General features: G+C 63.1%; 94 protein-coding genes and 15 pseudogenes (2 of these 109 only partly in view). 46 read left to right on the forward strand and 63 right to left on the reverse strand.

The annotated features are described in order from the left end of the window. From ACE10X_RS04035 to ACE10X_RS04055, 5 genes and pseudogenes are all read right to left on the reverse strand, one after another. A pseudogene (locus tag ACE10X_RS04035) lies at positions 1-56 on the reverse strand (integrase core domain-containing protein); its annotated part reaches 190 nt to the left of the window's first position; the annotation flags it as partial. A 104-nt stretch (positions 57-160) separates the two neighbouring features. Then, positions 161-922 carry an IS21-like element ISFK1 family helper ATPase IstB gene (istB, locus tag ACE10X_RS04040; protein ID WP_011090937.1) on the reverse strand — a complete coding sequence of 254 codons (762 nt, stop codon included), beginning with the start codon at positions 920-922 and terminating at the stop codon, positions 161-163. Positions 923-940: 18 nt separating this feature from the next. Next, a complete protein-coding gene (istA, locus tag ACE10X_RS04045) occupies positions 941-2,482 on the reverse strand; it encodes an IS21-like element ISFK1 family transposase (protein ID WP_011090936.1) in 1,542 nt (513 codons plus the stop codon). Between the two features lie 162 nt (positions 2,483-2,644). After that, positions 2,645-3,539 (reverse strand): annotated as a pseudogene (locus ACE10X_RS04050) (IS3 family transposase); the annotation flags it as partial. Positions 3,540-3,623: 84 nt separating this feature from the next. Beyond that, positions 3,624-4,369: pseudogene (locus tag ACE10X_RS04055) on the reverse strand (helix-turn-helix domain-containing protein); the annotation flags it as partial. Between the two features lie 108 nt (positions 4,370-4,477). Here ACE10X_RS04055 and ACE10X_RS04060 point away from each other — a divergent pair. The 5 genes and pseudogenes from ACE10X_RS04060 to ltrA (ACE10X_RS04080) all read left to right on the forward strand — a co-directional run bounded on the left by ACE10X_RS04060 (position 4,478) and on the right by ltrA (ACE10X_RS04080) (position 9,022). Next, positions 4,478-4,690, forward strand: coding sequence for an aldehyde dehydrogenase family protein (locus ACE10X_RS04060; protein WP_014498644.1), 213 nt, complete (start codon positions 4,478-4,480; stop codon positions 4,688-4,690). Between the two features lie 246 nt (positions 4,691-4,936). After that, positions 4,937-6,070 carry an FAD-dependent oxidoreductase gene (locus ACE10X_RS04065; RefSeq protein WP_011090930.1) on the forward strand — a complete coding sequence of 378 codons (1,134 nt, stop codon included), beginning with the start codon at positions 4,937-4,939 and terminating at the stop codon, positions 6,068-6,070. A gap of 227 nt (positions 6,071-6,297) precedes the next feature. Then, positions 6,298-7,036 (forward strand): annotated as a pseudogene (locus ACE10X_RS04070) (IS6 family transposase). A gap of 15 nt (positions 7,037-7,051) precedes the next feature. After that, positions 7,052-7,207 carry an NAD(P)-binding domain-containing protein gene (locus tag ACE10X_RS04075; protein WP_018269530.1) on the forward strand — a complete coding sequence of 52 codons (156 nt, stop codon included), beginning with the start codon at positions 7,052-7,054 and terminating at the stop codon, positions 7,205-7,207. Between the two features lie 336 nt (positions 7,208-7,543). After that, positions 7,544-9,022, forward strand: a pseudogene (gene ltrA / locus ACE10X_RS04080) (group II intron reverse transcriptase/maturase). Positions 9,023-9,120: 98 nt separating this feature from the next. Here ltrA (ACE10X_RS04080) and ACE10X_RS04085 read toward each other — a convergent pair. Next, positions 9,121-9,369: pseudogene (locus ACE10X_RS04085) on the reverse strand (IS701 family transposase); the annotation flags it as partial. Beyond that, positions 9,367-9,576: pseudogene (locus ACE10X_RS04090) on the reverse strand (transposase); the annotation flags it as partial. The pseudogenes ACE10X_RS04085 and ACE10X_RS04090, both read right to left, overlap by 3 nt. 172 nt (positions 9,577-9,748) lie before the next feature. Here ACE10X_RS04090 and ACE10X_RS04095 point away from each other — a divergent pair. The 6 genes and pseudogenes from ACE10X_RS04095 to istB (ACE10X_RS04120) form a co-directional block, all read left to right on the forward strand. After that, on the forward strand, positions 9,749-10,153 hold the full coding sequence (locus ACE10X_RS04095) for a hypothetical protein (protein WP_011090921.1): 405 nt from the start codon (positions 9,749-9,751) through the stop codon (positions 10,151-10,153). A gap of 235 nt (positions 10,154-10,388) precedes the next feature. Further along, the gene (locus ACE10X_RS04100) at positions 10,389-10,655 is read left to right on the forward strand and encodes a hypothetical protein (RefSeq protein WP_014498652.1); all 267 of its coding nucleotides are present in this window, start codon (positions 10,389-10,391) and stop codon (positions 10,653-10,655) included. 132 nt (positions 10,656-10,787) lie between these two features. Further along, positions 10,788-11,027: a hypothetical protein gene (locus ACE10X_RS04105; RefSeq protein ID WP_018269532.1), complete on the forward strand. Its 240-nt coding sequence runs from the start codon at positions 10,788-10,790 to the stop codon at positions 11,025-11,027. A 600-nt stretch (positions 11,028-11,627) separates the two neighbouring features. Then, entirely contained in the window at positions 11,628-12,167 is a 540-nt protein-coding gene (locus tag ACE10X_RS04110) for a GNAT family N-acetyltransferase (protein WP_014498653.1), read from the forward strand. A 299-nt stretch (positions 12,168-12,466) separates the two neighbouring features. Next, positions 12,467-14,069: pseudogene (gene istA, locus ACE10X_RS04115) on the forward strand (IS21 family transposase). Then, a pseudogene (gene istB / locus ACE10X_RS04120) lies at positions 13,966-14,687 on the forward strand (IS21-like element helper ATPase IstB); the annotation flags it as partial. The pseudogenes istA (ACE10X_RS04115) and istB (ACE10X_RS04120), both read left to right, overlap by 104 nt. A gap of 145 nt (positions 14,688-14,832) precedes the next feature. Here istB (ACE10X_RS04120) and ACE10X_RS04125 read toward each other — a convergent pair. Both ACE10X_RS04125 and ACE10X_RS04130 read right to left on the reverse strand, forming a co-directional pair. Then, entirely contained in the window at positions 14,833-15,870 is a 1,038-nt protein-coding gene (locus tag ACE10X_RS04125) for a hypothetical protein (RefSeq protein ID WP_011090917.1), read from the reverse strand. Continuing rightward, entirely contained in the window at positions 15,833-16,501 is a 669-nt protein-coding gene (locus ACE10X_RS04130) for an AAA family ATPase (RefSeq protein WP_011090916.1), read from the reverse strand. Before ACE10X_RS04130 ends, ACE10X_RS04125 begins: the two co-directional genes overlap by 38 nt. 443 nt (positions 16,502-16,944) lie before the next feature. On the opposite strand from ACE10X_RS04130, the gene ACE10X_RS04135 reads away from it, so the two are divergent. Beyond that, complete coding sequence (locus ACE10X_RS04135; RefSeq protein WP_011090915.1) at positions 16,945-17,781, forward strand: outer membrane protein; 837 nt, start codon at positions 16,945-16,947, stop codon at positions 17,779-17,781. Further along, entirely contained in the window at positions 17,717-19,045 is a 1,329-nt protein-coding gene (gene ltrA / locus ACE10X_RS04140; protein ID WP_014498615.1) for a group II intron reverse transcriptase/maturase, read from the forward strand. The genes ACE10X_RS04135 and ltrA (ACE10X_RS04140) overlap by 65 nt, the downstream gene beginning before the upstream one ends. Before the next feature lie 166 nt (positions 19,046-19,211). Here the strand turns inward: ltrA (ACE10X_RS04140) and ACE10X_RS04145 are convergent. The 6 genes and pseudogenes from ACE10X_RS04145 to ACE10X_RS04170 all read right to left on the reverse strand — a co-directional run. Next, positions 19,212-19,983, reverse strand: a pseudogene (locus ACE10X_RS04145) (IS66 family transposase); the annotation flags it as partial. Positions 19,984-20,086: 103 nt separating this feature from the next. Beyond that, positions 20,087-20,566: pseudogene (locus ACE10X_RS04150) on the reverse strand (tyrosine-type recombinase/integrase); the annotation flags it as partial. Continuing rightward, a complete protein-coding gene (locus tag ACE10X_RS04155) occupies positions 20,514-21,566 on the reverse strand; it encodes a tyrosine-type recombinase/integrase (RefSeq protein WP_309248222.1) in 1,053 nt (350 codons plus the stop codon). The pseudogene ACE10X_RS04150 and the gene ACE10X_RS04155, both read right to left, overlap by 53 nt. After that, positions 21,520-22,620, reverse strand: coding sequence for a hypothetical protein (locus ACE10X_RS04160; RefSeq protein ID WP_018647441.1), 1,101 nt, complete (start codon positions 22,618-22,620; stop codon positions 21,520-21,522). Before ACE10X_RS04160 ends, ACE10X_RS04155 begins: the two co-directional genes overlap by 47 nt. 43 nt (positions 22,621-22,663) lie before the next feature. Next, positions 22,664-23,711: pseudogene (locus ACE10X_RS04165) on the reverse strand (nucleotidyl transferase AbiEii/AbiGii toxin family protein). Then, positions 23,708-24,373 (reverse strand): DUF6088 family protein, encoded by a 666-nt coding sequence (locus ACE10X_RS04170; RefSeq protein WP_014498608.1) that lies wholly within the window; start codon positions 24,371-24,373, stop codon positions 23,708-23,710. The pseudogene ACE10X_RS04165 and the gene ACE10X_RS04170 overlap by 4 nt, the downstream one beginning before the upstream one ends. Positions 24,374-24,839: 466 nt before the next feature. On the opposite strand from ACE10X_RS04170, the gene ACE10X_RS04175 reads away from it, so the two are divergent. After that, positions 24,840-25,724 (forward strand): hypothetical protein, encoded by an 885-nt coding sequence (locus ACE10X_RS04175; protein WP_014498607.1) that lies wholly within the window; start codon positions 24,840-24,842, stop codon positions 25,722-25,724. Positions 25,725-25,743: 19 nt separating this feature from the next. Here ACE10X_RS04175 and ACE10X_RS04180 read toward each other — a convergent pair whose 3' ends face one another. Continuing rightward, the gene (locus ACE10X_RS04180) at positions 25,744-26,049 is read right to left on the reverse strand and encodes a transposase (RefSeq protein WP_202557294.1); all 306 of its coding nucleotides are present in this window, start codon (positions 26,047-26,049) and stop codon (positions 25,744-25,746) included. On the opposite strand from ACE10X_RS04180, the pseudogene ACE10X_RS04185 reads away from it, so the two are divergent. The 4 genes and pseudogenes from ACE10X_RS04185 to ACE10X_RS04200 form a co-directional block, all read left to right on the forward strand. Beyond that, a pseudogene (locus ACE10X_RS04185) lies at positions 25,972-26,136 on the forward strand (hypothetical protein); the annotation flags it as partial. The gene ACE10X_RS04180 and the pseudogene ACE10X_RS04185 overlap by 78 nt on opposite strands. A 261-nt stretch (positions 26,137-26,397) precedes the next feature. Then, positions 26,398-26,682, forward strand: a complete 285-nt coding sequence (locus ACE10X_RS04190; RefSeq protein WP_014498605.1) for a helix-turn-helix domain-containing protein — start codon at positions 26,398-26,400, stop codon at positions 26,680-26,682. A gap of 665 nt (positions 26,683-27,347) precedes the next feature. After that, positions 27,348-28,242, forward strand: a pseudogene (locus tag ACE10X_RS04195) (IS5 family transposase); the annotation flags it as partial. A gap of 73 nt (positions 28,243-28,315) precedes the next feature. Further along, complete coding sequence (locus ACE10X_RS04200) at positions 28,316-28,669, forward strand: hypothetical protein (RefSeq protein ID WP_014498603.1); 354 nt, start codon at positions 28,316-28,318, stop codon at positions 28,667-28,669. Positions 28,670-29,132: 463 nt separating this feature from the next. Here ACE10X_RS04200 and ACE10X_RS04205 read toward each other — a convergent pair whose 3' ends face one another. From ACE10X_RS04205 to ACE10X_RS04230, 6 genes are all read right to left on the reverse strand, one after another. Beyond that, a complete protein-coding gene (locus ACE10X_RS04205) occupies positions 29,133-29,558 on the reverse strand; it encodes a hypothetical protein (protein WP_223153792.1) in 426 nt (141 codons plus the stop codon). Between the two features lie 146 nt (positions 29,559-29,704). After that, positions 29,705-30,235 carry a VOC family protein gene (locus ACE10X_RS04210; protein WP_026192141.1) on the reverse strand — a complete coding sequence of 177 codons (531 nt, stop codon included), beginning with the start codon at positions 30,233-30,235 and terminating at the stop codon, positions 29,705-29,707. A gap of 105 nt (positions 30,236-30,340) precedes the next feature. Next, positions 30,341-31,189 carry an alpha/beta fold hydrolase gene (locus ACE10X_RS04215; RefSeq protein ID WP_011090907.1) on the reverse strand — a complete coding sequence of 283 codons (849 nt, stop codon included), beginning with the start codon at positions 31,187-31,189 and terminating at the stop codon, positions 30,341-30,343. Beyond that, positions 31,186-32,064, reverse strand: a complete 879-nt coding sequence (locus ACE10X_RS04220; RefSeq protein ID WP_011090906.1) for an oxidoreductase — start codon at positions 32,062-32,064, stop codon at positions 31,186-31,188. Before ACE10X_RS04220 ends, ACE10X_RS04215 begins: the two co-directional genes overlap by 4 nt. Before the next feature lie 104 nt (positions 32,065-32,168). Continuing rightward, positions 32,169-32,816: a L,D-transpeptidase gene (locus ACE10X_RS04225; RefSeq protein ID WP_014498601.1), complete on the reverse strand. Its 648-nt coding sequence runs from the start codon at positions 32,814-32,816 to the stop codon at positions 32,169-32,171. A 159-nt stretch (positions 32,817-32,975) separates the two neighbouring features. Beyond that, positions 32,976-33,584, reverse strand: a complete 609-nt coding sequence (locus ACE10X_RS04230; protein WP_011090904.1) for a TetR/AcrR family transcriptional regulator — start codon at positions 33,582-33,584, stop codon at positions 32,976-32,978. A gap of 264 nt (positions 33,585-33,848) precedes the next feature. On the opposite strand from ACE10X_RS04230, the gene ACE10X_RS04235 reads away from it, so the two are divergent. The 3 genes from ACE10X_RS04235 to ACE10X_RS04245 all read left to right on the forward strand — a co-directional run bounded on the left by ACE10X_RS04235 (position 33,849) and on the right by ACE10X_RS04245 (position 37,078). Then, complete coding sequence (locus ACE10X_RS04235) at positions 33,849-34,433, forward strand: DUF308 domain-containing protein (RefSeq protein ID WP_009734588.1); 585 nt, start codon at positions 33,849-33,851, stop codon at positions 34,431-34,433. 257 nt (positions 34,434-34,690) lie between these two features. Beyond that, the gene (locus ACE10X_RS04240; protein ID WP_011088795.1) at positions 34,691-35,755 is read left to right on the forward strand and encodes an IS110 family transposase; all 1,065 of its coding nucleotides are present in this window, start codon (positions 34,691-34,693) and stop codon (positions 35,753-35,755) included. Between the two features lie 558 nt (positions 35,756-36,313). Continuing rightward, positions 36,314-37,078: an IS5 family transposase gene (locus tag ACE10X_RS04245; protein ID WP_014498598.1), complete on the forward strand. Its 765-nt coding sequence runs from the start codon at positions 36,314-36,316 to the stop codon at positions 37,076-37,078. Positions 37,079-37,088: 10 nt separating this feature from the next. On the opposite strand, the gene ACE10X_RS04250 is transcribed toward ACE10X_RS04245, so the two are convergent. The 3 genes from ACE10X_RS04250 to ACE10X_RS04260 form a co-directional block, all read right to left on the reverse strand. Continuing rightward, positions 37,089-38,198, reverse strand: coding sequence for an IS630-like element ISBj5 family transposase (locus tag ACE10X_RS04250; protein WP_011085265.1), 1,110 nt, complete (start codon positions 38,196-38,198; stop codon positions 37,089-37,091). Between the two features lie 40 nt (positions 38,199-38,238). After that, entirely contained in the window at positions 38,239-40,026 is a 1,788-nt protein-coding gene (locus tag ACE10X_RS04255; RefSeq protein WP_375764047.1) for an ATP-binding protein, read from the reverse strand. Between the two features lie 118 nt (positions 40,027-40,144). Further along, entirely contained in the window at positions 40,145-40,699 is a 555-nt protein-coding gene (locus tag ACE10X_RS04260) for a hypothetical protein (RefSeq protein ID WP_014498596.1), read from the reverse strand. A 186-nt stretch (positions 40,700-40,885) separates the two neighbouring features. Between ACE10X_RS04260 and ACE10X_RS04265 the strand changes: the two genes are divergently transcribed. From ACE10X_RS04265 to ACE10X_RS04275, 3 genes are all read left to right on the forward strand, one after another. After that, positions 40,886-41,662 (forward strand): helix-turn-helix transcriptional regulator, encoded by a 777-nt coding sequence (locus ACE10X_RS04265; protein WP_014498595.1) that lies wholly within the window; start codon positions 40,886-40,888, stop codon positions 41,660-41,662. A gap of 89 nt (positions 41,663-41,751) precedes the next feature. Beyond that, positions 41,752-41,976, forward strand: coding sequence for a hypothetical protein (locus ACE10X_RS04270; protein WP_014498594.1), 225 nt, complete (start codon positions 41,752-41,754; stop codon positions 41,974-41,976). Further along, complete coding sequence (locus ACE10X_RS04275) at positions 41,973-44,462, forward strand: AAA family ATPase (RefSeq protein WP_011090898.1); 2,490 nt, start codon at positions 41,973-41,975, stop codon at positions 44,460-44,462. Before ACE10X_RS04270 ends, ACE10X_RS04275 begins: the two co-directional genes overlap by 4 nt. 90 nt (positions 44,463-44,552) lie before the next feature. Here the strand turns inward: ACE10X_RS04275 and ACE10X_RS04280 are convergent, their stop codons facing one another. From ACE10X_RS04280 to ACE10X_RS04295, 4 genes are all read right to left on the reverse strand, one after another. Further along, the gene (locus ACE10X_RS04280) at positions 44,553-45,749 is read right to left on the reverse strand and encodes a hypothetical protein (RefSeq protein ID WP_225163673.1); all 1,197 of its coding nucleotides are present in this window, start codon (positions 45,747-45,749) and stop codon (positions 44,553-44,555) included. A 58-nt stretch (positions 45,750-45,807) separates the two neighbouring features. Then, the gene (locus ACE10X_RS04285) at positions 45,808-47,151 is read right to left on the reverse strand and encodes a YhcG family protein (protein WP_014498593.1); all 1,344 of its coding nucleotides are present in this window, start codon (positions 47,149-47,151) and stop codon (positions 45,808-45,810) included. Next, positions 47,148-48,389, reverse strand: a complete 1,242-nt coding sequence (locus ACE10X_RS04290) for a site-specific integrase (RefSeq protein WP_011090895.1) — start codon at positions 48,387-48,389, stop codon at positions 47,148-47,150. Before ACE10X_RS04290 ends, ACE10X_RS04285 begins: the two co-directional genes overlap by 4 nt. A gap of 157 nt (positions 48,390-48,546) precedes the next feature. Further along, the gene (locus ACE10X_RS04295; protein WP_038385039.1) at positions 48,547-49,158 is read right to left on the reverse strand and encodes a RadC family protein; all 612 of its coding nucleotides are present in this window, start codon (positions 49,156-49,158) and stop codon (positions 48,547-48,549) included. 137 nt (positions 49,159-49,295) lie between these two features. On the opposite strand from ACE10X_RS04295, the gene ACE10X_RS04300 reads away from it, so the two are divergent. Further along, the gene (locus ACE10X_RS04300) at positions 49,296-50,015 is read left to right on the forward strand and encodes a DNA-3-methyladenine glycosylase I (protein WP_038385038.1); all 720 of its coding nucleotides are present in this window, start codon (positions 49,296-49,298) and stop codon (positions 50,013-50,015) included. Between the two features lie 47 nt (positions 50,016-50,062). Here the strand turns inward: ACE10X_RS04300 and map are convergent, their stop codons facing one another. After that, positions 50,063-50,887: a type I methionyl aminopeptidase gene (gene map / locus ACE10X_RS04305; protein WP_016844429.1), complete on the reverse strand. Its 825-nt coding sequence runs from the start codon at positions 50,885-50,887 to the stop codon at positions 50,063-50,065. Positions 50,888-51,054: 167 nt separating this feature from the next. Next, the gene (locus ACE10X_RS04310) at positions 51,055-52,371 is read right to left on the reverse strand and encodes a mechanosensitive ion channel family protein (RefSeq protein ID WP_028340442.1); all 1,317 of its coding nucleotides are present in this window, start codon (positions 52,369-52,371) and stop codon (positions 51,055-51,057) included. A gap of 217 nt (positions 52,372-52,588) precedes the next feature. Here ACE10X_RS04310 and ACE10X_RS04315 point away from each other — a divergent pair, with 217 nt between their 5' ends. Further along, positions 52,589-54,382, forward strand: coding sequence for a potassium/proton antiporter (locus tag ACE10X_RS04315; protein WP_038385036.1), 1,794 nt, complete (start codon positions 52,589-52,591; stop codon positions 54,380-54,382). A 9-nt stretch (positions 54,383-54,391) separates the two neighbouring features. On the opposite strand, the gene ACE10X_RS04320 is transcribed toward ACE10X_RS04315, so the two are convergent. The 6 genes from ACE10X_RS04320 to mepA all read right to left on the reverse strand — a co-directional run bounded on the left by ACE10X_RS04320 (position 54,392) and on the right by mepA (position 59,942). Then, on the reverse strand, positions 54,392-55,636 hold the full coding sequence (locus ACE10X_RS04320; RefSeq protein WP_304557455.1) for a hypothetical protein: 1,245 nt from the start codon (positions 55,634-55,636) through the stop codon (positions 54,392-54,394). 93 nt (positions 55,637-55,729) lie between these two features. Next, positions 55,730-56,401: a molybdenum ABC transporter ATP-binding protein gene (gene modC, locus ACE10X_RS04325; protein ID WP_304557456.1), complete on the reverse strand. Its 672-nt coding sequence runs from the start codon at positions 56,399-56,401 to the stop codon at positions 55,730-55,732. 103 nt (positions 56,402-56,504) lie between these two features. Further along, complete coding sequence (gene modB, locus ACE10X_RS04330) at positions 56,505-57,200, reverse strand: molybdate ABC transporter permease subunit (RefSeq protein ID WP_038385027.1); 696 nt, start codon at positions 57,198-57,200, stop codon at positions 56,505-56,507. Between the two features lie 163 nt (positions 57,201-57,363). Next, positions 57,364-58,149 carry a molybdate ABC transporter substrate-binding protein gene (gene modA / locus ACE10X_RS04335; protein WP_038385032.1) on the reverse strand — a complete coding sequence of 262 codons (786 nt, stop codon included), beginning with the start codon at positions 58,147-58,149 and terminating at the stop codon, positions 57,364-57,366. Positions 58,150-58,339: 190 nt separating this feature from the next. After that, a complete protein-coding gene (locus tag ACE10X_RS04340) occupies positions 58,340-58,849 on the reverse strand; it encodes a hypothetical protein (protein ID WP_375764048.1) in 510 nt (169 codons plus the stop codon). 130 nt (positions 58,850-58,979) lie between these two features. Beyond that, the gene (mepA, locus tag ACE10X_RS04345) at positions 58,980-59,942 is read right to left on the reverse strand and encodes a penicillin-insensitive murein endopeptidase (RefSeq protein WP_038385025.1); all 963 of its coding nucleotides are present in this window, start codon (positions 59,940-59,942) and stop codon (positions 58,980-58,982) included. Positions 59,943-60,194: 252 nt separating this feature from the next. Between mepA and ACE10X_RS04350 the strand changes: the two genes are divergently transcribed. Beyond that, positions 60,195-60,575, forward strand: coding sequence for a L,D-transpeptidase (locus ACE10X_RS04350; protein WP_016843321.1), 381 nt, complete (start codon positions 60,195-60,197; stop codon positions 60,573-60,575). 354 nt (positions 60,576-60,929) lie between these two features. After that, positions 60,930-63,131: a putative bifunctional diguanylate cyclase/phosphodiesterase gene (locus ACE10X_RS04355; protein WP_375764565.1), complete on the forward strand. Its 2,202-nt coding sequence runs from the start codon at positions 60,930-60,932 to the stop codon at positions 63,129-63,131. Positions 63,132-63,246: 115 nt separating this feature from the next. On the opposite strand, the gene ACE10X_RS04360 is transcribed toward ACE10X_RS04355, so the two are convergent. The 3 genes from ACE10X_RS04360 to ACE10X_RS04370 are packed head-to-tail and all read right to left on the reverse strand — an operon-like array spanning position 63,247 to position 65,129. Continuing rightward, positions 63,247-63,696 carry a DUF1801 domain-containing protein gene (locus ACE10X_RS04360; RefSeq protein WP_375764049.1) on the reverse strand — a complete coding sequence of 150 codons (450 nt, stop codon included), beginning with the start codon at positions 63,694-63,696 and terminating at the stop codon, positions 63,247-63,249. Positions 63,697-63,729: 33 nt separating this feature from the next. Beyond that, on the reverse strand, positions 63,730-64,512 hold the full coding sequence (locus ACE10X_RS04365; RefSeq protein WP_038385023.1) for a sulfite exporter TauE/SafE family protein: 783 nt from the start codon (positions 64,510-64,512) through the stop codon (positions 63,730-63,732). 11 nt (positions 64,513-64,523) lie between these two features. Then, complete coding sequence (locus ACE10X_RS04370; RefSeq protein WP_038385030.1) at positions 64,524-65,129, reverse strand: TetR/AcrR family transcriptional regulator; 606 nt, start codon at positions 65,127-65,129, stop codon at positions 64,524-64,526. Between the two features lie 105 nt (positions 65,130-65,234). On the opposite strand from ACE10X_RS04370, the gene ACE10X_RS04375 reads away from it, so the two are divergent. Together ACE10X_RS04375 and ACE10X_RS04380 are read left to right on the forward strand one after the other, a co-directional pair. Then, the gene (locus ACE10X_RS04375; RefSeq protein WP_276325857.1) at positions 65,235-65,864 is read left to right on the forward strand and encodes a sterol desaturase family protein; all 630 of its coding nucleotides are present in this window, start codon (positions 65,235-65,237) and stop codon (positions 65,862-65,864) included. Positions 65,865-65,881: 17 nt separating this feature from the next. Further along, a complete protein-coding gene (locus ACE10X_RS04380; protein WP_276325858.1) occupies positions 65,882-66,052 on the forward strand; it encodes a sterol desaturase family protein in 171 nt (56 codons plus the stop codon). Between the two features lie 311 nt (positions 66,053-66,363). Here the strand turns inward: ACE10X_RS04380 and ACE10X_RS04385 are convergent, their stop codons facing one another. The 6 genes from ACE10X_RS04385 to lepA all read right to left on the reverse strand — a co-directional run bounded on the left by ACE10X_RS04385 (position 66,364) and on the right by lepA (position 74,863). Then, complete coding sequence (locus tag ACE10X_RS04385; RefSeq protein WP_038385022.1) at positions 66,364-68,331, reverse strand: methyl-accepting chemotaxis protein; 1,968 nt, start codon at positions 68,329-68,331, stop codon at positions 66,364-66,366. Between the two features lie 179 nt (positions 68,332-68,510). After that, the gene (locus ACE10X_RS04390; protein ID WP_038385029.1) at positions 68,511-69,428 is read right to left on the reverse strand and encodes an NADP-dependent oxidoreductase; all 918 of its coding nucleotides are present in this window, start codon (positions 69,426-69,428) and stop codon (positions 68,511-68,513) included. Between the two features lie 396 nt (positions 69,429-69,824). Beyond that, on the reverse strand, positions 69,825-70,997 hold the full coding sequence (locus ACE10X_RS04395) for an acyl-CoA dehydrogenase family protein (protein WP_375764050.1): 1,173 nt from the start codon (positions 70,995-70,997) through the stop codon (positions 69,825-69,827). Between the two features lie 142 nt (positions 70,998-71,139). Further along, entirely contained in the window at positions 71,140-72,366 is a 1,227-nt protein-coding gene (locus ACE10X_RS04400; RefSeq protein WP_038385020.1) for an MFS transporter, read from the reverse strand. 252 nt (positions 72,367-72,618) lie between these two features. Next, positions 72,619-72,951, reverse strand: coding sequence for a hypothetical protein (locus ACE10X_RS04405; RefSeq protein ID WP_304557457.1), 333 nt, complete (start codon positions 72,949-72,951; stop codon positions 72,619-72,621). A gap of 100 nt (positions 72,952-73,051) precedes the next feature. After that, positions 73,052-74,863 carry a translation elongation factor 4 gene (lepA, locus tag ACE10X_RS04410; RefSeq protein WP_038385016.1) on the reverse strand — a complete coding sequence of 604 codons (1,812 nt, stop codon included), beginning with the start codon at positions 74,861-74,863 and terminating at the stop codon, positions 73,052-73,054. A gap of 228 nt (positions 74,864-75,091) precedes the next feature. On the opposite strand from lepA, the gene ACE10X_RS04415 reads away from it, so the two are divergent. Both ACE10X_RS04415 and ACE10X_RS04420 read left to right on the forward strand, forming a co-directional pair. Beyond that, positions 75,092-75,313 carry a M15 family metallopeptidase gene (locus ACE10X_RS04415; protein ID WP_244435808.1) on the forward strand — a complete coding sequence of 74 codons (222 nt, stop codon included), beginning with the start codon at positions 75,092-75,094 and terminating at the stop codon, positions 75,311-75,313. A 109-nt stretch (positions 75,314-75,422) separates the two neighbouring features. Further along, a complete protein-coding gene (locus ACE10X_RS04420) occupies positions 75,423-77,036 on the forward strand; it encodes a glycosyltransferase family 39 protein (protein WP_038385015.1) in 1,614 nt (537 codons plus the stop codon). A 185-nt stretch (positions 77,037-77,221) separates the two neighbouring features. Here ACE10X_RS04420 and ACE10X_RS04425 read toward each other — a convergent pair whose 3' ends face one another. From ACE10X_RS04425 to ACE10X_RS04445, 5 genes are all read right to left on the reverse strand, one after another. Beyond that, complete coding sequence (locus tag ACE10X_RS04425) at positions 77,222-77,548, reverse strand: HPr family phosphocarrier protein (protein WP_038385014.1); 327 nt, start codon at positions 77,546-77,548, stop codon at positions 77,222-77,224. Next, positions 77,545-77,946: a PTS sugar transporter subunit IIA gene (locus ACE10X_RS04430; RefSeq protein ID WP_021076632.1), complete on the reverse strand. Its 402-nt coding sequence runs from the start codon at positions 77,944-77,946 to the stop codon at positions 77,545-77,547. Before ACE10X_RS04430 ends, ACE10X_RS04425 begins: the two co-directional genes overlap by 4 nt. Before the next feature lie 214 nt (positions 77,947-78,160). Beyond that, entirely contained in the window at positions 78,161-78,601 is a 441-nt protein-coding gene (locus ACE10X_RS04435) for an HPr kinase/phosphorylase (RefSeq protein WP_028340461.1), read from the reverse strand. Next, entirely contained in the window at positions 78,598-80,406 is a 1,809-nt protein-coding gene (locus ACE10X_RS04440; RefSeq protein ID WP_038385013.1) for a sensor histidine kinase, read from the reverse strand. The genes ACE10X_RS04435 and ACE10X_RS04440 overlap by 4 nt, the downstream gene beginning before the upstream one ends. 110 nt (positions 80,407-80,516) lie before the next feature. Further along, positions 80,517-81,218, reverse strand: coding sequence for a response regulator transcription factor (locus ACE10X_RS04445; RefSeq protein ID WP_016843287.1), 702 nt, complete (start codon positions 81,216-81,218; stop codon positions 80,517-80,519). Between the two features lie 241 nt (positions 81,219-81,459). On the opposite strand from ACE10X_RS04445, the gene ACE10X_RS04450 reads away from it, so the two are divergent. Further along, the gene (locus tag ACE10X_RS04450; RefSeq protein WP_038385012.1) at positions 81,460-82,194 is read left to right on the forward strand and encodes a HugZ family protein; all 735 of its coding nucleotides are present in this window, start codon (positions 81,460-81,462) and stop codon (positions 82,192-82,194) included. A gap of 928 nt (positions 82,195-83,122) precedes the next feature. Continuing rightward, positions 83,123-84,739, forward strand: coding sequence for a phosphoenolpyruvate carboxykinase (locus ACE10X_RS04455; protein WP_038385011.1), 1,617 nt, complete (start codon positions 83,123-83,125; stop codon positions 84,737-84,739). A 227-nt stretch (positions 84,740-84,966) separates the two neighbouring features. On the opposite strand, the gene rocF is transcribed toward ACE10X_RS04455, so the two are convergent. The 3 genes from rocF to ACE10X_RS04470 all read right to left on the reverse strand — a co-directional run bounded on the left by rocF (position 84,967) and on the right by ACE10X_RS04470 (position 89,589). Then, positions 84,967-85,944, reverse strand: a complete 978-nt coding sequence (rocF, locus tag ACE10X_RS04460) for an arginase (RefSeq protein ID WP_038385010.1) — start codon at positions 85,942-85,944, stop codon at positions 84,967-84,969. 144 nt (positions 85,945-86,088) lie between these two features. After that, the gene (locus ACE10X_RS04465; protein WP_038385009.1) at positions 86,089-86,910 is read right to left on the reverse strand and encodes an acyl-CoA thioesterase II; all 822 of its coding nucleotides are present in this window, start codon (positions 86,908-86,910) and stop codon (positions 86,089-86,091) included. A 135-nt stretch (positions 86,911-87,045) separates the two neighbouring features. After that, positions 87,046-89,589 (reverse strand): glycogen/starch/alpha-glucan phosphorylase, encoded by a 2,544-nt coding sequence (locus tag ACE10X_RS04470; protein ID WP_375764566.1) that lies wholly within the window; start codon positions 89,587-89,589, stop codon positions 87,046-87,048. Between the two features lie 270 nt (positions 89,590-89,859). Between ACE10X_RS04470 and ACE10X_RS04475 the strand changes: the two genes are divergently transcribed. Further along, positions 89,860-90,093 (forward strand): hypothetical protein, encoded by a 234-nt coding sequence (locus ACE10X_RS04475; protein WP_016843279.1) that lies wholly within the window; start codon positions 89,860-89,862, stop codon positions 90,091-90,093. A 275-nt stretch (positions 90,094-90,368) separates the two neighbouring features. Here the strand turns inward: ACE10X_RS04475 and ACE10X_RS04480 are convergent. Further along, positions 90,369-90,661 (reverse strand): annotated as a pseudogene (locus tag ACE10X_RS04480) (GIY-YIG nuclease family protein). A gap of 192 nt (positions 90,662-90,853) precedes the next feature. On the opposite strand from ACE10X_RS04480, the gene ACE10X_RS04485 reads away from it, so the two are divergent. Continuing rightward, entirely contained in the window at positions 90,854-91,285 is a 432-nt protein-coding gene (locus ACE10X_RS04485) for a hypothetical protein (RefSeq protein ID WP_016843277.1), read from the forward strand. A gap of 21 nt (positions 91,286-91,306) precedes the next feature. Here the strand turns inward: ACE10X_RS04485 and ACE10X_RS04490 are convergent, their stop codons facing one another. Both ACE10X_RS04490 and pyrE read right to left on the reverse strand, forming a co-directional pair. Continuing rightward, a complete protein-coding gene (locus ACE10X_RS04490) occupies positions 91,307-92,104 on the reverse strand; it encodes a DUF2865 domain-containing protein (protein ID WP_304557458.1) in 798 nt (265 codons plus the stop codon). Between the two features lie 189 nt (positions 92,105-92,293). Then, on the reverse strand, positions 92,294-92,857 hold the full coding sequence (pyrE, locus tag ACE10X_RS04495) for an orotate phosphoribosyltransferase (protein ID WP_018269561.1): 564 nt from the start codon (positions 92,855-92,857) through the stop codon (positions 92,294-92,296). 202 nt (positions 92,858-93,059) lie between these two features. On the opposite strand from pyrE, the gene ACE10X_RS04500 reads away from it, so the two are divergent. Then, positions 93,060-93,686, forward strand: coding sequence for a glutathione S-transferase family protein (locus ACE10X_RS04500; RefSeq protein WP_038384999.1), 627 nt, complete (start codon positions 93,060-93,062; stop codon positions 93,684-93,686). A gap of 250 nt (positions 93,687-93,936) precedes the next feature. On the opposite strand, the gene ACE10X_RS04505 is transcribed toward ACE10X_RS04500, so the two are convergent. The 6 genes from ACE10X_RS04505 to ACE10X_RS04530 form a co-directional block, all read right to left on the reverse strand. Continuing rightward, the gene (locus tag ACE10X_RS04505) at positions 93,937-94,572 is read right to left on the reverse strand and encodes a LysE family translocator (RefSeq protein WP_038384917.1); all 636 of its coding nucleotides are present in this window, start codon (positions 94,570-94,572) and stop codon (positions 93,937-93,939) included. Between the two features lie 412 nt (positions 94,573-94,984). Beyond that, positions 94,985-98,023: a DNA polymerase I gene (polA, locus tag ACE10X_RS04510; RefSeq protein WP_038384916.1), complete on the reverse strand. Its 3,039-nt coding sequence runs from the start codon at positions 98,021-98,023 to the stop codon at positions 94,985-94,987. A 223-nt stretch (positions 98,024-98,246) separates the two neighbouring features. Further along, positions 98,247-98,984: a response regulator gene (locus tag ACE10X_RS04515; protein WP_038384915.1), complete on the reverse strand. Its 738-nt coding sequence runs from the start codon at positions 98,982-98,984 to the stop codon at positions 98,247-98,249. Next, complete coding sequence (locus ACE10X_RS04520) at positions 98,981-100,729, reverse strand: DUF3369 domain-containing protein (protein WP_028340476.1); 1,749 nt, start codon at positions 100,727-100,729, stop codon at positions 98,981-98,983. The genes ACE10X_RS04515 and ACE10X_RS04520 overlap by 4 nt, the downstream gene beginning before the upstream one ends. After that, on the reverse strand, positions 100,699-102,765 hold the full coding sequence (locus tag ACE10X_RS04525; protein ID WP_038384914.1) for a HAMP domain-containing sensor histidine kinase: 2,067 nt from the start codon (positions 102,763-102,765) through the stop codon (positions 100,699-100,701). The genes ACE10X_RS04520 and ACE10X_RS04525 overlap by 31 nt, the downstream gene beginning before the upstream one ends. Positions 102,766-102,799: 34 nt before the next feature. Next, the gene (locus tag ACE10X_RS04530) at positions 102,800-103,756 is read right to left on the reverse strand and encodes a TRAP transporter substrate-binding protein (RefSeq protein WP_051003006.1); all 957 of its coding nucleotides are present in this window, start codon (positions 103,754-103,756) and stop codon (positions 102,800-102,802) included. A 309-nt stretch (positions 103,757-104,065) separates the two neighbouring features. Here ACE10X_RS04530 and ugpB point away from each other — a divergent pair, with 309 nt between their 5' ends. From ugpB to hpxZ, 9 genes are all read left to right on the forward strand, one after another. Next, positions 104,066-105,304: a sn-glycerol-3-phosphate ABC transporter substrate-binding protein UgpB gene (ugpB, locus tag ACE10X_RS04535; protein WP_244435803.1), complete on the forward strand. Its 1,239-nt coding sequence runs from the start codon at positions 104,066-104,068 to the stop codon at positions 105,302-105,304. A gap of 163 nt (positions 105,305-105,467) precedes the next feature. Next, entirely contained in the window at positions 105,468-106,418 is a 951-nt protein-coding gene (locus tag ACE10X_RS04540; protein ID WP_038384912.1) for a phosphotransferase, read from the forward strand. A gap of 246 nt (positions 106,419-106,664) precedes the next feature. Next, a complete protein-coding gene (locus ACE10X_RS04545; protein WP_038384943.1) occupies positions 106,665-108,287 on the forward strand; it encodes an ABC transporter substrate-binding protein in 1,623 nt (540 codons plus the stop codon). A gap of 309 nt (positions 108,288-108,596) precedes the next feature. Continuing rightward, on the forward strand, positions 108,597-109,610 hold the full coding sequence (locus ACE10X_RS04550) for an ABC transporter permease (protein WP_038384911.1): 1,014 nt from the start codon (positions 108,597-108,599) through the stop codon (positions 109,608-109,610). 3 nt (positions 109,611-109,613) lie between these two features. Next, a complete protein-coding gene (locus ACE10X_RS04555; protein WP_375764051.1) occupies positions 109,614-110,513 on the forward strand; it encodes an ABC transporter permease in 900 nt (299 codons plus the stop codon). A gap of 97 nt (positions 110,514-110,610) precedes the next feature. Then, positions 110,611-112,461 carry an ABC transporter ATP-binding protein gene (locus ACE10X_RS04560; protein ID WP_038384909.1) on the forward strand — a complete coding sequence of 617 codons (1,851 nt, stop codon included), beginning with the start codon at positions 110,611-110,613 and terminating at the stop codon, positions 112,459-112,461. A gap of 69 nt (positions 112,462-112,530) precedes the next feature. Further along, on the forward strand, positions 112,531-112,710 hold the full coding sequence (locus ACE10X_RS04565) for a DUF4089 domain-containing protein (protein WP_038384908.1): 180 nt from the start codon (positions 112,531-112,533) through the stop codon (positions 112,708-112,710). 28 nt (positions 112,711-112,738) lie between these two features. Beyond that, complete coding sequence (locus tag ACE10X_RS04570; protein ID WP_085970621.1) at positions 112,739-114,115, forward strand: AtzE family amidohydrolase; 1,377 nt, start codon at positions 112,739-112,741, stop codon at positions 114,113-114,115. Between the two features lies 1 nt (position 114,116). After that, positions 114,117-114,482, forward strand: partial view of an oxalurate catabolism protein HpxZ gene (gene hpxZ, locus ACE10X_RS04575; RefSeq protein WP_016845830.1) — the 5' portion only. It continues 27 nt past the right edge of the window; only the first 366 of its 393 coding nucleotides appear in the window; the start codon lies at positions 114,117-114,119; the stop codon falls past the right edge of the window.

Here is a 114,482-nt window from a genome sequence, read left to right on the forward strand (position 1 = left end):
ACAAACACGTTGTCGCGCCAGGCGCCCTTGCCGTCCATGCTGATGGCGATCTTCGCGTCCAGCTGCGGATTTCACGGATCGTGAGCATCGATTTCGCGCGATCGTGAGCACTGAATTCAGACGATCGTGAGCAGCCCGCTACGGCCGATGGGAGATAGAGTCAGTGTTCTGGTTGGCCGTCAAGGGTGATGGTTTTGGCGCTGCGTTTTCGCATGCTTTCTCCGGTGAGCTGGAGGCGGTGGGCGTTGTGGACGAGGCGATCGAGAATGGCGTCGGCGACCGTGGGGTCCCCAATGGCTCCATGCCAGGTGTCCACGGGGAGCTGACTTGTGACGATGGTGGATGCGCGGCCATGTCGGTCCTCGAGGATTTCGAGCAGATCGCGGCGTTCCGCGGCGGTGAGCACCGATAGTCCCCAATCATCCAAAATCAGAAGCTGAGCGCGGCCGAGGCTTTTGAGGAGCCGGGCGTAACGTCCGTCTCCGCGCGCGAGCGCGAGCGCCTCGAACAGCCTTGGAACGCGATGATAGAGGACTGATCGGTTGTCGCGGCAGGCCTTGTGGCCGAGCGCGCAGGCTAACCAACTTTTGCCCAGGCCGGTTGCCCCGGTGACGAGCAAATTCTCGTGGCGATCGATCCAGCGACCTTCGACGAGTTTGGCGAAAACGGCGCGGTCGATGCCCCGCGGGGTGCGCAGATCGACGTCCTCGACGCAAGCAGTCTGGCGCAGTGCGGCGATCTTGAGGCGCGTGGTGAGCCGCCTGGTGTCGCGTTCGGCGGCTTCGCGGTCGACCAACAGGCCGATGCGATCTTCGAACGGCAGGGCTTCGAGATCGGGCGATCGGCGCTGCTCCTCGAAGGCCTTGGCCATTCCGGTCAGGCCAAGCTCGATCAGCCGTTCGTGGGTTGGGTGGTTAAGCATGCCGGGTCTCTCCTTGCTTCAGTGGAAGTAGTCGCGTCCGCGGATGTTGCCGTGGCGCAGGGGCTGGTGCTCGAAAGATTCGTCGAAGAACGTGCGATCGAGGCCGTTCTGGAGGATCGATCTAATCGAGGCGACGGAGCGCGCCTTGATGAGGATGCCCCTCCGGCAGGCTGCGTCGAGGCGTTCGGCGCCGTAGCTTTTGACGAGCGCCAGAATGCCAAGGCAGGTTCGAAAGCCTTGTTCTGGATGGGGCCGGGCGTCGATCACGGCCTGGAAAAACGCTGCTGTCGAAGGACCGATCCGCTCGCCGGCGGCGATCACCGCGGCGGGGGTCCATTCGCCGTAGCGGCGATGGGCGCTGGGCATGTGGTCGGCGATGGTGGTGTGTCCGCGTCGGTTGGGCGCGCGGGCATGGCTGGCGATCCGCTGGCCCTTGTGGAAGATCTCGACCGTCCGATCGTCGATACGGGCATCGACCAGCTCGCCAATCAGACGATACGGCGCGGAGTACCAATGGCCGTCGACCTCGACATGATAATCGGGAGCGAGGCGGCAGCGCTTCCAGCGTGCGAAGGCATAAGGCTGATCTGGCAGCGGGGTTAGCTTGGGTTTGTCGAGTTCGGCAAACAGTTCGGCGCGGCTTGAGCCGAAGCCACGCATTTGACGAGCATTGAGTTCGTCGACGAGTGTCTTGATGGCGGCGTTGAGCTCGGCCCGGGAAAAGAAGCGCTGATTGCGCAGCCGGGCCAGAATCCAGCGCTGGGCGATTTGCACCGCGACCTCGACCTTCGCCTTGTCTTTTGGGCGCCGCGGCCGTGCGGCGAGAATGGCCGTGCCGTAATGGCTCGCCATCTCGGCATAAGTGCGATTGAGGCCGGGATCGTAGCGGTCGGGGTTGCTGACGGCGGCTTTGAGGTTGTCGCAGACCACGAACGTCGGCGCACCGCTCAAAAACGTGAACAAGTTGACGTGGGCCCGGATCCAGTCGGCCAAGCTCTCGCTGGGGCAGGCCTCGGCGTAGGTGTAGTTCGAAGCGCCCATCGCCGCGACGAACAGCTTCATCGGCTGCACTTCCCCGGTCAGGGGATCGACGATGTCGATGGTGTCGCCGGCGAAATCCACGAACACCTTCTCGCCGCCCAGATGAATCTGCCGCATCGAAGGTCGGACCCGCCCCTTCCAGGCCTCGTAGGTAGTGCAGAACCACGTGTACCCGAAACCGTCGGGATTAACGGCGCGATACTCCTCCCAGAGCAGGCGACGGGTTACGTTGCGCCGGCGGAGCTCCTTATCGATGTAGCTCCAGTCGGGCACCGGCCGCTGCGGGCTCTGAGACGCTGGTCGTGGGGCTGGGAAAAGCAAAAGCTCCAGGTCTTCATCGGTCATTCCCTCCGGAAGCGGCCAGCTCAACCCAGCAGAGCGGGCGCGGCTCAGGTAGCTGTGCACAACGCCGTTGCTGACGCCCACGCTCCGCGCGATGGCCCGCTCTGGCAGGCCTTGAAAATGTTCTAACCGAAGGACTTCCTTGATCCGGCGCATCGACAATCTCTGGGTAGGCATTGGGCTTCCTCGTTAACCACGAGGTCATCCCTAAGCCGGTTGAGTTGTCGGCCGAAGCGCTGCAAGGCTCCGAAAGCCTTGCTCACGATCCCGCGAAATCGTTGCTCACGATCGTCTGAAATCTCTGCTCACGATCCCCTGAAATCCGCGCTCACGATCCCGCGAAACGCGCACGTCCAGCAGCACATCGGTGAACTCGAGGCTGGTGAACTGGCTGCCCTGATCCGTGTTGAAAATCTCGGGCCTGCCGTGCTTCGCCAGCGCCTCCTGGACCGCTTCGACGCAGAAGGCCGCCTCCATTGTGATCGAGACGCGATGGGCCAGGACCCGTCGGCTGAACACATCGACGACCGCCGCGAGATAGACGAAGCCACCCGCATCGGAATGTAGGTGATGTCCATTGCCCACGCATGGTCGGGCCGCTCGATCTTCAATCCGCGCAACAGGTACGGGTAGATCTTGTGACCCGGAGCCGGCTTGCTCGTGTTCGGGCGACGATAGACCGCCTCGATCCGCATGCGCTTCATCAGCGTCGCGATGTGGCGGCGACCGGCGTATACGCCCTCCCGCCGCAGCAACGATCGCAGCATACGCGCTCCCGCGAAGGGATAATCGAGATGCAGCTCATCGAGCCGACGCATCAAGGCAAGGTCCTCGGCCGAAACTGGCCGAGGTTCATAGTAGACCGTGCTGCGAGCCAGCTTCAGGACCTTCGCCTGGCGCACGATAGAAAGATCATGACCGCGGTCGATCATCGCTTTGCGCTCAGCAGGCCCGCCTTGGTGAGCGCGCCGGACAAAAAATCGTTTTCCAACGCCAGCTCGCCGATCTTGGCATGTAACGCCTTCAAATCGACCGGCGTCTCGGCCGATGTCTTGTCATGCCCAAACACGCCGGCGGCGCCTTCCAGGAGCTGGTTTTTCCAGATCGTGATCTGGTTCGGATGAACATCAAACAGTTGCGCCAGCTCCGCCAGTGTCTTGTCGCCTTTGACCGCAGCCAAAGCAACCTTCGCCTTGAATGCCGGAGAATGCGTCCGGCGGCTCTTCTTCGTCATCTTCGCTCCTGATTCGCAGCAAGAATCCTCGCCGCTGTCAGGCAGAAAATCCACTCAAGCTACTGTCCGAATTTGCGGGGCCAGCTCTGCCTTCAGCAGCCGGTAGACCGAGGCCTCGGATACAAAGTACTTTCGTTCGTCGGTGAACCGCACGGCCAGCTCGCGTGGCGACAGCTCAGGCAACTCCAACGCCAGGTCGATGATCTGACCCCGCACATCGTCGGGGATGCGATTCCAGACCCGGTCTGGTCGAGACCGGTGATCGGCCAGCGCTTCAACGCCTCCCTCGCGGTAGCGATCATACCAGCGATAGAATGTGGCGCGCGGGATACCGAGCTTGTCCAGCGTGCGCTTGGCGGGAAGATGCGATTGCTCGACCTGCTGGATGATCTCGGCCTTCTCAGAGGCGGGATACCTCATGCCTCGTCCTCCCCCTCTCTCACCCGACAGGTGAATGCGGAGCATTCACCTATAGAGCCCGTTCATGCTATTTTTGAGCAGACGGTTCTCCAGGGTCAGATCGGCTACGGCCTCCTTCAGGGCAACAGTCTCCCGGCGGAGATCCTTCACCTCGCCGGAGGTCGCAGCTCGTGCCGTGTCGCCCGCCAGGCGGCGCTTGCCGGCCTCGAGGAACTCCTTGGACCAGCCGTAATACATCGAGGCGGCAATGCCCTCGCGGCGACAGAGCTCGGAGATATTTTCCTCGCCGCGCAATCCTTCCAGCACAATGCGGATCTTCTCCTCCGACGAATAATGCCGGCGGGTTTGTCGCAGAATGTCTTTTAGAACTTGTTCTGCGGCACTTTGCCCGGTACGGATTTCTGCTTCATCTTCGCTCCTGGTGGCTACGATGAACCAGAAATCCTCCCTCCGCAAAATCCTTCAATTTGTCTCACAGGTCCTGACGGCGAACACCCTTCGACGATGAGGCGCGCGCCGTGAAGTTGGCCAACGACACCGAATTTGGGCCGATTTCCTACGTCTACACCGAGGACCTGAAGCGTGGTTTGCGCCTTTCCGGGCAAATGCAGAGCGGCATGGTCGCGCTGAACAGAGGACTTGCGTCCGATCGGGCGGCGCCCTTCGGTGGCAGCAAGGCAAGCGGCCTCGGTCGTGAAGGCTCGAACCGAAGGCATCAAGGAATACCTTGAAACCAAAGTACATTGCGGTCTCGCTCTAGCGCGCGATGGGTAGTCGTGTGCCGATCTTTGGACGAGCGGATCGAGCCCGACGACGTCATTGAAATGGATGTAAGCGGGATCGGTGTTGCGCTTGGTGGTGCTCGGCGAGAGCAGGATTGGTAGGTTACAGAATACAATGCTTTTCATAGAACGCGGCGGCCCCCGGGGGGTGATCGCCAAGAAATAAAAAAGATACCAACAAGTGGAGGAGGAGAAATGGGCGCGGTGAAGAAGGTTTTCATCGTAGGTGGCGGGATTGGCGGCTTGACGGTCGCCCATGCGCTTCAGCGGATAGGCGTATCTACCAGAGTCATTGAGATGGGAGATAAGCGTGACCGGATCGGCACCGGTATCACGCTGCTGGGGAATGCCTTGCGGGCACTTGCCGAATTGGGATTGGTGGATGCCTGCCTCGAAGGCGGCCTTGGTTGGGATACCGTGTCGGTACGCGATGGCGCGGGAACGATTCTGAGCGAACAGTCCTCACCAAGAATTTGGGACGCTGATCGTCCAGCCGCACTGGGACTCATGCGGCCACGTCTGGGACAGATTCTGGAAGACTTTGCGACGAAGAGCGGCGCGAAAATCGATTTCAACACAACGATCACCCGTATTGATCAGGACGATCGAGGGGTGACGGTTCAGCTATCGAACGGCGAGACAGATCGCGCCGATCTGCTGATCGCTGCGGATGGAGTCTATTCCAAGATCCGCCAGAGCATCTTCGGCGACGAGTTCAAGCCGCACTACGCCGGCCAAGGGGTATGGCGTTATACGGTTTCTCGCACCGAGGCGATGAATGGCTTCGTCCTGTACCGCCTTCCGACGGGCCGCGTAGTTGGCGCGCTGCCGCTATCGAAGGAATTGTGCTATCTATTCTTCCTGGAAAGCACGGACGAAAAGCTTCGTATTCCGCAAGATCGGGTGTGCGACTATCTCCGTAACCTGCTCGCCCCCTTTACGGCGCCCGAACTGGTCGCGGCTGCCAAGGTGATCGGCGAAGACAAGCACATAAGCTACCGCCCATTTGATGTCTTGATGATGCCAGCCCCCTGGCACCGTGGCCGTGTCGTGCTGCTCGGCGATGCTGCCCATTCGTTGATGCCGCAAATGACATCCGGCGGCGGAATGGCGATCGAGGATGCGCTGGTTCTGGCCCAGGAACTGAATCGCAACGACGATCTGGAGACTGCGCTCAAGACCTATTGCCGACGCCGCGAAGAAAGAGTCGGGCGCGTATACGACATTGCATACGCCATTTGCCGGGAAGAGCGCAAACCGGAGCATGGCCGCGACTATTCGATGGGCCTTCTTCGTGAAGGCTACGCGTTTCTGGCTGCGCCCGTCTGATTAGAAGCAGGCGAAGTCACATGGGAATTTGACGGACGTCGCTACCGCGGTGGATCGGCCACATCCGTGGACTGAAGGTAAACTCTGTAGCATTTTGGCCGACAACAAGCATGTCACGACAGGGGAAATGCATGACAAGACAAGCAGGTTCGTTGCAGGGATGGATTTTGACCTCCGCCCATGGATGACGGTGTTCGGAGTGGTCCTGCTATCGCCAGTCCTGCCACTTGCGCATTCGGGTTTTGTGCGAAATCCTTCATCATGAACGGTGGTTGTATTTCCGGTTTCCCTTAAGCTTGCGCTTGGTCAAGGAAATGCTGGCGGCGCGTGGCATTGGCATGACCTATGAAACCGTGCGCCAGGGGGGACGGAAATTCGGCAAGCTGTTCTCCGATCGGATCCGTCGAGCGCGCTCCCACCCGCGGTGACAAATGGCATCTGGACGAGGTCGTTATCTCGATCGCGGGCGAACAACATTGGCTCTGGCGCGCTGTCGACCAGAATGGCTTCGTTCTCGACGTCTTGATCCAGCGCCGAAGAGAGACTCGCGCGCTGCCCAGCGGCTCATGAAGAAGCTCTTGAAATCCGCCGGCACGCCGCCGCGCGTGATGATCACGGATAAGCTGCGTTCGTACGGCGCTGCGAGGGCGAAGATGGGCTTTCACGTCGAACATCGCCAGCACAAAGCTCTCAACAATCGGGCCGAGAATTCTCATCAGCCGACGCGGCGACGCGAGCGGATCATGAAGCGTTTAAAATCGTCCCCATCAGGCTCAACGGTTTCTGTCAGTTCACGATCAGGTCGCGAACCTTTTCCACATCCCCTATCCCGGAGCCGTCACGGCCGACTTCCGTCGAGCTTCGCGCGAACGAGCCTTTGCGACTTGGCGCGAGATCTCCAGGACAAGCGCTATCGCCGACTCTCGACCTCTGAGACTCGCCTCCTTCAGCTCGGCGATCGATTAGTTGACGATGCCTGCGATGGACCTCGGCTTCATCGGGCTTGGCCACATGGGTGCGCCAATGGCGCGGAACCTGCTAAAGGCTAGCCATCATCTCATCGTCTACAATCGCACGCGCAGCGATATTGAAGCCCTATCACTACTTTGGGTGCGCCGGGAGACCGGCAAGGAATAGATGGTGGAAGTCCATTGCGATGAAGGTGTAGCGAACCACATCGGCCCCGAGCCGTGCGCAGGCGTCCGCGAGGGTGTCGGCGAAGCGTCGGTAGGGGAGCATGCAGGCCAGCCATTGAGCCGCGAAACAGTGTTATCTCGGGAGCCGACGCTGTCCAAAGAGCGGAAGGCAATATGGGCGAGTGCGCAAACGCGAGCACCCGTCCAACCCGGCGTGGTCGTAGACCCTGGCATGTATGGAAGCTCCTTGTACGGGAACCGGGATATCTCCGGGTCGGCCATCTTCCTTCTCGGAGGAGATGGTCCGCAGCGGGAAGGCGAGGAGCTGTAGCCGCTGATGCACGACACGGAGAAGTCTGACTCTGGCATAGTAGCTGAGAAGCCAACGAACAAAGCCGGATTACTGGCGGCGGAGTGGGCGGAGCCAAGGCCGGGGACCAAGGGAAACGCGGAACAGCAGCGCATGCACCGGACACAGGGCCGGGCTCGCATGACCCAGTCGCTGGACCGCGTACGGACAGCCGCAAGGCTGAGGAAGAAGGACCGGTTCACCGCGCTCTTTCACCACATCAATGTCGATACACTGCGGGCGGCGTTCTTTGCGCTCAGGCGTAAGGCTGCTCCCGGAGTGGATGGCATGACGTGGGAGGACTACGAGGAAGATCTCGAGCCCCGGCTCGCCGATCTGCACAAACGGGTCCAACGAGGAGCGTATCGCCCGCAACCGTCTCGCCGGACGTACATACCAAAGGCAGACGGCAAGCAGCGCCCGTTAGCGATCGCGGCTCTCGAAGACAAAATCGTCCAGGGCGCCAACCGTCATCGTGCTCAACGCCATCTACGAAGGAGACTTCTGTGGCTTTTCCTACGGGTTTCGGCCCGGCAGAGGACCACATGATGCGTTGGACGCGCTCTGCACAGCGATCGAGACGCGGAACGTGAACTGGATCATTGACGCCGACATCCAAAACTTCTTTGGCGCAGTCAGTCAACCTTGGCTGGTTCGCTTCTTGGAACATAGGATCGGCGACAAGCGCATCATCCGCCTCATTCAGAAATGGCTGAAGGCGGGGGTGTTCTCGAAGACAGCGTCGTAGCCGCTGATGACAGGGGAACGGGTCAAGGTTCGGTGATTTCACCGCTTCTCGGCAACATCTACCTGCACTACGCTCTCGACCTGTGGGCCAAACGCCGGCGACAGCGCGAGGTCTCCGGCGGCATGATCATCGTGCGTTACGCGGACGATGTAGTAGTCGGCTTTGAGCGCGAGGATGACGCACGTCGTTTCCTTGACGCGATGCGCGCGAGACTGGAGGAGTTCGAGCTGACGCTCCATCCGGCCAAGACCCGCCTGATTGAGTTTGGTCGCCATGCGGCGGCTCAACGCAAGCAGCGCGGACTCGGAAAGCCGGAAACCTTTGCGTTCATGGGGTTCACGTTTATCTGCGGCAAATCACGCCAAGGGCGCTTCCAGCTTCAACGGAAGACCCGTAGCGACCGCTTGCGAACCAAACTCCGCGAAATCAAGGAGGAGCTAAGGCGCCGAATGCACTGGCCGATCCCTGCACAAGGGAAATGGCTGAGGCAGGTCTTGACCGGCCACTTTGCGTACTTTGCTGTCCCGACGAATGGCCGAGCGCTCAATGCGTTTCGGTTCTATCTGACCGATCTCTGGAGGCGGACGCTTCGGCGGCGCAGTCAGCGGACCTGTCTGACCTGGGATCGCATAACGCAGATCACCGATGACTGGCTCCCCAAGGCTCGCATCCTTCATCCATGGCCGAAGCTGCGCTTCGCCGTCAAACACCCGAGGTAGGAGCCCGGTGCCTTAATTGGGCTCGCCGGGATCTGCGCGGGGGGCGCCCAGTGATGGGTGTCCCTACCGCGAACAGAATGCGTTTGCGCCACTGCTTTTCAAGGATTTGCTTTCGGCAATATGGGCATTGCTGAGGCGGCGGCCGAAGGATGAGATCGACGATGGCATGGCGTGCGGCGGGCATGGTTGGTTGAGGCGGAGGCCCGTTGATTCTTTTTTTTCCGCCCCGCGTATGCGAGGCGACGATGTTGCAGGAAGGCGTAGGCAATCATTGTCATAAGGGCGTGGCGATGAAGACCTTGCCATGATCGCCCTTCGAAGTGATCAAGTCCAAGCTCCTCCTTCATATCGACAAGGCTGTGCACGACCCGCGTCGGATCGCGCCGATCCGGGAACACCCGGGCCAGATTGTCGGCCAAGCCGAGACGCCGCTCGGCCATCGCCAGAAGCATCACGCCCCCGTTCGAGGTTAGGCGCCCACCATCGAAGGCAGCTGTGACTTTCTTGGCGTGAATGGCTGGAAACGAGAAGGGCGGAATCGTATCGTCGGTCATGGCGGGCGTGGCGTTCGCGGTTGGAGGTGATGGGGTTGGCTTCACAACCGAATCCTACGCCGTATGAGCGCTTTACACCACGCTCGCCAGCCTCTCGGGCGCCTCTTACGAATAAGACAGGTTAGTCGGTCCGACCCGTCATGTTTTTGGGGTTTCGGACAAGGTTCTGACGATGACGCTTTCATCCGTTTTGATGGCGGATCGCGAGGCCCGTCCTGATTGGTATGCAGTTGGCATTGCCATGATCGTCGTGGATCGGCTGGTTCACAACTTTCTGGTCCGAACCGGGATTTTGGAGCAACTTGGCATGGTTCATCCGTACGGTCCCCGTTGCTATGCAGACGGCGGCTGCGCCGAGGTCTTGCGGCGCGTCTCGGCACAGATCGACGCGCGCCAGTTTGATCGTAATTTTCCGGCGGATTTTCCGCGCTTTGTTCAGCACGCTCTTTGGCGTTACTGCGCTGCTGACGGTTTGAACGTCTGCAACGGCAACAATATTGATGATCGCAAGTCATGCGATCTTTCGTCGTGTATTGTTTACAGTAATTGTGCCAAAAAAGCGCGGAAATTACAGTAATTATCTTCTATTTAAGCGCAATTTTTCTGCAGCTAAATTATTGCAATCATTGCGCTTTTGGATGATATGCTTTATTATACTTACGACGAGATTGTTTGAACGCTCTTCTCGTCTTCAGCAAAGGAGTCGTCCAATGACAAGACCGCCATTGCCGGGAGCATCCCGCAGGACCAGCGACAACGCCGTTTCAGAAAGGGGCCCAAATCGGGCCCCTTCGGCTTTTCAGGAGGGCAAAATGGCCAAGCCCAATCTCACGAACCAAAAGACACTCTCCGCCTCGGCAATCATCGTTTACGGGATCGACGCGACCGGCAAGCCGAAGGCCGGCCGGTTTCCGGAGCGCCAGGCGGCGGCGGCCAAAAAGGCCGCGCGCTCACTCAAGCTCGCTGTTTGCAACGTCGATCGACCAGCTCTTGTCGAAATCGTTGCGAAAATTCCGGTCGGACGCGTTCACGACCAAGGCAGTCGCTTCTGCCCTACATCAAACGCAGCTTGTACGTGAGCGTCACGACAGGATCACCGGTTCCCGGGCTTGACTTGCGCGGAATGCTCTGGATAGCGCGGTCGGGATGATTGACGCCGCCGGGGCGCGGTGATGGGGTGATCCCGGTTCGGAGCGGGCAACGGGATCAGAATGAACAGCGAGTCGCAGCTGCGCGAGAAGCTTCGGAAGATCGAGGCGTTGTTCGTGGGGGCCGGAACTGCTGGTGAGCGCCATGCGGCGGAAGCCGCGCTGCAGCGGGTGCGGGCCCGGGTCGAGGAACTCGCTCGCCACGATCCACCAATCGAACAGCAATTCTCACTTCCCGACCAGTGGTCTCGGCACCTTTTTCTGGCGCTTTGCCGCCGATATGGGCTGCGGCCGTTTCGTTAGCTTTGAGCGTCTTCAGCAGCCAGCGTTCGACATCATGACCGGACAGCAAGTACGGCAAGACGGCTTCGCTCGATTCCAAGCAGTCCCTGAGGCCGGCAAAGAATATCTTGGCAGCGGCATCCAACGGCGACAGCGCGCTGTTGTGTCGTCTACAAAGGCAGTTCGCGGTGAGATTCTTTGGAGCCAGCGCCTTTGTTTCGCCTGCTTCGAGCCAAGGCAGTCCAGAGGCCGTGAAATTACCGTCCCCGCGAAGTATTTCGATCACAGCCTCGCTGATCAGATGCTCGCCGGAGATTGGCGCTTCGCAATTTCCCAGCTCCTGCATGTAACAGCGTTCAAGTGTCGTACTGGGCGAGCCGGATCGAAGGTCAAGCCCTGAAGCCGGCTTGTGCCATCGAACACCATCAAAACAGCAGGAAGCCGATTGTCGCCCCGATCGACAACGACAAGGTGCCACCTTCATTTCCTCAAGTCTGCGCTTGGCTTCACCCATCGGAGTGACCCCCAGCGGCAGTCTAGCCCGTCTTATTCGTAAAGGACCGGCTCATGCGTCGGCTTTGTCAGCTTTCTGTCAGCTCGTCCAAATAGTAGCTCGTTGTGATGAGAACCAATTACAACAACTGGCCCTCCGACGGGCAAAGTGTGGACCAGCAGCGCGATGCGCTGGCCGGCACTTCTGGCGCAGATGGTGCTGCTTTTACGGCCGCTTTAGCTGCTGGACCAGCGTCTTCCGCTTTTGACAAGAGGACAGGTGTGTCAGTCCGCCTACACAGAGTAAGTAGCAATATTGGCAACGCCCAAAGTGTTTCTTTGTTTACTGATGCCAATGAACGCAATAAGGTGGGAGCGATGACCGTGGCGCCGGGGCGCAACAGTTTGCGAATTCTCAGCATAGAAAATCTCGGCCGGTCGAGGTACAAAGGGGTCGGGACGGCTATGATTGAAGTCGCCGATCATACTAGGCAGTCCGCGGGCCTTTCCAAGCTATCCCTTCTCTCTCAAGATGAAGGAGCTTCAGCATTTTTCTACAAGAAGGGATTCCGGTTTGCGGACGAGGGCAAGAATGCGGAAATGCGGACTGTCATTTCCAATCCACGATACGTCTCAGATGAAATTCTTATGGGCGAGATGGAGCGCTAGCCCGTCTTATTCGTAAGAGTGCGCCTGAGGGCTGGCGAGCGTGGTGTAAAGCGCTGATGCGGCGTAGGATTCGGTTGCGAAGCCACCCCATCACCTTAAACCACGCCCGCCATGACCGATGATACGATTCTGCCATCCTCGTTTCCAGCCGTTCACGCCAAGAAAGTCACAGCTGCCTTCGATGGTGTCATTCGGCTTGCAATATTGACCCCCTAAGCCGGGGGATCGGCGTCCAAAATTGCCCCCCTACAGGTTGGTCTGTTGCGCTGCCTGCTTCGTAACAAAGCAGGTGGTGGAGGATGCTGGTCGTGGAGACGATTGCGCGGATTCGGCGCGAGCACTTCATCAAGGGCAAGACGATCAAGGAGATCGCCCGTGACCTGAAGGTGTCACGGAACACGGTTCGGAAGGTGCTGAGGTCGGGAGAGACCTCCTTCGAGTATGAGCGGCAAGTGCAGCCGCGGCCAAAGCTCGGACGATGGGCAGTCGAACTTGACGGGCTGCTTGCGGCGAACGCGGCTAAATCGGCTCGTGAGCAGCTGACATTGATCCGGATCTTCGAAGAGCTGCGCGGTCGCGGCTATGACGGCGGCTACGATGCGGTGCGACGTTACGCCAGGCGGTGGAGCAAGGAACGCGGGCAATCGACCGCGGCGGCCTATGTCCCGCTGAGTTTTGCGCCAGGCGAAGCCTACCAGTTCGACTGGAGCCATGAGGTGGTGCTGTTGAGCGGAACCACCGTGGTCGTGAAGGTTGCTCACGTCCGGCTCTGCCACAGCCGTATGCTATTTGCCCGGGCGTATCCGCGAGAGACGCAGGAGATGGTGTTCGACGCCCACGACCGAGCGTTCGCGCTGTTCAAGGGCACCTGCACCCGCGGCATCTACGACAACATGAAGACCGCCGTGGAGACGATCTTCGTCGGTAAAGGGCGTCTTTACAATCGCCGGTTTTTGCAGATGTGCAGCCACTATCTGGTCGATCCAGTCGCCTGCACGCCGGCGTCTGGCTGGGAGAAGGGGCAGGTTGAGAACCAGGTCGGGCTGGTCAGGGAACGCTTCTTCACGCCGCGTCTGCGGTTCAAAAACCTCGACGAGTTAAACGCCTGGCTGCTCGACAAATGCATCACCTACGCCAAGGCTCATCGCCATCCGGAACTGGTCGATCAGACGATCTGGGACGTGTTCGAAGTCGAACGCCCTAGGCTCGTTCCCTATGCAGGGCGATTTGACGGCTTCCATGCGGTGACGGCGTCGGTCTCGAAGACCTGCCTGGTGCGCTTCGACAACAACAAGTACTCGGTCGCAGCCAGTGCAGTCGGACGACCGGTCGAGGTTCAAGCCTATGCCGATCGCATCGTGATCCGCCAGGATGGACGTATCGTTGCCGAGCATCAGCGATCCTTTGGCCGCGGCGATACCGTCTACGACCCTTGGCATTATGTGCCGGTGCTCGCCCGCAACCCCGGCGCCTTACGCAACGGCGCTCCCTTCAAGGACTGGGTGCTGCCGGCCGCGATCGAGCGGATCCGGCGCAAGCTTGCCAGCATCGACGATGGCAATCGGCAGATGGTCGACATCCTCAACGCGGTGCTGACTGACGGTCTGCCTGCGGTGGAAGCGGCCTGTGCCGAAGCGCTCAGTCACAGCGTTCATTCCGCCGATGTGGTGCTCAACATCCTGGCCCGTCAACGTGAGCCAGCCCCGCCGGCCAACATCATGACGCCAGCCGCCCTGACGCTCCGTCATGCACCAATCGCCGATTGTGCCCGCTACGACAACCTTCGGAGGACCAACTGATGGAACGAACTCAAATCTTCGACCTCATGGGCGAGCTCAAGCTCTATGGCATGAAGGCTGCCTTCGACGAGATCATGGCAACTGCCGTCAAACGTCAGCATGAACCCCAGCGCATCGTTGGCGATCTACTCTCCGCCGAGATCAACGAGAAGCAAGCCAGATCTATCAAATACCAGCTCACCATTGCCAGCTGCCGCTTGCCAAGGACATTGCCGACTTCCAGTTCGACGGCACGCCGATCAATCAGACGCTCGTCAATGATCTTGCTGGCGGCGGCTTCGTCGCCCAACAGCGCAACGTCGTGCTGGTCGGCGGCACCGGCACAGGCAAAACCCACCTGGCCATTGCCATCGCAAGAAGCTGCATCCGATCTGGTGCCCGCGGCCGCTTCTTCAACGTGGTCGACCTCGTCAACCGCCTCGAGACCGAGACCCGCAATGGACGGCAGGGACGGCTTGCCGAGCATCTGACCCGGATGGACTTCATCGTGCTGGACGAACTCGGCTATTTGCCCTTCGCCCAGTCCGGTGGCCAGCTTCTCTTCCACCTCGTCAGCCGGCTCTATGAGCGCGCCTCCGTCATCGTGACCACCAATCTCGCATTCGGCGAATGGCCCAGCGTGTTCGGCGACGCCAAAATGACCACAGCGTTGCTCGACCGATTGACCCATCACTGCGACATCGTCGAGACCGGCAACGATAGCTGGCGGTTCAAAAGCCGAGACGACGATCACGCCACCCGCGCTCGTCTCGCCTCCGCTATCCCGGCCAGCTCCGACGAGACGAGCGCTACCAGCAAACCCCGCCGCGGAAAGGGGTCAAAATTGGACGCCGATGAAGGGTCAAATTTGCAAGCCGATTGACACTTTACACTTCTGGATCTGAAATGCGGGTCAGCATCCTCACGTGCGGTCCCGCCCGTTTGAAGACCGGCTCCCAAAACGCATAGGCGTTCTCGACGAAACTCGCGGTTACGGAGAACTTCGTGAGCGCCGCCCGATATGCGGCCTGGCGCCCGCAGCCCTGTCCCTCGACAAGGTGCCAGATGAACTGAGCGACCTGGCGCGTGTACGTGCTCGGACGACCTCGGTGGTTGGGTACGATCTCAAGTCGCTTGGTCCCGGTGTCACGCGTCTCCGGTTCGGTGATATTGGCAAGCCAAATGAAGATTGATGGATCAATGCTCGCGGGATAGCCGTCGCGCTTGAGCTGCTGATTGATGATAGAGAACGCGCTGGCGGCTTCCCTGAAGCACTCGCTCAGGATGAAGTTCGCCTGGTTCTCCAGCTTGCCGCTCCGAAGATCGTCGAGCAATCTGACCGCCTCGTCGGTGAGCCGCCGCATATATCGCGGTTGCGACTGTCCCGCGCTGTCGGCTGGTTCCTTCTGCATGATTAATTCGGCCGCATCCGCGCGAAACCCCGTTGCGGCTTCTTTGAGAACGGTCAAAAAATTGCTTTCAAGTCCGGAAGCGACGACGGTTTTCGACGCCGCTTCGCCTCCCACCCGCGTCTCTACGAGGCCGTTTGCATGGTCCAAGGCAGCATTCAGGCTGGCTTTGATGTTTTCAGAAGCTCTGTCTTGAGAGTCTTCGGCAACCTTCACCATCATCTCGGTGGTAGTGTCGGAATCTAGGAGTTCGTCCTTGCGCGGCGCCGCCGCATTCCGAGATTCAAGCACCGCAACGGGACTCGGAGCCGTCGCTTGCCTTGCAAGAATTGTTTGATCAGACGTATTCGGGCCTGAGTGCTCCGATCGCAGATTGGAAGCAGCAATCCCGCGGGGCAGCACAAACAGGCCATCGTCAACGGCTCGGCTCGCCGCCGCGGTAAGCTCCACGAGCGAGCGTCGCGCGCAGCGCGTCTGCCTAGTACGCGGCTTTTTCGTTTCTTGCGTGTGGTTCATGATCTGACGACCCCTCGACAAGCTTCTTCAAGATCCAGCGCCACAGCTCACGAACTTCCTCCGAGGCTCTTCCCTCTTGTGCAAACTCCGTCACGCCTAATCCTGCCCCAAGCGCGTCCTGATGGTCATTGCGCTGTCCGACATAGGGAAGCGCGAGCACCCCGAGCGAATTGAGCGACGTCGCGGCTTCACTCACGCGGCAGCCCCGCGGTGGCGTCTGAGCGAGGACGAAAGCAAATCGGCGGTTGAGCCTACGAATAGCAATCAGCGTCGGTATCGCAGCTTCGATGTCGGCGGGACTCGGACGCACCGGGATCAGGCAAAGATCGGCCCTCGCGATGGCGCGCATGGCCAGTGCATTGTTCGTGGCGGCGGTATCGATAACCGTAAGCCAGATCCCCTCGGCTTCAAGGCTGACGAGCGCCCGTTCTATTTCGGCCGAATCAGCGACCCGAACGACCCGGGGATCGGGATGGCGGCGCCGCTCTTTCCATTTTGAAATCGTGCCTTGTGGATCCGCCTCGACAATTGCGACGCGCTCCCCGTTCCCCAACGCTGCGACTGCAATTCCGACCGCCAGCGTGCTCTTGCCGCTTCCGCCTTTTTGGGTGACCAGAGCAAGGACATACATCTTCTACGCGTCCCGGACGACAACGACATGAAACGCACGAGTCGTCGACATCGAGCCTACCCTTCCCGATGGTGGGTCGCATCAAGAGCGAACGTGGAAATCGCAGCCAAATCGAGGCCCAGCCATTAACGATATACCGCGCAATACGTCGGCCAAGGGCCGCGAGAATCACCACGACGTGGCTTTGTAAAATAGCCCATTATTCGGCCGTGTCACGGATCTTCGCGAAAGGATTGCTGAGCACCGTCGTACAAGCATGAAAGCAGAGCCTGCTCGCCTCTCTGGAATGGACACGGCAAGAAGCGGCTGTCGCAGTTGCAGCAAGATGCTGCCTCCTACCAGATTGGAGAGGTGATCTGCCTGCCAGCTCGAACTATCGAGCTAACCACAACTTGGGGACAAGCTACGCAATATTTTTCCGTGCTCAGCAGGAGGACTCTCGGATGAAGTGCAACAAGCAATTGTCGCTCGCGAGCATCATTGCGTTCGGGACGATCGCTTTTGGGAGCGGAAGTTTAGCTGCTGATTTGCCTGCGGCACCTGTCGTCAAAGCGCCGGCTCCCGTTTATCCTCTCTTCAGCTGGACTGGAGGTTACATCGGCGGCAGTGTAGGCTCGGGTTGGGGTACCAGCCAGACCGACCTCGCTGTGGGCAATACATTCATTGGCGCCCCCGTCAACCAGACCGTAAACCAGCTCATCGGCGGCACTGCCGATTTGAATGTGCCATTGCCGCAGGTGCAGCTGAACGGCTTCCTCGGCGGCGTACAAGCCGGTTACAATTTCCAGTCCGGTGTGATGGTCTACGGCGTGGAAAGCGATTTTTTATGGAGTGGTATCAAGGGGCGCACTGGCTGCTTTGTGGTCTTGAACTGCACGAACGACACCAAATGGATTGCCGATATCACCGGACGGGTCGGCGTCACGGTGGGCGACCGCGGCCTAGTCTACATCAAGGGCGGCGCAGCTTGGGCCGATTCCAGCATCGGCATCAACCAGTCCTTTGCCGTTACATCGAACTTGGGGGCTGGCTTTGCTGCTAACGGTGCTGCCGATGGCCGAGCGACCAAGAACATATTTGGCGGCACATTGGGTGCGGGCATCGAGTATGCCTTCCTGCCCGGCTGGTCAGCCAAAGTTGAGTATGACTACTTCGATTTCGGCAGGCAAGACGTAAAGCTGCCGGTTTCGGTAGTCGAGAACACGGCGATTGGTGATGAACCTAGTAACACCGAGAATATCCGTTCAGAAACTTCAGACCTCGCTGCAGGCGAAAGCTAAGGCTGAACCAGATTATCGATTCTACTCTCTTTGGGACAAAATCTGCAGACTGGATGTGCTGGAGGAAGCCTACAGGCGCTGCCGAGCAAACCGGGGGTCGCCGGGGGCGGATGGCATCACATTTGCTCAGATCGAAACCGAGGGACGCGAACGATGGCTGGAAAATGTCAGACAGGAGCTGACGGCGGGTGACTACCGACCGCAGCCCCTTCTGAGGGTATGGATACCGAAGAGCAATGGCGGACGCCGACCGCTCAGCATTCCAACCGTAAAAGACCGAACGGTCATGACGGCGGCGATGCTGGTGATCGGCGCCATCTTCGAAGCGGACCTGCTGGAGAACCAGTATGGCTTCCGCCCGAAGGTGGACGCCAAGATGGCAGTGCGCCGCGTGTTCTGGCACATCAGAGATCATCGGCGATCAGAGATCGTCGATGCGGACCTGAGGGATTACTTCACCTCGATTCCGCATGCACCACTGATGAAATGCCTCACACGCAGGATCGCCGATGGTCGGCTTCTTTCGATGATCAAAGGCTGGCTGACAGTCGCGGTTATCGAGAAGGACGGCCGGCGGATCACAAGGACGGCGGAGGCTCGGACGAAGAAAAGAGGAACTCCACAAGGCTCACCTTTGAGCCCGTTGTTGGCGAATCTCTACTTTCGTCGGTTTCTGCTGGCTTGGCGCAAACACGGACACCAAGATCAACTCGATGCGCATATCGTGAATTACGCGGATGACTTCGTGATCTGCTGTCGCCCCGGTTCGTCCGAGACGGCAATGGCGCGGATGCAGACGCTAATGAACAGGCTCGGGTTGGAGGTGAACGATACCAAGACGCGACTCGCTCGGGTCCCAGAGGATAGCGTAACATTCCTCGGGTATACGATCGGACGCTTCTATGGAAAGGGAGGTCAAGCCTTTCTTGGCACAAGACCTTCCAAGAAAGCCGTTCGACGATTGCTCAGACAGGTCCACGACCGCACGACACGTCAGTGGTATCCGGACTCACCGGAGAACACAGTCGCTGTCATCAACCGCTTCCTACGCGGCTGGTGCGGCTACTTCGACCAAGGTCCAGTGGTGGAAACTTACAACCTCATTCGGCAATACGTCGACCGTCGTCTGCGTCATTGGTTGGTCCAGCGCACCGGGGCACGTGGCCGGGGCTTCAACCGTTACTCGCAGGAATACCTGCATGAAACGCTTGGCCTCTACCGCCTCCCAAGAGCGCGTGCCGACGTGCCGAGAGCGAAGGCTTGATGGGTTGAGAGAAAGCCGGATGCGGGAAATCCGCACGTCCGGTTTGACGAGCGGCGACTGGAAACGGAGCCATGGTCCGAAATGAGCCACCGGCACTCAGCGAAAGCTGCCGGCCAACGGCAACTCCTCGGAACCTGTAGCCACCGCGTCAGTCGTCGACTCTACCGAGCTCGATGCGACCATCGGTCAGAAATCGTTCGAAGATGGCACGGCGCGAGACGGCATAGCGGATCGCCTCAGCCAGTTTTGATTTGCCGAAGATCCGACGCAAGGTCTGCTGCCAGAGATCGAAGAGATCTGCGACGATCGCCGCGGAGGCTTGCTGGCGCGCGGCAACGCGAGTGTCGGGGCTTTGACCGCGCATCGTTTTCTCGACCTGCCAGAACTTCGCCATCCGCTCGACCGTCGCCGTTGCCACTTCTGAGCTCCCTGCAACATGCAGCTCGTAGAACTTGCGTCTGCAGTGTGACCAGCAGCCAGCCTGTGATGCAATCATTGCCGCGATCGGATCGCGCGAGCTTGTTATAGGCGGCGTAGCCATCCACCTGCAGGATTCCGCGATAACCATTGAGATGGCGGACCGCGCATTCACCGGAGCGGCTGTCTTCGAAGCGATAAGCCACCATCGGGGGACCGTTGCGGCCAAACGTTCGATCATCCCTGGCATAGGCCCATAAATAGGCCGTCTTTGTCGATCCGGAGCCCGGAGCGAGCGTCTGCAAAGTGGTTTCGTCGGCAAAGACCCGTTCGGCCTTCTTGACCTCGCTGAAGATGTAGTCGGCCATGATCTCGAGCTCGAAGCCGAGCTTGCCCATCCATTGCGCCATCAACTGGCGGTCGAGCTCGACCTTGTCGCGGGCGTAGATAGCCTCCTGCCGGTAGAGCGGCAGGCCATCGGCATATTTGGCGACGGCGATCTGGGCCAGAAGCGCTTCCGTCGCCTGAGACGCCCGCCTTCTCAAGTCCCCGGCGCATCATCTCGACATCCGCAGCGGCGTATCGGTGGGTCGTGGCGACCTGAGCATGGCCAAGCCAAGCCTGAATCGTCAGGAGGTCCACGCCTGACCGGAGAAGCTTCATGGCGAGGGAATGCCGGAAGATGTGCGGCGATATCGGCTTGCCCTCCAAGCTTGGCCTCGTGGACCCGGCCTGGGAGGCGGCACGCCGCACGATGTGTGTCGCGCCGAAACGCGTCAGGCGCTCGTTGTGGACCCCGACGAAGATTGGCCGCGGTTCATGATGGGCGAGGCCGCGTTCGCTCAATAGGTTGGTCAGCGATCGCACCAAATCCTGAGGAATGGGAACGACGCGATCTCGGCGTCCCTTGCCATGAAGCAGCACCTGCGGGCGTCCTCGCTCCAACTGAAGGTCGTTCGCGTTGACGCCGGTCGCTTCGGACACGCGAGCGCCGGTTCTCGCCAAGAAGAGCAGAAAGGCCCGGTCGCGCCGACCGCGGGACGTCGTCTGATCAGGGGCTGCGATGATAGCCTCCACCTCGGCGTTGGTGAGATGATGCGTCACCTCGATGTGGGCCCGTTTGGTGGGGATCCGACGAGCCGGTGAGGTAGTAGGCTGTGTCGCTATAGTTGGCGTGGCCGAGGTAGGTGGCGAGTAAGGGCAGCAGCGCTTGGACGTCCGCGCGCTCGTGGTGCCACAGCCTCAGCCTGGTCACCGCGAACCGGTGCCGGAGATCGTGCGGTCGCAGAGGCTTGCCATTGTCAAGGCCCGCGAGCTTGCGGGCCTTAGCGAAGTTGCTTTGCAAGCCGGTTGCCGACAGACGGCAGCCTCGCGAGCTGAGGAAGAACGCCTCGCCTTTGGGCCTGGGAAACACGGTGTCGCGCTCACGGGCGTATCGACGAAGTTTGGCTGCCTGGGTCGTTGGGTGAACAGGAATCAGGCGGTCTTTACGGAACTTGGTTTTACGGACGAGGATGCCCCCGTTGGTCAGATCGACGTCGCCGCGATCAAGCCTGACCACTTCGCCCGATCGTAACCCCGTGCTGGCCAACAATCCGATTAGCGTCGCCATCGTGCGGCCCCTGAGAGGGGTCCCTGGCGAAATGAAGCTGCATGCGTCGATAAGCGACGTCAGCTCAGCCTCACTTAGGGATGCGCGGCGGCGGAATCGCCCTGGACCACGGGAAAGCTCTGCGCTCCAAGACCTCGGTCTGGGGGTCGTAGACGACCAGGTACTCGTAGAATCGGCGGAGCACGCCGTGACGGACCGCGCGGCTGTCGGCGGCGCCACCGAACGACAGGACGAAGTCCAGCGCCATCGTCCGGGTGGCGGGCGCACCCAGCTGAGATCGCTCGACGTAGCGAACGAAAGCCCGCAGCGTGCCGGCTTCTGGAAGCGGCGACAACAGGTGAGAGGAGGCCTGACTACCTCAAGCAGATTGGTCGCGACGCTCTTTCCAGAGCTCCGATAGTGTGGCGTTAGGTTTACTGAGGCCTTCCGCCGCGGCCCTGTCTTCCTAGAATCCATAGGACCGTTCGGCCCAGCGGAGAAGCACACGCGCATCCCGATCGGGTAAGACCACGCGCTGACTACGCAGGCCCTTGGCGATCGCTTGGCCAACCTCTGGCGCAACTCGATTACCATGGGTCATCAAGAAGAACCAACCAAATGGGACGCCGACCTCACGGTCGATGGCTTCGACGCGATCCATCAGGATATGAACCGAGGCGTCGCCAGCGATCAGCCTCTCTTCCGGCAGATGCCGCGGGCGCGGCACGAATCCGATCTCGCGTGTGCCTTTATCGTCGTAGTCGTAAATGTCGAGCGCCCAGTGCACATAGACCCGCTCGGCCGAAGCGCTTGATTCTTCCCAATCCTGGAAGAAGCGCGTCTCCCGCGGCACGAACTCGAACCAGTCCGGCACCAGTTCAAGAAACGGCGTCTCGGTCGTGCCCTCGCGTGTCGTTTCACGTACCACACGGCGTTCCATCTCTGGCCGCTGCGCCTCGCGCTTCTCGCGCTCGAGGCGGGCACACCGCGTCAGGAAGCTCCGGACATGGACGACGCTGCTGCCTGGGCGCCCAAGCATCCGATAGAGCGGACCAGCGATTACCTTGTCGTCGGACATATCTTCGTGCGTGATCCATGACGGATCGAGTAATTCGCCCTTGCCCCAAGGGCGATATGTCGGATTGACGATCGGCCCGGCACGCCATTCAACTTCCAGACCGAGACGGATTTGCACATAGTCCGCCGCGCCCGGTCCAGTTGGCGCGAAGGCATACACACTGTTGCCGTGCCATTCCGAGATCTGAAGGTCGCTCTCGCGCAGTCGCGTCCAGAGCGCGCCAATGTCGCCATTGTCCTTGGCAAGCTCCGCTTCCATCCACGGCCGGTATTCTGCGATCCGTGTCCCGTCGGCGGCGACCACCGAGCGCGTGTCGCGCCAATACTGCTCGTCAATGCCCGATGTCGAAAACGGAAATCCCGGAAACGCCTCTGTGAGCGCGGCCGCCAGCGCCGCTTCGTCAGATCCGGTCGGAAGACGTGCGAGAACCGCCTCGATCGAGGCGGGATCGGGCAATCGCATTGGGATGTTCTCTGGAGCGTCAGCCATGCCATGATCCTATCATCGGCGGTTGTCGAATTCTGCTCGTTTGCTAGCGCGTCCTATTCACCGCGCGTTCGATCTTTTCCATCGACGCGAGGATTTGCTCGAACCGAGGAGCCTCGCCGAAGATCATTGGCGTCATGTTCGTATAGTCACGCGCGAGCGCGTCGATCATTGCCGCAGTCGGCGCAAGCGCAAACGATCCGGTCACGGCCGAGACGAGATCGTAATCAGGCCGGTTGAAGAACATGAGAGCATGACGGACGCAGTCGGCCCCCAATTCGGCATCTTTGACCGCCGACCGGCCGATGTCGGAGGCGAAGAGGCAATACAGGTCGTAGAAGTGCCGCGAAATGCGCTGGCCTTCCTGGCGCAGCTCACCGCGGCGCTCGAACCAGCGGCGCAGCCCGTGAGCGATCACGATTTTGTCCCAGAACGTGCGCTCGGCGTCGATCGTCGTGACGTTCGGCACCGTCAATTCGAGGCCTGCCACGTCGTCGGCAATGTAAGGACGGATATTCGCCAGGTGGTTCGGGTCAAGCGCCGACTTCGCTCCGGACTCGATCCGGACTGCCGGCCGCACATAGGCCTCGTCGCGCGGTTCAACCTCGGGATACCAGACGAGAAGCGTCTGCCCGTCGGCATCCGACGCGTCGATCTCGAGGCGTCCGCGTCCACTCGTCGCTTCGGCGAGATGTTCGGTCAGGAAGGCGTATAGCGGACCGCTAATATAGCTGCGGCAAGCGTCCCGGATCGCATCCAATCGAGCGCGGCGTTTCTTATTCGACAAGATCGATCTCGAGTTCTTCGACTGAAGCAGACTCGTCGAGATCGTTGCGAAACACCGTTATATCGATGTCTTCGGAAAATCTTTCGATCAGCCCGTATGCCTTCGACAGCGACGTCCCGCCCTTGAAGAGAAGGCGCGGACCTCCTGCGGGCCGTTCGTGATAGAGAGCATTGAGGGTCCAGCAGACCCAAAAATCCTTCTCGACGTTTCCGATCGGCGCACCGAGCCGGTTCGCCGTCGTCAGGAAAAGATCAAGCTTCTCGCCGGGTGCGGCGGAGATGACCTCCTTGTAGGCTGCGCTACTCACGCGTGATCCTCCGCCGCGTCGTCAGGTTCGAGCAAGGGCCTGAGAAAGTCCTGCATCCAGATCGGCATAGCTGAAAGACCTGCACGGAGATCGTCGCGAATCTCCTTTCCATGCTGCGGGTTTGCGAACAGCTTGCTGAGGACGTTCTCTACCGCTTGTCGATCGTCCTTCCCCGCCATCATATCCTGCATCCAATAGAGCGCCTGAACGACGCGCATGCCCGGACGTCCGGCCCAATAAAGACGGCTAGGTGCCGCCGACTTGAAATTGATGACCTGCTTTCCAAGTTTGATCGGCTTCAGGCGAGCGTCGACCAGGACCTCGATGCGCGCCGGCACGGCCGTGGTGAGGCCGAGATCATTCGCGGCAGTCATCCCGTCGACCACGACGCGGGCCTGGTCGCGGCGCGCCACAGCCCTGATGACCGCGCGATAGTCGGGGACCATCGGCTTGCCTGTGAGGTTGCTCTTTCGCGGCCGGTCGTAGAGCCCGCGGTCGATGCGGCGCAACTCGCCAGCCGCAACGAGACGCTGCAACGTCTTGTCGACGGCCGCGCGACTGCCGAGATCAGCGAAATCACCGGGTGTCCATACCTCTGTCGGCGTTGCGTCGATGCGGGCAATGAGCCGCGGGCGGAGGTCTGTGGTCGGTTGATCAAGCATGTCCGAAATATGATGCAAATTTCGGTCGTCGGCAAGATTTGTCCGTCCGAACTATGCAGCATTTTTCGGACGTTCCGTTCCCCAAAGAAGCTCATCCAAGGCGACGAAGAATCAGGCAGTATAGCTATAAGTGGTTGATATAAAAAGTTAATTTGCGGTATTTCTGGCTTAATCTGAACCGGTGCCGGGTGGCTGCCTGCGGCGGCCCCGGCAAGGCGGGTAGCTACCAGAGCGGGTGCGGACGCGGAAGGGCTCGCAGGGGATATTTCAGACATACTGCTGCGACCGGCGGATGCCGGTGACAATTCTTGTTAAATTCAGCTCGCCGAATCAGGCTATCCCGCTGCTCGGGACGTTGCCGACGCAAATTTCGATACCATCGTTAGTTGGCTGCGAATACTGAAAATCATTGCATGTGCAAACGCCCGCCGCGCCAAAGCAGATGCTCCATTTGAGCTCATAGTTGATGCCGAGCACATTGAAAAAACTGCGGCCGTTGACGGATCAGTTCGACCTTGGGGACCAATACCTCTCGGCCCCCGGTGGTGAGCCGCTCAAATCGGCGATCATTTCGGCCCACGACAAGCGCGACGACCAGCCAGTCGTGCTCAAATACTGGCAAAAGACCGGCTCAGCGGTCGACGATGATCTTCGTGAAATTTGGCAGCATGAAATGCGCCAGGCACAGCGTGTGCTCGCCTATCCAGGCGCCGACAAGGTCATCGTCGAACTGCTGCGGTACGGCGAGGCGTCGGATGCCTTCTTTCTGGCCATGCCGCGAGATCTCGCGCCACTCGATACCATGGTCAAGCATGCGCGCCCCGATCACTGGCTGAACAATCTTGATGTCCCGCGCTCGCGCATCGTTCTCTGGCGCAACGCCGAGCGTCTGGCGAAGGCGCTTGAAGCCGTCCACAACCAGGGACTGGTCTATGGCCGTCTCGACAGTTCTTCGGTCTTCACGGCGTCTGCCACAGCGCCCGACTTCCGGCTTGGCAGCTTTGAGTGGTGCGTCCGATTGTCGGAGGCGGACAAAGCGCCGCTCGTCGTCTTTGCGAAATCCGCAGGTGCACCGATTATCATGTCGTTCCTCGACGATTGGCGTGCGCTCGGCCTGTTGCTCGCCGGTCTCCTGAAGCTCGATGCCTCGAGCCTCAGCCGTGGGCTCTCAGCCGTGGAGAACGAATCTGATGCGGCAGGTGAGCGGCTGGCCGTCCTCGAGGCCGGTGAGCGAGACACGCTCAGATGGTTGATCGAGCCTGCGCGCCATCGGGCGGTCGACGCCGAGATTGTTTGCAGACGTATCGGGCGCGCACGAAGGGCGAGACGGAGAATGGCGTCGGCTACGTGAAGAAGAACGCGATCGCCGGTCATTCCTTCCCAAGTTGGGAAGCATTCGAGGCGCATCTCGACAGATGGGAGCGTGATGTTGCGAACGTTCGCATCCAGGGCGCGACCGGCGAGGCGCCCCGATCATCCGCTTTGCGCGTGATGAGATACATCGGTTGAAACCGCTCGGCGGACAGCCGTCGTTCGGACCCTTGCGTGAACTGACCCACGTCGTCGGCAATGATTGCGCCGTCGAGATCGACGCGAACAGCTACTCCGTGCCATGGCGCCTTATTGGCGAGCGCATGGCGGTGACGATCGTGGCCGGGGAAGTGCGGATCCGCCATGGATTGCACCAGGTTGCCGTCCACACTGCAATCGGATGGGCGCCGGCTGCGGGTCGTCGACTCCGCTCATCTCGATGGAGTTGTTAGTCGCAATGGCGCGGTCCGCCCGGCTGAGATCGCGGCGGAGCTGGCGGCGTCCCCACCGCCGTCGTTGTTACGCATGCGCGGCGGCGATCAGGGTGAGACTCTCATCCTGATTGTCGCGCTATATACGCACTCTTGCCGAATACGAAGCCGTGGTCGGAGGAAGCTTAGGCGAGTGTGCGCTGCAGGCGGCTTTCGCGAAGAAATTAATAGCGGGACTATAGCCAGTGGTTTGAAGCCCCGGCTTCATGACATGTTTTACGCATGAAAACTCGTGCGATTGTGGCCTGGAATGTGCGTCGAATCCGCGTAGAGCGAGGTATTTCGCAAGAGAAATTGGCTTACGAAGCGGGGGTTGACCGCTCGTATATGGGGGCTCTTGAGCGGCAATCGAAGAACCCGACAATTGATCTTCTCGAACGCATCGCCGAGACGCTGGACGTTCATTTGTCCGAGTTGTTTATTCGGCCGTCTAAAAGTGCGACGACTCCCAAGACCCTGCCTGGAGGTCGCAAGCCGGCGCGTCCACGTCGCAGGAAGAAGAAATAGTGTAAGCGGCAAGCTGAGGCTGTCGGGCGGCGTCGTTCCATGCGAAGTGACCTCAAGGGACATTCGGCCTTCGACAAAGTCATGCTAGCAATGGACCAAGCGTTTATAGAAGTTCGTGGCTTGTAAGTAGCGTACTGGCTAATCTTCGTTACGGATATATTCCTAATCTCGGCTTAGTCGCGCGACCGAAACCTTCGACGACGAGGACGCTAAAAAGAATGATTTGGCTGACGGATGAGCAACGGGAACGCATCCGCAATCACTTTCTGGAGGAGCGCGCTATCGATAGACGACCGGTCGCAAGCCTACTGCGACGCGCCGGATTCTGGAAGCGGTTCTGCGGAGATCGGCGACCAGGCCCAGGACAGCGATGTGCTTAGCGGCCGTCACGACGACGGGGTACGATAACGTGAATGCTTTGCAAAATGGCGGTTCAGCCCTTCCGCAGGATAATCGCTGAAAGCAACCGCATCATCGGCGTGAACATGAAGTAGGCAGTCGTCCGTTAAGAGCGACCAAGCGACTGATGTGGAATCGTAATCTGACAGACCGGCTTTTTTGCGATTGCAGGGTTTTGATGCTTCAGGGATCGGAACCTTCCAATTTCATTTTCAAGATTCCGTCGAATCGCCAGTCATGATTCCGTGGTCGCATCGGAGGGGGTGATGCGGCCGAAGAAGCAGAAGGCGACGGGATCGGGCGATCTGTTCCGGGCCAGGCTGGACCAGATCATCAATATGAAGCACGAGCTGGTTCAGCTCGCCGGCAGGGTCGACTGGGACTGGATCGATGGGGAGATCGCCCCGCTCTACAGCGAGAACGGCCGGCCAGGCATCGCGACCCGCTTCGTGATTGGGCTGCTGCTGCTCAAGCAGATTTACGGCCTGTCCGACGAAGGGGTGTGCGAGCGCTGGGTCCACGACCCGTATTTCCAGTACTTCACCGGCGAAGAGTTCTTCCAGCATTCATTTCCGCACGAGCGCTCGGACCTGAGCCACTGGCGCAAGCGGCTCGGCGACAAGCTGGAGCTGCTGTTGGCCGAGAGCCTGCGGGTGGCGCACGAAGCCGGCGCGTTACGCAGCCAGGACCTCAAGCGTGTCACGGTCGATACCACCGTGCAGCCGAAGGCGATCACCTTTCCGACCGATGCTAAGCTGCTGCACGCGGCCATCAAGGGGCTCAACCGCATGGCGAGGAAGCACGGGGTCAAGCTGCGGCAGTCCTATCTTCGCGTCGCCAAGACCGCGGCAATGATGGCGGGACGCTACGCCCATGCCAAGCAATTCAGGCGGCATCAGCGGCAGTTGCGCATCCTGCACAGCCGGCTGGGCCGGATCATCCGTACGCATACGACGAGATCCCCGTCGGAGGCGTACGATCATCCGCGATATCGGCCGCAAGATCGAAGGTCGAGCTGTGCTCGAGAACGCCTTCGTCCTCCCGCTCAGCCGCGCTTCGCAGATCCGCTCGCAACAGCAGCGTCAGCGTGGCTGGAAGCATTATTCTTTCCACGCCCCGGAGGTGGAGTGCATCGGCAAGGGCAAGGCAGCCGCGCCTTACAACTCCAGTGAAGAACAGCGCCATTGGCGCACAGTCGCGGCCATTGTCATGAAATCTCAAGGCCGCGTTCTCGATGTGGAAGCTCAGATCCGACGAAGAGCTGAGGGCGCTAAAGTCCGACTTGGCGGACGGCAAGGGAATGACGTTGTTCACTAGGCTCTCGCTTTCGAACGACATCGAGAAGGGAGTGCCGAACAGCCCGGCGAAGAGAACGAGTAGATTCTCAGACAAGTACGACGCCTTTGGGATATGCTTTAGCTTCGCGCCATTGGACGGAGGGCGGTCGATGTTCGCATCGACCGGCAGATTCGTAATCTCGATAGCCGCGGGGCGAGCTGACGGAGGAACCTGCTCCGAGAGAAACGGCAGGATATCGGTCAACGCAACGGCGATCTTCGACCGCACTGCGGAGATCTGCGCAAGATAAGATCCGTAGGCGGTGGCAGGATATTTGATGGGAGCTAGTTCCTTCTGCAAAAATGCTTTTGCTGCATCGGGAAGCACGAAGGAATGTATCTGGGTTTTGTTCATGTCCGGATTCTTCCTATGTATTTGCGATGTCGCTTTCTGGCCACCGCACTACGAGATCCGCTTCGACTGTCCGCCGATCGCCCTCTCGTGCCCAAAGACAACCATGGGCGCCGCAAGAACGTAAAACGATCATTTGTAAACTAGGGTGCGTACTCATAAACTCTGCCGCTGAGAGTAGGCGCACCTATGTCCGCTTGTCCCCCAACAACGGCGCGAAAGCGGACATTGTCGGACTTCCGAGATGGGTCGACGCTTGGCCGCGACCGGCGTCAATGTCAGGAATTTCGTCCACTGGTAAGGCGTATGATCCTGCCAGTCGGAATTGACGAGTTAACGGGATGCATCGCGACATCCGCCCGTCAGAGCGGGGCTCCGATCATTCGGGTAACGTTGGCGTCAGTAAATCGGGGGACATCGTCCATAATTGCGTCGGTGTCGGCGGATGCAAGCGCAGCGTGAAGCGAAGCCTCATCGCGAAACCGATAAAACCCGACGGAAACATCTACCGAATTGACGTCTCGAGGGAAGAAGGCGGCGGCGCTTTCGAGGCCATGCTTCTGCCAGCATGCGAGCGCCAACGGTAGATGCACGTCGACATAATAGTCGCGATCGAAGTATGTGCCGCCGCTGCAGGTCACGACCATTGTTGCATTTGCCATCAGACGACTTTCTACAGAACCTTCGCATTCAGCGCGCGTCCGCTGTTTATGATTGCGATCGATATGTATGTCGGCCGCCGGACGGCCCTTGCCCGGTTTACGCGAACCGTGTGAATCGTCCGGCATCGCGCTGCCCCGCCGATTCGGGCACATATCGAGGATGAGACGGCGGCTTGGACTCTGTTTCGAAAAGACGCGCGGAGGACCGAGCGCCCAGCCGGTGCCGTGCAACCTGCATGTCGACGGCGCGAGCCGGCGCCGTCCCGCTCATCTCAATCCTCGTCTTGCCACCTCCGCAAGGCCGTCTGGTCGTGGTAAGGCATGCGATCTGGCGTGGTGATGAATTCCATCGTGGTGCCCCATGGCATTCGGCAGTAACAGACCTTGTTTCCAAGACCTTTCTCGGTTGCGTAAGGAATCGCGCGCGGCGCGGTGAGGCGTGTGCCTCCGGCCTTTTCGAAGCGCGTGACCGAGGCGTCGATGTCGTCGGTGTAGACACCGAAATGCGTGATGCCGAAGTCGCTCGCTCGGATCGGCTGGGCTTGTTGGGGGCCGTGCATTTCGAACAGCTCGATGTCGGGTCCGGTGCCGATCTTGACCATCGCCTGTCCACGCACGACCGTTCCCGGGAACGCTCCGACGGCCCGCTCGAATTCGGGGCCTTGCCGCGGCGGATCCTGCGGCCCGAAGGACTGATAGATCACCTGGCCGCCGAAAGCTTGCACCAGGAACGATTTCGCGGCTTCTATGTCGGGCACCGTGATGCCGATATGGTTGACGCCGCGGATGATAGGTGTGGTCATGACGGGTTGTCCTTTCTGATTGAATTGATCGATCGTGATGAGTGCGGGGCTCTGTTGCCGCAGTGTCGCGATTTCTCCGGCCCACAACGACACGGGCGCCGAGTTTCAATGGGCTCCGATGAACTCGATCAGAGCGGCTGCGACTGCATCCGGCCGCTCGTCCGCGACATAGTGGCTACAGCGGGCGATCGAGCCGCCCGTTACGTTGCTGGCGAATTCCTCGACCATCGGCACCATATGCGGACCAAAGCGATGATCCCCGCCGAGAGCCAGCACCGGGATCTCGAGCGGTTGCTTCTTGTACTCAAGCGCCGCTGCGTGGTCGGCGGCGAGGGTGCGATACCATTCCATGCCGCCGCGGGTGCGGCCGGGGAGCGCCATTGCTTTGGCGTAGATCTCGACATCCGCCGGATCGAAGCTGCTGTGATCGTAGAACCGCTCGGCCATGAAGCTCGAAACATAGTCGTATTCACGGCCATGGATCAGGCGCTCGGGGAGATCCCGGCTCATGTGGAAACCAAAGTGCCAGAGCGTTGCGATCGTCGCCTCCCATCCGCTCCAGCCGGGAAGCGGAACGTCCAGAACGGCCAGGTGGGTTACGGCCTCTCGATAGACAGCAGCCAGCGGCAAGGCCACCATTCCGCCGATATCATGGCCGCACACTGCGTAGCGTTGATGGCCAAGGGCAGCCATCACTTCGTGCGCGTCGCGCGCCATTGTCGCCTTGTCGTAGCCGCCGAGCGGACAGTCGGAAAAGCCGGCGCCGCGCAGATCGATCGCGACCACGCTGAAATGCGCGGCCAGTTGCGGCATCACATGGTGCCATTCCCACCATGTTTCCGGCCAGCCATGCAGCAGAAGAATCGACGGGCCTGAGCCGCCCGTGACGGCGTTGATCTTGATGCCGTTCACCGGCACCAGCTGTTGGGCAAAACCCTTCAGAGTCGCGATCATGGTCGCTGTCCCGTCGATGTTGACGTTCGATCGGAGCTCGCGACCCGCGTTCCGGGCGGGTCGAAATCGGTAGCGATCGTGATGTCGTGCCAGGCGTCGATATCGCTGCGGAAGGCAGCCAGCTTTCGCTCGGCGGCAGCATGCGCGACCGGGCCGAGCGGCAGGTGAAGCGGGGCGTCGTCGTCGTCGACGGCGCGCAGGATCACTGCGATCGCCTTGTCGGGGTCGCCCGCCTGATTGCCGTTATTGGTTTCGCGATAGTGCCTGCGCGAGGTCCCGGCATATTCCGGCATCTCGTTGGCGGCGACTGTGATCGAACGGCCGAGGAAATCGGTGCGAAACGGCCCAGGCTCCACGATCAGCACTCGGATGCCGAACGGCTTCAACTCGCTGGCGAGCGCTTCGGAAATCCCTTCCACGGCGAACTTGGCGGCGTTGTAGTAACCGCCGCCTCCGCCGCCCGAGATGCCGGCGACGGACGACATATTGACGATCGCTCCGCCCGAGCGCCGCATGACGGGCAGGGCGGCTCTGGTGGCTTCGATCAAACCGAAGAGGTTTACCTCGAACATCGGCCGGTATTCGTCAGACGTCCCCTCCTCAATCGCGCCATGCAGTCCGTATCCGGCATTGTTGACGAGCACGTCGAACCCGCCGAAGGTCTCGACCGCTTTTGCGACCGCGGCCTTGGCTGCCGCCGCATCGGTCACGTCCAGTGGCACGGTGATCATGCGGCCGTCGAAAGGCTCGGCCATATCCTCGATCGTCTTGACACTGCGGGCCGTCGCGACGACCTGATCGCCGCGCTCCGCCGCCGCGAGCGCGAGCCGCTGGCCGAAGCCGCTTGAGCAGCCTGTGATGAGCCAAGTCTTCATGCTTTCTTCTCCGAGTTGTTATCAGACGATGCAAATCGTTCGCCGCTATTGCGACCCGTGATATCGGCCAAGGCCGACCGACTCTCTGCGATCAGAGGCCATGCTCAAGAACTCACCGCTCGGCCGCCCTGGATGACGACGACGCGGCTGCCGATCTTGACCCGGCTATAGAGATCGATGATGTCTTGGTTGATGAGTCGAATGCATCCGCTCGAAACGGCGCGACCGATCGTCTCCGGCTCGGTCGTCCCATGAATGCGGAACATCGTGTCCCGTTCGCCCTGAAAGAGGTACAGCGCGCGTGGTCCAAGGGGATTGCCAAGCCCGCCGGCCATTCCGCTGGCGAGATGGCCATAGCGCGCAGGCTCCCGATTCATCATGTTCTTGGTCGGAGTCCAATGCGGCCATTCCGCCTTTCGCCTAATGGTCGCGGTGCCTGCGAAAGCGAGACCATCCTTGCCAACGCCAATGCCGTAGCGCATGGCCTTTCCGTCGCCCTCGACAAGATAGAGCTGATGAGCAGCCGTATCGATGACAATCGTCCCGACAGGCTCATTCGTCGTATAGTCCACGCGCTGGCGCAACATCGCCGGATCGACGCCGGATATGTCGACGGCTGGTAAGGTGTAAACTCCGTCGACGAGTTGCGCGTACTCACTCGGCGTGCTGATGATATCGGCCTCGACGAGGCCGCTGCGACTGGCACAACCCGAGAGAACGATCGCCATTGCACCGAATACCGAGAACCGCATAGAGCGCCTGGCATCTGAGTTCCTCATATCGAACCGTAACCTTCGCCGCAGTCCAATCGGTGACTCTGTTGCTGATATCCGAACATTGAAGCTCCCAGGAAAGCCAAGCGTGCCATCGGCACAACTGCAATAGGAACCAATTGGTTCCTAATTTTGCTTTTAAAAAAGCATCTCCATCAGGAGATCGGCATCTTTCAGCATCTCGTCGCGGCGTGATCCAACTTTACCAAGCACCCGCATGCCTTGTGCATGTGAGACGATAAAGTGCGCGATGACTTCAGGATCGGACCTATTGGCGATTTCGCCGGCGGCCTGTCCTTTCGCGATCGTTGCAGCGAACAGGGCTTGAAGCCTGGAGAAAAGACGCTTGATCACCTCTGCGATGTCGGGATCTCCCGGCAACATCTCGGCAGCCGTCAACACACCGAAACAACCGCGCACCCCTTTTTTCCCAGACGACAAATCCGCATACCGCACCAACGCGTTGCGGATTGCCGCCTTCGGCGAGGGGGCTGATCGCAGAACCTCCTGGACGTTTCGTACGCCATCGTCGGTGTAGAACTCGAGGGCGCGCAGGAAGACAGATTTCTTGTCACCGAAAGCCTTGTAGAAGCTGCCCTTCGAAAGCTGCATTCCGGCAAGCAGATCAGGCAACGATGCGTCGTGAAACCCACGATCCCAAAAGATTTGCATCGCTCGCCTCACCGCCTCGTCGAGATCGAATTCACGGGGGCGTCCCACAGGAAGTTTGGTATTGATGGTCATCATACGGGCAATATAAACCAAACGGTTCCTAATTGCAATAGTCGATTTATATGCAGGCCTGCGTTGCTCAGGCTGTGAGGACCGTCCAAAATTTTCGTTCGGCCTCAGTAACGGCTCCCGGCATCGCCTCGTAGTTGGTTACATCCTGTCCGACGCCGCCTCGCAAAGGAGGCGAAACGACAATCATGATGCTTCCCCTCTGCTACGCCGTGGCGTGAAAACATAATGACCAGGCGGACGGGTAACTGCCATCCAGGAAGAGACCACATGACGCTCAGCACTACACGTCCTTCTCCGAAAGCCAATGCCTGGCTCAAGCGCTACTATTTCATTCGCTCTGCCGTCGCGGCTCTATGGGCGGTTGCGGCCTTGACGATCGCCAGAGACCGTTCCCATCTCGCGGCCATCCTGCTGGTTGCCTATCCCTTGTGGGATGCCCTCGCCAACTATCTCGACGCGCAACGCAGCAGTGGGCTTGCTTCGAGCAAGAGCCAGATGGTCAATGTCATCATTAGCATTATTACTGCAATAGCGGTCACCATCGCGCTGACGCGGAGCATGAATGCCGTGCTTTTGATCTTCGGGGCATGGGCGGTCGTCGCGGGGCTTCTTCAGCTTGCGACCGGCGTGGGCCGCTGGGGATCGGCCGGCGCACAATGGGCGATGATCCTCAGCGGCGCACAGTCGGCGCTGGCGGGGTGCTTCTTCGTCTACCGGGCGGGGGTTGTTACCAATGTCGGGATTAGTGACGTTGCCGGCTACGCCGCGTTCGGTGCCTTCTACTTTATGGTTTCGGCCGTTTGGCTATGGAGCACCGGCTTGCGTCGCTCTTCTGTGCAAACCACTGCGTAGCACACGTTTGACGGACCTTCATCATGAAGGACCGGCAGCTGTCTTCGATACCGCCGGTTAGCCGATTGATGGTCCCCGCATCAGCCGTCAGGACGGCCCAGCCATCGCGCTGGCGCCGTCCTATCGAGAAAGATCACCACGTTGGCTACTTCGCGGGGCTCGGCGCAACGCCTCAGATCTGCTAATGGGATGGTCCGGCCGTGCTCCTGCCCCGCCAGCGATAAGCTGGCCAGGGGCGCCAAGACAAGGAGCACGCCATGTCCCAGACACCCAGTACTGCGATCGCCGTGATCGGCATCGATATCGGCAAAAACTCGTTCCACGTCGTGGGCCACGATACGCGCGGCGCCATCGTGCTGCGGCAAAAGTGGTCGCGTGGCCAGGTGGAGGCGCGGCTCGCCAATATGCAGCCTTGCCTGATCGGCATGGAAGCCTGCGTCGGCGCACATCATTTGAGCCGCAAACTCGCATCGCTAGGTCACGATGCCAGGTTGATGCCGGCCAAATATGTCCGCCCTTATAGCAAAGGACCGAAGAACGACTTCAATGATGCCGAAGCGATTGCCGAAGCCGTGCAACGCCCGACGATGAAGTTCGTGGCGACCAAGACCGCGGAGCAACTGGATCTGCAGGCGCTGCATCGGGTGCGCGAGCGGCTGGTGTCGCAACGCACCGGCATCATCAACCAGATTCGCGCCTTCATGCTGGAACGCGGGATCGCGGTGCGCCAGGGTATCGGCTTCCTGCGCACAGAACTGCCCACCATCCTTGCCACGCGCACCGATGCCCTGTCGCCACGCATGTTGCGTGTCATCGAGGAGTTGGCAGGCGACTGGCGCCGGCTGGATCAGCGCATCGATAGCCTCTCCGGCGAGATCGAAGCACTGGCCCGTCAAGATCAGGCATGTTCGCGCCTGATGACGGTGCCTGGCATCGGGCCGATCATTTCGAGCGCCATGGTAGCCGCGATCGGCACTGGAGACGTCTTCTCCAAAGGCCGTGACTTCGGCGCCTGGCTCGGACTGGTGCCCAAGCAGATCTCGACGGGAGACCGCACGATCCTCGGCAAAATCTCAAGGCGCGGCAATCGCTACCTGCGCGTTCTGTTCGTGCAGGCGGCATGGGTGGTGCTGGTCAGGATCAAGAACTGGGAACGTTACGGACTCAGATCCTGGATCGAAGCCGCCAAGAAGCGATTGCACCACAACGTGCTAGCGATCGCACTCGCCAACAAGCTTGCCCGCATCGCCTGGGCGGTGCTGGCTAAAGGACGCGCCTTCGAGCTGACAAGGACCAACGATGCAGACGTCCAATCCGCTTGATCGTCGCGCCGTGCTCGGGGCGGTCAAGGCGCGGCCTGGCAACGCCGGAGCCAGCCGCAAGCAAAGCGCAACGGCCGGCCTTGACCGCCCGTGCGCGCGACGCGACGCACGTCCTGCGGGCCGGGACGAAGGAACGGCCCCCGGCTCGAACACAGGAACTGCGAGGTAGGAGGAGCAAGCGATGACGTAACCCCATCAACAGGTTCCAGCCAAGGTCTGCGAGAGGATGAGACGAGATGGAGGTTCGGTCTTCCCGGCGCATGCGAACACTGGTGACCCAAATGGCCCAATCGAGGCCTGTCCGCTAATGAGAACGCACGCGCGCTGATATCCATGATGGCCCGGAGAGAATGCTCCAATCAAAGGCCGGATACATTGATGCAAGACCACTCACCACCTGATCGACGAACCTCTTGCTACGCACGGCCGGACCATACATTGGGTCAGGAACGACAAAACTCAAGGTGAGCATAATCGGTCGGCTTTCGAGTGCATAGCGACCAGTTGAGCCCGACAGCCGAGCCATGATTCAAGCCACACAACGGAAGGGGCCGAATCATGCGCTACGAACTCACGGACTATGAGTGGTCCGTCATTAAGCCGATGTTGCCGAATAAGTCGCGCGGCGTGCCGCGGGTGAATGACCGTCGTGTCCTCAACGGCATCTTCTGGGTCTTGCGATCCGGAGCGCCATGGCGCGACCTGCCAGAAAACTTCGGTCCGTACACCACTTGCTACAATCGATTCGTTCGCTGGCGACGGGCCGGCGTGTGGGCCAAGCTCATGAGCGCACTGGCCGGCGCCCATGATGCTGCCGTGCAGATGATCGACACTTCCATTGTTCGCGTACATCAACATGGGGCCTGCATCACAAGAAACTGGCGTCAATCGATGGGAAGGTCACGCGGCGGTCTGACGAGCAAAATCCACGCGGTGGTCGACAGCAATGGTCTACCGGTACAACTTGCGTTGAGTCCTGGCGAGGCGCACGACGTTCGACTTGCCGGTAAACTGCTCTCTCGTTTGAGATCCGGATCAATGCTGCTCGCCGACCGCGGCTACGACGCTGACTGGATCAGGGAGCTTGCCATGAAAAAGGGCGCATGGGCCAATATCCCGCCGAAAAGCAATCGGACCGATCCGATCTGCTTCAGCCCGTATCTCTACCGCGCCCGCAACCGCGTCGAGCGGTTCTTCAACAGGATCAAACAATGCCGTCGGGTGGCGACGCGCTACGACAGGCTTGCTGGAAACTACCTTGCCTTCATCCAACTTGCATCTATCCGGCTATGGCTCGCCGCTCGTTATGAGTCCGCGCCCTAGTCACATGAATCTAAAGTTCGCCACATAAAGTCTGCTGGGCTTTGTGGCAAAAGCGTTTGACGGAAGCCAAGATCTGGTCTGCGGACTTGGTCCATTTGAAGGGCTTCGGGTTGTTGTTGTGCAATTCGATGAAGGTACGGATGTCGGCTTCGAGCTGCCTGACGGAGGTGTGAACACCTCGCCGGATCTGCTTTCTGGTGAGTTCAGCGAACCAGCGCTCGATCTGATTGATCCACGACGCGGAAGTCGGCGTGAAGTGGACATGATAGTGCGGCCGGCGAGCGAGCCACGCTTTAATCTTGGGGGTCTTGTGGGTAGCGTAGTTGTCCATGACGATATGGACAGCGAGCCCCTCAGGGATTTGAGCGTCGATCTCTTTGAGAAACTTCAAGAACTCGAGCGCCCGATGGCGCTTGTAGCATTTGCCAATGACGAAGCCGGAAGCGACATCGAGCGCGGCAAACAGCGTGGTCGTACCATGCCGCACATAGCTATGCGTGCGACGTTCCGGCACCCCAGGCATCATCGGCAAGACCGGCTGCTCGCGATCGAGTGCCTGGATCTGGCTTTTCTCATCGACACTGAGGACAACGGCTCGGTTAGGCGGCGACAGATAAAGCCCGACAATATCGCGCACCTTATCGACGAATAGCGGATCGCTCGATAGTTTAAATGTCTGGCTGCGGTGCGGCTGCAAGCCGAACGCCGTCCACATTCGGCGGATCGTGGTGTGAGAAAAGCCAGTATCCGCAGCCATCGAGCGGATCGACCAGTGCGTTGCGTCGGGCGGCGTCGTACGCAATGTCCGCTCGATTACCTCGGCAACCTGATCATCGTCGATGGTTCGAGGGCGGCCCGGGCGGGCTTCGTCAAGCAGGCCATCACAACGATCCTTCAAGAATCGGCGGCGCCACTTGCCGACGGTGTGTTCATGGATGCCAAGTTCGGCAGCCACAGACTTGCTTGGCAGACCATCTGCACACCGCAGGATCGCGCGGCATCGCTCAGATAGCGATCGGGCTACACGATGACGACGAACTTGCCTCTCCAAGTACGCCCGCTCCTGCGAACTCAGCACCAACGGCGCGATCGGCCGGCCTTTCACACCTGCATTCGCCACGAGCGCTCTCCTCTCTAGAGATCCGAGCGATCAACTAATGTCACGAACTTCCGTTCCAGATGACTAGTTCGTGAAATATCTCGTCGGTGGCCATCTCAACGAGAGGCTTCACGTTCCCAAGAGCGACAAACATCCTCAGGAGAAGAAAAACTCTTTGACGGTCGTGATCGTTGGGTAGTGCCTTTATAAGGAGGTCGCGAATGGCCTCGCGTGCATTTTGCAGATGCTCACCCCCGGCGTCACTCAGGTAGGTGCGGCCGAGCGGTCTCATCGCATCGTGAATCTTGAAACGATCGACACCGAAAATCTGGATTGTACCGCTTGTTCGCAATCGCCTGAATGCCGTGGCCGCGATCTCCGGCTCGAGGTCGAAGGCGCGCTTCAATACGACACTGGCTTCGGATTGAGTCAGTGGGACGTCGCTGAGACTGAGCGCCGCGACAGCGCGGCGCTCAGGGTCGTTAAATCTGTCGAAGACATCTGACAGAATAAGTTCTTGCGCAGTCTCGACAATATGGGTGCGGTCCTCAAGCGCCGCGCAGACTCGGGTGACCACCCCCTCGTAGCTTTCAGCCGCAATTTTCAGCGCATTCTGGACGTAGAGCGGCAGCCCACCAGTGATTTTCAACAAGCGCTCATAGTCTGAGAAATCCCCACGGCATCCGAGCGACGCTCCCTCGGCCGCGGCCGTCTCATTGGACCAGCCGAGAAGCAACTCCGCCTTCACGCCAAGCGTTGCCTCGATTCGGGCGATCGTTGCGCTGGGCTGGGCGAGAAGCACAAACTGCAGCTGATCGGAGGCCCCGACCAGCGAAACCAAATCCGCGGCTGCAATGCGATGCGCGTTATCCAACACCACAGTCGCGGTGAGTTTGTCCTCGGCTAGGTGGCGACCGATCGCAAACAGGATTTCGGTGCCGCTTGCGCCCGGTAACAAGATCTCGCCTAGCTTGCCGCCACGCGATCCGAAGATGCGAGCTGCAAGTTCGCGTGCGACGGCATTGGCCAGCGCAGGGCCGGATATCTCGGCAATATCGTAATATGCCAGACGGTCAGAAGTATGCAGAGCTGTCTGAGAAACCCAGGACGTCTTTCCTGCACCGGAGAGGCCGACGACGAGCCGCACGCGTTGGCCATTTGCCAGATTTGGTTCATGTTCCTGCGGACGATATCGAAGCGTCGGAGCAGGAAAATCTTGGAGTTGGACAACAAGCTGCTCGAAGAGTGCCGGTAATTCCTCAACCGTGAACGTGTGATTGGAGCTTGGCTCAATCCCACCCGCTGCTGCCATCATCCGGCCAGCGATTTTCCAGACGAGGGTTTCTGGAGCCAATACGGAAAAAGGAAGCGTTTCGGCAGCCGCTCGGCACGCCTCGAAACCATCCGCGATGGTCCTCCACGGCAAGGGAAGGGCTTCGTCTACCGCCGGTGATTGCGGCCAATGGAGCCTGGTGTCGGACGGCCATTCTTTACCTGTGATAAGCTTGGCAAATTCCGGCCCAGGCGCACTATTCGATACTATGACGAACTGGCATGAACCGCTCCGTCGACCTTCCTCGTGCTCCTGTCTAATAGCCGCGAACCTTGAGAGTGCGCCATCAATGTCGCTTAGAATAAGGTTAGATGCCCGAGTTTTGACTTGTAGGTAGATTCGTCTGTCAGGCTGGACGAGTTCGACGTCTTCATCATTCTCGACGATGACATGGGTCACACCGGCCCGGGCAGCATCAAACAGACACGCGGCGGCATAGAGGTGCTGATAGAGGAACCCGCGATGAACGGCTTCGATCCGGGCAAGTTGACGGGGATCAAGGTTGAACGTTTCCATATCTGGCGGTCTCGTTATGGCTCAATAAAAGCGTGCGATGGCCGCTCGCGTTCGGCGATGGGTATCCGCTCTGTCGCACCTGTCGTTGAACTGCATCATGCCTTCAATTTCTCCTGGATTAGGCGCGTCGCAGCATTCGCGGGATGTGGACACGGTGAAAACCGTGGGTCTGCACTTGTCGGCGAAGTTTGGGGGTGTCATTGACGCCGAACGCAACCGCCGCCTTCAAGGGGCTGGCAAAGGTTGCGTAGAAGGTCCAGCGAGCGTCTTTCGGCAGAGGCGCGTTCTGCCGACGGTCGGTGATGACGACGTCGCGCGGGTCTTTGGTATTGCGGAAGGCATGGAAGGTGATCCAATCGGGCCGCCTGTAACGTGCCGCCTTGCTGAAGGGCACCGACTGAACCTTCACGTCGCTTTGGTCGAGAACCCAATCGCGCTGTTCCAATATCTGCCTGACCATGTGGCCGACCATCTGCTTGACGCGGTCAACCAGAACATCTTCGCGAAACTCCTCCAGAAGCTGCTCCTCGATGCCCTCGACGGCAGGCTTTCCGAGCTCCGAGGCCGTCTCCAAGCGAGCGATAGTGGCGGGCTTCGTAAGAAACGACCAAATCCGCTGACCGATGTCGGACTCCGAGAGCGAGGCGAATTTCTCCGGATTGTAACGAAGCATGATAAAGGTCTCCTTGACCGGTCATAAATGGCCGGTCATAAATGCCTAGTCAAGGGTACTGCACGTTGAATTGCCCAGTTTGCTGGTTTGCCGCCAGTGTGCCGCTCCGATTCCGGTCGGCTGCCTCACGCTGCCAGGCTCCCTCATGTAAATTTTGAGTCATCGAATACACGGGATGAGGTTGAGATGAGGAAGGTCGTGCCGAACGGGAAGGCGGTGAAAGCCCTGAGGGAGCAGCTTGAAAGGCTGTCGACCCAAAAGGAAATGGCGAGTGAAATCGGTGTCAGCATTCGCATGCTTCGTATGATCGAGAATGAGAATGCGCCAATTGCAGTGACAACGGCTGAACGGTTGGCAAAAGCGCTGCAAGTTCATCGTGAACGCATTATCCTTGGCTCCGAGCTTTCGGAAATGACGCCGACCGTAAGTGCGCCGGAAGTCCTTTCCGCGCTGATGGAAGATGAGGACCGGCTCATCCCCCGCAACGACTATGACATCGCCAGTGCGACAGCGGACGAGGGCGCGCTCTATACGGAGGCGGCCCGCTCGCACGACGTGGCCTGCATTATCGAGACAACGCTCGATGAGGAAACTGGAGCCTATGCGCAGGAGCTTTTCGATATCCTCGTTGGCTTGTCCTGGTCGCAGCGAGATATTCTCGTCGACATTCCCCCCGCGACGGAGATCGCGGTTCGCCGGCGCCTGCGACAGCTCATCGTCCTTCTCAAGGGCAACGACATCTGGATTTATCGAACCTCGGTTCTGAGGCGATTGCCGGAGCGCTACACGGTCGCACCGCCGGACGAGCCGTTCTCCTATCAAAGCCGTCAGGTCGTAGCACTAGGGCCGCCGGGTGAATATGGCGAGACCACCATGCGCGTGCCGATCGATCATGGGCAGCCGTTCATCCTTCCGGCATGGCGGAAGCTTCGCAAGAGCGACAACGAAACAGAGACAGCCTGATGATGAGACGCAATCGCTTGATCGTCGCAGAATTGCACGCGCGCACTGAAATCAAATAGAAGTGCATTGGGCGGAAGTCGGGGGAGCGTATGAAGTTTAAGCTGGAAAATACTTTCGAGGACAATCTCGCTTTGTTTAGGGCCGAGGCTGTACAGATCGATCCCGAATGCGCGAAGATCCTCTTCGACAATTTGCATCTGCTGGATTCGGGAGGTGACACCGCGCCAAGCCGGGCAACAATCGGCGAGTTTCATAAGGCGGTACTGGATGCGCTTGATGGCATGTCCATCCCTCTGGGCGAGGACAAGGCATGACGCGGTATTTCCTGGGCAGCCTGTCCATCGAGGGTTTTCGTGGGATCAATAATGACGGTGACCCGCTCGTCCTCAAGTTCAAATCTGACGCCGTCAACTCGGTGCATGCGCCGAACGGCGTCGGTAAAAGCTCCATATTCGAAGCCGTTTGCTTCGCGATCCACGGCATTGTCCCGCGCCTGAAGGCGCTCCAGGAAGCCGAGCAGGGCGACAGCTATATCGTGAATCGCTTCCATCCCGGGCAGCAAGCGACGGTTGATCTGATATTCGCCAGCGATGACGCCTCGCCAGATGTGGCGATCAAGGTGGTGCGGGCTGCCAACGGTGCGCGCCTAGTGACTTCGCCGAGCGGTCATGCCGACCCGCAGCAGTTCCTCGCGAGCCTGCAGGAGGATTTCGTCCTCGTCGACTATAATCGGTTCGCAAAGCTCATCGATATCTCCGCCTTGGAGCGGGGACGTTCTTTCGCATCGCTCGTGGGACTGAGCCGATACTCCCGGCTACGTCAGGCTCTGGACGGCGCCAAGCGAACGCAGAACGTCAACAGTGATCTGGGCCTCTCCGCGCTTGATGCCGAGGTGACCACAGGCGCGCGCGCGTTGAGTGCGATCGAGCGGCGTGTCATTGCGGCGCATGACGAGGTCGCCGGAGCGGGAAGCGCCGCCGTCGATAAACTCTCCGATCTGAAGGCGGCGGTAACCGCCGCCTTATCCGCCATCGCCTTGCTCAAGCCATTGATCGGCGAGGCCTCGGTAATGGATCTCGATTTCGAAGCGGCAGAGTTGGCGATCGAGAAACAGGAAGGCGGCGAAGCGCGAAAGACGCTGGACACGCTAACGACCTCCGCCACGTCGCTGGCGGGGCTTGAGGTCACGGTAGAGGAATTGGCCGACGTTGATCGGCTGCTCGAGTTGGCCGGAAGAAGAGACGAGGCCGTGCGCAGCGTCGGCGCGGAAGCATTGCACGCCCTTTTGCGCGATGCGCTGGCTGTGGTGTCCGGCTCCGATTGGCACGACCCGAATCAATGCCCAGTTTGCGAGGCGAAAGGTAGTGATGCTCTAAAGCCGCGGCTGGAAGGCAAGATCGCTAAATACGATGTAGCCGCTCAGCTCGGGGCCGAACTCATCAACGATGTCGCCACAGCGCCTGGGATCGCGAAGCTACGCAAGCTTGAAGAGGCGCCGGCCATGGCGATCGCGACGGGTGATCGCTTGCACGTAGCGTTCGATTTGGCCGCCAAGAAGGGGGATTTGGCGACCTCCGACCTGGAGATCATCAAGGCGCGCCTCGGGGTTCTTGAAACGCAGCGTGGCGAAACTCTTGCTCGGGTGCGAGGTGAGGCCGACGCGTTGCAGGCGCGCTTGCCTCCCTCATTGGTGCAGGTAACCCGCATCCTCAGCTTCGCAAAGCAGTTCCGCGATGCCGTGCTGGAATACGAGAGCGGCGAGCCGGTGCTCAAGGTGAAACAGGACAAGCTCAAGGTTCTGAATCGCTGGAAGACATTCATCACGCGCGCCGGCCAAAGCTTTGCTGATGCCGAAGCCGAACTGGCCAACGAGCGGATTGGCGAGATTCAGACCGCTTGTCAGGATCTGTTCGGCCGGTTCGTGCGAGGCGGTCCCGATGTGAAGCCGACCCTGAGCCGCGCGCAGAACAGCGAAAACGTTGATCTAAAGCTCGCGGACTTCTTCGGCCTACAGGACCTCAGTGCCCGGGCTCTACTCTCGGAAAGCTATCGGAACGCTGTGGCGGCTGCGATTTTCTTCGCGGCCGCGACCAAGCACAGCGGTGTTCCGCGCTTCATGGTGCTCGACGACGTGACATCGAGCTTTGACGCTGGTCACCAGTTCGCGTTGATGGACGCCGTGCGGACGTTGCTACGCTATGGCGCTGTGCCGGACGGGCTGCAGTTCATTTTCCTGAGCCATGACACCAGCCTGGAGAAGTACTTCGACAAGCTCAATGGCACTGCGGATTGGCATCACCAGAAGCTCCAAGGCATGCCTCCAAAGGGGCGGCTCATGGTATCGGCCCAGGAGGCGGATCGTCTCAAGGCGCAGGCGTTGCAGCACCTGAATGCTGGCCAGATCGATATTGGTGCGCCGATCCTGCGGCAATATCTCGAATACAAGCTGGGACAGATTATCGCCAAGTTGGAGATCCCTGTTCCACCGGACTATGCCACCCGTGGTGACAAGCGGACGCTTTCGACCTACATCGACGCAATCGGCGAGGCCGTGAAGCTTTATCATGCGGCCAATCGGTGTGTGCTGACGCCTCAGCAGATCGCCGATCTCCAAAACCATCATGTGCCATCGATCGTTGGGAATTTCGTCAGCCACTACGAGACCGGCGCGGGGACGCCTTTCAACGCCTACGCCTTGCTGGGGGTGTTGCAGAGCATTGATAGTCTCGCGGACTGCTTTACCTACGTTGATCCGAGTAACGGACAGAAGCGATACTATCGCCGGTTAGATCGCCGTTAAGCGACTCACGGAGGCTACGCGACAATCTCGCGATCAAGCAACAACAGGGCCGAAGGCCCTGGCGTTGCGCGTGCAGGGAGTTGCCGCAAGCTAGTCGAAGTGTGGGTCGGGATAGCGCTCTTCGATGACGTAGCGCATGACATTCCACCAGACGTTCTCGATCGTGTAGTCCATCGGTTTGATTTTGCGTGGGACCCACTCGCCGAGCGAGCTTGCCATGCGGACATGCCCGGGGGTCTTGATTTCCGGTTCCCTCTCGGCGGCCGTGCCCGATTTGACCGACAGCTCAATGACGTTGAGCGTATCCCGATCATATTCAATGATCGCCTGGAGGAAGCTGCCCTTATCGGTTAGCGGATGAGCGGCTGTATGGGATACAAGAGCCACTTGCAGTTTATCGCCCATTGCGATGTAAGGCTCTAGCAGTCCGTCTGTCTGGAGGCCTTGGCGCCAGCGGTCGTGGGTGTCGAGGGCGTCTGGAAAATCGCCCCAGTTGAAGTCTCCCCGGCCGCCGAAGGTGATCTTGCCGTAACCATCGACATGGTAACGCAGCGCGTCCATCAGCTCGAGCGCTCGACGCGGGTCTTTTTCTGTAAGGACCGCGTCGATGGCTCCCAACACCTCCTCCATGTCGAAAACGATCTTTCTGAGCTCCTCTTTTTGCTCAACAAACATCTTCGGGATTTCACCGACGGGGTTCGGAAGCGGAAGTGTCCAAGGAAAGTCGATGTCGTCTTCGCTGAAGCGCCGATAGGGAATGTTGAGCTTGTCCAGGAAGGCGGCCGACTGGTAGTAGGTCTGGCTCTTCAAGCTATGCTCGATCTGATCGAGTGCGAGCTTACGGGCATTAATTCTAAAAGTGCCTTGGAGCGCAGTCGTGCCGACGACGTAGCTTTCCGGTGAATGGGTGCTGCTGATGGATAGCGTGTTGACGATTTGCCGGGCCGACAGCAGGTACATCTCGCCGTCGTCCTCCCGGCCGACGTGAAGAAGCGCGAAGAAGCCTTCGAGCGGCATTCCTTTGTCGTCAACCACGTAGCTTTTGGGAATGTAGTGCGTTGTGCGGCGATCCTGAAAATATTTTGCCTGTATCACTCCGACGCGCGGCGGGACTCTATCGGTAAATCGCTGCGTGGTGGTGCGTCGCTGTATGAGAAAATCGGCCCCGTCGGTATCTACGCTCCGCTCGAGAACCCAGAACCGGTCGATGAGAAAAGAACGCGTACGCGCTTCTCCGACGGCGCCGTTCTCCATAATTTTGAGCCACGTCGGCCAGCTGTCTTCCACGAGATTGTCCTGTGCTTTCTGGGGTTTTGTCGGTGTCGGATTTGCCGCGAAAAGCACCTTACTCGTCTGTATTCAGTTTCTGGAGTTCCCCAAGGAAGATCGTGCCGATTTCGACGGCGCGTTCAGCGGTCTCCGGGTCCACATCCATGCCATGCGTAGCTTCGTTCATGGTGTGGAGGGCGTCGAGCATCTGCTCTGTGCTACTTGGCACCGATCCATTTCGATGCAGATCACGGAGCATTTTCATGATGCCGGTCGGCCGGTCGAAAGCGACGCCTCGCTTGTCCGCGAGATCGCGTACCGCGCGCTCGATTTCGATGCGTAGCTTGACCACGGACATCAGTGGAAATTCTCGCGCGAACTCCGCGGCCGTCGGGAGGGCATCCTCGAGTTGTGGCGGCAACGCAGCCGAGAGCTGATACTGGGCGACCCCCATCGGTTTGCTGGAGTCTCGCAACGCGTATTCCACGATCACCTCGTTGCGCCCTTTGCACAAGATGATGCCGATGGTCGGTTTGTCGTCGGGATGGCGCAATTGCTCGTCCACGGCCGAGAGGTAAAAGTTCATCTTTCCCGCAAATTCGGGTTTGAAGTCTTCGATCTTCAGCTCGATCACCACGAAGCAGCGAAGACGCAGATGATAGAAAAGAAGGTCCAAGTAGTAATCCTGCCCGCCGACTTCGAGGTGATATTGGCTGCCGACGAATGCGAAGCCCTTGCCGAGCTCGAGGATGAGTGAACGCAGATGCTCGACCAAACCACGCTCGAGGTCGCGCTCCAGCATGTCTGGGCCAAGCGAGAGGAAGTCGAACGTGTAGGGGTCTTTGAGGATTTGTTGGGCAAGCTCGGACTGCTCTGCGGGCAGGGTTCGCGAGAAATTGGTGAGGGCGCTTCCTTGCCGGGCAAAAAGCTTGCTTTCGATCTGATGGACAAGAACGTTACGACTCCAGCCGTGTTCAATTGCCTGCCGCGCGTACCAGGTGCGCTCTTCCTGCGTTTTGACGGCGTCGAGCAAACGGACGTTATGCCCCCATGGCAATAGTGCAACAACCTGTTGCACAAATTCGCCGTTGGGCCAGGCCTCGGCGAACGAGCGCATGTATTTCAGATTCCGGGGCGATAAACCGGTCATTTCCGGGAAAGCCAGGCGAAGATCGCCAGCCAGACGGTCGACCACCCGGGCACCCCAACCTTCGCGCTCCTGCCGTTCCAGGATGTCGCGCCCGATCGTCCAGTAGAGCGTCACTAGCTCGCGGTTGATCGACAAGCTGGCTCGGTGGCGTGCCGCCGCGATCTTCTGCTTCAGATCCCCGACGAACGCCGTGTAGCTTTGCGCGTCCACTTCGCCAGCGGAACCGAGCGCATCGCTGCGGCGAGGGGGCTTTCGCGGCCGCGAGCTCATGCGGCCTCTTTCAGTCGCTTCTTCGCCAGCATGGCGCGCACGAATTTGTCCCATTTCGCCATGCCAGCGCGTTTCTCGATCATATAGTGCCAGCGGTCGTAGTGCTTGGAGCTGACATCCTGTAGCGCGTGGTTCTGGAGGCGATCGCGGATTTCCTTCGACACGCCTGCCTTGCCGGCGAGCGTCTTGAACGTGCGCCGGAGATCGCGGTTTGTCGCATATGGAATCACGCCGCGATCTCGCTGCCGCCAAACAAAGCTATAAAGAGTGCCGTGGCTGACAGGCTTCGAGGGGTCCTTGGCGGAGGGGAAGAACCAGCCATACTCGTTCGGCTTGATCTTTTCGATCAGCTCGGCGGCAAGCAATGGCACTGGGACAGCGTGCGGCTGGAGGTTCTTGGTCTTCGACCAGTCGATGATTCGCTCACTGGCGTCCCATTGATTGACATGAAACCGCGCGATCTCCTCGACGCGCTGCCCTGTCAGCATGATGAGTTGCACCGCGCGGGGATAGGAGGGGTGGACCGGCGTGTCGGGGCTCTCCAGCCAGCGATAGAGTTGCACAAACTCGTCTTCGTCAAGCCAGCGCGTGCCCTGGATCTTAGGCTCGGTAGGAATGCCGGTTGCCGGATTGAAAGGGAGTCGAAAGCGTCTGGAAGACTGCTGCCGATAGTCGTTGTCAGACTTCATGCCCCAGCTAAAGGCGGCATGGAGATAGGAGCGCACATGGTCGGCCATTGATTTGGCACCGCGCTCGTAGATCGGGCGGATCAGCTCGATGATTTCCTCGGCCTCGATCTCGCGAGCGAGGCGGTTGCGTCCGAGCGTGTCGGCGATCTTGTTAAGGCCTTTTTCCGTTTCCTTCCAGGACGGCTTGCTCGCATCCTTGAGCGCGGCGACATAGCCTTCGAACAGATCAGCGACGGTGCCGGGGCGCGTGTCGGTAGCGATCTTGATGCTGCGACCCTTCTGGATGACGTCGGCGAAGTCGCGTTTGAATATTTCGCGTGCCTGGGCGAGCGATATGGAGGGATAAGCCCCGAGCTTCTTCTTGGTCCGCTTCCCATCGCGCCATTGCTGCGCCATCCAGTCGGCGGTGACGCGCTTCGGCATGGGCTTGAGGACAAGCACGAGGCGGCCGGTGCCGCGCCCTTCACCGTCGGCGAGATTTTCCTGTTTCTGACTTAGCTCCACCCGCTTCAACGCATGTCGGATCGCGGTGTCGGTCAGGCTTGGCATGGCGTTTCCTCCTGTGCCGCAACTGGGATCGGTCGAGGAGAAACGGGGATCGTTTGCTGGGATCGGAAAGCCGCTTTCAACCCCTCTTACCGCTCCCAATTTGCCATAGCCGCCCCCTGTGTGCAATGAAGAAAAAATCGGATATATCGTTGATGATTCATCGGTATTGAACGTGATCCAACGTGATCATAGGGTGGGTAGTGGGGTGGTTGTGCACCAGGATCAGCGCGGTGGCGGACAATTCCAGCGCGCGCTTGATCACCTCGCGCGGATAGACCGGGGTGTGATCGACGGTGCCGGTCTGCTGCACCTCGTCGGCGATCAGCTGGTTGCGCTTGTCGAGGAACAACAGGCGGAACTGCTCCTTGTCGGCGAACGCCATGCCGGTGCGGCAATAGTCGATGACGTCGTTCCAGGACGACAGCGCGATGTTGCGCCTGATCTCGCCCTTGGCGATCCGGCCGGCGGCGGCGGCGAGCAGCTTGATCTGGTTGATCGAGGCATCCCTGACGCCCTCGACCTCGCGCAGCCGCGCCACCGGCGCGTGCACCACCTCGGCGAAGGAGCCGAACTTCTTCAAGAGCGCCTTGGCCAACGGCTTGGTGTCGCGGCGCGGGATCGCGGCGAACAGCGCCATTTCCAATAGCTCGTAGTCGGTCAGCGCGTCGGGCCCGGCCGCATAGAAGCGCTCGCGCAGCCGCTCGCGATGGCCGTGATAATGTGGCGTCTCGCTGGCTTCGTCGTCGCTGGTATCGGGCTTGGCGGGCATCGGCCACAACCATGCCGTGCCTGCCGCATTTTGCAAGGGCCGATGCCGGAGGGGCGATGCCGTTCCGGTTTGCCACGACGCGACCGGCGAATTACCGTCGGCTGCAACGGTTTGAGAGCAAAGAGGGGGAGGGCGGCGTGACATCATTCAAGGTGATCCGCTCGCGCGCCGAGAAGCGCAAGGGCGGGCCGAAGGCGCTGGAGAAGCTGCTGCGGCCGCCGGCGGGCGCCAAGGCGCTGGCAAAGCTCGGCGACGACCGCGTGCTGGCCGAGATGACCAGGCGCGTGTTCTGCGCGGGCTTTGCCTGGAGCGTGATCGACGCCAAATGGCCGGGCTTCGAGGAGGCGTTTCTCGACTTTCAGCCCGCCAAGCTCGCCTTCAAGCCCGACGAATTCTGGGAGAAGCTCGTCAGCGACGCCAGGATCGTGCGCAACGGCGCCAAGATCATGTCGGTGCGCGACAACGGCCGCTTCGTGCAGGAGATCGCGCGCGAGCACGGCAGCTTCGGCAAATTCCTTAGCGCCTGGCCGTCATCGGATGAGGTCGGACTGCTGGAGCTGTTGGCCAAGCGCGGCAGCCGGCTCGGCGGCAACACCGGACAGATGCTGCTGCGCTTCCTCGGTTGGGACGGCTTCGTCACCTCGCGCGACGTCGTCGCCTGCCTGCGCGATGCCGGCCTCGATATCGCCGAGGAGGTCAAGTCGAAGCGCGATCTCGCCAAGGTGCAGGCGCAGTTCAACGCCTGGGCGGAGGAGACCGGGCTGTCCTATCTGCATCTGTCGCGGATCTGCGCGATGTCGATCGGAGAGAACCATACGCCCGAGGAGATCGTCGAGCGCACGCGGAGCGACTACTGAACTTGCCGAGGATGACTGGACCTGGATCCGATTACACCTGAACCCGACTACACCTGCACCCAGGGCTTCTCGCCATGGCGTTCGGACAGCGTGAAGATCTCGACGCCGTCGGCGGTGACGCCGACCGAGTGCTCGAACTGTGCCGACAGCGAGCGGTCGCGGGTCACCGCGGTCCAGCCGTCGGACAGGATCTTCACATGCGGCTTGCCGAGATTGATCATCGGCTCGATGGTGAAGAACATGCCGGGCTTCAAGGGCGCGCCCTCGCCGGGGCGGCCGATATGGATGATGTTCGGCTCGTCGTGGAACAGGCGGCCGAGGCCGTGGCCGCAGAAGTCGCGCACCACGCTCATGCCCTGCGGTTCGACATAGCTCTGGATGGCATGGCCGATATCGCCGGTGGTGGCGCCGGGCTTCACCGCGGCGATGCCGCGCATCATCGCCTCATAGGTCACCTCGATCAGCCGCTCGGCCTTCCGCGCGATGGCGCCGATCGCATACATGCGGCTGGAATCGCCGTACCAGCCGTCGACGATAAAGGTGACGTCGACATTGACGATGTCGCCTTCCTTCAGCGGCCGGTCGCCCGGCATGCCGTGGCAGACCACGTGATTGATCGAGGTGCAGGTCGAGTAGCGATAGCCGCGATACATCAGCGTCGCCGGATAGGCGCCGTGGTCGAAGGCGAACTTGCGGACGAACTCGTCGATGACGGAAGTCGGGATGCCCGGCTTGACGATGTCGGTGAGCGCGTCGAGGCATTTCGACACCAGGGCGCCCGCCTTGCGCATGCCAGCGAAGCCGCTCGGTCCGTGCAGCTTGATCTGGCCGGTCTTGCGAAGCGAGGTGTCGGTGGCGTCGATATAGCTCATGGGCGGGCTGTTTCTGCGGACAAGGGGCTGATTTCAGGCCCTAATTTAATGATCGGCGCGCCCGGCGCAAGCCAAGCTTGGGCATGGGGACATGTCCAAACGGCTTGATTTCCGGGCACAATCCGGAACAGCGGCCACCGGTCCTGCAAAAAGATTGTGCTCGAGGGTCAGTTGGAGACCTCGACCACGCTCTCGACCGGCAGCGCGCCGCCGCGGATGCGGAGTTCCCGTACCGGGTAGGGCACCCGGATGCCCTGCTGCTTGAAGGCGTCCCACAGCGCTAGCATGACGTCGCTCTTCACATTGTCCATGCCATCGGGGTCGGCGATCCAGAAGGTCAGCGAGAACTTCATGCCGAGCTCGGCGAATTCGGTGAGGATGCAGTTCGGCGGCTTGCCCTTGAGCGCGCGAGCGTGGGCCGCGGCGGTATCGATCGCGAGCTTGCAGACCAGCCTTGGATCGGCGTCGTAGTTGACGGCGAAAGCGATCTTCACCAGCGTATTCTTGTCGGTGTAGGTCCAGTTGGTGACCTTCTGCGTCACCAGGTCCTCGTTCGGGATCAGGAACTCGCGGCCGTCGCCGGCGGCGACCGAGATGTAGCGGGTTTTCATCGCGCTGATGCGGCCCTGGCTGTCGCCGATGGTGACGAGGTCGCCCGGCTTCACCGACTTGTCGACCAGCAGAATGATACCCGAGATGAAGTTGGCGACGATCTTCTGCAGGCCGAAACCGATGCCGACGCCGACGGCGCCGGACAGCACCGCCAGCGCTGACAGATTGATCCCGACCGCGCTCAGGGCAATGGCGACCGCGACCACCATCAGGCCGATGCGAATGATCTTGACCAACAACACCTGGATCGACGGGGTCAGGTCGGTCGAGCGGGTGATCTGGCCGTCGATGAAATTGCTGGCGATATTGCTCAGCCACAGCGCCACGATCAGCAACGCGCCGGCCTTGATCAGCAGCAGCGGCGTCAGCCGCAGACCGCCCACCACGACGGCGAACGAATCCAGCGTCTCGGCGGCCCAGTCGAGCTGGCCGATGATGCTGAGGGCGGCAACCACCCAGGCCGCGATCGAGACCAGCTTGACGATGAAGGCGTTGTCGATCACCGAGGTGACGAGGCGGATCACCAGCCAGGCCAGCGCCAGCTTGGCGGAGACCGCGATCAGATAGCTGCGGCTCGGCCAGGTCGCGTGCCACATCACGATGCGCGAGATGATCATCAGGACCGCGAACACGGCGGTCGAGGCGCTCTTCACCATCACGCGAGCGAAGTGCCGGAGCGGCAGCGGCCAGCGCATCGCCAGCGACGCCATGTCGACCCGCGCATGTATGGCGGTGTCGGCGGCGTAGGCGAGGCCCGCGGCGGCGAGGATGATGCCGAACTGCAGATAGAACCAGGGCGAGGCGACCTCGGCGCCAACCGAGCGCGCCGCCATTTGGATCGATTCCAGGACGTCCTTCAGGCTCATGTCCATCGGCAAAATTCTCAACTTGCAGTGCGGGTCAGCCAAATGTGATTCGAATGCCCAGCGAGAATCCCACAAAGGCGCTCACGCGACCATCGATACAACACAGTGTCGGGGCGACCTAGGGCTGACCGGGCACATTGCCGCTCATGTCAGAAATCGGTTGGCGTCCCAGTGTGGCGACGATAAGGATGCAATTGCAAGTATTTGAGACCTCCGAAGACGCATGGCATCCCTCGACTCCGTCAGTATAGCGATCCTGCTCGGCGCGGTGCTGGTGATGGCCGGCATCCTGTCGAGCCTGCTGGCCTTGCGGTTCGGCGCCCCCTTGCTGCTGGTGTTCTTGCTGGTCGGCATGCTGGCGGGCGATTCCGGCCCCGGCCGGCTGCAGTTCGACGACGTCCGCACCACCTATCTGGTCGGCTCGGTGGCGCTGGCGCTGATCCTGTTCGACGGCGGATTGAAGACGCGGTTTGCCAGCATCCGCACCGTGCTGGTGCCCTCGATGGTGCTGGCGACCGCCGGCGTGCTGTTGACCGCGCTGATCACGGCGCCGGTCGCCCGCTTTGTGCTCGACCTCAACTGGACCGAGTCATTGCTGGTCGGCGCCGTCGTGGCATCGACCGACGCGGCTGCCGTGTTCCTGCTGGTGCACACCCAGGGCCTGCGCCTGCGCCCGCGCGTCGGCGCGACGCTGGAAGCGGAATCCGGCACCAACGATCCGTTCGCGATCTTCCTCACTTTGATGCTGGTCGAGTTCATCTCGATCGGCCAGAGCTCGGCCTCGCACATCGCGCTGGAGTTCATCCAGGAGGCCGTGTTCGGCGCTATCATCGGGGTGATCGGCGGCCGGCTGGTGGTGATCGCGCTGAATTATGTCGCGCTGCCGCAGGGCCTGCATGCGCCGTTCGTCACCACAGCGGCGCTGGTGATTTTCGGCGGCTCGCAGATCGTGCATGCCTCGGGATTCCTCGCGGTCTATCTCGCCGGTATCATCATCGGCAACCGGCCGACCCGCGCGCATAATTCGGTGGTGACCTTCCTCGACGCCGCGACCTGGCTGGCGCAGATCGTGATGTTCGTGCTGCTCGGCCTCCTGGTCTCGCCGCATCGCCTGCTCTCCAGCGCCGGGGGCGCCGTACTGGTGGCGTTCGCGCTGATGCTGGTGGCGCGGCCGCTGGCGGTTCTGATCTGCCTCGCACCGTTCAAGTTCAACTGGCGGGAGAAGGTCTTCATCGCCTGGACCGGGCTGCGCGGCGCGGTCGCGATCTTCCTCGCCTCGATCCCGATGCTGGTCGGGCTGTCGAAGGCCTATCTCTATTTCGACGTCGCCTTCGTCGTCGTCATCATCTCGCTGCTGCTGCAGGGCTGGACGCTGGCGCCGGCGGCGCGGCGGCTGCATGTCGCGTTGCCACGCGCCGAACGCGGCCCGCGCCGCGTCGAGCTCGATTTGCCCGGCCAACTCGAGCAGCAGCTGGTCGGCTATCCGGTGCGGCCGAAGAGCCTGTATTTCCGCCGCGGGCTGATCCCGTCCTGGTCGAAGCCGACGCTGGTGATCCGCGACGAGCGGATCCTGACGCCGACCGAGGCCGATCCGGTCGCGCCCGGCGACTACATCTACCTGCTGGCGCCGCCGGAGCGCGCCGAGGCGCTCGACCGCTTCTTCGTCGACATGGCGCCGTCGAGCGCGCCCGATCCGCATCTGCTCGGCGACTTCATGGTGTCGGCGGAGCATACGCTCGGCGAACTCGCCGAGATCTACGGCGTCAAGGTCGACGAGCACCAGGCCAAGCTGACGCTCGCGGACTATTTCGACGTCAATCTCGACCGCGCGCCGAAGGAAGGGGCCGAACTGGCGCTCGACGAGATCGTGCTGGTGGCGCGCAGCATCAGCGGCGGCCGCGTCAACGTCGTCGGCCTGCGCCTGCCGGAGGAAGAGGAAAAGGTCGCGCCGCAAACGCGGATGCAGATGGTCAAGCGCAAGCTCGCCGATATCTGGGCGTCGGTGGCGGGCGTCTGAGCCGCGCCGTTACGTCTTGCGCAGGAAGTTCGAATCCGGGGCGAACTTCTTGATCATGTCGGACAGCCCGTCGTCCGGCGGACCGGATGGGCCCTTGGACGCTGCGTCCGGCTTGGTCTCGCTCTTGATTTTCTGACCGGAAATCTCGGCCAGCGCCGCGAGTAGCGTCTCGTCGAGATGATCGGCAGGTGTCTTCGCAGGTGGTGTCTTCGCAGGTGGTGCCGGTGGTGGAGGGGCAGGCGCGACGCTACCAATCTCGGGCTCGCGTTTCGCCGGCGACGGCGCGGGCTGCAGCGCCGGCTTGGGGGCGTCCTTGGCGTCCGCCCGCCGGACGGCGGCCTCGCTGACGGCGGCGATCAGCGATGCTTCGAGATCGGCGGGCGTCTCGGCCGGCATCGGCGGCGGTGCCGCTGGCATTGGCGGCGGCGAGGCTGGCACCGGCGGCGGCTCCGCGGGCTTCGCGTCCCGGGGTGCGCGACCGAATAGCGGTTGCCGCTGGCCCGCCGCCTGCGGCCGGCTGTCGGTTGTCTCGCCGGGCTCCTTGTTAAGCGCCTTGTTTATCTCCTTGGCAGGCTTGAAGAGACCCGCACGTTCGGCGGCGATCCTGGCGGAAGCCTCCTCGACCGTGGCGAGCAGGGACGCTTCCAGCGCATCGGCGGAATTGCTCGGCGCAGTCGCCGGCTTGGCGGCAGGGGCGGTCAGCGGCTTCGGCGCTGGCGGGGGCGGCAACGGCGGTGGCCGAGATGCTTCGACTGGTGCGGGCGGCGGCGGGATCGGCTGACCGTCCCGGGCACGCGCGATGATGCGGTCGACGATCGCCCCCAGGCGGCCCTTGTCGGGGGCGGCCAGATAGCTCGCCGCCAGCTCGTCGACATATTGCGGGCCGTAATCGGCGAGCACATTAGCGATTTGGGCGAGGTCAGGATCGCTGTCGACCAGCCGCCGCCACGCCTCGCGGTCGTAGGGCGCGTCGTTGTTCCTGTCGGGCCAGGCCACCCGGCGCGGCTGACGCTGCCCGGTATCCTGGCCTGCGACCGGGTCGAGGGTCGGCGGCTGCAGCCCGTCGCTGAGATGAGGCGGGGTAAATCCCGAGACGCCGGCCGGCACGGCAGCATCGGCCGGACGCCGGCGCCGCTCGTCGACCTGCAGCGCGATCAGGCCGACGCCCATCAGCAGGAAGCCGAGCGCGGCCCACGAAATCGTGGCGCACAGCAGCCCGCCGATCAGCAGCAACACCCAGCCAGTCAGTCGCACAGTTCACCCTTCCCCATGCCCGATCGGACGTCCCGACGCGGGCCTAGCAGACAAGATAGGCTATCTTATGCCGACTTTCGGAAAAACGGCCAGCTACCCGCCCGCCGTCAGCACCTTGACACCGCCGAAGGCGGTCACCTGGCCGCGGCGCAGCATCACGATCTGGGTGGCGAGCTGGCGCAGCTCGGCGGCGTCATGGCTGACATAGACCATCGGAACGCCGGCTTCGTCGCGCAGCCGGACCAGGTAGGGCAGGATCTCGAGCTTACGGCTTTCGTCGAGCGCGCCCAGCGGCTCGTCGAGCAGCAGCAGCCGCGGCTTGGACAGCAGCGCCCGGCCGAGCGCGACGCGCTGGCGCTCGCCGCCGGAGAGCTTTCCGGGACGGCGGTCGAGCAGGGCGCCGATGTCGAGCAGGTCGACGACGCGCCTGTGTTGCGCGGGATCCTCGGTGAGGCCGTTCATGCGGCGGCCGTAGTCGAGGTTCTGCCCGACGTCGAGATGCGGAAACAGCCGCGCGTCCTGGAACACGTAACCGATGCGGCGGCGCCAGGTCGGGACGTGGATGCCGGTCGCGGTATCGTCGACGGTCTCGCCGTCGATCACGATGGTGCCGCGGTCAGGACGCAACAGCCCCGCGATGGTGTTGATCAGCGAGGTCTTGCCGGAGCCGGACGCGCCGAACAGGCCGGTGACGCGGCCCTCGCTGCTGAACGAGGCCGCAAGCGAGAACTCGCCGAGCTGCTTGGTGATGTCGACGCGCAGCATGGCTAAAGCGCGATGAGATTGAGTTGAATCGTCATCGCGCTTTAGCTCCTTGTTTGAGCATGATCTCTTCGGAAAACCGCTTCACACTTTTCCGGATCATGCTCTATTGCCCATGCAGGCGCGCGGTGGCGCGCCGCGCGAACACTTCAGCCGCAACCAGTGCGCCGACCGCGAGCACGATCGAGATGATCACGAGCCGCGCGGCGGCGGTGTCGCCATCCGGCGTCTGGATCAGCGAATAGATCGCCGACGAAATGGTCTGGGTCTCGCCGGGAATGTTGGAGACGAAGGTGATGGTCGCGCCGAACTCGCCGATCGCCTTGGCAAAACCGAGCACCATGCCGGCCAGCACGCCCGGCAGCGCCAGCGGCAGCGTCACCGTCGCGAACACCCGCCAGGGCGCGGCGCCGAGTGTCTCGGCCGCCTGCTCGAGGCGGCGGTCGACCGCCTCGATCGAGAGACGGATCGGCCGAACCAGAAGCGGAAACGACATCACGCCGCAGGCGAGCGCAGCGCCGGTCCAGCGGAAAGCGAACACGATGCCGAGATGGTCGGCCAGCCAGCCGCCGACCAGGCCGCGCTTGCCGAAGGTCAGCAGCAGCAAATAGCCCGTGACGACGGGCGGCAGCACCAGCGGCAGATGCACGGCGGCATCGAGCAGCGACTTGCCCCAGAAATCGCGCCGCGCCAGCAGCCAGGCGAGCGCGATGCCGAACGGGGTCGCCACCAGTGTTGCGATGACGGCGACCCGCAGCGACAGCAGGATCGCCGTCCATTCGGCCGGCGAGATCTCAAACACTAGCGTCTGTTCCCGAAGTTCGTATGCAAGTGCGGCTCCTCAGTTACGAACTTCGGGAACAGACACTAGTAAGAGTCAATAGGCCAGTGCCGCTGGTCGATTTGACGTTCCTCACGGTACGTGCGGCTATCACTGGAGGAACGTCAAATCGGCGGCGCTGGGCTTACGTCGTCGGGCTGATCAGGAACTTGAAGCCGTACTTCTCGAGGATCGTCTTCGCCGTCGAGGAGCGCAGGAAGGCGAGATAGTCGGCGGTCTCGCCCTTCGCGGTCGTGGTCGCTGCGACCGGATAGATGATGGCGGGATGGGTGTCGGCCGGGAAGGTGCCGACGATCTTGACGCCCGGCTCGACCTTGGCGTCGGTCGAGTAGACGATGCCGAGCACGGCTTCGCCGCGCGCCACGAGAGTCAACGCCGCGCGCACGCTCTCGGCCATCGCGAATTTTGGCTCGGCCGCCTGCCAGGCGCCGAGCTTCTCCAGCGCGGCCTTGGCGTATTTGCCGACCGGCACGGCCTTGACGTCGCCGGTTGCGATCCTGCCGTCGCCGGCGAGCTTGGCGAGATCGAAGCCGGGTCCGATGTTGACGTTGTCGATCTTGGAATCCTTCGGCGCGATCAGCACGATCGAGTTGCCGAGCAGGTTCACCCGCGTCGGCTCATTGATGTTCTTCTGCTTGATCGCATAGTCCATCCAGTCGGTATCGGCGGAGACGAACACGTCGGCCGGCGCGCCCTGCTCGATCTGTTTTGCCAGTGCCGAACTCGCGGCATAGCTGGCGGTGATCTTGACGCCGGTCTTGGCGGTATAGGCTGCGTCGATGTCGTCGAGCGCGTTCTTCATCGACGCGGCGGCAAAGACGGTGAGCGTCTTGTCCTCGGCGCTCGCGGGCGAATGCAGCGTGCCGAGCAGGATGACGAAAGCGGTGAAAAGTCCGGCAAGTCGTGACATGGAAAGCGCTCCGTGCGAGTTCACGCGCGAACCGGCGCGCAAATCAGGCGTTGGGTGAGGTCTGGCCTGCGACGGACGGAAGCGCTGTTCCGCTGGTCCCCGACGGACTTACGGTCCTCAGGAATATCGCACTGCAAACATAGCAGACTGAGGCTTGCGGTAAAGGCGACCCTTTGACTAACGGATCGTCCTATTCATCCGCCGGCTGGATCGCGACCGACAGCGAGTTCTCTTTTGAGCCGCTGACCTGCAGCACGAAGGGGCTGGCGGCGAGGTCATATTTCATGGTCTTGCGGATACCGTCGCAATCGGTCGCGCCGCTGAACGCCTTGGGCTTCAGGAAATGCCCGTCCTGTACCAGGTCGACCCAGGCCCCGGCCGACAGGCTGACGGTATAGAGCCCGGCCTTCGGCGCGGCCTTGAAGCTGGTGAAGCCGGCGAAGGTGCCCTCCTTCGGCGCGCGCTTCGGCGGGGTCGGCAATTTGGCGTCGCCGGGGGCCACCAGCGCCAGCGTGATCGCGGTCGTCGGCAGCGCCGTCTGCTCGCTTCCCGATACGACCTTGGCACGATCGGGCGCGGTCAGCGCGGCGCGTGCGCGCTCGATCGACCATTTGAACTTGTCACAGCCGCTCGGCTCCTCCGCCGCGAAAGCGGGAGCCGAGACGAGCAGCAGCGATGCGGCGAGGAGCGATTTGCGCATGTCTGGTCCATTCATGATGACGGATGAATAGATCAGCGGCCCCGATCCATCGCCCGAACGCGCTTACGGCGCGACGGCACGAGATCATATCGCAGTTCGAGCCGGCCGGCATAGCCGCCTGACGAAGATGTTATTGCCCTGGCAGCTGCTGTTTGGCGTCGGGGGCGTTCAGCACCGTCCTGCAGTCAGCCGGCATCTGCGCCAGCGTCATCGGCGGGCGGGGTTTCGGCGGCTTCGGCGGCGGCTTCGGGTGCAGCACCGAATCCTTGAACCAGAAGGCGAGATCGGACGGCTTGCAGCCTTCGCCCTCCGCTTGCGGCTTCTGTCCCTCGCAGCGAGGGCTGCCGGCCGGACATCGCATGCGAATGTGGAAGTGGTAGTCGTGGCCCCACCACGGCCGGATCTTCGACAGCCAGCCGCGATCGCCCTTGGCCTCGCGGCACAGCGCCTTCTTGATCGCGGGATTGACGAAGATGCGCTGCACCGCCGGCTCCCGCGCCGCGTCGCGGATGACGAGCACGTGGCCCGGCGTGAAGACGCGTGGATCGATGTCGAGCCGGTCGTCGCGCACCATCATCACCGCCGACATCTCCTCGCGGTCCTCGCGCGACAATTTGCGATCGGGCATCGGCGTCAGCCAGATATCGGCGTCGAGTCCGATCTGGTGGCTGGCGTGACCGGAGAGCGCGGGGCCGCCGCGCGGCTGGCCGATATCGCCGACCAGGATACCCGGCCAGCCGGCGTCCTTGTGCGCGTTGGCCGCCAGCCGCTTCAGCAGCGCGATCATGTTGGGGTGACCCCAGTAGCGGTTGCGCGACAACCGCATCACCTGCCAGGTGTCGCCGTTGAGCGGCATCTGCGCGGCGCCGGCGAGACAACCCTTGGTGTAGCCGCCGATCGACCGGGTCGGCAGCGCCGCCGGCAGCACCTTGCGCGCGAACAGCTGCTTCGCCCCGATCTTTGGATCGTCAGGGTTGGCGAGCGGCGGCAGCGGCTGCGGATTGAGCGAGCCCCTGTCCTGCGCCCGCGCGGAGATGGTGCAGGCGACGAGGGCTAAGATCAGGAGTGGGAACAGACGCAGGCGGGGTGTCATTCGGATCACTCTGTCGGCGCAAGGCTAGCATGGATTCGGAGCAGGCGGACCGCGCTTTCATCCCATTCGCTTGATCGCCCACAGGGTGGATTAAGATTACCCGCGGCTTCCAGGCTCCGATGTGAGCCACGCCACTTTACAAGCGCACGTTGTGGGCGACATCATGTCCGCAATAATTTCAGGGTAGGCGTTATTGTGACGAGCGTATCGTGCGTACGGCCGGCATTTGCCGCCGCGATAGCTGCGTCGATATTGGCGCTCTCCCCGGCGCGGGCCGACGTCGTCGTTCACATCGATAAATCATCGCAGCGCATGGCGGTCAGCGTCGACGGCGCGAGACGCTACAACTGGCCCGTGTCGACCGGCCGCCGCGGCTATGGCACGCCGAGTGGAGTGTTCCGTCCGCAGATGCTGGCGCGCCGCTGGTACTCGAAGAAGTACTATAACTCGCCGATGCCGCATTCGATCTTCTTCCATGGCGGGTTTGCCATCCATGGAACATACGAACTCACGCGCCTTGGCGGGCCGGCCTCGCATGGCTGCGTGCGCCTGCATCCCTCGCACGCCGCAATGCTCTATGGATTGGTCGAGCGCAATGGCCGCGGCGGCACGCGGATCGAGATCACCAACTAAAGGCATGATCCGGCAAAATGCGAAGGCCTAGGCGCACCGCGGCTTAACCGCGCGATAACCCTGTCGCACGCTGACAAACATTGGTGCGCTTGAAGCGTCTTCGGCGCATTCATTGTGCAATCGCGCGCCGGTTTACGTTTCCTTCACCAAGCGCCGGCGCTTCCATGCTGCGAATCTGTGCCGTGCGCCGCTGGCGCGCCGGAAGCAAACTCGCGCCCGGCGTGAATTCGCCTGCAAAGCAGGCATGCAAGGGCTTCTCGGGCAGCGCAGCTACTCGCCAAGAGATACCAATTTTTCAGAGACTTATCGCAGATATATCGCCGAACTGGAATGCGCGTGGGGCGTGCGATACCGATGATGCGGCCGAAGAAAAACACCAAGAAACCGAACCAGGCCAAACTGTCCCGGCCTCGGGGCCGCCGGCCCGCACCGATGCCGAAAGTGTCGGGCAGATCGCGCCGCCCCGCGGTCGAGATCGGCGAACTGGTGCGCCAGCGCGCGCAGGCCGAGGCCGCGATCGCCGAGGCGCGCAAATCCAACGCGCGGCTGCGTGAGGCGATCGACATTCTGCCGCAGGGCATCGTGTTCCTCGATCCCGAAGGCCGCTACACGCTCTGGAACAAGAAATACTCGGAAATCTACAAGCGCAGCTCCGATCTGTTCGAGCACGGCGCGCGCCTGGAAGACACCATCCGCGTCGGCGTCGCGCGCGGCGACTATCCCGAGGCTGCCGGCCGCGAGGAGGAGTGGATCGCCGAGCGGCTCAAGAAGATGTACCAGCCGGGCGAGCGGCACGAGCAGGTGCTGGCCGACGGCCGTGTGGTGCTGATCGAGGAGCGGCTGACCTCGGATGGCGGCATCGTCGGCCTACGCGTCGACATCACCGAACTGAAGCAGCGCGAGGCGTCGTTCCGCCTGCTGTTCGACGGCAATCCGGTGCCGATGATCCTGTGCGCGCTCGATGGCGAGCGGATCCTCGCCGTCAACGACGCCGCGATCGCGCATTACGGCTACGTCCGCGCCGAATTCGAGCGGATGACGATCAGGAGCCTGCAGGCGTTCGATGCCGAGCTGCCTTGGGCGGCGGGTCGCAGCAGCGACGAGCAGGCGGCGCGGACCTGGAAGCATGTGCGCGCCGACGGCACGTTGATCGACCTTGCAATCTATTCGCGCCAGCTGATGCATGGCGACCAGCCGGCGATGCTGCTCGCGCTGATGGACATCACGGAACGCAAGCGCGCCGAGGCGCGGCTCGCCTTCATGGCCCAGCACGACAGCCTGACCGGCCTGCCCAACCGCAATCTGTTGCGCCAGCAGATGGACGAGATGCTGCAGCACACCCGCCGCTCCACCGACAAGGTCGCGGTGCTGATGCTGGGCCTCGACAATTTCAAGGCGGTCAACGAGACGCTCGGTCACGGCATCGGCGACAAGCTGCTGCGCGCGGTCGCAAAGCGCCTGCGCTCGACGCTGCGCGAGGAAGATGCGCTGGCCCGTCTCAACTCCGATGAGTTCACCATCGTGCAGGGCGGCGTGATGCGGCCCGAGGACGCGGTGCTGCTGGCGCGGCGGATTTTGGACGCGATCGGCGAGCCCTATCTGCTCGAGGGGCATTCGGTGGTGATCGGCGCCAGCATCGGGATCGCGATGTCGCCCGGCGACGGCGAGGATTCCGAAAAGCTCCTGAAGAGCGCCGACATGGCCTTGTCGCGCGCCAAGAGCGAATTCCGCGGCACCTTCTCCTTCTTCGAGGCGGAGATGGACGCGCGCGCCCAAAGCCGCCGCAAGATCGAGATCGACCTGCGCGATGCGATCCAGAACGAAGGCCTGCGGCCCTATTACCAGCCGCTGGTCGATCTTGCGACCGGGCGCATTACCGGCTTCGAGGCGCTGGTGCGCTGGCCGCATCCGGAGCGCGGCATGATCTCGCCGGGCGAGTTCATCCCGGTGGCCGAGGAGACCGGGTTGATCAATCCGCTGGGCGCGCTGATGCTGCATCGCGCCTGCATGGACGCGGCGCAATGGCCTGACGACGTGCGCGTCGCAGTTAATCTGTCGCCGCTGCAATTCCGTACCGGCAATCTGCTGGCGCTGGTCACCGACGCGCTGCGGCAATCCGGCCTGCCGGCGCGGCGGCTTGAGCTTGAGATCACCGAGACGCTGCTGCTTGAGAAGAGCAGCCAGGTTCTGGCGACGCTGCATGCCTTGCGTGCGCTCGGGGTGCGAATGTCGATGGACGATTTCGGCACCGGCTATTCGAGCCTCAGCTATCTGCGCAGCTTTCCGTTCGACAAGATCAAGATCGACCAGTCGTTCGTGCGCGACCTCGGCGCGAACCCCGACGCGCAGGCGATCGTGCGTTCGATCGTCAGTCTCGGCATCGGGCTCGGCGTCACCATCACCGCCGAGGGCGTCGAGACCGAGGCGGAGCTGAGCTGCCTGCGCGCCGAAGGCTGCCACGAGGGCCAGGGCTTTCTGTTCAGCCGCGCCCGGCCGAACGCCGAGGTCATCAGCCTGCTGAAAGCGCAGTGCGTCGCGACGGCGCTGGTGGCGTAGGCTGGACCGTTGCAACAGCGTCATTGCGAGGAGCGAAGCGACGAAGCAATCCATCGTCCCGCATACGCTGAAGCATGGATTGCTTCGCTTCGCTCGCAATGACGATGAACAGATATCAGCGGTCGGCTTTCTGCCTCAAATGATAAGTCAGCGCCAGCGCCACGCAGTGGCGCAGCGCGGGCTCCGGCAGCTTGCCCGCGACATCGAGCAGGATGGCGCGGTTGCCGCTGTAGCTGAGCTCGGGATAGAGCTCGCGGAAGGTCTCGACCAGATTGGTCTGGCAGTGGAAGTAGACCGCGACCCGGTCGGCGGCCGGCTTCACCTGATCGATCCGGACCGTGCTGCCGCTGCCGGTCTCAGGCGTGAGGTAGCTCGGCTGACCCCATTTCAACGTTTCTTCCAGCGCGCCGACGCCTTTGGTCGCCTTCGCGGTCTCGAAGATCAGGCGCCGCAGCGCCAGCAGCCTGGCCTTGACCGGGGCAGGGTAGGCGTCGAACAACGCAGCTGCCGGTTTCGCGTGCGACCGTGATGCCGCCTTGCTGGTCGATGTTGCCGGCTTGCGCATGTGGGCTCCGCGAGGAGGACGTGCCACGTCTATCTACCACAGCGCCTTGAAGGTCATATAGACCGCCATCAGCGAGACGAAGACGATCATCGCGCGGCGCAACCGCGCGCGGTCGATGCGGTTGGCGGCGCGGGCGCCGAGATCGGTGCCGGCCAGCAGGCCGGCGATCACGCCCGCCAGCACCGGCCAGGACGCCAGCGAGCCCTCGCTCCAATAGATCCAGGCCGAGGGGATCGTGGTCGGGATCAGCGACATCACGAGGCTGGCCATCTGCGCCTGATGCTGCGGCATGCCGAGCACGGCGCTCAGTCCGACCACGGTCGCCAGTCCGCCGCCGATGCCGAGAAAGCCCGACGACAGGCCTGCCAGCAGCCCGACTACGAGCAGCGCCGGCCAGGATATTTCGCGCGCGGTGACTTTGTCGTCGTGCTTCGCCTGATCGCGTCCGCCGCGCAGGATCAGCATCGCGTCGAGCACGACGAGATAGGCCACATAGGTCCAGCGCAGCGCGGGCTCGGCGACATGGTTGGCGGCGAGTGCGCCGGCCGCGCCGCCGGCGACGAAGCCGACTGTCAGCAGCGCGATCCAGCGCAATCGCGTGCGGTTGCCGTTCTGCCAATAGCGCCGGATCCCGGTGAGGCTGGTCGGCGGCACCTGCGCGACCAGCGAGATGCCCTGCGCGACATGCTGCCCGGCGCCGAGCAGCAGCACCGAGAACACGACCAGTCCGCCGCCGGGGCTGACGCCGAGCAGCCCGGCGGTGAGGCCGCCGGCAAGGCCTGTGGCGATGCCGGCGAGGAGGTCGTGGACAATCACCGCATCCCCCGTCAGCGCCTGGCGGCAAGGCCGGCGAGGAAGATGTCGAAGGCGTGCATCGCCTCCGCGGTCGAGACGGTCTCGCCCCACAGCCGTTGCAGCACGATGCCCTGGAACATCGCGACCATCGCCCGCGCCGCACCGCGCGGCTGCACGTGAGGATCGATCGCGCCGCTCTTCTGGCCGCGCCGCAGCAGGTCCACGATCAGGGCGATCGGCTGACGGATACCGCTCACCACCTGGTGGCGAACCACGTCGTCGCGCAGTGCCTCCGCCCAGAGCTGCAACGCGACGCGGCGGGTGCGCAGGCCTTCTTCCTTCTGCAGGTCGCCGAGAAAGGCGCGGGCGATCGACCGAAGGCTCTGCAACACATCGTCCGATGGATCCTTGAGCGCCAGCAGCGCGCTGTCGCGGCCATGGCGGCTTTCGCCGATCGCCTGGATCAGCTCCACCTTGCCGGTGAAATGCCCATAGATGCAGCCGGCGCTGAGCCCGGACTGCTTGATCACGTCCTGGATCGTGGTCTGGTGAAATCCCTGGCGGGCAAAGCAGATTTCTGCCGCCTGCAGGATCTCCTCGCGGCGGATCGCCAGCGTTTCGGGTTTCACCTTCGGCATTGTCGGGTCCTTGTCAGATCGCAGCCGGCCGATGCGGCCGGCTTGACGATCATTCGTTGTCATTATAAAGAACGAATATTCGTTTTGTAAAGAGGAGACTTCGGCATGATCGGCTTTGCAAAGCTTCTGTGGCATCCGGGCGCGGCTGAGATTGCTCACGTCGAGCTACCGTCGACCGGCGCGCGCATCGCGTTCCTGCTCGCGTCGTTCGCCATCGTGCTGCTGTTCGAGGCTGCGTTTCCGCTGTTCAGCTGTGGCCGCAGCGACCGGCTGCGCAATATCGGCCGTAACGCCGCCATCACCGTGATATTCGTCGGCGTGAACCTGCTGCTCAGCCCGCTGTCGCCGCTGGCCGCGCAATGGACGCTGGATGCGAAATTCGGCCTGTCCTGGTGGCTCGGCCTGTCACCCCCGAGCCAGCTGCTGCTTGGGATCGTGGGGCTCGACCTGTTCGCCTATTTCGCCCACGTCTCCATGCACAAGCTCGGCTGGATGTGGCGCTTCCATCGCATGCACCATGCCGACCGCTTCGTCGACGTCACGACTGCGTTCCGCGAACATCCCGGCGAGACGCTGTGGCGGATCGGTTGGCACATCGCCGGCGTGGTGGTGTTCGGAACGCCGGCCTGGGTGCTGGTCAGCTATCTGACGCTGTCGGCGCTGAACGCCCAGTTCGAGCACGCCAATATCCGCCTGCCGAGCGGCTCGACCGCTGGCTGCGGCTCGTCTTCGTGACGCCGAACATGCACAAGATGCATCATTCGCGTCATCAGCCGGAGACCGACAGCAATTATTCCAACCTGCTCTCGATCTGGGACCGGCTCGGCGGCACCTATAATCGCGGTCTCCGCGCTTCGCGGAGCTGCGCTATGGCCTCGACGGCTTTGATGATCCCGAGAAGCAGTCGCTGCGCGGACTGCTGAAGATGCCGTTCATGCGCGATTGGGGGGCGGTCAGGGTCCGCGCCGGACAAGACGGATCGATCCGCTCCGCCGTCCATTTTGCCGTGGCCATGATCGCGGCCTGGTCCTGCTGCGTCATAGCTCCGAGGCGTATGCTTTCTGTCCCGTCATCCTGAGGAGCCGCGTAGCGGCGTCTCGAAGGATGGATCGGCCCCGCCGGTGGCCGTCGACCCTTCGAGGGTCGCTGAAGAAGCGGCAACCTCCAGCGACAAAGGCGAAGCCTTTGCGCGGGGGTGACGGATGACGGGTATTGTGCCTATGACAAGGCAAGATCAGGCCGCGTTGCGCAGTCCGGCGAGGAAGGTGTCGACGCTGTGCGACAGCGCGGCAGCGTGATCGCCGAGCTGGCCGGACGTATCCAGCACATTGCCGGTGAGGGCCCGCGACTGGCCGGCGGCCTCGCTCGCGCCCGCGATATTGGCGGAGACCTCGACGGTCCCGGTGGACGCCTGCTGCACGCTGCGGGCAATCTCCCGCGTCGCCGAGTCCTGCTGCTCGACGGCGGCCGCGATCGCGGTGGCGATACCCGAGATCTCGCGGATGGTGCCGCTGATGTCGCCGATCGCGCTGACGCAGTTGCCGGTGGCGGACTGGATCGCGCCGACCTGGCCGGCGATCTCCTCGGTCGCCTTCGCGGTCTGGCTCGCCAGGTCCTTGACCTCGGCGGCGACCACGGCAAAGCCGCGACCGGCCTCGCCGGCGCGCGCGGCCTCGATGGTGGCGTTGAGGGCCAGCAGATTGGTCTGGCTCGCGATCGCGCTGATCAGGCGCAGCACGTCGCCGATCTTCTCCGCCGATGCGGCAAGGCTCGTCACCATCTCGGTGGTCTCCATGGCCTTGGTCACGGCGCTGTCGGCGACGCGGCTGGAATGGGTGACCTGGCGGCCGATCTCGGTGATCGACGACGCCAGCTCTTCGGTTGCGGCGGCGACCGCGTTGACGCTGGCGGAGGCTTCCTCGGACGCGGCGGCTGCCGCCGAGGTCCGTTCGGAGGCGCCGTTGACGCTGGCCGTGATCTCGTTGGCGACGCGCTGCATGTCGCCCGAGGACCGTGCGACGGCGGCGACCATGCCCTTGACGTCGGCTTCGAAACGGTCGGCCATCTGCCGCTGCAATTGCTGCTTGTCGGCCTCCGCCTTCACCTTGTCGGCCTCCTGCGCCTCGCGCAGCGAGGAGGTTTCGACCATGCTGCGGCGGAACACGTCGACCGCCTTCGCCATCGTGCCGAGCTCGTCGCGGCGCTCGCTGCCGGGAATCGTGACGCTGGTGTCGCCGCTGGACAGGCGGTTCATGACGGCGGTGATCGCGGTGAGCGGCCGTGACAGGCCGCGGCCGAGCAGGAACGCGAGCAGCACGGCTGCGGCCAGGATCGCGACCGTGCCGAGGATCAGATTGCGCTGCGCGCTCGCCGCGGCGGCTTCATAGTCGCTGGTGTCCTTGACGATCTCGAGCACGGCGACCGGCTCGCCGGCATAGTTCTTGATCTGGCCGAGATAGAGCTCCACCGCATGGCCGTCGAGAACGGCGTCGCGCAGCAGCGCCGAACCGTTCATGACCCGCTTGAGCTCGTCCTGGGTCGCGACCGCGGTGTCGCCGAAGGTCGAGGACAGCCGCTTGAAGCTCTGGCCGTCGAAGGAATGCACCGCGAGGTCGATGCCGAAGCGCTTCTTGGCGCGGTCGACGAATTCCTTGCCGAAGGCGGCGCCGACGTCGACATTGGCCAGCGTCTTGCCCTCGTGCATGATCGGGGTCATGCCGAAGATCGAAAGCGCTTCGCGGCCGGGCTCGACGCCGACGATCGGCTTGCCGGTCCTGTTCGATTCCACCACCGTCGTGCGCCGCGTCGAGGCGTCGTCGCCGAAAGTCTTCGGCGCGTGGACCCGGTAGAAGCTGGTCGCCGGGGGCTGCCAGAACGAGATCAGCGGGATGCCCTGCGCCTTCATCGACGCCCAGGAGGCGCCGAGCAGCCTTCCGAGGCCGTCGCGGTCGCCCTTGGCGATGGCATCCTCGACCGGCGGCAGAGCGGCGATGACAGCCGAGACCGCGAGCGCGGCGCGCCCCTCGTAGTCGATGGCTGCAATCACGCTGTCATATTGCAGCTTGAGCTGCTGATCGAGCGCGAGCCGCGTCAGCGCCCGCTGCTGGCTGATGGAGAAGCCGCCGAGGATGGCGCAGGCGACCGCGACAGTCAGCGAAATCGCCAGAATGAGGCGGGCGGCAATCGATCGAAGCGTGAACATGGGACCAGCGGAACTCCAGGCATTAGCGCCGTCCGCAAATTCCCAGAAAAAGCTTAACAACCGGATGTTGCGCCGCCGGTATTCGTGCCGAGACCGGTGTCGCCGGTGCTACTTTCGTACTGTTCAACGTCTGGCCTGACAGGGCCGGCCAGCTGCGCGCATCAATAGGCATGTGTCGCTCAGGGGCGAACGCGGATGATCGTACTCCCTTTGCTTCGCGCGGTCGGATTTAAGGAGGCGACGGCCTCGTCGAGAGTCGAGATGTTGCCGATGTTCGTCCGCAGGCGTCCGTCCCGCACCCGCTGGACGATCTCAGTCAGTTGGGAACGATCGGACTCGACGACGAAGTCGACCGCCAGGCCGTCGGAGGGTCGCGCCTCGGCCGGCCCAACGACCGTCACCAGTGTTCCTCCGCCTTGAATCAGTTTTACCGACCGCTTCTGGATTTCACCGCCAATGACGTCGAACACCAGATCGACTTTACCGACGTCCTCAAGGACGTCGTTGTCGAGATCGACGAACTCCTGCGCGCCGAAGTCGAGCACAGTCTGACGGTCGGCGGACCGCCCGGAGCCGATGACATACGCGCCGGCCTCTCGTGCGAGTTGCGTCACCATCGACCCGACTGCGCCGGCCGCGCCGTGTGCGAGGACGCTCTGCCCCGCCTGGAGGCGGCCGTGCTGGAATAGCCCTTGCCATGCCGTCAGGCCCGAGACCGGAAGGCTTGCGCCCGTTGTGAAGTCGACGTCGCCCGGAAGCGGCGCGAGGTTGCGTGCCTCGATCGCCACATACTCGGCCAGCGTGCCGTCGCGATACCAGTCCGCTAGACCGAACACCCGCTGTCCCACCGACAGCCTTGTAGTGCCATATCCGAGAGCGGTGACCACTCCGGCCAGCTCGTGCCCCGGGATCGACGGTGTTCGGTCACGATCGAGGCGATCGGTCCAGGTCGAGGGCCACGCCAGCTCAGTCGGGACAAATCTCGACGCATAAACCTGAACGACGACGTCGTTTATCGCTGCCTGCGGCTCGGGCCGGTCCACCAGCTTCATCCCGGCCGTTCCCGCGGCTTGGTCCGTTACAACGATCGCCTTCATGGGAATACTCCTTGCCTCTTGGTGGAACTGCTGCAGAGCGGGCGGACGCGCCGACTTTCCAACAACTGCCAAGGCAGTTCGGTTGCTTAATGCCAACGAATAGATGCGCTGCGCCGGCTCATAAAACAGCACCAAGATTGCGAATTTTGGCTGTACCAAGCGCGACGGCTGCCCCCTGCGAGCTCAATGCGCTATCGCACCGCTGAAAAATTCGGGCAGTCGACAGAATCCTTTTTGCACAGTCGGGGACAGAAATTTAGATTGCGAGGGCCGCCAGGCGTCATGCCCACTGTTGGCCCAAAACCGACGTGCCGTGGTCACCCGGAGATATCAGGTTTTAGGGAAGTAGAACCGACATGGCGGATTTACGGGTACACGCCCTGGTTCAATCTGACTTCATCGCGTCGTCGGCGGAGCGCCGAGATTGCCCGCCAGGATCGCCTTGCCGGCGTCCTCATACTGCGTGTCGCGGGCCTGGATTTGCTGCGCGATCGCGTGCATGTCGCGAAAGCGCCGCTCGAACGGGTTCTTGGCGAACACCGCGGTTGCTCCCGACATGTGATAGGCGATGTCGACCACCGCGGCGGACTGGTGGATGGTCCAGGTCGAGGCGATGCGGATTGCGACGCGATGCGCCTCGGTGATGGGATCGCCGCGGACGAGATCGCTCCAGACGTCGTGGGCCGTCGCGTACAGATAGGCGCGCGCGGCGCGCAGGCTCGCCTCGGTGCGGCCGATCTGGCCCTGCACGGCATTGTTGTCGCGCATCGCCTTGAGACCTTGCGGGGTCTTGCCGCGGGCAAGCTCGGTCGCCGCATCCAGCATGGCGCGCGCGACGCCGAGCGAGGTGGCGGCAAAGCCCATGCTGAACACCATGTTGGTGGAGAGCTTGTAGAGCGGACCCGGCTCGCGGCACGCACTGGGATCGTCGCGCAGCGCGGCGAACTTTTCCGGAATGAAGAGATTGTCGACCGAATAGGAATCGGTGCCGGTGCCTTTGAGGCCGATCACGTCCCAGACGTCGTACATCGTAGCCTGCGACATCGGGAACAGGATGGTGCGGATCTCCGGCGCGCCGTCGGCCTTCCGGCGCGGCGAGCCGTCGGCTTCGACGACACGGACATGGGCGCCGAGCCAGCTCGCCTGCCGCGAGCCCGAGGCAAAATCCCAGCGCGCGCTGGCGCGGTAGCCGCCGGGCTCGGCACGGACCTCATGGGCGATCGCGCCCCAGGCGAGGATGCCGGGTGCGGTGTTGAAGATCTCGTGGGCCGCGTCGGGCTCGAGATAGGCCGCGGTCATGGCGCAGACGCTGCACTGGCCGAGGCACCACGCCGTGGATGCATCGGCCATGGCGATCTCCTCCTGCATCTGCATGAACGCGTCCAGCGTCGCCTCGGCGCCGCCAAAACGCTTCGGCAGCAGCGCGCGATAGAGTCCGTTCTCGACCAAGGCCGCGGTGACGGATGGCGTCAGCCGCCGCGTCCGTTCGATCTCGTCGGCTTCGCTTGTGATCAGCGGCGCCAGCGCGCGCGCCCGCTCGACAAGGTCGAATCCCTGCGGCTTGTTCATGCGTGTCCTCGGCGCCTTCTGTCATTCTTGTTGGGCGGGTGCGTAATGGTGACGCATCCGGGAAAGGAGGGCAAGGCGGGGCAGCGCCGATGCAGATCAGCCATCCATCACCGGCGCGCGCGAACGATGAACGCCGCCGCGCTCAGGCGGCAGCGCGGCCGAGATCGAGCGACGGCTGGCGCTTGGTCGAAAAACTCAACGCCACCGCAACCGCGGCGAGACCGATCGCGAAGGAACCGGCGTGCAGCCACGTATAGCCGTGGAACGTGTCGAACACGTAACCGCCGGCCCACGGCCCGAGCGCCATGCCGAGGCTCGCAAAGGCCGACACCGCGCCGAACACCGTGCCCATGATGCGCGCGCCGAAGAACTCGCGCACCAGCACGGCGTAGAGCGGCATCACGCCGCCATAGGCGAGGCCGAACACGACAGACAGCGCGTAGAATTCGCCGAGCTGCGCGACCGCGAGATAAGTCGCGATCGACAATGCCTGCACCAGGAGACCGCCGACCAGCACCGGCTTGGCGCCGAGCCGGTCGGCGAGCACGCCGAGCAGCAGCCGGCCGCCGAGCCCGGAGAAGCCGGCGAGGCTGTAGACCGTGACCGCGGTGAGCGGCGCGATGCCGCAGACCATGGCGTAGGACACCATGTGGAAGATCGGCCCGGAATGCGCCGCGCAGCAGGCGAAATGCGCCAGCGCCAGCGTGATGAATTGCGGCGTGCGCAGCGCCTGCGCTGCGGTCCATTCGGTTTGCGGCGCGTTCGCGGCGGTCGGGATTGCGACATCCGTTCCCTGCGGCGCCGGGCGCACCAGGAACGACGCGGGGATCAAGAGCGCCCATGCGGCGATGCCGATCACGAGCATCGCGAAGCGCCAGTCATAGGCCGTGATCAGCCAGCTTGCCGACGGCGCGACGGTCAGCGGCGACACGCCCATGCCGGCCGACACCAGCGCGACGGCGAGGCTGCGATGCTTGTCGATCCAGGCACTGGCGAGCGCCATCATCGGCGCATAGAAGCTGCCGGCCGCGATCCCGATCAGCACGCCGAAGCACAGCTGGAATTGCCACAGGCTCTGCGCCTGGCTTGCCGTCACGAGGCCAAGCCCGAGCAGCAGGCTGCCCGCCAGCACCACGACGCGGGTGCCGAAGCGGTCGGACAGCGCGCCCCAGGCGAACGCCGCAAAACCCATGCAGAGGAAATCCAGCGTCGCCGCCGCCGAGATGCCGGCGCGCGACCAGCCCATCGCATCCGAGATCGGTTGCAGGAACACCGCGAGCGACAGCATGGTGCCGAAGCCGACGCAGGTCATCAGCGCGCCCGCGCCGACGACGACCCAGCCATAATCGAACCGAGCGGCCTTGCTCATGCGTTTCCCCGGCGCTGTTGTTGTTGTGGTGCGCGCAGGGAAGATGGTGGCCTATCCGAGGTCCAGGGGCAACATGACGGGCAACATGCCTCGCATTCCGGGATCAGCGGATTGTGAGTTGCGTGCGCAAGATGTCGCAGCGAGGCGCGGCTAGAGCCTTTTCCGTTCCGATAGAATCGGAACGGGGCTCTAGATTCTTGCTTTGACGCGTTTTCTTCACGCGAACCGGGAGCCACTTCGCTCGAAAACGCTCTACCCGCACTGCCAGGCCCGCCCGATCGGCGTCCAGGTCCAGCACGGACCAAAGCTGCCGCCATTGTAGCGGCCGCGATAGAATCCGGGGCGGCCGAAATAGTACCAATCCCCGCCATACCAATATTGCGGCGAATAGTCCGGGTAGCCGCGCGCGGCGCCGCGCGGGCCGAACACCGGAATGGTTTGGTTCGGCGGCTGCCGGTAGCCGGGCAGGAAGCCATAGCCATGCCAGCGAGTGCTGCCATGCCGCTTCTTCGAGGAAGCGGCCGAGCTCAGGTCCGGCTGCAGCAGTGCGAGGATGACGATCGAGAAGGAGAGGATGCGCAACATGATCGCACTCTAGTCGGAGCGCGATGCAGTGGCGATTCAAATCATGGTGCGTTTTGTTGCTGGGACAAGAATGCGCAACAGTCGCGCCGGCGGCGCCGCCTCAGCTATCCACCTTGAGCGCGGCGATGAAGGCTTCCTGCGGGATGTCGACCTTGCCGAACTGCCGCATCTTCTTCTTGCCTTCCTTCTGCTTCTCCAGAAGCTTGCGTTTGCGCGTGATGTCGCCGCCGTAGCACTTCGCGGTCACGTCCTTGCGCAGTGCGCGGACGGTTTCGCGCGCGATCACCTTGCCGCCGATCGCCGCCTGGATCGGGATCTGGAACATGTGCGGCGGGATCAACTCCTTCATCTTCTCGACCATGGCGCGGCCGCGGCCCTCGGCGCGGGTGCGATGCACCAGCATCGACAGCGCGTCGACCGGCTCGGCGTTGACCAGGATCTGCATCTTGACCAGGTCGGCCGGCTTGTAGTCGGTCAGATGATAGTCGAACGAGGCGTAGCCCTTGGAGACCGACTTCAGGCGATCGTAGAAGTCGAACACCACTTCGTTGAGCGGCAGGTCGTATTTCACCATCGCGCGGGAGCCGACATAAGTGAGCTCCTTCTGCGAGCCGCGGCGGTCCTGGCACAGCTTCAGCACGCTGCCGAGATACTCGTCGGGGGTGAGGATCGTGGCCTCGATCCACGGCTCCTCGATCTCGGCGATCTTGACCACGTCGGGCATGTCGACCGGGTTGTGTATCTCGAGCTCGGTGCCGTCGGTCAGCTTCATCTTGTAGATCACGCTCGGCGCGGTCGCGATCAGATTGAGGTCGAATTCGCGCGACAGCCGCTCCTGGATGATTTCCAGGTGCAGCAGGCCGAGGAAGCCGCAGCGGAAGCCGAAGCCGAGCGCGGCGGAGGTTTCCATCTCGTAGGAGAAGCTGGCGTCGTTCAGCCGCAGCTTGCCCATCGCCGCGCGGAGCGTTTCGAAGTCGTTGGCGTCGACCGGGAACAGGCCGCAGAACACGACCGGAATCGCCGGCTTGAAGCCCGGCAGCATCTCGCTGATCGGCTTCCTGTCATCGGTGATGGTGTCGCCGACGCGGGTGTCGGCGACTTCCTTGATCGCCGCGGTGATGAAGCCGATCTCGCCAGGGCCGAGCTCCTCGACCTGCTCCATCTTCGGCGTGAAGAAGCCGACGCGCTCGATGTCGTAGGCGGCGCCGGTGCCCATCATGCGGATGCGGCTCCCTTTCTTCATCACGCCGTCGACGACGCGGATCAGCACGACCACGCCGAGATAGACGTCGTACCAGCTGTCGACCAGCAGCGCCTTCAGGGTCGCGTCGCGGTCGCCCTTCGGCGGCGGCAGGCGGGTGACGATCGCTTCCAGCACGTCGGGTACGCCGACGCCGGTCTTGGCCGAGATCATCACGGCGTCGGACGCATCGATGCCGATCACGTCCTCGATCTGCTGCTTGACCTTCTCGGGCTCGGCGGCGGGCAGATCGACCTTGTTCAGGACCGGCACGATCTCGTGATTGTTGTCGAGCGCCTGATAGACATTGGCGAGCGTCTGCGCCTCGACGCCCTGGCTGGCGTCGACCACGAGCAGGGAACCCTCGCAGGCTGCCAGCGACCGCGAGACCTCGTAGGCGAAGTCGACATGGCCGGGCGTGTCCATCAGGTTGAAGATGTAATTCTTGCCGTCCTTGGCGCGGTAGTTCAGCCGGACGGTCTGCGCCTTGATGGTGATGCCGCGCTCGCGCTCGATATCCATCGAATCGAGCACCTGCTCCTTGCCCGCCATTTCACGATCCGACAGGCCGCCCGTCATCTGGATCAGGCGGTCGGCAAGGGTCGATTTGCCATGGTCGATATGGGCGACGATGGAGAAGTTGCGGATGTTCGAAATCGGGGCAGTTGTCATGGGCGCGGGATAGCATCCGCACCCCCGCGCGGGCAACCAAATTGCGGTATTTCGCAGGGGTGTGACGGCGAATCACGGCGCCGTTTCCGGCAGGGTTGCCGTGACCGATTTCCGGGCATGTTCCTGCCAGGTCTTTCGGCCCGAAAATCGTCTTTCGCCTTGCCGGCACCGGGCGGATGAGCATGCATGGCGACGCCGCCGCCATCGACCTCAACCTGAAAGTTTCGAATGATCGGCTGTGGCCGGCAAGGGCAAGACATCCCCTGCAAGAACCGGATGCCGCGCGAGATCGTCGACATCTTCGCGCGCCACGGCTTCATCTGGGGCGGCAAGCGGTGTCACTACGATACCATGCATCTCGAGTCCCGGCCGGACTTCCCGGAAAGTGAATCCGCTGGCTGGAGGCGTTCTCACGCCAAGCTGATTTCACTGGCCACAAAAACGCGCTAAAGCGCGCTGAAATGCAGATGAGCACCATCTGCGTTTCCGCTTCCATTCGGGCATGATCCTTCCGGGAAACCGCTTTCCACTTTTCCGGGGCATGCCTCAGGCACAGGCCATGTCGACCGCCTCCACGCTCCCCGCCGCCCGGCGCACCAACCGCAAGCTGACGATCCGGCGGATCGCCGCCTGGATCGCCTCGCGCGCCACCGATTCCAGGACCAGCCTGTGGTTCGTGATCGGCTTCGCGCTGGTTCATGCGGTGCTGTGGACGCTGATCCTGGTCAAGCTCAAGGCCGCGCAGGACATCCATATGGATGTTGCGGAAGCCTATGCATGGGGCCAGCGCTTCCTGCTTGGCTACGGCAAGCACCCGCCGCTGTCGGGCTGGATCGCCGGGGTCTGGTTCAGGATTTTTCCCGTTACCAACTGGTCGACCTATGCGCTTGCGATGACGACGGTCAGCTTCGCGCTGGTGGTGTGCTGGCTGATCGCGCTGCGCGTCGTCGATCGCCGCCGCGCGTTCTTCATGGTGGTGATGCTCGCGCTCTACCCGATCTTCAATTTCAAGGGCTTCAAATACAACGCCGATCTCGCGCAGCTGGTGCCGCTGCCGCTGCTGGTGCTGGCCTATCTGAACGCGTTCGAGAAGCGCAGCTTCAAATCGGGTCTCTGGCTCGGCTTTGCCGGCATGCTGGCGCTGATGACCAAGTACTGGGTGGTGACGATGATCGGCGCGGTCGGGCTCGCCGCGCTGATCCATCCGCAACGGACGCAATTCCTGCGCTCGCCGGCGCCATGGGTTGCGATCGGCACGATGGCGGTGGCGATGATTCCGCATCTGGTGTGGCTGGAGGAGGTGGACTTCGTGCCGTTCACCTATGCCGGTGACGTCTACGCGCTGTCGAGCCGCGCACTCAATGTGCAGCTCGTGATCGGCTATGTCGTGCACAATGTCGGGCTGCTCGCGATTCCCGTCGTGCTGGGCCTTGTGGCGCTGCTGCTGGGCTCGGTGCCGTGGCGTCCGTCGGACGTGCTGGCGCGGATCTGGTCGCGCGGACCCAATCCGGCCGTCAACCTTCCGCAGGCGCTCAACGTCTGGATCATCCAGCTGATCGTCGCGATCGGGCCGCCGCTCGGCGCGCTGGCATTCACCGTCTATATCAAGACCGATTGGGGCATCCCGCTGTTCTTCCTGGTGCCGCTTGCGCTGGTCGCGATCCCCTCGCTCCGCTTTCCGCGCATGGCGCTGTTCTCGATCACCGCGATCTGGTTCGTGGCCACGGTTGTCACGCTGATCGCCGCGCCCAGCATCGCGACGCAGGAGATCGCGTCCAACCATATCGGCGGCTCGACCTATGCCGCGCGCTCCGAGCTCGCGCGCGAACTCACCCAGACCTGGCAGGACAGATTCCATTCGCGCTGGGCCGTGGTCGTCGCGCGGTCCGATATCGGCGAGCCGATGACGTTCTACAGTCCGGATCATCCGGCATCGCTGGTGCCGGGCGAAGCCTGGTCGTCGGGGCTGACGTCGCTCGACGAAGCCAAGCGTCTCGGCTTCATCGGCGTCTGCGACACCACCGATCCGGTGTTCCTGAAGCCCTGTGAGGCGTGGATGGCGGAGCACGCCAAGGATGCCGAGCCGCTGGTGATGACCACCATGCGCTTCTTCAACGGCCATCCCGGTCCGTCGACGGTGTGGAAGGTCTATCTGGTGCCGCCGGCGAAGTAGTTTCCTTTTACCTCGCCCCGCTTGCGGGGAGAGGTCGGATCGCATCGAATGATGCGATCCGGGTGAGGGGGTACAGGTCTATCGATAGACTGCCATGGTGGTTAGAGCCCCTCACCCCAACCCTCTCCCCGCAAGGGCGGGGCGAGGGAGCGGACCGCTTCCGCGGCGGGAGAGGATGACTGCACTTACGTGCCTTCCTCGTTGAACTTGCTGGCGACGAGTTCGGCGATGGCGTCGAGTGCTTGCTGCGCTTCCTCGCCCTTTGCTGAGACCACGACCGTGGTGCCGGGCCCGGCGGCGAGCATCATCAGGCCCATGATCGAGGTGCCGCCGACGGTCTCGGTGCCGCGGGTGACCCAGATCTCGGCGTTGAAGCGCTCGACCAACTGGACGAACTTGGCCGATGCCCGCGCATGCAGGCCGCGCTTGTTGACGATCAGCAGCTCGCGGGAAATGGCGCCCGCTGGCACGCCCGGGCCGATCTGATTTCCGCCCGGAGCCTCGTCGCTCATTTGCCTGCGAGAACGCGGCTGGCGATGGTCACGTATTTGCGGCCGGCTTCCTGGGCCATCGCGATCGCGTCGGGCAGCGAACGCTCCTCGCGAACCTTGGCAAGCTTGACCAGCATGGGAAGGTTGATGCCTGCGAGCACTTCCACCTTCGGGCGGCTCATGCAGGAGATCGCAAGGTTGGACGGCGTGCCGCCAAACATGTCGGTGAGAATCGCAACGCCGTCGCCGCTATCGACGCGGTTCACCGCCTCGATGATGTCGCTTCGACAGAGATCGGAATCGTCCTCGGCCCCGATCGTAATCGCTTCAATTTGTTTCTGCGGACCCATGACGTGTTCGAGCGCCGCTCTGAACTCGTCGGCAAGGCGCCCATGGGTCACCAGCACTAGACCAATCATCGGAAACTCCTCGCGGGCGCCCTTTGGTGCACCGCACGAACGCGCCACTTTGACCATCCAGAGGCCCTGCGCAAGAGGGCATCTTGGCTAGTCTCCCGGTTCCTGGCGGTAGAGAGGGGAGGCTGCGCCGGCAAAATCCGACGCGATAGTGGATGTGATATGGTTACCAATTCCCTTCCCACAATTGGCCGCAAGATTACGGGAACATGAACTTTCAGGTTGTCGTCAGCGCAGCGACAACCAGCGGCAGGGGTTGGAAGCCGATGCCGACGGGAATTCGCGGTATTGAAACACCATTAAGGCGAATCGTGAGCGCTTCGGGCGACGGCAGCCGCTCGGCGTCGTCAGCGGCGAGGTCGACGATCAGCCCCACCACGGCCTCGCCTGCGAACGGACAATGGCGGATTCCGAGGCCTCGGATCTCGATCAGACCGGCCAATTGCTGAACCGGACGAACCCACAATTGTTCGCCGGCTGTGTCGAGATGGACACGGTCATCCCCCACCAAAATGGCCGGCGGAAGCGCTCCGGTGCGCCCGGCGAGAATCAGGTCGAAGGCGAGACGCGACTTGCCGGCGCCCGACGGGCCGCGGATCAGCACCGCACGCTCGCCGACCAGAACGGCGGATGCGTGCACGCTCGAATTGTCGCTCATAGTGTTGGCAGCCTGACCACGAAACGCGCGCCGGCGACGGTGGGCTTGCCGTCTGCGTCCGCAGGGCCAAAGCGGTTCTCGGCCCAGATGCGTCCGCCATGTGCTTCGATGATCTGCTTGGAGATCGAAAGCCCGAGGCCGGAGTTCTGGCCAAAACCCTGGTGCGGCCGGTCGGTGTAGAAGCGCTCGAAGATCCGCTCCAGCGCGTCCTCGCCGATGCCGGGCCCGTCATCGTCGACCACGATCTCGACCTCGCCGCGGCTGCGGCGGCAGACGATGCGCACCTTGTCGCCCGGCTTGGAGAATGATTGCGCGTTCGACAGCAGGTTCGAGATCACCTGGCCGAGCCGTGAATCATGGCCGGGCACCGACAGCGTATCGGTCGGTCCGCGGCCCTCGAAGCGGGCTTCGACGGCGACGTCGTGGCCGAGCCTTGTCTCGTTGGCGACGCCGGTCAGCGTCGTCAGCAGCCGCCGCAGATCGACCGGCGCCATGTCCTGGCGCTGCAATTCGGCATCGAGCCGGCTGGCGTCGGAGATATCGGAGATCAGGCGGTCGAGCCGCCTGACGTCATGCTCGATCACGGCGAGCAGCCGCGCGCGGCTGTTCTCGTTACGCGCCAAAGGCAGCGTCTCGACCGCGGAGCGCAGCGAGGTCAGCGGGTTCTTCAGCTCATGGGCGACGTCGGCGGCGAACATCTCGATCGCCTCGATGCGGCTGTAGAGCGCGTTGGTCATGTCGCGCAGCGCGCCGGAGAGATGGCCGATCTCGTCGCGGCGCCCCGTGAAGTCGGGAATCTCGACGCGGGTCTGGATGCGGTGGCGGACGCGCTCGGCGCCGTCGGCGAGCCGCCGCACCGGGCCTGCGATCGTGCTCGCCAACAGCAGCGACAGCATGATCATGACGGCGGAGGCGACCCCGCCGATCTTGAGGATGGCGAGGCGCTCGGACATCACCAGCTGGTCGATGTCGTCGCCCTGGGTGGTCAGCATCAACGCGCCGCGCACGGCGCGAAAATGCTGCACCGGGACCGCAACCGACACGATGATCGCGCCGCGTTCGGTGACGCGCACCGCGCTGCCCTTCATGCCCTCGAGCGATTGCGCGACTTCGGAATAGCCCTTGCCGCCTTCGGGACCGAGCTCGCGGTAGATCGGCAGGTCGCCGCGGTTGAGCCAGGTCTTAATCGTGGCCTTGGTCTTCTCATACAGCGACGGCTTCTCCGACGGCGGCGGCAGCTCCATGCGCAGCACGTCGCCGCGCGCGAACAGATTGCGGCTGTCGAGGATCAGCCCGCCGTCGCGGTCGAAGATGCGGGCCCGCGTCTTGGTCGGTGCGATCAGGCGGCGCAGGACCGGCGCGACCCGCTCGGGATTGATCGGGAAGTCCGCCGATTCATCCGGCTGGCCATAACTTTCGCCGGGCTTGAGGTCGAGCAGGCGGTCGGGATCGATGGTGACGGTATTGCCTTCGACGGTCGCCGACGCCGCGATCGCCTCAGAGATGATCTCGGCATAGACCAGGAGGCTCTGCGTGCGCGCCTCGATCAGGCCGGCGCGGAACTGCGACAGATAGAGGATGCTGGCGACCAGCGCGACGAGGCCGGCAAGGTTGAGCGAGACGATGCGGCGCGTCAGGCTCGAGAACGACAGCGCGAAGAAGAACTGGCCGGCGCGGCGCAGCCAGCCGAGCGGACGGCGCCAGCCCTTGTCCTGCGCCAATTCGTCGGCCACGGCCTCCTGATCGAGGAGCTGCGACGCGTCCTCGGTGTTTTGGCCTTGCTCGAGCTGCGTTCGATCAAGCACTGGCAAAGCTGCCGGTTGGTATGGATGTCGTCCCGCGAAGCAGACAATCGCCCGAGCTTACCCCAGCCGTGCGGAGCCTGTCAGTTAACAAGCCGCTCCGGAAGTGCAGATCAGGCTTCCTTGAAGCGATAGCCGACGCCGTACAGCGTCTCGATCATCTCGAAGTCGTCGTCGACCACCTTGAACTTCTTGCGCAGCCGCTTGATGTGGCTGTCGATGGTGCGATCGTCGACATAGACCTGGTCGTCATAGGCCGCGTCCATCAGCGCGTTGCGGCTCTTCACGACGCCGGGGCGGGTGGCGAGCGCCTGCAGGATCAGGAATTCGGTCACGGTGAGCGTCACCGGCTCGTTCTTCCAGGTGCAGGTGTGGCGCTCCGGATCCATCCGCAGCAGGCCGCGGTCGAGTGCGCGGGCGTCGGGCTCCTTCGGCGCGGCGGTCGGATCCTTCGGCTGGCCGCGGCGGAGCACGGCCTTGACCCGCTCGACCAACAGGCGCTGCGAGAACGGCTTGCGGATGAAATCGTCGGCGCCCATTTTCAGGCCGAACAATTCGTCGATCTCCTCATCCTTCGAGGTGAGGAAGATCACCGGCAGGTCGGACTTCTGGCGCAGCCGGCGCAGCGTTTCCATGCCGTCCATGCGCGGCATCTTGATATCGAGGATCGCAAGATCGGGCGGCGACGTGCGAAACCCATCCAGCGCCGACGCACCGTCCGTGTAGGTCATGATGCGATAGCCTTCGGCTTCGAGCGCGATCGAAACCGAAGTGAGAATGTTGCGGTCGTCGTCGACCAGGGCGATTGTGGGCATGTGCTGCTTTCACAATGAGAGTGGCTTAGACGGCGGGCACTCTGGCGACGCGCCGTAGAATTGGGCTTCGAACGCGGTCAACGAGCAATGCAAGCTGGGCTGAAGTGTGACCGAGTTCCGCAAAAATCCGCTTCTGCGACCCACGCGATGGGTCCCCATATAGCACCCTTGGACCATGAGAAAAGGCCCTTTTTTCATAGGGAACCCGCCCGATTCGTCCATAAAATGACCCGATAGGCCCATGCAACCGACCGCCGACTTCGATCCTGCCCACCTTGCCCGCTCGCTGCTCCACCGCAGCCGCCAGGGCGCCCTCGCCACGTTGATGGCCGGCACCGGCGATCCCTATTGCTCGCTGGTCAATCTGGCCAGCCATCCCGACGGCTCGCCGATCCTGCTGATTTCCCGGCTGGCGCTGCATACCAAGAACATCCTGGCCGATCACCGGGTGTCGCTGATGCTGGACGAGCGCGCCGAGGGCGATCCGCTGGAGGGCGCCAGGATCATGCTGGCCGGTCAGGCGGAGGAGGTCGCCGAGGCCGGGCGGGAGCTCGTCCGCGGGCGCTATCTCGGTGCCCATCCGTCAGCGGAAGCCTTTGTGGAATTTAAGGATTTTTCGTTCTTCCGGATCAAGCCGAGCGGTGCCCATCTGGTCGCCGGGTTCGGCCGCATCGTCGACCTCAAACCCGCGCAATTCCTGACCGATCTCGGGGGCGCCGAGGAGCTGCTCGAAGCCGAGCCCGGCGCGGTGGCGCATATGAACGAGGATCACCGCGAGGCCATGAACCTCTACGCCACGCGGCTGCTCGGTGCGGAAAGTGCCGAATGGCTCTGCACCGGCTGCGACCCCGACGGCATGGACATGCAGGCCGGCCGCGACACGCTGCGGCTGGATTTCCCCGAGCGCGTCACCACCGGCACCGAGCTGCGCAAGATGCTGGTGCGGCTCGCCGGCGAGGCGCGCGCCAAGGAATAGGAAGCGATAGGGGAAAACCACCTGTCCGCACGGCGGTGCTGCGGCCGTGGCGAGGCATGGTGTCGCACGGCCGCGGCGGCGCGATTGCGCGGTCGTCGAGGCGAGCTGTCCTTCAACCGCGCGTCGCTTGCTGTTTGCGCAAGGTTTGACAGCGCGATCATTTCGCGCCAGCGCGTCTCGTCATCGCCCGTCGGCTCGATGTGCGTGCAAGAATGTCCGGCGCGGCTGCCTCGGAAAATCATCCGGATCGCGATGTCGACCGCTATGACGCCCGCATGCGACCGCGCTGATTGCGTTACCATCGCTGGCCAGGTCAGCGACCGTCTCGCCGCCGAAAGCCACGCGTTGCGGAACATTCACCGCAGTTGAGCATTGATACAGTCGGGCTTCGACGAAGGCGTGTTGAGCGCAATCGAAGCTGCTCGTCAGCAGCTCTCATCTGCCAGCTCAATGCCGATCAGGTGGTGCCGCGTGCAACACGATGGTGGTCATGCTCGGCTCTGCAGCGCTGCGTCAATGCGCGGCGGCTCATCTCAACGACACATCCTCAGCGCGAAATGCATACCCGGCATTCTCCGCGCCGTTCGCCTCGATCGGCGAAGGCGCCGCCCGCCGGCTGGCACTTTTTGTGCATCGCAAAGCTCCGTGCGCGGCGGGAAAGGCGACGAAACGTCGCCCGACTGCTGGCAAAACAACGAGAAAACGAAAGCAAGACGAAAGGGTTTCGCGCTGCGGTATTTGCGCCAGATGATGGGCCTGCCTTGGAATCAGCCAAAAGCCGTTCGATTGGCTTGGCAAGCCCGGCGATCCCCACTATTAGGTCGCCGGACCGAAGCCGAGAGGCTATATTCTGATCACGGTCACCGCGGCGGGGCGCGACTAGCGATATTCGCGCGAACAAGGATACGCGGGTTCGAGGAGGTTCTTCGTGCAAGAGACGGGCGTGCATAACGGTGCCTTCGGCGCCGACAAATTCGGCTTAAAAAATCTCAAGAGCGTGCATTGGAATTATGGCGCGCCTCAGCTTTACGAGCATTCGCTGCGTAATGGCGAAGCGGTGCTGTCGGCCGATGGCGCGCTTTGCGCGGATACCGGTGAGTTCACCGGCCGCAGTCCGAAGGACAAGTTCACGGTCCGCGACGGCCTGACCGACAAGAGCATGTGGTGGGCCGGCAACCAGTCGATCACCTCGGAGCAGTTCGCTGCGCTTCATGCCGACTTCCTCAAGCATGCCGAAGGCATGACGCTGTTCGCGCAGGACCTCTACGGCGGCGCCGATCCGAAGCATCGCATCAAGACCCGCGTCTTCACCGAGCTTGCCTGGCACTCGCTGTTCATCCGCACGCTTCTCATTCGCCCCGAGGCGTCGGAGCTCGCGAGCTTCGTGCCCGAACTCACGATCATCGACCTGCCGAGCTTCCGCGCCGATCCGAAGCGTCACGGCTGCAAGTCGGAGAACGTCGTCGCGATCGATTTCGCCCGCAAGATCGTCCTGATCGGCGGCTCGCAATATGCGGGCGAGATGAAGAAGAGCGTGTTCACCACGCTGAACTTCTATCTGCCCGAGAAGGGCGTGATGCCGATGCACTGCTCGGCCAATGTCGGCGCCGACGGCGACACCGCGATCTTCTTCGGCCTGTCCGGCACCGGCAAGACCACGCTCTCGGCCGATCCCAAGCGCACGCTGATCGGCGATGACGAGCATGGCTGGAGCGAGGACGGCGTCTTCAATTTCGAAGGCGGCTGCTACGCCAAGTGCATCAAGCTGTCCGGCGAAGCCGAGCCGGAAATCTACGCCGCCAGCAAGCGCTTCGGCGCGGTGCTGGAAAACGTCGTGCTCGGCGCCAATGATCGCGTGCCCGATTTCGACGATGGCTCGAAGACCGAGAACACCCGCTCGGCCTATCCGCTCGATTTCATCCCGAACGCCTCGCGCACCGGCTGCGCGCCGCATCCGAAGAACGTCGTGATGCTCGCCGCCGACGCCTTCGGCGTGATGCCGCCGATCGCCAAGCTGACGCCGGCGCAGGCGATGTATCACTTCCTGTCCGGCTACACCGCGAAGGTCGCCGGCACCGAGCGCGGCCTTGGCAACGAGCCGCAGCCGGAATTCTCCACCTGCTTCGGTTCGCCGTTCCTGCCGCGCGATCCGTCGGTCTACGGCAATATGCTGCGCGAGCTGATCGCCAAGCACAATGTCGATTGCTGGCTGGTCAACACCGGCTGGACCGGCGGCAAATACGGCACCGGCCGTCGCATGCCGATCAAGGTGACCCGCGCGCTGCTCACCGCGGCGCTGAACGGCTCGCTCCGCAACGCCGACTTCCGCACCGACAAGTATTTCGGCTTCGCGGTGCCGACCTCGCTGCCGGGCGTCGAGCCGCACATCCTCGATCCGATCAAGACCTGGGCCGACAAGGTCGAGTTCGACAAGACCGCGCGTGCGCTGGTCGGCATGTTCCAGAAGAACTTCTCCAAGTTCGAAGCGCAGGTCGACGCCGAAGTCCGCGCCGCCGCACCGGAAGTGAAGCTGGCGGCGGAGTAAGCCGCGCAAGCGATACGCGATTTGAAAAGGCGGCCCCCGTGGCCGCCTTTTTGTTTTGATGCCTGGCGAGCGCGCGCGACTGCTAATTCCGTCACCCTGAGGAGCGCGCAGCGCGCGCGTCTCGAAGGGTCGACGGCCACCAGCCGGGCCGTGCATCCTTCGAGGCTCGCTCCGCTCGCACCTCAGGATGACGGGACGGGGCGGAGCGGAGCGCGCTTCGCGACTCGCTACTCCCCCATCTCCGGCAGCACGGCGTTGCTCGGCGTCTGGCGGTCGGTGATCTGCAGGCCGAACAGGCTGCCGATCAATTCGACGGCGACGCGCGCGGTGCGCCCGCGCTCGTCGAGGAAGGGATTGAGCTCGACGATGTCGAGCGAGCGCACCAGCCCGGAATCGTGCAGCAGCTCCATGATGAGATGGGCTTCCCGATAGGTCGCGCCGCCCGGCACCGTGGTGCCGACGCCGGGCGCCACCGCCGGATCGAGGAAGTCGACATCGAACGAGACGTGCAGCACGCCGTTCTTCGCCCTGACGCGTTCGATGACGCGGCGCGTGAGCACCGCGACGCCGAACTCGTCGATCTGGCGCATGTCCGCGATCGACACGTTGCGCTGCCGCAGCAGCTTGCGCTCCAGCGGATCGACCGAGCGCGTGCCGATCAGGTCGAGCTGATCGGGCGGGATCGAGGCGCGCGGCAGCCCGCCGAGCAAATCGTCGAGACCGGGCTCGCCGCACAGGAACGCAGCCGACATGCCGTGCATGTTGCCGGTGATGGTGGTGGCCGGCGTGTTGTAGTCGGCATGCGCGTCGACCCACAGCGCAAACAGCGGCCGGCCCTTTTCCTGCCAGTAGCGTGCGACGCCGTTGATCGACCCCATCGACAATGAATGATCGCCGCCCATGAAGATCGGGATCGCGCCGGAATGCGCCAGCCAATAGGCTCGCTCGGTGAGCGCACGGGTCCAGGTCTTCACTTCGTCATAGAACCTGGTGTTGGCCGGCACCGGGCCGTCGGCGACGACCTGCGGGATCGCAAGGTTGCCGTGGTCGTCGACCTGGAAGTCGAGCTGCTCGAGCAGGCGCGCGATGCCGGCGGTGCGCAGCGCGTCCGGTCCCATCAGCGGGCCGGCCTGCGACGCGCCGATCTCGATGGGAACGCCAAGCAGGGCGATGCGCGAGGGCTTTGAAGTGTCGGCTTCGGACATGCAGCAGTGCTCCCAAAGGTGTGGAACAGAAGCGACGTGCCAATGTTCCCTCAACCCTTGAAATAGGCAATGCAGTCGTAACAGACCAATGTGGATATTTGGCTACGGCTCCACGCGTGCCGGTGGCCGATCCGCTCGATACGCTTACGCCTTGAAGTAAGCGATCTGCGTCGTGGTCGCGAGCAGCCGGCCGGAAGGCGACCACAATTCGCCGTGCTGGTCGCCGTAGCTCTTGTGGAAGGTCTTGGCGTCGGCTGTGGCGAGCACGCGGGTGGTGTCCTCCGCGTCCAGGTCGGCGGCGTCGGCGTGGAAATAGGTCGTCAGCGACACGGTGCCGAACGGCACCAGCTCGTGCCTTGCGTGGAAGATGCGGCCGAAGAACGCGTCCGACATCGACATCAACGACAGCGCATCGAGCTTGCGCGGCACACGGTCGGCGATCCAGAGCTTTGAATAGGGGCTCGACGGCTGTTTCGCGCCGCCGCCGCCGGCGAACTTCGGCTCGCCCTCGGCGAAGCGGAAATCGTACTGGTTGGCCCAGGTCATCTTGAGCTTCGGAAAGGAGCGCAGCTCTTCGAACGGCACGGCGCCCGGAAACCCGGCGGGCTGGTGCGACCAGGACGGGCGGCGCTCGGCGAACACGGCGGTCGCCAGCGTCGCGACCTCGCCGCCGCCCTGCGTCATCTCGACCGACCAGTGCTGGCTCGAGCGGTTGGCCTTGACCAGGCGGACATCGAGATCGAACACGCCCTCGGCGACAGGCGCGCAGTAGTTGACCGTCAGCGCCAGCGGATCGCCCGCGCGCTGCGGGTGCTGCATCAGCGCGCGCAGGATCGTCGCGGCCGTGCAGCCGCCGAACGGGCCGACGAACGCCCAGTAATCCGGGCTGGTCCGTCCCTGCCAGCGGCTGTCGCCGGCGGTCACGGCGGTTGCTTCATCGAAAAGGTGCGGGGTCTTGGTGAGCATGCGGATCTTTCAATATCGACTGGCGCTTCCGTATCGCCATACGCAATGACGAGCAATGACGTCCGTCATGCAATATCGCGAGCAATTGCGTTGATTTCAATGACGTCGGGCGTAATCGATTTCCGCGTCCCGGGATTATCCCTTCGCCTCGCGCTGGGCGCCGAGCTGCGGCGAGGCGCCCGGATGCACCGGCACGTGCCAGATGTCCTCGGCATATTCGCGGATGGTGCGGTCGGAGGAGAACCAGGCCATGCGCGCGACATTGAGGATCGAGGCGCGGGTCCAGGCGGAAGGCACGCGCCAGCGGGCATCGATGCCGCGCTGCGCGTCGTAGTAGGAATCGAAATCGGCCGAGACCATGTAGTGATCGAGATAACGCAGCGCGTGCCCGATCGAGGCGAAGCGTGCGGGATCGCCGGGCGAGAACTCGCCGCTCTCGATGGCGCGGATCGCGCGCTCCAGCCGTGGCGAGTTGCGGATCGCGTCGCTGGCGTCCAATCCCTGCTTGCGGCGGACCATGACGTCGCCGGCCTCGAGGCCGAAGATCGCGATGTTCTCCTCGCCGACATTGTCGCGGATCTCGATATTGGCGCCGTCGAGCGTGCCGATCGTCAGTGCGCCGTTCAGCGCGAGCTTCATGTTGCCGGTGCCGGAGGCCTCCATGCCGGCGGTCGAAATCTGCTCGGAGAGATCGGCGGCCGGAATGATCACCTCGGCGAGGCTGACATTGTAGTCGGCGAGAAAGGCGACCTTCAGCCTGCCGCCGAGCGAAGCGTCGTTGTTGACGACCTCGGCGACGTCGTTGATCAGCTTGATGATCAGCTTGGCGTAGCGATAGCTCGCCGCCGCCTTGCCGGCGAAGATTTTCACGCGCGGCACCCAGTCGCGCCGCGGATCGTCCTTCATCGCGTGGTACAGCGCGATCGTCTCCAGGATGTTGAGCAGCTGCCGCTTGTATTCGTGGATGCGCTTGATCTGGACGTCGAACAGCGCCGAGGGATCGACCTGGATGCCATTGCGCTCGCGGATCAGCCGCGCCAGCGCCAGCTTGTTGTGATGCTTGACGTCGCGAAAGCGCTTCTGGAATTCCAGATCGCTCGAATGGGTCTCGAGCCGCTCGAGCAGCGAGAAGTCGTCGAGCACGGCCTCGCCGCAGGTTTCGCGCAGCAGCGCGGTCAGCCGCGGGTTGGCCAGCATCAGCCAGCGGCGGAAGGTGATGCCGTTGGTCTTGTTGGTGATGCGCGATGGATAGAGATGATGCAGGTCGTGGAACACGGTCTCCTTCATCAGGTCGGAATGCATCGCGGAGACGCCGTTGATGCGATGCGAGCCGACGAAGGCGAGCTGGCCCATCCGCACGCGGCGGCCGCTGCGCTCGTCGATCAGCGAGACCGAGGCGCGATATTCGATGTCGCCGGGGAAGCGTTCCTCGGCGAGCGCAAGATGGGCCACATTGATGCGGTAGATGATCTCGAGATGCCGCGGCAGCAGCCGCTCGAACAATTCGACCGGCCAGGTCTCGAGCGCCTCGGGCAGCAGCGTGTGGTTGGTGTAGGACAGCGTCGCGACCGTGATCTTCCAGGCCTCGTCCCAGCGGAAATTGTGCAGGTCGACCAGGATGCGCATCAGCTCGGTGACCGCAAGGCTCGGATGGGTGTCGTTGAGCTGCACCGCCGCCTTCTGCGCGAGGTTGCGCAGGCCGCCGTCGGAGGCGAGATGCCGCTTCACGAGATCCTGCAACGAGGCCGAGACGAAGAAATATTCCTGGCGCAGCCGGAGCTCGCGGCCCGCCGCGCTCTCGTCGTTCGGATACAGGAATTTGCAGATCGCTTCCGCGCGGGCCTGCTCGGCGCTGGCCGAGACGTAGTCGCCGGTGTTGAAGACGTCGAGCTCGAGCGGGTCGGGCGCATGCGCCGACCACAGGCGGAGCGCGTTGACGTGCTGGCCGCGCCAGCCGACGATCGGCGTGTCGTAGGCCATGGCCTCGACGGTTTCCGCCGGGTGCCAGGTGGCGCGGTCGCGGCCGCGATCGTCGACATGCTCGACATGGCCGCCGAAGTGAACGTTGTAGACCACCTCCGGCCGCTGGAATTCCCAGGGATTGCCGAAGGCGAGCCACTCGTCGGGATATTCCTGCTGCCAGCCATGGTTCATGATCTGGCGGAACAGCCCGAAATCGTAGCGGATGCCGTAGCCGGTCGCGGGGATCGCCAACGTCGCCATGCTCTCCATGAAGCAGGCCGCAAGCCGGCCGAGGCCGCCATTGCCGAGCGCCGCATCCGGCTCGCATTTGCGCAGGTCCGAGAGATCGACGCCGAGGTCGCCGAGCGCCGCCTCGAACAGCGGCAGCAGTCCCATATTGTTGAGCGCGTCGGTGAACAGGCGCCCGATCAGGAACTCGAGCGAGAGATAATAGACGCGTTTGGCGCCGGCGTCGTAGCTCTGCTTCTCGGCCGTCAGCCAGTGGTGCACGATGCGGTCGCGCAGCGTCAGCGCCGCGGCCTTGTACCAGTCGCGTCTGGTCGCAACGGTGGCGTCCTTGCCGATCGCAAGCCGGAGCTTGGCCAGGATCGCGCTCTTGATCTCGGTCAGCGCCAGCTCATCGATCGGCTGGTTCAATGCCGGGTAGTTTGTCTGTTCCTGCAACGCGCCCAATCCCTGCCGTTCGAACCGGAACATGATGCGATGATGCGCATCATGACCCCATCTCATTGGTGGAGCATGGTTCCCCCGGAAATCCTGGTTCCGCGGCCTTCCGATCACGCTCCGGCGCAATGATACCCGCGTTGCTTGGCAATCGAAACCGTCAGGGACGATGCCATACACAGCGCTGCCGTGATTTTATGCAAGGACCGGGCCGCTTCGGGAACCTTCCGGACCAGCCGTCATGGGTGCTACGATGGCGCTGCAGAAGCCGGGATTTCGCGACAATTGACCGGAGGATGCGTGATGAGACTCTTGATCGAGATCGCGGCCGCGGCGTTGCTCGTGGTGTGCATCACGGCGACCAGCGCAGCCGATGCAGCGGGCAGACCGGGCCGCAGCGCCGACGGCCTGAGTTGCGGCTTCAGCGTGGCGCAGAACGCATCGCCCGCCGCGCGCTGCGCCGCCATCAAGCGGCAATGCGGCGGCAAGTTCTACGCAAATGCCTGCGGCGACAAGCTGCTCTCGGCGGCGAATTGAGCGGCCGCGCAACGGGCTTTCACGCGCAATCCGAAACACCGTGGTGATACGGATTTCCAAGGCTTAACGGAGCGTTTACAAACACAGCTGTCGCTCGTGGGGCGGGCACATTTTTCAGCTCCGACGCATTTCATTCCGAAGCCATTTTCAACGGGCCGCTGACCTGGTCAGCGGCCCGAATTGCTTTGGGGGCAGCTTATGCGTGACAGAGCGATGATGCTCGCTCGCGCCTCAGTCGTCGTCCTGGCGAAAGCCAGGACCCATTACCCCAATAGTCAGATGAGGCCGGACAGGTCGTTCCAATCCGGATTTTCTGCTTCGATCAGCTTGATCTTCCAATCGCGCTTCCAGAACTTCAGCTGCTTCTCGCGTGCGATCGCTTCCTGCGGCGAGGCGAATTCCTCGACATGAACGAGGCGAATATTTTGTACTTCAGCACAAATCTGGAGCCTCGCCCGGAACGGTGCAATTCAAGCCGCGCGCCGACATCGTTGGTGACCCCGATATAGATCGTGCCGTGATGCCGGCTTGCGAGGATGTAGACGTAATAGCTGCCAGCGGTGCTCATTCGTGGCCCAAGCTCGCGAGATGTCGGCCTATTGGGGTTGGGTCCTGGCTTTCACCAGGACGACGTCTTGGAACGATCAATAAACCAATCAGAACGAATTAAGAACACTTTAGCAAGTCTTTGATATATCATTGTGATTCGGCGCCTGCGCCGACACAATATCTATGGTCTTTCAGTCTCTGCGAGGACTACATGTCCACCATCGCCTTCGATCAATTCGCTCTGACCCGGATTGCCGATTTCGCGCGGTCGCTATCGCGGCTGCACCAGGCCTCGCGGCGCCAGCCGATCGATGACGACCAGCTCGATCGCGAGTTCAACGCGGTCTGCATGTCGATCTGGGGCTACACCACGGATGATTTCAGTGACGAGCTGTTCTCGGACGAGGATCACGCCTGGCTCGATTCGCTCGATGAAGCGCATGCGCGGATCTTTGCCGGCGAGCAGGGTTATGATCTCGTCGACGATCACGGCATGCTGACGGACTGGTGGGGCTATTGCTGGATGATCCTCGCCGAGAAGCGCGGCATCCTCAATCCGGAGAACCGCGCGGCCGCGCGGGCCGCGATCGAGGAGAAATACATGGCCGCGCCGAACGTGATCGGCGTGATCGTGGCGCGCTGACAGGCGCTCAGCTCGAAGCCGTCAGTTCGCCTCGGCCCGCTTGGCGGGCTTCGCGGCGTTGCCCTTCGGCGCAACAGACGATGGCGCCGACGGCGCCACATCGCGGCCGGTTTCAGGCAGCGGCGCATCGCCCGCGATCTCGGCGCTGACGGGGGCGACCTTCATTTCGCCGAGCCGCGCGCGGACCGCCGAGGTCAATCCGGGATAGGAGGCAACCGGCGTGAAGTCGAAGGACTGCTCGTTGCCGACCCGGATGCCGGTATAGGCGACGAGGCCGTCGGTGGTCGCGATCACGTCGCCGGCACGCAGCGAGGCATCGAGCGCGAGGTCGACCGGTGCGAGCCCCGCCGGGTCGCGGCCGTTGCAGGTGCAGTCGGCGCGCAGCGCCTTGCGATAAGCGAAGGCGTTCTCGCTGTCGGCGTAGCGTTCGCCGGCGGTCGATGCGGCGCTGTCGATATGGCTGCCGTAATAGACCTTGGTCGCGCTCGCGGGACAGAACGCCTGGCAAAGCTGCGCCGGCGTGGCGTTGCCGCGCATCGTCAGCGGAAAATATTTGCCGTCGCAGCTGCGCACGCAATACGCCGGTCCGGAACCGGCCACGCGCGGCGCCGAGATGGGCGCGGACGGCTGCCGTTCAGCCTGCTGGTTGAGGCCGAACGGGTCGGCGAAGAAACTGGCTTGCGGCGGTGCCTGCCGGCTCTGCTGCTTCTGGGAGCCGCCGAAGAAGAAGTCGAGCAGCCCTTCGGCTGACACAGGCGCGGGCACCACCAGGATGGAACCCGCAAAGGCTGCGGCGGCAAGCATCACGCGGCGCCGCATGCGCCGATCACTCAACTCTGTACGCAACGCCAACTCCACCCGACGCGCCACGCCGCGGCGACACGCTGCCCCGGCGGATTCACCTTAAGGCGGGATGGTAAACGAGCGATTGATTTGGGGGTGACGACGTCACATGAAGCGCGCACCGCGCGGCGATACGCGACGGCGGGAGTCAGCCGCGAAAGAGCCTCAGTCCTTCAGGAACTCGCCCGCCTTGTACAGCGCGCGGAACGGCAAGCCGGCTTCGGCAAACGTCTCGGTCGCGCCTTCCTCGCGGTCGACCATGGTGAAGACCAGCGCGATCTCGCCGCCGGCCTCGCGCACGGCTTCCACCGCCTTCAGCGCCGAGCCGCCTGTCGTGGTGACGTCCTCGACGATGACGATGCGCTTGCCCGCAAGGCTCTCGCCCTTCGCAAGCCCTTCGACGGAAAGCTTCGCGCCGTGCTCCTTCGGCTTCTTGCGCACGAAGAACGCCGCGATCGGGTGTCCCTTCAGCCAGGATAGCTGCGCGATCGCACCGGCGAGCGGCACCGCGCCCATCTCGAGCCCGCCGACGAAATCGAGCTTGTCGTCCTTCAGCGCTTCATAGGTGAGCTCGGCGAGCAGCGCCGCGCCCTCGGGATCGAGCATCGTCGGCTTCAGGTTGAAATAGAAGTCGCTCTTGCGGCCCGACGCCAGCGTGATCTCGCCGCGGCCGAACGAACGCTTGCGGATGATCTCGGCGAGGCGGGCGCGGGAGGCTGATTTGGACAAAGACTTTTTCCCTTGAGGGTTTGAGGCGGGCGGCAATCTATCCACGCTTACCGGCACATTCCAGCGTGGAAATCGGGCCGTCAACAGTGCCCAAGCCGCGATTTCCGCGGGCGTGCTTTCCGGAAAGCGCGGTTGTGCGGCCGTTCCGTTCCCCGTAAGCAGGCGCCAAACACTCGGCCAAACACTTGCACGGGAAGCGGAAATGACCATCGAGCTGCACACCTGGAACACGCCCAACGGCCGCAAGATCTCGGTGGCGCTGGAGGAAATGGGGCTGCCCTACAAGGTGATCCCGGTGAACATCAGCAAGGGCGAGCAGATGGCGCCCGCCTTCCTCGCGATCAGCCCGAACAACAAGATCCCGGCGATCGTCGATCCGGATGGGCCCGGCGGCAAGCCGGTCAGCATTTTCGAGTCCGGCGCGATCCTGCTCTATCTCGGCGAGAAGACCGGCAAGTTCCTGCCGAAGCCGCTGGCGCAACGGATTCCGGTCTATGAGTGGCTGATGTGGCAGATGGGCGGCTTCGGTCCGATGCCGGGCCAGGTGCACCATTTCATCGCGCTGGAGAACGAGCAGGACCGCGCCTACGGCCTGAAGCGCTACATGGCCGAGACGCGGCGACTCTACGGCGTGCTGGACCGCCGGCTTGATGGGCGCGAATTCGTCGCCGGCGATCTCTCGGTCGCCGATTTCGCCATCCTCGGCTGGGCCTGGCGCCATCCGCGCCACAAGGTCGATCTGGCCGACTTCCCCAACGTCAAGCGCTGGTACGAGACGCTGATGGCCCGCCCCGCCACGAAGCGGGGAATGGACGCGAAGCTGGATTGAGGGTTGCTGAACCGTAGGATGGGTAGAGCGAAGCGAAACCCATCACTTCGAATCCGCGGCGGTCATGATGGGTTTCGCTGCGCTCTACCCATCCTACGCGCTTACTTCCCTTCTCCCCTTGTGGGAGAAGGTGGCGCGAAGCGCCGGATGAGGGGTTGTCCCCGCAGACGAACTCGTGGAAACAACCCCTCACCCGGCTTCGATGCGAAGCATCGAAGCCACCCTCTCCCACAAGGGGAGAGGGTACTCGCTAGGCCCGCCGTGCCTCGAGCGCCATCTTCATCGCCAGTCCTGCCAGCACCGTGCCCATCAGCCAGCGCTGCACCAGCAGCCAGGTCGGGCGGGTGCCGAGGAACACCGCGATCGAACCGGCGGCGAGGGCGACCATCGCGTTGACGCTGACGCTGATCACGATCTGGATCGAGCCGAGCGCGAGCGATTGCGTCAGCACGCTGCCGCCGGCGGGATCGATGAACTGCGGCAGCAGCGCCAGATAGAGCATCGCGATCTTCGGGTTCAGGAGATTGGTGACGAAGCCCATCGCGAACAGCTTGCGCGGGCCGTCGACCTTCAGCGCCTTGACCTGGAACGGCGAGCGGCCGCCGGGCTTCAATGCCTGCCACGCCAGCCAGAGCAGATAGCCCGCGCCGGCGAAGCGCAGCGCATCGTAAGCGTAGGGGATTGCGAACAGCAGCGCGGTGATGCCGAACGCCGCGCACAGCATGTAGAACACGAAGCCGAGCGCGACGCCGCCGAGCGAGACGATGCCGGCCGCCGGCCCCTGCGTGATCGAGCGCGAGATCAGGTACATCATGTTCGGTCCCGGCGTCAGCACCATGCCGAGGCAGACGAGCGCAAAGCCGAGCAAAGCGGATGTGTGGGGCATGACGGGTCTCGCGAGGGGATGCGCACACTTCTAGCGTGTCGTCCGCGGCGCGGCCATGCTGGAATTGCTCTCGGAGCAATGTCGCGGCCGCGGTGGTGCGAGAGTTTCGGCCGGAACGGCTGATCGCACATGGCGAGTAAGGTGAGCACATCGGTCAGGCTCCCTCTCCCCTTGCGGGAGAGGGTGGGGAGAGGGGTAGTCCCGGGCGAGATGATCAATGGACGCGCGGCTCGTGCAATATCGAACCGCGCGTCATCGACGGTCCTGTTGAGAGCACGTCGTGTGATACCCCTCTCCCCACCCTCCCCCGCAAGGGGGGAGGGAGCCCGACTGCCGGTGCTTACCTTACTTGGAGCGGAGCCGCGCACGCGGCGATAGCGTTGCGTCACCCATGAGCCTCGCTCTTGAGACGCTAATGCGCCTCGTCCCAATTATTCGCCGCGCGCGCATCGACCTGCAGCGGCAGCGACAGGAGCACCGCCGGGAAGGGTGCGTCCTGCATCACCTTCTGCACCACCGGCAGCGTCGCCGCGACCTCATCGTCCGGCACCTCGAAGATCAGTTCGTCATGCACCTGCAAAAGCATCTGCGCCGAGAGCTTCTTCTCGGTGAGTGCGTCCTCGACGCGGATCATGGCGCGGCGGATGATGTCGGCCGCGGTGCCCTGCAGGCGCGCGTTGATCGCGGCGCGTTCGTTGAAGGCGCGCACCGAGGCGTTGGAGGCCTTGATGTCGGGGTAGTAGCACTTGCGCCCGAACAGCGTCGTCACATAGCCGTTGCGGCGGCAGAAATCCTTGGTCTCGTCCATATAGGCGCGGATGCCCGGGAAGCGCTCGAAGTATTTCTTGATGTAGGCCGAGGCCTCCTCGCGGGCGATGCCGAGCTGGTTGGCGAGGCCGAATGCCGAGATGCCGTAGATGATGCCGAAGTTGATCGCCTTGGCGCGGCGGCGCACCTCGCTCGGCATGTCCTTGATCGGCACGCCGAACATTTCGGAGGCGGTCATGGCGTGAATGTCGAGCCCGTCGCGGAATGCCTGGCGCAGCACCGGCACGTCGGCGATCTCGGCCAGCAGCCGCAACTCGATCTGGGAGTAGTCGGCCGACACCAGCTTGTGGCCCGGCGTCGCGATGAAGGCGCGACGGATCTTGCGGCCGTCCTCGGTACGAACAGGGATGTTCTGCAGATTCGGTTCGTTCGACGACAACCGGCCCGTGGTGGTCGCGGCCAGCGCGTAAGTGGTGTGGACGCGATGGGTCTGCGGATTGACGTAGGTCGGCAGCGCGTCGGTGTAGGTCGATTTCAGCTTCGAGACCTGGCGCCACTCCAGGATCTTCTTCGGGAATTCGTGGCCTTGCTCGGCGAGCTCGTCGAGCACCTGCGCGGTGGTCGACCATGCGCCGGTCTTGGTCTTGCTGCCGCCGGGCAATCCCATCTTGCCGAAGATGATGTCGCCGATCTGCTTCGGGCTGCCGACATTGACCGGCTCGCCGGCGATCTCCTGGATCTCGGCCTCGACGCGCGCCGCGGTCTGGGCGAAATCGCCCGACAGCCGCGACAGCACCTGGCGGTCGATCGAGATGCCGCGCCGCTCCATCCGCGCCAGCACCGAGACCAGCGGCCGCTCCAGCGTCTCGTACACCGTCGTCATCCGTTCGGCGACGAGGCGGGGCTTCAGCACCCGCCACAGCCGCAGGATCACGTCGGCGCTTTCGGCCGCATATTCGCCGGCCTTGTCGATCGTGACCTGATCGAAGGTCAGCTTGCCCTTGCCGCTGCCGACGAGGCCGCCGTAATTGACGACGGCGTGGCCGAACCAGCGCTCGGCGAGCGCCTCCAGCGCATGCGAGCCACGGCCCGCATCGAGCGCGTAGCTCATCAGCTGCGCATCGTCGATGTTGCGCAGCGTGATTCCGTGCTGCGCCAGCATCACCGAGGTGAACTTGACGTCGAAGCCGACCTTCTGGATGCCGACGGACTCCAGCAGCGGCTTGAGCGCCGCCAGCGCCTCGGCGGTCTTGATCTGGCCGGGCGCGAGGCCGGCATCGAACAGGCCTGCGCCACCGCCGGCCTGCCGGTGGCTGAGCGGGACGTAACACGCATGGTTTGGCGCCAGCGCCAGTGCAAGGCCCGAGAGCTCGCCCTGCATCGGGTCGATCGATTCCGACATCGCCTCGATCGCGACATAGCCGGTGTCGGGCACGCGGGCGATGACGGCCTTGAGCTGATCGAGACTGCCGATCGCCTGATACGCCTTGCGGTCGAAGCCGGTCTTCCGGATCGCCTCGCCACGGGCCTCGGCCAGCGTCGCGGGCGTGCCCTTCAGGCTCGAGTTCTTGTCGTCACGCGCACCGGTCGGCCTGGCTTTCGGCAGCGGTGCCGCGGCCGATGTCGGGGCGTCTCCGGGCGCTGGCGTCACATCGGACGGCGGCAATGGCGAGAACACGCTCGCGCCGCTCTTGTTGCCGGGATCGGCATCGACATTGGCCGGGTCGATCTGCGCGTAGTCGGCGACGCGGCGGGTGAGGGTGGTGAACTCCATCGCCTTGAGGAAGGCGATCAGCCGGCGCGAGTCGGGGTCGTTCACGGCGAGGTCGTCGAGCGGTACTTCGAGCTCGACCTTGTCGTCGAGCAGCACGAGCTGGCGCGAGATGCGCGCCTTCTCGGCGTTCTCGAGCAGCGCCTCGCGCCGCTTCGGCTGCTTGATCTCGCCGGCGCGGAACAGCAGCTGATCGAGATCGCCATATTCGATGATCAGCTGCGCGGCGGTCTTGATGCCGATGCCGGGCACGCCGGGCACGTTGTCGGTGGAGTCGCCGGCCAGTGCCTGCACCTCGACCACCTTCTCCGGCGGCACGCCGAATTTCTCGATCACCTCGTCGCGGCCGATGCGGCGATCCTTCATCGTGTCGTACATCACGACCTTGTCGTTGACGAGCTGCATCAGATCCTTGTCCGATGACACGATCGTCGTGGTCGCGCCGCGCTCGCTGGCGAGCCGCGCATAGGTCGCGATCAGATCGTCGGCCTCGAAGCCGACCTGCTCGAGGCAGGGCAGTTCGAAGGCGCGGACCGCCTCGCGGATCAGCGCGAATTGCGGGATCAAATCGTCGGGCGCCGGCGGCCGGTGCGCCTTGTAGTCGGGATAGAGCTTGTTGCGGAACGTGATCTCCGACTTGTCGAACACGATCGCCAGATGCGTCGGCCGGTTGTCCTCGGGCATGTCGCGCAGCAGCTTCCACAGCATGTTGCAGAAGCCGAGCACGGCGTTGACCTGCAGCCCGTCGGATTTGCGGTTCAGCGGCGGCAGCGCGTGGTAGGCGCGGAAGATGTAGGACGAGCCGTCGACCAGGAAGACATGGTCGCCCTTCGCCGTGGCCCTGGCGGCAACGGGCTTGGGGTCGGTCTTCGATGCGGGCTTGGCGGGGGCTTTGGAGGCTGTTTTCGGCATGGCCGAAACTTAGGGATTTTTGCGCGGATTGACAGCCTTTGTGTCGCTGAATCCGCCGGTGCCACACAACGATTTGTCGTCCTGGCGAAAGCCAGGACCCATTACCCCAAATGATCGTTGTTTGAGCCCGCTGTGGGTCCAGCCTACCCAACCCGGGCAGTCGTGGTTATGGGTCCTGGCTTTCGCCAGGACGACATTGAGAGGCGGGACAGCTTTCGCAGCGCTACGCCTTGTCCCCGGTCGGCGAGAACAGGTAGCCGCCGCCGCGGATGGTCCGGATCACGGACGGCTTGGTCGGGTCGAATTCGATCTTGCGGCGGATGCGCATGATGCGCAGGTCGACGGCACGGTCGAAGGCTTCCGCGTCGCGCGCATTGGCGAGTTCCAGGAGCCGCTCGCGCGACAGCACCCGCTTCGGGTTGGCCGCGAACACCTTCAGGAGGCCGAATTCGGAGGCCGTCAGCGGATGCTCGTTGCCCTCGTCGTCGCGCAGCGCCTGGGCCTCGAGATCGAGCCATTTGGTGCCGAACCGCACCAGCTGCTCCTTTTCGGCCTTCGCGCTTGCCGGTTCCGCCGCCGCCGTTTTCGCCGGCCCGCTCCGCCGCAGCACCGAGCGGATGCGCGCCATCAGCTCGCGCAATTCGCAGGGCTTTGCCACGTAGTCGTCGGCGCCGAGCTCCAGCCCGACCACCCGGTCGATCGGGCTGGCAGTAGCTGTCAGCATGATGACGGGGACGTTGATCTTGCTCTTGAGGTCGCGAATGATCGACAGCCCGTCTTCCTCGGGCATGTTGAGGTCGAGCACCACGAGATCGGGCGTGCAGCCCTCGATCTCCTTGCGCAGGCTCTTGCCGCCGTCGCACAGCGTCACGCCGAAGCCGTGCATCTTGAGGTAATCGCCGACCATTTCGCGGGCCGGTGCCTCATCGTCCACGATGAAGATGTGCGGGTTCTGGCTCATGATGTCTCTGTCGCCGGCAGTGTAACCGTAAAGGTCGACCCCTGTCCGGGGCCCGGGCTCTGCGCGGTCACATGGCCGCCATGCATGTCGATGATGCGCTTGACGATGGAAAGGCCGAGGCCGGTCGAGCTCTCGCCCGCGGTCGGCTTGGCCGACAGCCGCTGGAACCGGCCGAACAGCCGGCCGAGATCCTCCGGGCTGAGGCCGGGGCCCTGGTCGACGATCCGGATCACGGTGTCGTCGCCCTCATGGCTGACCGTGACCGTGATCTTGCCGCCGATCGGCGAGTACTTGATGGCGTTGCTGACGAGGTTGTCGATCGCCTCGCGGATCCGGTCGGCGTCGCACATCGTGACGAACTGCTGCGGCCCCGAGACCGAGATGCTCTGCTGCTTGTTGACCGCCGAGGGCAAATTCGCCTCGGTGACCTCGTTGACCAGGGCCGCGACGTCGACCGGCTCGCGGCGGATGGTGATGTCGAACGCATCGGCCATCGCGTCCGAGATCAGATGGTCGACCATCGAGGTCAGCCGCTTGGTGGCGTCCCGGATGTGCTCGACCTGCGACGTGACGTTTTCCTTCGGCGAGCCGGCGCCGATCAGCTCGGTCAGCATCTCGGTGCGGCCGAGGATGACGCCGAGCGGGTTCTTCAGATCGTGGGCGACGGTGCCGAGGATCTCGTTCTTGAAGCCGTTGGCGCGCTGCAGCCGCAGCCATTGCGCCGAGAGCCGCCGGTTGGCCTGCATCAGCGCGCGGGTGCGCTGCGCGACGCGGTCCTCGAGCTGGGTGTTGGCCTCGTGCAGCTGCTGGTAGAGGATCACATTGTCGAACGCGATCGACAGCCGGCTCGAGAAGATCTCGACCAGCGCACGGTCGGTGTCCGAGAGCTGGCGCTCGGCCTGCAGCAGCACCACGACCTCGCGGCCGCTGCCGGTGCGCGAATAGAGCACGCTGCGGTGGTCGGCGAACTCGTTCTTGCGGCGCTGGAATGCTTCCTCCACCATGTGCCGCAGGTCCGGATCGAGCGCCTTCGACGAGGTGGTGCCGATGAAGCGGCTGTAGCAGCCCGAGCAGGCCAGCACCGAGAAATCGGCCGCGGCCGAATTGCCGTCGTCGCGCAGCACCAGAATGCCGGCGCAGTCGACGTTGAGCAGCGACGCGAGCTGGGTCAGCACGCCCTCGGCCAGCCGCTGCATCGACTTGAAATCGTACAGCGTCGAGGCCGCGTCGATGATGATCTCGAGCCCGCGCCGTGTCTGCACCATGCGTTCGAGCTGCTGGTAGCTGCGCAGCGCGGCCGTCAGCGACGTGAACAGCTTGTCGGCGGTGAGCTCGGTCTTCGCCTTGTAGTCGTTGATGTCGTATTGCACGATGACGCGCCGTTCCGGCGCCTGGCCGGGCTGGCCGGTGCGCAGGATGATGCGCACGGTCTCGTTCTTGATCTCGTTGCGGATGAACTCGACGAGCTCGAGGCCGGCGACGTCGGTCTCCATGATGACGTCGAGCAGCACGGCTGCGATGTCGGGGTTGTCGCGCATCAATGTGCGGCCTTCGGCCGCAGAGTAGGCCGAGAGGATCTCCAGCGTCGAACCGTTCAGGTTGTAATCGCTCAGGGCGAAGCGGGTGCCTTCATGGACGGCGTGATCGTCATCGATGACGGCGATCTTCCATTTGCGGGCCGACGAGTCCTCCGGGGGGCTCTCGGTATCGTCGATCAGTTGGAGGACATCGTCCTGTTCGGCCATTGACTGGTTCCGTCGGCTGCTGCGTCAGTGATCGTGGGCTGGCCCATGGGCTGTCCTTTGGCGATCCTGGGCATGATAATGCGAAAAGTGGTGCCTTGTCCTACCCTTGACTCCAGCATCATGCGTCCACCGAGCTGCTGGGTGACGAGGTTATAGACGATGTGGAGGCCGAGGCCCGTACCACCTTCGTTGCGGCGCGTCGTAAAGAACGGGTCGAACGCCTGCCGCTGCACGTCCGGCGTCATGCCAGCCCCGTCGTCCGCGAAGATGATCTCGACATCGTCGGCGCCGCGCCCGCGCGCCGAGATGGTGATGGTGCCGGAGCGGCCATCGGCAAAGGCATGATTGACGGCGTTGAGGAAAAGATTGGTTAAGATCTGCCCATAGGCGCCGGGATAACCGTCGATCAAGAGCCCCTCGGGCACATCGACCGAGAGCGCGATCGCGGCCTTCTTCAGCACCGGCCGCAGGCTCGCCACGATCTGGTCGGTGGATTCGCTCAAGGCAAACTGGCGGCGCTCGGCATGCGAGCGATCGACGGCGACCTGCTTGAACGACTGGATCAGCTCGCCGGCGCGCTGCAGGTTCGCGACCAGTTGCTGCGATGCGTCACGCGAGGCGCGCACGAACTCGTCGAGCTTGGAGCGGCGCAGCGGCTCGGTCTTCAGGTCGTTCTCGAACATCTCGCTGCGGCGGGCGAAGCTCGAGGCTACCGTCAGGCTGATGCCGATCGGATTGTTGACCTCGTGGGCGACGCCGGCAACGAGGCCGCCGAGCGCGGCGAGACGCTCGGCATCGATCAGGTTCTGCTGCGCGGTATTGAGCTCGAGCAGCGCGCTTTCGGCTTCCTCCTTGGCGGTGCGCAGCTCGTCCTCGGTCTTGCGCTTGGCGATCGCGTTTTCGCGGAACACTTCGACCGCACGCGCCATGGCGCCGACCTCGTCCTTGGCCGAGGTGCCCTGCACCGGCCGGTCGAGATCCCCCGAGGTGATGGTGCGCATCGCGGCCATGATCTGCGCCAGCGGCAGGCGGATCGACAGCGCGATCATGACGCCGGCCGACATGATGACGCCGAGGAAGATCACGGCAATCGACAGCACCCGGCGCGAGATCGAGGTCAGCGTCTTGTCGAACGTCTCCTGCGCCTTCTGCTCGCGCTGGCGCATCTTCACCGAGAGATCGTCGATCGCGCCGATCGCATCCGCCTGGCTGGCGTCGATCGAGTTGCGCAGCAGATCGGTGCGGTTGGTGAGCTGCTCGCTGAGCTTGCCGAGCCCGTCGCGCAGCTCGGCGGTCTTGACCTTGAGCCGCGCCAGCGCCATCCGCTGCAGATCGTTTTCGGCCAGATCGGTCATGACGGGAATCGTCTTCTCGATCGTATCGATGTTGCGGCGGGCTTCCTCGGCCGACGAGGAGGCAAGCGAGAGATAGTAGGCGTTGGCGGCGACCAGCAGCGAGGTGAACGCTTCGCGCGACTTGCCGAGCGCGGGCCAGATCAGTGCATCGCGATGGCCGGTCGCGCCCTCGATGATCGAATAGAGCCCGGCCATGTCCTTGGTCGGCGACAGCACCTGCTCGTCATAGGTCTTGGCGATCCTGGTCTGCACGGTGCGCAGCTCGCCGAAGCCGTCGAGGAAACGGCTGGTGACGCGCTCCAGCTCCTCGACCGAGCCTGACAGCATCGGGTCGGTCGAGGCCCGGTTGGTCAGCGTACCGAGCACGGCCTCGCGGAGCAGCAGGATTTCGGCGAACAGGTCCGGGCTCGGCTGATTGATGTAGCGATGGATCAGGTTCTGCAGGCGGCTGGTCTCGCTTTCGAGCTTGGCCAGGATCTTGTCGGATTCCCGCACCTGGCGGACATCCTCCCAGGCCGAGCCGAGCACCTTCGAGCCGTTCCAGATCAGCACCGCCAGCACGATCACGACCGCGGAGTTGAGCAGGGCGATCGAAAGGATGCGCCAGCGGATCGGGACCGCACGCAGCAGCTGGACGATGCGGAAACGGCCCTGCGGCCCGAAGGCCGCCCGCCGTCGCATCGTCCCGTCCTGCTTTGATGCGTCCAAGATCCGGTTACTCCATGTTGCGGATGCGTTCGATCAGCGCCGATATCGCGGGATCGCGCTCGGCCCTGGCGTAGATGCCGGCCATTGCAGCTTCGAACGGCTTGCGGTCGATGTCGGTCACGATCTCGACGCCGGCCAGCTCCGCCTGCTTGCGCGAGCGCGCCTCGAGCTCCCGCCACCTCTCGCGCATGTAGACGCTGGAGCGCTGCGCGGCCTCGCGGAAGATCGCCTGCTCCTCCGGCGAGAGGCTGGCCCAGGCCTTTTGCGACATCAGCAGCACGTCAGGACTGAAGGTGTGTTGGGTCAACGTGTAGTAGCGGGCATGTTTGTAGTGACCGGTGGTGACGAAGGACGCCCAGTTGTTCTCGGCGCCGTCGATCAGCCCGGTGGCGAATCCGGTCAGCACCTGGCCGTAGGGCATCTGGACCGGCTGGGCGCCGAGCGCGCGCATGATGTCCGACATCCGTTCGGATTGCTGCACGCGCAGCCGCAGTCCCTTGACGTCGTCGAGCGAATGGACCGGGTGGACGCTGTTATAGATCGAGCGGGCGCCGGAATCGTAGAAGGCCAGCCCGACGAAGCCGTAAGCTCCGAGACTGTTCAGGATCTCGCTGCCGATCGGTCCATCCAGCACGTTCTGCAGGTGTTCGGGCGATCGAAACAGGAACGGCATTGCCAGCACGTTGACCGACGGCACCATTGTCCCGATCAGCGCGACATTGGTCCGGTTCAGGTCGATGGCGCCGGCCCGGGTCTGCTCCAGCGTCTCCTTTTCCTCACCGAGCTGGCGGGAATGGAAGACCACGATGCGGTGCCGGCCGGCGGTGCGTTCGGCGATCAGGCGGTCCATGTAATTCAGCGCCTGGACGGTCGGATAGTCCTCATTCTGGGTATCGGCGGTGCGGAATTCGCGCGCAAAAGCGCTCGCCGGGACCGCTGCCCATGACAGCGCGACGGCAAGCATCGTTATCCGCGAAAGGCCGGCGCGGCGGTACACAGGCTACAATTCCCCTTGTGATTTGTGTCCAGGGCGGGAAGAAAAGGTTCAACGCATTTTTAGCAGAATGGCGCTGGTTCGCCATCGGCCAAACGTTAAATCCGCGGTGCAACCTGTGGTGTCGGTTGAATCTGCGGTTGTAGCGCCTTATGAGGGCGTGTTGGCATCCGGGAACGGCTCGTCGTGAAGTTCGCTTTGAAGCTCGCCTTGAAGCTTTTGCACCTCGTCGTCGCGGCTCTTCTGCTTGTGTCGCCGGCGCGAGCGGCCACCGAGATCATGTGGTGGCACGCGATGTCGGGCGAGCTCGGCAAGCAGCTCGAGAAGCTTGCCGCCGATTTCAACGCCTCGCAATCCGACTACCGGATCGTGCCCGCCTACAAGGGCAACTATACCGAGACCGTGACCGCGGCGATCTTCGCCTTCCGATCGCGCAGCCAGCCGGCGATCGTTCAGGTCAACGAGATCGCGACCGCAACCATGATGGCGGCCCGCGGCGCGATCTATCCGGTGTTCGAGCTGATGCGCGATCAATCCGAGGCATTCGCGCCGTCGGCCTATCTGCCCGCGGTGGCCGGCTACTATGCCGATGTCGACGGCAACATGCTGTCGTTCCCCTTCAACGCCTCGACGCCGATCCTCTACTACAACAAGGATATGTTCCGCTCTGCCGGGCTCGATCCGAGTGTGCCGCCGAGGACCTGGCCGGAGCTCGGCGTCGTGGCCAAGCGGCTGCGCGCGGCGGGCGCGATGTGCGGCGTGACCACGTCGTGGCCGTCCTGGATCAATGTCGAGAACTTCTCCGCCTTCCACAATCTGCCGATCGCAACCAAGGCCAACGGGTTTTCCGGGCTCGACGCACAGCTGATCTTCAACAACCCTTTGGTGGTGCGCCACATCGCGCAGCTCGCGCAATGGCAGGCCGACAAGACCTTCGACTATAGCGGCCGCGGGCAGGCGGCCGAGCCGCGCTTCCAGAAAGGCGAGTGCGGCATCTTCATCGGCTCGTCGGGCACGCGCGCCGACATCAGGGCCAATTCCAAATTCGAGGTCGGCTACGGCATGATGCCGTATGAACCCGACGTGCAGGGCGCGCCGCAGAACTCGATCATCGGCGGCGCGACGCTGTGGGTGTTGCGCGACCGGCCGCGCGCCGAGTACGCCGGCGTGGCGAAGTTCTTCGCCTATCTGTCGCGGCCGGAGGTGCAGGCCGCCTGGCACCAGAACACGGGCTACCTGCCGATCACCCGCGCCGCATTCGATCTGACCCGCACGCAGGGTTTCTACGATCGCAATCCCGGCGCCTCGATCTCGATCGAGGAGGTGACGCTGAAGCCGCCGACCGACCATTCGAAGGGCATCCGCCTCGGCTCGTTCGTCCTGATCCGCGACGTGATCGAGGAGGAGCTCGAGCAGGTGTTCGCCGGCAAGCGATCGGCGCAGGCCGCGATGGACAACGCCGTCGAGCGCGGCAACCGCCTCTTGCGCCAGTTCGAGCGCGCCAATCCGGACCGGTGAGGGGCATCCAGGCTGCTCAACTGTTTCTCCGTCATCCTGAGGAGCCGCGAAGCGGCGTCTCGAAGGATCGACGGCCACCAGTCGGGCCGATTCATCCTTCGAGGCTCGCTCCGCTCGCACCTCAGGATGACGGGGATGGATTTAAGCTACGAGATTCCTTGAAATGACATCCCTTCCTTCCCTCACCGACTACGACACCTACCGCGCCTGGCGCGGCGCCGCGTCGCGCTGGTTGCCGGTCGCGCGCGATATTGCCGATGGCCACGGGCTGTCATGCGATGCGCCGCATGTGTTCTCGACCGGCACCAATCTGGTTGTCGGGCTCGACGAAGGCCTGATCCTCAAACTCTTCCCGCCGTTTCTGCGCCCGCAATTCGTGTCCGAGCGCGGCGCGCTTGCCGAGTTGCGCGGACGGCTCGGCATTCCGATTCCCGACCTGGTCGCGGAGGGCGAGCGTGACGGCTGGCCCTATCTCGTCATCACGCGCCTCGCCGGTACCGTCGGCTCGGAGGTGTGGCCGGCGCTGCCGGAAGCCGAGCGGGAGCGCGTGCTCGCCGAGATCGGCGCCGTGATTGCCGAGGTGCAGCGCGTGCCACCCGGCAACCTGCTTGCGATCGAGCCGCGCTGGGACGCCTTCATGCGCACCCAGATCGCGCAGTGCCGGGCGCGGCACGAGCGGCTCGGCCTGCCGGCGAAATTCCTCACCTCGCTCGGCGAACTGCTGCGCGACGCCACTGAGTTGATCCCGATGAACGCGCCGCCGGTGATCCTGACCGGCGAATACATCCCGGAGAACTTTCTGCTGGGACGCCGGGCCGACGGCTGGCACGTCGCCGGCCTGTTCGACTTCGGCGACGTCCGGACGGGGTGGGGTGAGTACGACCTGCTCGGCCCCAGCGCCTTCATGGCCGCCGGGCATCCCCGCCGGGTGCGCAGCCTGTTCGATGGTTTCGGCATCCCGCGCACTGAGGTGACGTTCACGCTGAAGCGGCGGCTGATGGCGCTCTTGATGCTGCACTCGGCCAGCGATCCGCTCCGGCACATCTGCATCGAGCGTTGGCCGGACCGGGTCGATGACTTCGTGCAATTGCAGGAGTTGGTCTGGCCAGATTAGCGCTCTTCCGCGCGCGACATCCATTGCCGGCCACAAAGCAAGCAGGAGTCGTTTCTTGCTCATTCATTGAGCATATCGCCTGTCTTTGTATGCAATTGGCGATGGGAGATTTTGCCCGACCGGGATACCGTCGGAATTTTCTCTCGCCCCGGCAAGGCATTAGCAGGACATAAGATTTCGTTAAGGGTTGGCACAATCCTTGCGATCTGAGTTCCAAGGCCGTTCCCAAGGGCGTTGGAGCATCACATGAAGCGTCGCGATTTCCTCAAATCGGTGTCCGGGCTGGCAGCGGGCGCCCTGGCGCCGACCGCGCCCGCGATCTGGTCGCCGGCCAAAGCCGACGCCCGCTCCGAGACGCTGCTCATCGTATCCGAAGGCGGTCCCAACAATCTCGATATCCACGGCATCGGCACCAACGTGCCGGGCTACGAGGTGTCGTGGAATTGCTACGACCGCCTGATCAGCCACGAGATGAAGAGCGGTCCGGGCGGCGTGCCCTATTACGACCGCGACAAGTTCAAGCCCGAGCTCGCCGAGGACATCAACATCGGTGACATGTCGGTCACCTTCAAGCTGCGCAAGAACGCCAAATTCCACGACGGCGCGCCTGTCACGGCGAAGGACGTCAAATGGTCGCTTGATCGCGCCGTCTCTGTCGGCGGCTTCCCGACCTTCCAGATGAGCGCGGGCTCGCTGACCAAGCCCGAGCAGTTCGTGATCGTCGACGACACCACGGTGCGCGTCGACTTCCTGAAGAAGGACAAGCTGACGATCCCCGACCTCGCCGTGATCGTGCCCTGTGTCGTCAACTCCGAGCTGGTGAAGAAGAACGCCAGCGAAAAGGATCCCTGGGGCCTCGAATTCACCAAGCAGCAGACCGCGGGCTCCGGCGCCTACAAGGTGACCAAGTGGACCGCCGGCACCGAAGTCGTCATGGAACGCAACGACGATTGGGTCTGCGGTCCGCTGCCGAAGATCAAGCGCGTGATCTGGCGCATGGTGCCGCAGGCCGGCAACCGCCGCGCGTTGCTCGAGCGCGGCGACGCCGACATCTCCTACGAGCTGCCGTTCAAGGATTTCCAGGAGATGAAGGCGAACGGCAAGCTCAACGTGGTCTCGCTGCCGTTCTCCAACGGCATCCAGTATATCGGCATGAACGTGACCAAGCCGCCGTTCGACAATCCCAAGGTACGGCAGGCGATGGCCTACGCGATGCCGTATCAGAAGATCATGGATGCGGTGCTGTTCGGTCTCGCCAACCCGATGTTCGGCGCGGCAAAGGACAAGCCGACCGAGGTCGCCTGGCCGCAGCCGACGAAATATTACACCGACATGGAGAAGGCCAAGGCGCTGCTCGCTGAGGCCGGCTACGCCAACGGTTTCGAGACCACGATCTCGTTCGACCTGAATTTCGCGGGAGTCAACGAGCCGCTCTGCGTGCTGGTGCAGGAGAGCCTCGCGCAGCTCGGCATCAAGACCACGATCAACAAGGTGCCCGGCGCCAATTGGCGCACCGAGCTCACCAAGAAGGAAATGCCGCTGTTCACCAACGTGTTCTCGGGCTGGCTCGATTACCCCGAGTACTTCTTCTACTGGTGCTACCACGGCAACAATTCGATCTTCAACACGATGAACTACAAGTCGCCCGAGATGGACAAGCTCATCGACGGCGCACGCATTGCCGCCGCGAATGGCGACACCGCGGCCTACGATGCCGACGTCAAGGGTTTCGTCGATCTCGCCTTCACCGACATCCCGCGCATCCCGCTCTATCAGCCCTTCGTCAACGTCGCGATGCAGAAGAACGTGACCGGCTACGAATACTGGTTCCACCGCCGGCTGGACTATCGCGCGATGGCGAAGGGGTGAGGTCATGATGAGCGCGCGCGACGCACTCGCGTGTGTCGACCTCGTTAGTGAGGTGAGCACGCTTCTCAGGCTCCCTCTCCCGCTTGCGGGGGAGGGCGGGGTGGGGGTGCTTCCACATTGGGAATCCCTGAGTGGAGAGAGCCCCCACCCGCCGCGCTCTTCGATCGCGTCGGCCTCCCCCGCAAGCGGGAGAGGCGAAGTAAGCCAGCCGATAAGCTCGTGCGTCCCATATGCGATTGTCCCGCCTTGTGGGGGAGGGAGCCCCTCCAGTCCCGTTGTGGCTCTTGGCGATGTGCTTAGGAGCACGCCATGCTGACCCTGATCGGCAAGCGGCTGCTGTTCGCGATCCCTTCGCTGATCGGGGTCGTGATCGTGACGTTCCTTTTGACGCGCGCGCTGCCGGGCGATCCCGCAGCGTACTTTGCTGGCCCCGCGGCCACCAAGGAGGCGGTCGACCAGATCCGGAAGAAGCTCGGCTTCGACAAGCCGCTGATCGAGCAGTTCGTCCGCTACACCAACGATCTCGCCCATGGCGATCTCGGCACGTCGCTCACCACGGGCCAGCCGGTGGCAGCCGAACTGCGCAATCGGCTGCCGGCGTCGGCCGAGCTTACCCTGCTCGGCCTTGTCGTCTCCATCGTGATCGCGATCCCGCTCGGCGTGCTGGCGGCGACGCGGCCGGGCTCCTGGATCGACCATCTCTGCCGCGTCACCACCACGGCCGGCGTGTCGCTGCCGGTGTTCTTCACCGGGCTCGTGCTGGTCTATGTGTTCTATTTCCGGCTCGGCTGGTCACCGGCGCCGCTCGGCCGGCTCGACGTGTTCGCTAGCGCGCCGCCGACCGTCACCGGCTTCTATCTCATCGACACGCTGATCGCGCGGGACTTCGAGGCGTTTCGCTCTGCGCTCAGCCAATTGATCCTGCCGGCGGTGACGCTCGCGATCTTCTCGCTGGCGCCGATTGCGCGGATGACGCGCGCCTCGATGCTGGCGGTGCTGGCGTCCGACTTCGTCCGCACCGCGCGCGCCAGCGGCCTGTCGCCCGGCAAGGTGATCGTCACCTACGCGTTTCGGAACGCGATGCTGCCGGTCATCACCACGCTCAGCATGGTGTTCTCGTTCCTGCTAGGGGCCAATGTGCTGGTCGAGAAGGTGTTCGCCTGGCCCGGCATCGGCTCCTACGCGGTCGAGGCACTGATCGCGTCCGACTTCGCGCCGGTGCAGGGCTTCGTGCTGACCATGGCGGTCATGTACGTGCTGCTCAATCTCCTGATCGACATCCTCTACGGCGTGATCGATCCCCGCGTCAGGCTGGAGGGCTAGAGGATGAGTACCGTAGCTCCAACCGTCGAGCCCGCAGGTCCCGCCCGCACGTCGGGGCTTGCCGCTGCTTTTGAGCAGACCCGCTACGTTTTGAGCGAAAACAAGGTCACCGGCTTTGCCTTCGTGCTGCTGGTCCTGATCCTGTTTGCCGCGCTGTTCGGGCCCTATGTCGTGCCTTACGACCCGCTTGCGTCGGACACCGCGGCAGCATTGAAGCCGCCGTCGGCCGCGCACTGGTTCGGCACCGACCAGCTCGGCCGCGACATCTTAAGCCGCGTCATCGTCGCGACACGGCTCGACACCTTCATCGCGGTCGCCTCCGTGGTGCTGGTGTTCCTGATGGGCGGGCTGGCCGGCATCGCCGCCGGTTATTTCGGCGGCTGGACCGACCGCATCGTCGGCCGCATCGCCGACACCATCATGGCATTTCCGCTGTTCGTGCTGGCGATGGGCATCGTCGCGGCGCTCGGCAACACCGTGCAGAACATCATCATCGCCACCGCGATCGTGAACTTCCCGCTCTACGCCCGCGTCGCGCGCGCCGAGGCAAATGTCCGCCGCAATGCCGGATTCGTGCAGGCGGCGCGGCTCTCGGGCAATGGCGAATACCGCATCCTGCTCGGGCACATCCTGCCGAACATCATGCCGATCATGATCGTGCAGATGTCGCTGACGATGGGCTATGCGATCCTCAACGCCGCGGGCCTGTCCTTCATCGGTCTCGGCGTCCGGCCGCCGACCGCGGAGTGGGGCATCATGGTCGCCGAGGGCGCAGGGTTCATGGTGTCCGGCGAATGGTGGATCGCGCTGTTCCCGGGCCTTGCGCTGATGATCGCGGTGTTCTGCTTCAACCTGCTCGGCGACGGCCTGCGCGACATCGTCGACCCGCAGCGGAGGACGTGATGCCTGTCCCGGTCCGGTGTCATATTACCTCTCCGCTCCTTTGCATGGGGTTGTTTTGCGGATTTTTCGATGACGCCCCCCGTGAGGGGAGGTGCGCATGACCGCCCAGCCGCTGCTCGACGTCAAAGACCTCACGGTCGAGTTCACGACGCGTCGCGGCATCGTCAAGGCGGTGCAGCACGTCAACATATCCGTCGGCAAGGGCGAGACCGTCGGCATCGTCGGCGAGTCCGGCTCCGGCAAGTCGGTGACCTCCTATGCCGTGATGCGCATCCTTGATCGCGCCGGCCGGATCGCCGAGGGCTCGGTGATGTTTTCCGGCATCGACGTCAAGGCGGCGACCGAGAGCCAGATGCGCGATCTGCGCGGCCGCGAAGTCTCGATGATCTTCCAGAACCCGCGCGCCGCGCTCAATCCGATCCGCAAGGTCGGGCACCAGATCGAGGACGTGCTGCGCCAGCATGTGCAGCAGGCGCAGGTCACCGATCGCGGCGAGACGGCGATCGAGGCGCTGGAGCAGGTCAAGATCGCGCGCGCACGCGAGCGCTACCACGCCTATCCGTTCGAGCTGTCCGGCGGCATGTGCCAGCGCGTCGTGATCGCGCTGGCGCTGGCCTGCAATCCGCAGCTTCTGATCGCCGACGAGCCGACCACCGGGCTCGACGTCACCACCCAGAAGGCGGTGATGGATCTGATCGTCGAACTGACCCGGCGCCGCTCGATGTCGACGATCCTGATCACGCATGACCTCGGCCTCGCCGCCGCCTATTGCGACCGCGTCGTGGTGATGGAGAAGGGCCGCGTGGTCGAGACCGCAAAGTCGGCTGACATCTTCGCTGCGCCCCGGCATGCCTACACCCGGAAGCTGATGCGCGCGACGCCGCGGCTCGGGGTGTCGCTCCGGGATCTGTTGCCGGAGGAAGACTCTTCCGCCTCGCCCCGCGTGCGGGGAGAGGCCGACGCGCTCGGCAGCGCACTTGCGCGCCACAGCGCAGCGGGTGAGGGGGACTCTCCGCATACTGCACGCGCGGATACGGCCCCTCACCCCGACCCTCTAAGAGCGAGCTACGCTCGTCTCGACCCCGCGAAGGGCGGGGAGAGGGAGCAGAAGCAGCCCCTCCTGTCAGTCGAAAAGCTCGTCAAGGACTATCCGCGCCAGGGCGCGGGCGGGGTGCTGGCAAAGCTGTTCGGCCGCAAGCCGCCGGTCGAGGAAGAGACCTTCCGCGCGGTCGACGGCATCAGTTTCTCGATCGACCATGGCGAGAGCGTCGGGCTGGTCGGCGAATCCGGCTGCGGCAAGTCGACGACGTCGATGATGGTGATGCGGCTGCTGGACCAGACTTCCGGCCGCATCATGTTCGACGGCGAGGACATCGGCGGCATCGCGCCGCACTCCTTCGCGCGACTGCCGCGGCGCAGCCAGATCCAGATGGTGTTTCAGGATCCGACCGACAGCCTCAACCCGCGCTTCACCGCGGCGCGCGCCATCGCGGACCCGATCATGCAGCTCGGCGACATCAGGGGGCGCGACGCGCTCCGCGACCGCTGCGAGGAGCTCGCGCGGCTGGTCGGCCTGCCGGTCAATCTATTGGATCGCTTTCCGCACCAGCTCTCCGGCGGCCAGAAGGCCCGCGTGGGCATCGCGCGCGCCATCGCGCTGCACCCGAAGCTCGTGATCCTCGACGAGCCGACCGCGGCACTTGACGTCTCGGTGCAGGCGGTGGTGCTCAATTTGCTGCAGGACCTCAAGCAGTCGATGGGCATGAGCTATTTGTTCGTGTCGCACGACCTCAATGTCGTGCGCCTGCTGTGTGATCGCGTCATCGTGATGCGCGCCGGTCGCATCGTGGAGCAGGGCACATCCGAACACGTCTTGGGCAATCCGCAGGATGCCTATACAAGGGAACTGCTGACGGCGATCCCCCATCCGCCTCTGCCGGTGTCTTGACGCATGATCCGGAAAAGTGGGGACCGGTTTTCCGAATAGATCATGCGCAAAATCGTTATTGGGAGCGAAATGACCGATCATCTCGACGACTATATGAACGCCGTCGCCCGCGCGATGGCGTTGCCGCTGGAGGACGCCTGGCGTCCGGCGGTGCGCGCCAATCTCGACGTCTCGCTGCGGCTGGCGCGGCTGGTCGATGACTCCCCGCTGCCGGACGACGTCGTGTCGGCTGCCGTCTATTCGACCTGAGATCGCGATGCCCGAAACTCCCGCTTCCATGTCGGCCGCCGAGATCGCGCAGGCCGTATCGAGCCGCAAGATCACGGCTCTTGCGGCGACCGAGGCTGCGCTCGCGCGGATCGCGGCGCATGACAAGGTCCTCAATGCCTTCACCGACATCACCGTCGATCGCGCGCATGCCAGGGCCAAAGCGGTCGATGCTGCGATCGCCGCTGGTCAGCCGGTCGGCCCGCTCGCCGGCGTTCCGTTCGCGGTGAAGAACCTGTTCGATGTGCAGGGTCTTCCGACCCGCGCCGGCTCGAAGATCAACCGCGACCTGCCGCCGTCGCCGCGCGACGCGACGCTGATCGAGCGGATGGAAGCGGCCGGTGCGGTGCTGGTCGGCGCGCTCAACATGGGCGAATACGCCTACGACTTCACCGGCGAGAACGTGCATGACGGCCCGTCGCGCAATCCGCATGATCCGGCGCGGATGACCGGCGGCTCCTCCGGCGGCTCGGGCAGCGCCGTCGGCGGCGCGCTGGTGCCGATCGCGCTCGGCTCCGATACCAACGGCTCGATCCGCGTGCCGTCGTCGTTCTGCGGCACGTTCGGCCTGAAGCCGACCTATGGCCGGCTGTCGCGCGCGCGGTCCTATCCGTTCGTCGCCAGCCTCGATCATCTCGGCCCGCTGGCGCGCAGCGTGAAGGATCTCGCGCTCGCCTATGACGCCATGCAGGGACCTGACGCCGATGATCCGGCCTGCATCGTGCAGTCGGTCGAGCCGACGGTGCCGTTGCTTGCCAATGATATTGGCGGGCTGCGGGTTGCGATCGCCGGCGGCTATTTCCAGCAGAATCTGTTTCTGGAGGCGACAGAGGCGGTCGCGCGCGTCGCGAAGGCGCTCGGTGCCACGCGGACCGTGGAGCTTCCCGAAGCGGCGCGTGCCCGCGCCGCGGCCTACATCATCACCACGACCGAGGGTGCCGCGCTGCATCTCGATCGCCTGCGCGAGCGTCCCAACGATTTCGATCCGGCGGTGCGCGACCGTCTCATTGCCGGCGCGATGGTCCCGGCGGTCTATGTCGACAGGGCGCAGAAATTCCGCCGCTGGTATCGCGCCAGGGTGCTGGAGCTGTTCCAGTCGGTCGACGTGATCCTGGCGCCGGCGACGCCGTGCACCGCGCCGAAGATCGGCCAGGCCAATTTCACGCTCGACGGCGTCGAGCTTCCGGTGCGCGCCAATATCGGCATCCACACCCAGCCGGTCTCCTTCATCGGCCTGCCGGTGGTCGCCGTGCCGGTGCCGCTTGAACCGATGCCGATCGGCGTGCAGATCATCGCGGCGCCCTGGCGCGAGGACGTCGCGCTGCGGGTCGCCTACGCGCTGGAACAGATGGGCGTTGCGGCCGCGCCTGCGCCGAGAGGACTCTGATATGGATATCGATCTTCCCGATGTGGTCGCCGAGGTCACCGCGCAGTTCCAGCGATATGAGAAAGCGTTGGTCTCGAACGATGTTGCCGTGCTCGACGAGCTGTTCCGCGACGACCGCCGGACGCTGCGTTACGGCATTGGCGAGAACCTCTATGGCTATGCCGAGATCATGGCGTTTCGCGCCGGACGCTCGCCGGTCGGGCTGATGCGCAAGATCGAGCGGACCGTGATCACGACCTATGGCCGCGACACCGCGATCGCCTCGACGCTGTTCTACCGGGACAGCGCACCGGGTAGAGTGGGGCGGCAGATGCAGACCTGGATTCGTTTCCCCGAGGGCTGGAGAATCGTCGCGGCCCATGTCAGC

Origin of the sequence: Bradyrhizobium sp. Pha-3 (assembly GCF_042258325.1) — a bacterium.
Taxonomy (GTDB): Bacteria; Pseudomonadota; Alphaproteobacteria; order Rhizobiales; family Xanthobacteraceae; genus Bradyrhizobium; species Bradyrhizobium elkanii.

Coding starts and splice junctions, on each gene's coding strand:
- istB (WP_011090937.1), bottom strand. CDS start 922: ATGCTTAACCACCCAACCCACGAACGGCTGATCGAGCTTGGCCTGACC.
- istA (WP_011090936.1), bottom strand. CDS start 2,482: ATGCCTACCCAGAGATTGTCGATGCGCCGGATCAAGGAAGTCCTTCGG.
- ACE10X_RS04065 (WP_011090930.1), top strand. CDS start 4,937: ATGGGCGCGGTGAAGAAGGTTTTCATCGTAGGTGGCGGGATTGGCGGC.
- ACE10X_RS04075 (WP_018269530.1), top strand. CDS start 7,052: ATGGACCTCGGCTTCATCGGGCTTGGCCACATGGGTGCGCCAATGGCG.
- ACE10X_RS04095 (WP_011090921.1), top strand. CDS start 9,749: ATGACGCTTTCATCCGTTTTGATGGCGGATCGCGAGGCCCGTCCTGAT.
- ACE10X_RS04100 (WP_014498652.1), top strand. CDS start 10,389: ATGGCCAAGCCCAATCTCACGAACCAAAAGACACTCTCCGCCTCGGCA.
- ACE10X_RS04105 (WP_018269532.1), top strand. CDS start 10,788: ATGAACAGCGAGTCGCAGCTGCGCGAGAAGCTTCGGAAGATCGAGGCG.
- ACE10X_RS04110 (WP_014498653.1), top strand. CDS start 11,628: ATGAGAACCAATTACAACAACTGGCCCTCCGACGGGCAAAGTGTGGAC.
- ACE10X_RS04125 (WP_011090917.1), bottom strand. CDS start 15,870: ATGAACCACACGCAAGAAACGAAAAAGCCGCGTACTAGGCAGACGCGC.
- ACE10X_RS04130 (WP_011090916.1), bottom strand. CDS start 16,501: ATGTATGTCCTTGCTCTGGTCACCCAAAAAGGCGGAAGCGGCAAGAGC.
- ACE10X_RS04135 (WP_011090915.1), top strand. CDS start 16,945: ATGAAGTGCAACAAGCAATTGTCGCTCGCGAGCATCATTGCGTTCGGG.
- ltrA (WP_014498615.1), top strand. CDS start 17,717: ATGAACCTAGTAACACCGAGAATATCCGTTCAGAAACTTCAGACCTCG.
- ACE10X_RS04155 (WP_309248222.1), bottom strand. CDS start 21,566: ATGCGCGTGTGCTTCTCCGCTGGGCCGAACGGTCCTATGGATTCTAGG.
- ACE10X_RS04160 (WP_018647441.1), bottom strand. CDS start 22,620: ATGGCTGACGCTCCAGAGAACATCCCAATGCGATTGCCCGATCCCGCC.
- ACE10X_RS04170 (WP_014498608.1), bottom strand. CDS start 24,373: ATGCTTGATCAACCGACCACAGACCTCCGCCCGCGGCTCATTGCCCGC.
- ACE10X_RS04175 (WP_014498607.1), top strand. CDS start 24,840: ATGCCGAGCACATTGAAAAAACTGCGGCCGTTGACGGATCAGTTCGAC.
- ACE10X_RS04180 (WP_202557294.1), bottom strand. CDS start 26,049: ATGGCGGATCCGCACTTCCCCGGCCACGATCGTCACCGCCATGCGCTC.
- ACE10X_RS04190 (WP_014498605.1), top strand. CDS start 26,398: ATGAAAACTCGTGCGATTGTGGCCTGGAATGTGCGTCGAATCCGCGTA.
- ACE10X_RS04200 (WP_014498603.1), top strand. CDS start 28,316: ATGTGGAAGCTCAGATCCGACGAAGAGCTGAGGGCGCTAAAGTCCGAC.
- ACE10X_RS04205 (WP_223153792.1), bottom strand. CDS start 29,558: ATGCCGGACGATTCACACGGTTCGCGTAAACCGGGCAAGGGCCGTCCG.
- ACE10X_RS04210 (WP_026192141.1), bottom strand. CDS start 30,235: ATGACCACACCTATCATCCGCGGCGTCAACCATATCGGCATCACGGTG.
- ACE10X_RS04215 (WP_011090907.1), bottom strand. CDS start 31,189: ATGATCGCGACTCTGAAGGGTTTTGCCCAACAGCTGGTGCCGGTGAAC.
- ACE10X_RS04220 (WP_011090906.1), bottom strand. CDS start 32,064: ATGAAGACTTGGCTCATCACAGGCTGCTCAAGCGGCTTCGGCCAGCGG.
- ACE10X_RS04225 (WP_014498601.1), bottom strand. CDS start 32,816: ATGCGGTTCTCGGTATTCGGTGCAATGGCGATCGTTCTCTCGGGTTGT.
- ACE10X_RS04230 (WP_011090904.1), bottom strand. CDS start 33,584: ATGATGACCATCAATACCAAACTTCCTGTGGGACGCCCCCGTGAATTC.
- ACE10X_RS04235 (WP_009734588.1), top strand. CDS start 33,849: ATGACGCTCAGCACTACACGTCCTTCTCCGAAAGCCAATGCCTGGCTC.
- ACE10X_RS04240 (WP_011088795.1), top strand. CDS start 34,691: ATGTCCCAGACACCCAGTACTGCGATCGCCGTGATCGGCATCGATATC.
- ACE10X_RS04245 (WP_014498598.1), top strand. CDS start 36,314: ATGCGCTACGAACTCACGGACTATGAGTGGTCCGTCATTAAGCCGATG.
- ACE10X_RS04255 (WP_375764047.1), bottom strand. CDS start 40,026: ATGGAAACGTTCAACCTTGATCCCCGTCAACTTGCCCGGATCGAAGCC.
- ACE10X_RS04260 (WP_014498596.1), bottom strand. CDS start 40,699: ATGCTTCGTTACAATCCGGAGAAATTCGCCTCGCTCTCGGAGTCCGAC.
- ACE10X_RS04265 (WP_014498595.1), top strand. CDS start 40,886: ATGAGGAAGGTCGTGCCGAACGGGAAGGCGGTGAAAGCCCTGAGGGAG.
- ACE10X_RS04270 (WP_014498594.1), top strand. CDS start 41,752: ATGAAGTTTAAGCTGGAAAATACTTTCGAGGACAATCTCGCTTTGTTT.
- ACE10X_RS04275 (WP_011090898.1), top strand. CDS start 41,973: ATGACGCGGTATTTCCTGGGCAGCCTGTCCATCGAGGGTTTTCGTGGG.
- ACE10X_RS04285 (WP_014498593.1), bottom strand. CDS start 47,151: ATGAGCTCGCGGCCGCGAAAGCCCCCTCGCCGCAGCGATGCGCTCGGT.
- ACE10X_RS04290 (WP_011090895.1), bottom strand. CDS start 48,389: ATGCCAAGCCTGACCGACACCGCGATCCGACATGCGTTGAAGCGGGTG.
- ACE10X_RS04295 (WP_038385039.1), bottom strand. CDS start 49,158: ATGCCCGCCAAGCCCGATACCAGCGACGACGAAGCCAGCGAGACGCCA.
- map (WP_016844429.1), bottom strand. CDS start 50,887: ATGAGCTATATCGACGCCACCGACACCTCGCTTCGCAAGACCGGCCAG.
- ACE10X_RS04310 (WP_028340442.1), bottom strand. CDS start 52,371: ATGGACATGAGCCTGAAGGACGTCCTGGAATCGATCCAAATGGCGGCG.
- ACE10X_RS04315 (WP_038385036.1), top strand. CDS start 52,589: ATGGCATCCCTCGACTCCGTCAGTATAGCGATCCTGCTCGGCGCGGTG.
- modC (WP_304557456.1), bottom strand. CDS start 56,401: ATGCTGCGCGTCGACATCACCAAGCAGCTCGGCGAGTTCTCGCTTGCG.
- modA (WP_038385032.1), bottom strand. CDS start 58,149: ATGTCACGACTTGCCGGACTTTTCACCGCTTTCGTCATCCTGCTCGGC.
- ACE10X_RS04340 (WP_375764048.1), bottom strand. CDS start 58,849: ATGCGCAAATCGCTCCTCGCCGCATCGCTGCTGCTCGTCTCGGCTCCC.
- mepA (WP_038385025.1), bottom strand. CDS start 59,942: ATGACACCCCGCCTGCGTCTGTTCCCACTCCTGATCTTAGCCCTCGTC.
- ACE10X_RS04355 (WP_375764565.1), top strand. CDS start 60,930: ATGATGCGGCCGAAGAAAAACACCAAGAAACCGAACCAGGCCAAACTG.
- ACE10X_RS04360 (WP_375764049.1), bottom strand. CDS start 63,696: ATGCGCAAGCCGGCAACATCGACCAGCAAGGCGGCATCACGGTCGCAC.
- ACE10X_RS04370 (WP_038385030.1), bottom strand. CDS start 65,129: ATGCCGAAGGTGAAACCCGAAACGCTGGCGATCCGCCGCGAGGAGATC.
- ACE10X_RS04375 (WP_276325857.1), top strand. CDS start 65,235: ATGATCGGCTTTGCAAAGCTTCTGTGGCATCCGGGCGCGGCTGAGATT.
- ACE10X_RS04380 (WP_276325858.1), top strand. CDS start 65,882: ATGCATCATTCGCGTCATCAGCCGGAGACCGACAGCAATTATTCCAAC.
- ACE10X_RS04385 (WP_038385022.1), bottom strand. CDS start 68,331: ATGTTCACGCTTCGATCGATTGCCGCCCGCCTCATTCTGGCGATTTCG.
- ACE10X_RS04390 (WP_038385029.1), bottom strand. CDS start 69,428: ATGAAGGCGATCGTTGTAACGGACCAAGCCGCGGGAACGGCCGGGATG.
- ACE10X_RS04395 (WP_375764050.1), bottom strand. CDS start 70,997: ATGAACAAGCCGCAGGGATTCGACCTTGTCGAGCGGGCGCGCGCGCTG.
- ACE10X_RS04400 (WP_038385020.1), bottom strand. CDS start 72,366: ATGAGCAAGGCCGCTCGGTTCGATTATGGCTGGGTCGTCGTCGGCGCG.
- ACE10X_RS04405 (WP_304557457.1), bottom strand. CDS start 72,951: ATGTTGCGCATCCTCTCCTTCTCGATCGTCATCCTCGCACTGCTGCAG.
- lepA (WP_038385016.1), bottom strand. CDS start 74,863: ATGACAACTGCCCCGATTTCGAACATCCGCAACTTCTCCATCGTCGCC.
- ACE10X_RS04415 (WP_244435808.1), top strand. CDS start 75,092: ATGATCGGCTGTGGCCGGCAAGGGCAAGACATCCCCTGCAAGAACCGG.
- ACE10X_RS04420 (WP_038385015.1), top strand. CDS start 75,423: ATGTCGACCGCCTCCACGCTCCCCGCCGCCCGGCGCACCAACCGCAAG.
- ACE10X_RS04425 (WP_038385014.1), bottom strand. CDS start 77,548: ATGAGCGACGAGGCTCCGGGCGGAAATCAGATCGGCCCGGGCGTGCCA.
- ACE10X_RS04430 (WP_021076632.1), bottom strand. CDS start 77,946: ATGATTGGTCTAGTGCTGGTGACCCATGGGCGCCTTGCCGACGAGTTC.
- ACE10X_RS04435 (WP_028340461.1), bottom strand. CDS start 78,601: ATGAGCGACAATTCGAGCGTGCACGCATCCGCCGTTCTGGTCGGCGAG.
- ACE10X_RS04445 (WP_016843287.1), bottom strand. CDS start 81,218: ATGCCCACAATCGCCCTGGTCGACGACGACCGCAACATTCTCACTTCG.
- ACE10X_RS04450 (WP_038385012.1), top strand. CDS start 81,460: ATGCAACCGACCGCCGACTTCGATCCTGCCCACCTTGCCCGCTCGCTG.
- rocF (WP_038385010.1), bottom strand. CDS start 85,944: ATGTCCGAAGCCGACACTTCAAAGCCCTCGCGCATCGCCCTGCTTGGC.
- ACE10X_RS04465 (WP_038385009.1), bottom strand. CDS start 86,910: ATGCTCACCAAGACCCCGCACCTTTTCGATGAAGCAACCGCCGTGACC.
- ACE10X_RS04470 (WP_375764566.1), bottom strand. CDS start 89,589: ATGTTCCGGTTCGAACGGCAGGGATTGGGCGCGTTGCAGGAACAGACA.
- ACE10X_RS04475 (WP_016843279.1), top strand. CDS start 89,860: ATGAGACTCTTGATCGAGATCGCGGCCGCGGCGTTGCTCGTGGTGTGC.
- ACE10X_RS04485 (WP_016843277.1), top strand. CDS start 90,854: ATGTCCACCATCGCCTTCGATCAATTCGCTCTGACCCGGATTGCCGAT.
- ACE10X_RS04490 (WP_304557458.1), bottom strand. CDS start 92,104: ATGCGGCGCCGCGTGATGCTTGCCGCCGCAGCCTTTGCGGGTTCCATC.
- ACE10X_RS04500 (WP_038384999.1), top strand. CDS start 93,060: ATGACCATCGAGCTGCACACCTGGAACACGCCCAACGGCCGCAAGATC.
- ACE10X_RS04505 (WP_038384917.1), bottom strand. CDS start 94,572: ATGCCCCACACATCCGCTTTGCTCGGCTTTGCGCTCGTCTGCCTCGGC.
- polA (WP_038384916.1), bottom strand. CDS start 98,023: ATGCCGAAAACAGCCTCCAAAGCCCCCGCCAAGCCCGCATCGAAGACC.
- ACE10X_RS04515 (WP_038384915.1), bottom strand. CDS start 98,984: ATGAGCCAGAACCCGCACATCTTCATCGTGGACGATGAGGCACCGGCC.
- ACE10X_RS04520 (WP_028340476.1), bottom strand. CDS start 100,729: ATGGCCGAACAGGACGATGTCCTCCAACTGATCGACGATACCGAGAGC.
- ACE10X_RS04525 (WP_038384914.1), bottom strand. CDS start 102,765: ATGCGACGGCGGGCGGCCTTCGGGCCGCAGGGCCGTTTCCGCATCGTC.
- ACE10X_RS04530 (WP_051003006.1), bottom strand. CDS start 103,756: ATGCTTGCCGTCGCGCTGTCATGGGCAGCGGTCCCGGCGAGCGCTTTT.
- ugpB (WP_244435803.1), top strand. CDS start 104,066: ATGTGGTGGCACGCGATGTCGGGCGAGCTCGGCAAGCAGCTCGAGAAG.
- ACE10X_RS04540 (WP_038384912.1), top strand. CDS start 105,468: ATGACATCCCTTCCTTCCCTCACCGACTACGACACCTACCGCGCCTGG.
- ACE10X_RS04545 (WP_038384943.1), top strand. CDS start 106,665: ATGAAGCGTCGCGATTTCCTCAAATCGGTGTCCGGGCTGGCAGCGGGC.
- ACE10X_RS04550 (WP_038384911.1), top strand. CDS start 108,597: ATGCTGACCCTGATCGGCAAGCGGCTGCTGTTCGCGATCCCTTCGCTG.
- ACE10X_RS04555 (WP_375764051.1), top strand. CDS start 109,614: ATGAGTACCGTAGCTCCAACCGTCGAGCCCGCAGGTCCCGCCCGCACG.
- ACE10X_RS04560 (WP_038384909.1), top strand. CDS start 110,611: ATGACCGCCCAGCCGCTGCTCGACGTCAAAGACCTCACGGTCGAGTTC.
- ACE10X_RS04565 (WP_038384908.1), top strand. CDS start 112,531: ATGACCGATCATCTCGACGACTATATGAACGCCGTCGCCCGCGCGATG.
- ACE10X_RS04570 (WP_085970621.1), top strand. CDS start 112,739: ATGTCGGCCGCCGAGATCGCGCAGGCCGTATCGAGCCGCAAGATCACG.